General features: G+C 71.9%; 99 protein-coding genes (1 of these 99 running past the window's edge). 57 read left to right on the top strand and 42 right to left on the bottom strand.

All coding sequences use genetic code 11. The features are described 5' to 3' along the window. The 3 genes from KZQ38_RS10040 to ispH form a co-directional block, all read right to left on the bottom strand. A partial coding sequence (locus KZQ38_RS10040; RefSeq protein ID WP_219440436.1) for a flavodoxin-dependent (E)-4-hydroxy-3-methylbut-2-enyl-diphosphate synthase occupies positions 1 to 198 on the bottom strand: 198 nt, incomplete at its 3' end. Beyond that, complete coding sequence (locus KZQ38_RS10045; RefSeq protein ID WP_219440437.1) at positions 195 to 1,988, bottom strand: 1-deoxy-D-xylulose-5-phosphate synthase; 1,794 nt, start codon at positions 1,986 to 1,988, stop codon at positions 195 to 197. The genes KZQ38_RS10040 and KZQ38_RS10045, both read right to left, overlap by 4 nt. Positions 1,989 to 1,992: 4 nt before the next feature. Beyond that, positions 1,993 to 2,991, bottom strand: a complete 999-nt coding sequence (ispH, locus tag KZQ38_RS10050) for a 4-hydroxy-3-methylbut-2-enyl diphosphate reductase (protein ID WP_219440438.1) — start codon at positions 2,989 to 2,991, stop codon at positions 1,993 to 1,995. Positions 2,992 to 3,159: 168 nt separating this feature from the next. Here ispH and KZQ38_RS10055 point away from each other — a divergent pair, with 168 nt between their 5' ends. Next, positions 3,160 to 3,921: an IclR family transcriptional regulator gene (locus KZQ38_RS10055; RefSeq protein ID WP_308258328.1), complete on the top strand. Its 762-nt coding sequence runs from the start codon at positions 3,160 to 3,162 to the stop codon at positions 3,919 to 3,921. A 115-nt stretch (positions 3,922 to 4,036) separates the two neighbouring features. Here the strand turns inward: KZQ38_RS10055 and KZQ38_RS10060 are convergent, their stop codons facing one another. Further along, positions 4,037 to 5,248, bottom strand: coding sequence for a glycosyltransferase (locus KZQ38_RS10060; protein ID WP_219440440.1), 1,212 nt, complete (start codon positions 5,246 to 5,248; stop codon positions 4,037 to 4,039). A 162-nt stretch (positions 5,249 to 5,410) separates the two neighbouring features. Between KZQ38_RS10060 and KZQ38_RS10065 the strand changes: the two genes are divergently transcribed. Then, complete coding sequence (locus tag KZQ38_RS10065; RefSeq protein ID WP_219440441.1) at positions 5,411 to 6,103, top strand: hypothetical protein; 693 nt, start codon at positions 5,411 to 5,413, stop codon at positions 6,101 to 6,103. 85 nt (positions 6,104 to 6,188) lie between these two features. Here KZQ38_RS10065 and KZQ38_RS36990 read toward each other — a convergent pair whose 3' ends face one another. Continuing rightward, positions 6,189 to 7,157 (bottom strand): AraC-like ligand-binding domain-containing protein, encoded by a 969-nt coding sequence (locus KZQ38_RS36990; RefSeq protein WP_219440442.1) that lies wholly within the window; start codon positions 7,155 to 7,157, stop codon positions 6,189 to 6,191. A 355-nt stretch (positions 7,158 to 7,512) separates the two neighbouring features. After that, on the bottom strand, positions 7,513 to 8,271 hold the full coding sequence (locus KZQ38_RS10075; protein ID WP_219440443.1) for a class I SAM-dependent methyltransferase: 759 nt from the start codon (positions 8,269 to 8,271) through the stop codon (positions 7,513 to 7,515). Positions 8,272 to 8,422: 151 nt separating this feature from the next. Between KZQ38_RS10075 and KZQ38_RS10080 the strand changes: the two genes are divergently transcribed. From KZQ38_RS10080 to dpdD, 10 genes are all read left to right on the top strand, one after another. Then, positions 8,423 to 8,581 carry a hypothetical protein gene (locus KZQ38_RS10080; protein ID WP_219440444.1) on the top strand — a complete coding sequence of 53 codons (159 nt, stop codon included), beginning with the start codon at positions 8,423 to 8,425 and terminating at the stop codon, positions 8,579 to 8,581. Between the two features lie 22 nt (positions 8,582 to 8,603). Then, positions 8,604 to 11,159: a class III lanthionine synthetase LanKC N-terminal domain-containing protein gene (locus KZQ38_RS10085; protein ID WP_219440445.1), complete on the top strand. Its 2,556-nt coding sequence runs from the start codon at positions 8,604 to 8,606 to the stop codon at positions 11,157 to 11,159. Positions 11,160 to 11,844: 685 nt separating this feature from the next. After that, entirely contained in the window at positions 11,845 to 14,913 is a 3,069-nt protein-coding gene (gene dpdE, locus KZQ38_RS10090) for a protein DpdE (protein WP_219440446.1), read from the top strand. Between the two features lie 2 nt (positions 14,914 to 14,915). Then, entirely contained in the window at positions 14,916 to 17,348 is a 2,433-nt protein-coding gene (gene dpdF / locus KZQ38_RS10095) for a protein DpdF (RefSeq protein ID WP_308258329.1), read from the top strand. Then, positions 17,349 to 18,395, top strand: coding sequence for a hypothetical protein (locus KZQ38_RS10100; RefSeq protein ID WP_219440448.1), 1,047 nt, complete (start codon positions 17,349 to 17,351; stop codon positions 18,393 to 18,395). After that, complete coding sequence (locus KZQ38_RS10105; RefSeq protein ID WP_219440449.1) at positions 18,392 to 21,346, top strand: ATP-binding protein; 2,955 nt, start codon at positions 18,392 to 18,394, stop codon at positions 21,344 to 21,346. The genes KZQ38_RS10100 and KZQ38_RS10105 overlap by 4 nt, the downstream gene beginning before the upstream one ends. Before the next feature lie 4 nt (positions 21,347 to 21,350). After that, positions 21,351 to 22,100: a hypothetical protein gene (locus KZQ38_RS10110; RefSeq protein WP_219440450.1), complete on the top strand. Its 750-nt coding sequence runs from the start codon at positions 21,351 to 21,353 to the stop codon at positions 22,098 to 22,100. Then, on the top strand, positions 22,097 to 26,530 hold the full coding sequence (gene dpdJ, locus KZQ38_RS10115) for a protein DpdJ (protein WP_219440451.1): 4,434 nt from the start codon (positions 22,097 to 22,099) through the stop codon (positions 26,528 to 26,530). The genes KZQ38_RS10110 and dpdJ overlap by 4 nt, the downstream gene beginning before the upstream one ends. After that, positions 26,527 to 27,063 carry a phospholipase D-like domain-containing protein DpdK gene (dpdK, locus tag KZQ38_RS10120; protein WP_219440452.1) on the top strand — a complete coding sequence of 179 codons (537 nt, stop codon included), beginning with the start codon at positions 26,527 to 26,529 and terminating at the stop codon, positions 27,061 to 27,063. The genes dpdJ and dpdK overlap by 4 nt, the downstream gene beginning before the upstream one ends. Then, the gene (dpdD, locus tag KZQ38_RS10125; protein ID WP_219440453.1) at positions 27,060 to 29,261 is read left to right on the top strand and encodes a protein DpdD; all 2,202 of its coding nucleotides are present in this window, start codon (positions 27,060 to 27,062) and stop codon (positions 29,259 to 29,261) included. The genes dpdK and dpdD overlap by 4 nt, the downstream gene beginning before the upstream one ends. A gap of 210 nt (positions 29,262 to 29,471) precedes the next feature. Here dpdD and KZQ38_RS10130 read toward each other — a convergent pair whose 3' ends face one another. Continuing rightward, positions 29,472 to 30,011: a VUT family protein gene (locus tag KZQ38_RS10130; protein WP_219440454.1), complete on the bottom strand. Its 540-nt coding sequence runs from the start codon at positions 30,009 to 30,011 to the stop codon at positions 29,472 to 29,474. Positions 30,012 to 30,347: 336 nt separating this feature from the next. Next, the gene (locus KZQ38_RS10135) at positions 30,348 to 31,265 is read right to left on the bottom strand and encodes an AfsR/SARP family transcriptional regulator (protein ID WP_219440455.1); all 918 of its coding nucleotides are present in this window, start codon (positions 31,263 to 31,265) and stop codon (positions 30,348 to 30,350) included. A 323-nt stretch (positions 31,266 to 31,588) separates the two neighbouring features. On the opposite strand from KZQ38_RS10135, the gene KZQ38_RS10140 reads away from it, so the two are divergent. The 5 genes from KZQ38_RS10140 to KZQ38_RS10160 all read left to right on the top strand — a co-directional run bounded on the left by KZQ38_RS10140 (position 31,589) and on the right by KZQ38_RS10160 (position 38,559). Beyond that, the gene (locus tag KZQ38_RS10140) at positions 31,589 to 33,139 is read left to right on the top strand and encodes an FAD-binding oxidoreductase (RefSeq protein ID WP_219440456.1); all 1,551 of its coding nucleotides are present in this window, start codon (positions 31,589 to 31,591) and stop codon (positions 33,137 to 33,139) included. After that, a complete protein-coding gene (locus tag KZQ38_RS10145; RefSeq protein WP_219440457.1) occupies positions 33,136 to 34,770 on the top strand; it encodes an FAD-dependent monooxygenase in 1,635 nt (544 codons plus the stop codon). Before KZQ38_RS10140 ends, KZQ38_RS10145 begins: the two co-directional genes overlap by 4 nt. A 155-nt stretch (positions 34,771 to 34,925) precedes the next feature. Beyond that, the gene (locus KZQ38_RS10150) at positions 34,926 to 35,762 is read left to right on the top strand and encodes an AfsR/SARP family transcriptional regulator (RefSeq protein WP_219440458.1); all 837 of its coding nucleotides are present in this window, start codon (positions 34,926 to 34,928) and stop codon (positions 35,760 to 35,762) included. A 111-nt stretch (positions 35,763 to 35,873) separates the two neighbouring features. Beyond that, entirely contained in the window at positions 35,874 to 36,680 is an 807-nt protein-coding gene (locus KZQ38_RS10155; protein WP_219440463.1) for an SDR family NAD(P)-dependent oxidoreductase, read from the top strand. Between the two features lie 262 nt (positions 36,681 to 36,942). Continuing rightward, positions 36,943 to 38,559 (top strand): FAD-binding oxidoreductase, encoded by a 1,617-nt coding sequence (locus KZQ38_RS10160; RefSeq protein ID WP_219440480.1) that lies wholly within the window; start codon positions 36,943 to 36,945, stop codon positions 38,557 to 38,559. A gap of 57 nt (positions 38,560 to 38,616) precedes the next feature. Here the strand turns inward: KZQ38_RS10160 and KZQ38_RS10165 are convergent, their stop codons facing one another. Continuing rightward, entirely contained in the window at positions 38,617 to 39,279 is a 663-nt protein-coding gene (locus KZQ38_RS10165) for a class I SAM-dependent methyltransferase (RefSeq protein ID WP_219440482.1), read from the bottom strand. 119 nt (positions 39,280 to 39,398) lie between these two features. On the opposite strand from KZQ38_RS10165, the gene KZQ38_RS10170 reads away from it, so the two are divergent. Beyond that, positions 39,399 to 39,959 (top strand): flavin reductase family protein, encoded by a 561-nt coding sequence (locus KZQ38_RS10170; protein ID WP_308258330.1) that lies wholly within the window; start codon positions 39,399 to 39,401, stop codon positions 39,957 to 39,959. After that, the gene (locus KZQ38_RS10175; RefSeq protein WP_219440484.1) at positions 39,956 to 41,542 is read left to right on the top strand and encodes a 4-hydroxyphenylacetate 3-hydroxylase family protein; all 1,587 of its coding nucleotides are present in this window, start codon (positions 39,956 to 39,958) and stop codon (positions 41,540 to 41,542) included. The genes KZQ38_RS10170 and KZQ38_RS10175 overlap by 4 nt, the downstream gene beginning before the upstream one ends. A 308-nt stretch (positions 41,543 to 41,850) precedes the next feature. On the opposite strand, the gene KZQ38_RS10180 is transcribed toward KZQ38_RS10175, so the two are convergent. From KZQ38_RS10180 to KZQ38_RS10210, 7 genes are read right to left on the bottom strand one after another with little or no spacing between them, the layout of a single operon-like run. Beyond that, entirely contained in the window at positions 41,851 to 42,477 is a 627-nt protein-coding gene (locus KZQ38_RS10180; protein WP_219440486.1) for a cupin domain-containing protein, read from the bottom strand. After that, a complete protein-coding gene (locus tag KZQ38_RS10185; protein WP_219440488.1) occupies positions 42,474 to 43,475 on the bottom strand; it encodes a methyltransferase in 1,002 nt (333 codons plus the stop codon). The genes KZQ38_RS10180 and KZQ38_RS10185 overlap by 4 nt, the downstream gene beginning before the upstream one ends. Continuing rightward, on the bottom strand, positions 43,472 to 45,064 hold the full coding sequence (locus KZQ38_RS10190) for a class I adenylate-forming enzyme family protein (protein WP_219440490.1): 1,593 nt from the start codon (positions 45,062 to 45,064) through the stop codon (positions 43,472 to 43,474). Before KZQ38_RS10190 ends, KZQ38_RS10185 begins: the two co-directional genes overlap by 4 nt. A 48-nt stretch (positions 45,065 to 45,112) precedes the next feature. Then, complete coding sequence (locus KZQ38_RS10195; protein WP_219440491.1) at positions 45,113 to 45,991, bottom strand: bifunctional transcriptional activator/DNA repair enzyme AdaA; 879 nt, start codon at positions 45,989 to 45,991, stop codon at positions 45,113 to 45,115. After that, positions 45,988 to 47,298 carry a class I adenylate-forming enzyme family protein gene (locus tag KZQ38_RS10200; protein ID WP_219440493.1) on the bottom strand — a complete coding sequence of 437 codons (1,311 nt, stop codon included), beginning with the start codon at positions 47,296 to 47,298 and terminating at the stop codon, positions 45,988 to 45,990. Before KZQ38_RS10200 ends, KZQ38_RS10195 begins: the two co-directional genes overlap by 4 nt. A 53-nt stretch (positions 47,299 to 47,351) precedes the next feature. Beyond that, entirely contained in the window at positions 47,352 to 48,455 is a 1,104-nt protein-coding gene (locus KZQ38_RS10205) for a 3-dehydroquinate synthase II family protein (RefSeq protein WP_219440495.1), read from the bottom strand. Beyond that, a complete protein-coding gene (locus KZQ38_RS10210; protein WP_219440497.1) occupies positions 48,452 to 49,231 on the bottom strand; it encodes a 2-amino-3,7-dideoxy-D-threo-hept-6-ulosonate synthase in 780 nt (259 codons plus the stop codon). The genes KZQ38_RS10205 and KZQ38_RS10210 overlap by 4 nt, the downstream gene beginning before the upstream one ends. Before the next feature lie 180 nt (positions 49,232 to 49,411). Here KZQ38_RS10210 and KZQ38_RS10215 point away from each other — a divergent pair, with 180 nt between their 5' ends. The 3 genes from KZQ38_RS10215 to KZQ38_RS10225 are packed head-to-tail and all read left to right on the top strand — an operon-like array spanning position 49,412 to position 51,542. Then, on the top strand, positions 49,412 to 50,113 hold the full coding sequence (locus KZQ38_RS10215) for a 2OG-Fe(II) oxygenase (protein WP_308258332.1): 702 nt from the start codon (positions 49,412 to 49,414) through the stop codon (positions 50,111 to 50,113). Positions 50,114 to 50,154: 41 nt separating this feature from the next. Further along, positions 50,155 to 50,769, top strand: coding sequence for an RNA polymerase sigma factor (locus tag KZQ38_RS10220; protein ID WP_219440499.1), 615 nt, complete (start codon positions 50,155 to 50,157; stop codon positions 50,767 to 50,769). Beyond that, positions 50,766 to 51,542 carry a methylated-DNA--[protein]-cysteine S-methyltransferase gene (locus KZQ38_RS10225; protein ID WP_219440508.1) on the top strand — a complete coding sequence of 259 codons (777 nt, stop codon included), beginning with the start codon at positions 50,766 to 50,768 and terminating at the stop codon, positions 51,540 to 51,542. Before KZQ38_RS10220 ends, KZQ38_RS10225 begins: the two co-directional genes overlap by 4 nt. 9 nt (positions 51,543 to 51,551) lie before the next feature. Here KZQ38_RS10225 and KZQ38_RS10230 read toward each other — a convergent pair whose 3' ends face one another. Beyond that, entirely contained in the window at positions 51,552 to 52,442 is an 891-nt protein-coding gene (locus KZQ38_RS10230) for an oxidoreductase (protein WP_219440524.1), read from the bottom strand. An 80-nt stretch (positions 52,443 to 52,522) separates the two neighbouring features. Here KZQ38_RS10230 and KZQ38_RS10235 point away from each other — a divergent pair, with 80 nt between their 5' ends. Then, positions 52,523 to 53,068, top strand: coding sequence for a TetR/AcrR family transcriptional regulator (locus tag KZQ38_RS10235; RefSeq protein WP_219440526.1), 546 nt, complete (start codon positions 52,523 to 52,525; stop codon positions 53,066 to 53,068). Here KZQ38_RS10235 and KZQ38_RS10240 read toward each other — a convergent pair. Then, positions 52,994 to 53,671, bottom strand: coding sequence for a hypothetical protein (locus tag KZQ38_RS10240; RefSeq protein WP_219440528.1), 678 nt, complete (start codon positions 53,669 to 53,671; stop codon positions 52,994 to 52,996). The genes KZQ38_RS10235 and KZQ38_RS10240 overlap by 75 nt on opposite strands. 568 nt (positions 53,672 to 54,239) lie before the next feature. Between KZQ38_RS10240 and KZQ38_RS10245 the strand changes: the two genes are divergently transcribed. The 4 genes from KZQ38_RS10245 to KZQ38_RS10260 are packed head-to-tail and all read left to right on the top strand — an operon-like array spanning position 54,240 to position 58,073. Then, positions 54,240 to 55,373, top strand: a complete 1,134-nt coding sequence (locus KZQ38_RS10245; RefSeq protein WP_219440530.1) for an ABC transporter substrate-binding protein — start codon at positions 54,240 to 54,242, stop codon at positions 55,371 to 55,373. A gap of 3 nt (positions 55,374 to 55,376) precedes the next feature. Further along, a complete protein-coding gene (locus KZQ38_RS10250; RefSeq protein ID WP_219440532.1) occupies positions 55,377 to 56,267 on the top strand; it encodes an ABC transporter permease in 891 nt (296 codons plus the stop codon). Then, positions 56,258 to 57,031, top strand: coding sequence for an ABC transporter permease (locus KZQ38_RS10255; protein ID WP_219440541.1), 774 nt, complete (start codon positions 56,258 to 56,260; stop codon positions 57,029 to 57,031). The genes KZQ38_RS10250 and KZQ38_RS10255 overlap by 10 nt, the downstream gene beginning before the upstream one ends. A 1-nt stretch (position 57,032) precedes the next feature. After that, a complete protein-coding gene (locus tag KZQ38_RS10260; protein ID WP_219440543.1) occupies positions 57,033 to 58,073 on the top strand; it encodes an ABC transporter ATP-binding protein in 1,041 nt (346 codons plus the stop codon). Between the two features lie 55 nt (positions 58,074 to 58,128). Here the strand turns inward: KZQ38_RS10260 and KZQ38_RS10265 are convergent, their stop codons facing one another. Continuing rightward, positions 58,129 to 59,625, bottom strand: a complete 1,497-nt coding sequence (locus KZQ38_RS10265; protein ID WP_219440552.1) for an LVIVD repeat-containing protein — start codon at positions 59,623 to 59,625, stop codon at positions 58,129 to 58,131. Positions 59,626 to 59,775: 150 nt separating this feature from the next. Here KZQ38_RS10265 and KZQ38_RS10270 point away from each other — a divergent pair, with 150 nt between their 5' ends. Next, entirely contained in the window at positions 59,776 to 60,402 is a 627-nt protein-coding gene (locus tag KZQ38_RS10270; protein WP_219440554.1) for a DUF305 domain-containing protein, read from the top strand. On the opposite strand, the gene KZQ38_RS10275 is transcribed toward KZQ38_RS10270, so the two are convergent. After that, positions 60,389 to 60,715, bottom strand: a complete 327-nt coding sequence (locus KZQ38_RS10275) for an antibiotic biosynthesis monooxygenase family protein (RefSeq protein ID WP_308258379.1) — start codon at positions 60,713 to 60,715, stop codon at positions 60,389 to 60,391. The genes KZQ38_RS10270 and KZQ38_RS10275 overlap by 14 nt on opposite strands. Before the next feature lie 86 nt (positions 60,716 to 60,801). Here KZQ38_RS10275 and KZQ38_RS10280 point away from each other — a divergent pair, with 86 nt between their 5' ends. The 4 genes from KZQ38_RS10280 to KZQ38_RS10295 all read left to right on the top strand — a co-directional run bounded on the left by KZQ38_RS10280 (position 60,802) and on the right by KZQ38_RS10295 (position 64,909). After that, the gene (locus KZQ38_RS10280) at positions 60,802 to 61,416 is read left to right on the top strand and encodes a TetR/AcrR family transcriptional regulator (RefSeq protein ID WP_219440556.1); all 615 of its coding nucleotides are present in this window, start codon (positions 60,802 to 60,804) and stop codon (positions 61,414 to 61,416) included. Between the two features lie 362 nt (positions 61,417 to 61,778). After that, complete coding sequence (locus KZQ38_RS10285; protein WP_219441768.1) at positions 61,779 to 61,967, top strand: DUF397 domain-containing protein; 189 nt, start codon at positions 61,779 to 61,781, stop codon at positions 61,965 to 61,967. Between the two features lie 246 nt (positions 61,968 to 62,213). After that, positions 62,214 to 63,068, top strand: coding sequence for a helix-turn-helix domain-containing protein (locus tag KZQ38_RS10290; RefSeq protein WP_219440558.1), 855 nt, complete (start codon positions 62,214 to 62,216; stop codon positions 63,066 to 63,068). A gap of 161 nt (positions 63,069 to 63,229) precedes the next feature. Continuing rightward, on the top strand, positions 63,230 to 64,909 hold the full coding sequence (locus tag KZQ38_RS10295; protein ID WP_219440560.1) for a hypothetical protein: 1,680 nt from the start codon (positions 63,230 to 63,232) through the stop codon (positions 64,907 to 64,909). A gap of 337 nt (positions 64,910 to 65,246) precedes the next feature. On the opposite strand, the gene KZQ38_RS10300 is transcribed toward KZQ38_RS10295, so the two are convergent. Further along, positions 65,247 to 66,017 carry a hypothetical protein gene (locus KZQ38_RS10300; RefSeq protein ID WP_219440562.1) on the bottom strand — a complete coding sequence of 257 codons (771 nt, stop codon included), beginning with the start codon at positions 66,015 to 66,017 and terminating at the stop codon, positions 65,247 to 65,249. Between the two features lie 9 nt (positions 66,018 to 66,026). Next, the gene (locus KZQ38_RS10305; RefSeq protein ID WP_219440564.1) at positions 66,027 to 68,159 is read right to left on the bottom strand and encodes a tetratricopeptide repeat protein; all 2,133 of its coding nucleotides are present in this window, start codon (positions 68,157 to 68,159) and stop codon (positions 66,027 to 66,029) included. A 225-nt stretch (positions 68,160 to 68,384) separates the two neighbouring features. Here KZQ38_RS10305 and KZQ38_RS10310 point away from each other — a divergent pair, with 225 nt between their 5' ends. Beyond that, complete coding sequence (locus tag KZQ38_RS10310) at positions 68,385 to 69,584, top strand: sensor histidine kinase (RefSeq protein ID WP_308258333.1); 1,200 nt, start codon at positions 68,385 to 68,387, stop codon at positions 69,582 to 69,584. 26 nt (positions 69,585 to 69,610) lie between these two features. Here KZQ38_RS10310 and KZQ38_RS10315 read toward each other — a convergent pair whose 3' ends face one another. The 6 genes from KZQ38_RS10315 to uraH are packed head-to-tail and all read right to left on the bottom strand — an operon-like array spanning position 69,611 to position 74,622. Next, entirely contained in the window at positions 69,611 to 70,228 is a 618-nt protein-coding gene (locus KZQ38_RS10315; protein ID WP_219440576.1) for a hypothetical protein, read from the bottom strand. Positions 70,229 to 70,258: 30 nt separating this feature from the next. After that, positions 70,259 to 70,741 carry a nucleoside deaminase gene (locus KZQ38_RS10320; RefSeq protein ID WP_219440578.1) on the bottom strand — a complete coding sequence of 161 codons (483 nt, stop codon included), beginning with the start codon at positions 70,739 to 70,741 and terminating at the stop codon, positions 70,259 to 70,261. Beyond that, entirely contained in the window at positions 70,738 to 72,972 is a 2,235-nt protein-coding gene (locus KZQ38_RS10325; protein ID WP_219440580.1) for a xanthine dehydrogenase family protein molybdopterin-binding subunit, read from the bottom strand. Before KZQ38_RS10325 ends, KZQ38_RS10320 begins: the two co-directional genes overlap by 4 nt. Positions 72,973 to 72,986: 14 nt before the next feature. Then, complete coding sequence (locus KZQ38_RS10330; protein WP_219440582.1) at positions 72,987 to 73,454, bottom strand: (2Fe-2S)-binding protein; 468 nt, start codon at positions 73,452 to 73,454, stop codon at positions 72,987 to 72,989. After that, positions 73,445 to 74,326, bottom strand: a complete 882-nt coding sequence (locus tag KZQ38_RS10335) for an FAD binding domain-containing protein (RefSeq protein ID WP_219440584.1) — start codon at positions 74,324 to 74,326, stop codon at positions 73,445 to 73,447. Before KZQ38_RS10335 ends, KZQ38_RS10330 begins: the two co-directional genes overlap by 10 nt. Next, positions 74,326 to 74,622: a hydroxyisourate hydrolase gene (gene uraH, locus KZQ38_RS10340; RefSeq protein ID WP_219440586.1), complete on the bottom strand. Its 297-nt coding sequence runs from the start codon at positions 74,620 to 74,622 to the stop codon at positions 74,326 to 74,328. Before uraH ends, KZQ38_RS10335 begins: the two co-directional genes overlap by 1 nt. Positions 74,623 to 74,747: 125 nt before the next feature. On the opposite strand from uraH, the gene KZQ38_RS10345 reads away from it, so the two are divergent. The 6 genes from KZQ38_RS10345 (at position 74,748) to KZQ38_RS10370 (ending at position 81,558) form a co-directional block, all read left to right on the top strand. Beyond that, complete coding sequence (locus tag KZQ38_RS10345) at positions 74,748 to 76,244, top strand: helix-turn-helix domain-containing protein (RefSeq protein ID WP_257901180.1); 1,497 nt, start codon at positions 74,748 to 74,750, stop codon at positions 76,242 to 76,244. 333 nt (positions 76,245 to 76,577) lie between these two features. Continuing rightward, a complete protein-coding gene (locus tag KZQ38_RS10350) occupies positions 76,578 to 77,498 on the top strand; it encodes an SMP-30/gluconolactonase/LRE family protein (protein WP_219440588.1) in 921 nt (306 codons plus the stop codon). A gap of 226 nt (positions 77,499 to 77,724) precedes the next feature. Continuing rightward, positions 77,725 to 80,133 (top strand): sensor histidine kinase, encoded by a 2,409-nt coding sequence (locus KZQ38_RS10355; protein WP_219440590.1) that lies wholly within the window; start codon positions 77,725 to 77,727, stop codon positions 80,131 to 80,133. Between the two features lie 45 nt (positions 80,134 to 80,178). Next, on the top strand, positions 80,179 to 80,613 hold the full coding sequence (locus tag KZQ38_RS10360; protein WP_219440592.1) for a roadblock/LC7 domain-containing protein: 435 nt from the start codon (positions 80,179 to 80,181) through the stop codon (positions 80,611 to 80,613). Next, positions 80,613 to 80,984 (top strand): DUF742 domain-containing protein, encoded by a 372-nt coding sequence (locus KZQ38_RS10365; RefSeq protein ID WP_121007672.1) that lies wholly within the window; start codon positions 80,613 to 80,615, stop codon positions 80,982 to 80,984. The genes KZQ38_RS10360 and KZQ38_RS10365 overlap by 1 nt, the downstream gene beginning before the upstream one ends. Then, a complete protein-coding gene (locus KZQ38_RS10370; protein ID WP_219440594.1) occupies positions 80,965 to 81,558 on the top strand; it encodes a GTP-binding protein in 594 nt (197 codons plus the stop codon). The genes KZQ38_RS10365 and KZQ38_RS10370 overlap by 20 nt, the downstream gene beginning before the upstream one ends. Before the next feature lie 30 nt (positions 81,559 to 81,588). Here the strand turns inward: KZQ38_RS10370 and KZQ38_RS10375 are convergent, their stop codons facing one another. Next, positions 81,589 to 82,893 carry a flavin-containing monooxygenase gene (locus KZQ38_RS10375; RefSeq protein WP_219440595.1) on the bottom strand — a complete coding sequence of 435 codons (1,305 nt, stop codon included), beginning with the start codon at positions 82,891 to 82,893 and terminating at the stop codon, positions 81,589 to 81,591. Between the two features lie 192 nt (positions 82,894 to 83,085). On the opposite strand from KZQ38_RS10375, the gene KZQ38_RS10380 reads away from it, so the two are divergent. Beyond that, on the top strand, positions 83,086 to 84,213 hold the full coding sequence (locus KZQ38_RS10380) for a tryptophan dimethylallyltransferase family protein (protein WP_219440596.1): 1,128 nt from the start codon (positions 83,086 to 83,088) through the stop codon (positions 84,211 to 84,213). Between the two features lie 66 nt (positions 84,214 to 84,279). Here the strand turns inward: KZQ38_RS10380 and KZQ38_RS10385 are convergent, their stop codons facing one another. Both KZQ38_RS10385 and eat read right to left on the bottom strand, forming a co-directional pair. Continuing rightward, positions 84,280 to 85,143, bottom strand: a complete 864-nt coding sequence (locus tag KZQ38_RS10385; RefSeq protein ID WP_219440598.1) for a 3-hydroxybutyryl-CoA dehydrogenase — start codon at positions 85,141 to 85,143, stop codon at positions 84,280 to 84,282. 137 nt (positions 85,144 to 85,280) lie between these two features. Continuing rightward, the gene (eat, locus tag KZQ38_RS10390) at positions 85,281 to 86,693 is read right to left on the bottom strand and encodes an ethanolamine permease (RefSeq protein WP_219440600.1); all 1,413 of its coding nucleotides are present in this window, start codon (positions 86,691 to 86,693) and stop codon (positions 85,281 to 85,283) included. Positions 86,694 to 86,941: 248 nt separating this feature from the next. Here eat and KZQ38_RS10395 point away from each other — a divergent pair, with 248 nt between their 5' ends. From KZQ38_RS10395 to KZQ38_RS10445, 11 genes are all read left to right on the top strand, one after another. Beyond that, a complete protein-coding gene (locus KZQ38_RS10395) occupies positions 86,942 to 88,282 on the top strand; it encodes a glutamine synthetase family protein (protein WP_219440603.1) in 1,341 nt (446 codons plus the stop codon). Further along, positions 88,263 to 88,967 (top strand): gamma-glutamyl-gamma-aminobutyrate hydrolase family protein, encoded by a 705-nt coding sequence (locus tag KZQ38_RS10400; RefSeq protein WP_219440605.1) that lies wholly within the window; start codon positions 88,263 to 88,265, stop codon positions 88,965 to 88,967. Before KZQ38_RS10395 ends, KZQ38_RS10400 begins: the two co-directional genes overlap by 20 nt. Then, the gene (locus tag KZQ38_RS10405) at positions 88,964 to 90,322 is read left to right on the top strand and encodes an aldehyde dehydrogenase family protein (protein WP_219440607.1); all 1,359 of its coding nucleotides are present in this window, start codon (positions 88,964 to 88,966) and stop codon (positions 90,320 to 90,322) included. The genes KZQ38_RS10400 and KZQ38_RS10405 overlap by 4 nt, the downstream gene beginning before the upstream one ends. A gap of 13 nt (positions 90,323 to 90,335) precedes the next feature. Beyond that, positions 90,336 to 91,103: a 3-oxoacyl-ACP reductase gene (locus KZQ38_RS10410; RefSeq protein WP_219440609.1), complete on the top strand. Its 768-nt coding sequence runs from the start codon at positions 90,336 to 90,338 to the stop codon at positions 91,101 to 91,103. A gap of 212 nt (positions 91,104 to 91,315) precedes the next feature. Next, complete coding sequence (thrS, locus tag KZQ38_RS10415; RefSeq protein ID WP_219440618.1) at positions 91,316 to 93,331, top strand: threonine--tRNA ligase; 2,016 nt, start codon at positions 91,316 to 91,318, stop codon at positions 93,329 to 93,331. Continuing rightward, positions 93,328 to 93,873 (top strand): HIT family protein, encoded by a 546-nt coding sequence (locus tag KZQ38_RS10420; protein ID WP_308258334.1) that lies wholly within the window; start codon positions 93,328 to 93,330, stop codon positions 93,871 to 93,873. Before thrS ends, KZQ38_RS10420 begins: the two co-directional genes overlap by 4 nt. A gap of 209 nt (positions 93,874 to 94,082) precedes the next feature. Then, positions 94,083 to 94,922 carry a helix-turn-helix domain-containing protein gene (locus KZQ38_RS10425; RefSeq protein ID WP_219440620.1) on the top strand — a complete coding sequence of 280 codons (840 nt, stop codon included), beginning with the start codon at positions 94,083 to 94,085 and terminating at the stop codon, positions 94,920 to 94,922. Between the two features lie 61 nt (positions 94,923 to 94,983). Next, the gene (gene pgsA, locus KZQ38_RS10430; protein WP_219440622.1) at positions 94,984 to 95,592 is read left to right on the top strand and encodes a phosphatidylinositol phosphate synthase; all 609 of its coding nucleotides are present in this window, start codon (positions 94,984 to 94,986) and stop codon (positions 95,590 to 95,592) included. Beyond that, on the top strand, positions 95,589 to 96,521 hold the full coding sequence (locus tag KZQ38_RS10435; protein ID WP_219440624.1) for a phosphatidylinositol mannoside acyltransferase: 933 nt from the start codon (positions 95,589 to 95,591) through the stop codon (positions 96,519 to 96,521). Before pgsA ends, KZQ38_RS10435 begins: the two co-directional genes overlap by 4 nt. Continuing rightward, positions 96,518 to 97,636, top strand: a complete 1,119-nt coding sequence (locus tag KZQ38_RS10440; protein WP_219440626.1) for a glycosyltransferase family 4 protein — start codon at positions 96,518 to 96,520, stop codon at positions 97,634 to 97,636. The genes KZQ38_RS10435 and KZQ38_RS10440 overlap by 4 nt, the downstream gene beginning before the upstream one ends. Next, the gene (locus KZQ38_RS10445) at positions 97,633 to 98,598 is read left to right on the top strand and encodes an NUDIX hydrolase (protein ID WP_308258335.1); all 966 of its coding nucleotides are present in this window, start codon (positions 97,633 to 97,635) and stop codon (positions 98,596 to 98,598) included. The genes KZQ38_RS10440 and KZQ38_RS10445 overlap by 4 nt, the downstream gene beginning before the upstream one ends. A 12-nt stretch (positions 98,599 to 98,610) precedes the next feature. Here KZQ38_RS10445 and KZQ38_RS10450 read toward each other — a convergent pair whose 3' ends face one another. The 5 genes from KZQ38_RS10450 to KZQ38_RS10470 all read right to left on the bottom strand — a co-directional run bounded on the left by KZQ38_RS10450 (position 98,611) and on the right by KZQ38_RS10470 (position 102,922). After that, positions 98,611 to 98,985: a PH domain-containing protein gene (locus KZQ38_RS10450; RefSeq protein ID WP_219440628.1), complete on the bottom strand. Its 375-nt coding sequence runs from the start codon at positions 98,983 to 98,985 to the stop codon at positions 98,611 to 98,613. A gap of 138 nt (positions 98,986 to 99,123) precedes the next feature. Next, a complete protein-coding gene (locus KZQ38_RS10455) occupies positions 99,124 to 99,636 on the bottom strand; it encodes a DUF4240 domain-containing protein (protein WP_308258336.1) in 513 nt (170 codons plus the stop codon). Between the two features lie 60 nt (positions 99,637 to 99,696). Then, positions 99,697 to 100,689 carry a TIGR03842 family LLM class F420-dependent oxidoreductase gene (locus KZQ38_RS10460; RefSeq protein ID WP_219440632.1) on the bottom strand — a complete coding sequence of 331 codons (993 nt, stop codon included), beginning with the start codon at positions 100,687 to 100,689 and terminating at the stop codon, positions 99,697 to 99,699. Between the two features lie 8 nt (positions 100,690 to 100,697). Next, on the bottom strand, positions 100,698 to 102,083 hold the full coding sequence (hydA, locus tag KZQ38_RS10465; protein WP_219440634.1) for a dihydropyrimidinase: 1,386 nt from the start codon (positions 102,081 to 102,083) through the stop codon (positions 100,698 to 100,700). Continuing rightward, entirely contained in the window at positions 102,080 to 102,922 is an 843-nt protein-coding gene (locus KZQ38_RS10470; RefSeq protein ID WP_219440637.1) for a nitrilase-related carbon-nitrogen hydrolase, read from the bottom strand. The genes hydA and KZQ38_RS10470 overlap by 4 nt, the downstream gene beginning before the upstream one ends. Before the next feature lie 317 nt (positions 102,923 to 103,239). Here KZQ38_RS10470 and KZQ38_RS10475 point away from each other — a divergent pair, with 317 nt between their 5' ends. Beyond that, positions 103,240 to 104,217: a LysR family transcriptional regulator gene (locus KZQ38_RS10475; protein WP_219440639.1), complete on the top strand. Its 978-nt coding sequence runs from the start codon at positions 103,240 to 103,242 to the stop codon at positions 104,215 to 104,217. A gap of 511 nt (positions 104,218 to 104,728) precedes the next feature. After that, the gene (locus tag KZQ38_RS10480; protein ID WP_219440641.1) at positions 104,729 to 105,286 is read left to right on the top strand and encodes a hypothetical protein; all 558 of its coding nucleotides are present in this window, start codon (positions 104,729 to 104,731) and stop codon (positions 105,284 to 105,286) included. A 13-nt stretch (positions 105,287 to 105,299) separates the two neighbouring features. On the opposite strand, the gene KZQ38_RS10485 is transcribed toward KZQ38_RS10480, so the two are convergent. Beyond that, positions 105,300 to 106,913 carry a PucR family transcriptional regulator gene (locus tag KZQ38_RS10485; protein WP_219440643.1) on the bottom strand — a complete coding sequence of 538 codons (1,614 nt, stop codon included), beginning with the start codon at positions 106,911 to 106,913 and terminating at the stop codon, positions 105,300 to 105,302. Between the two features lie 107 nt (positions 106,914 to 107,020). On the opposite strand from KZQ38_RS10485, the gene KZQ38_RS10490 reads away from it, so the two are divergent. Together KZQ38_RS10490 and KZQ38_RS10495 are read left to right on the top strand one after the other, a co-directional pair. After that, on the top strand, positions 107,021 to 108,310 hold the full coding sequence (locus KZQ38_RS10490) for an aspartate aminotransferase family protein (protein ID WP_219440645.1): 1,290 nt from the start codon (positions 107,021 to 107,023) through the stop codon (positions 108,308 to 108,310). Continuing rightward, positions 108,307 to 109,797 (top strand): CoA-acylating methylmalonate-semialdehyde dehydrogenase, encoded by a 1,491-nt coding sequence (locus KZQ38_RS10495; RefSeq protein WP_219440647.1) that lies wholly within the window; start codon positions 108,307 to 108,309, stop codon positions 109,795 to 109,797. Before KZQ38_RS10490 ends, KZQ38_RS10495 begins: the two co-directional genes overlap by 4 nt. A 49-nt stretch (positions 109,798 to 109,846) precedes the next feature. Here KZQ38_RS10495 and KZQ38_RS10500 read toward each other — a convergent pair whose 3' ends face one another. After that, entirely contained in the window at positions 109,847 to 111,904 is a 2,058-nt protein-coding gene (locus tag KZQ38_RS10500) for an elongation factor G-like protein EF-G2 (RefSeq protein WP_219440650.1), read from the bottom strand. A 284-nt stretch (positions 111,905 to 112,188) separates the two neighbouring features. On the opposite strand from KZQ38_RS10500, the gene pdxS reads away from it, so the two are divergent. After that, positions 112,189 to 113,097: a pyridoxal 5'-phosphate synthase lyase subunit PdxS gene (pdxS, locus tag KZQ38_RS10505; protein ID WP_372452221.1), complete on the top strand. Its 909-nt coding sequence runs from the start codon at positions 112,189 to 112,191 to the stop codon at positions 113,095 to 113,097. A gap of 25 nt (positions 113,098 to 113,122) precedes the next feature. Here pdxS and KZQ38_RS10510 read toward each other — a convergent pair whose 3' ends face one another. From KZQ38_RS10510 to KZQ38_RS10525, 4 genes are all read right to left on the bottom strand, one after another. Then, positions 113,123 to 113,368, bottom strand: a complete 246-nt coding sequence (locus tag KZQ38_RS10510; RefSeq protein ID WP_219440654.1) for a hypothetical protein — start codon at positions 113,366 to 113,368, stop codon at positions 113,123 to 113,125. Next, complete coding sequence (locus KZQ38_RS10515; protein WP_219440656.1) at positions 113,365 to 113,598, bottom strand: hypothetical protein; 234 nt, start codon at positions 113,596 to 113,598, stop codon at positions 113,365 to 113,367. The genes KZQ38_RS10510 and KZQ38_RS10515 overlap by 4 nt, the downstream gene beginning before the upstream one ends. Positions 113,599 to 113,706: 108 nt before the next feature. After that, entirely contained in the window at positions 113,707 to 114,477 is a 771-nt protein-coding gene (locus tag KZQ38_RS10520) for a class I SAM-dependent methyltransferase (RefSeq protein WP_308258337.1), read from the bottom strand. A gap of 30 nt (positions 114,478 to 114,507) precedes the next feature. Next, entirely contained in the window at positions 114,508 to 115,065 is a 558-nt protein-coding gene (locus KZQ38_RS10525; protein ID WP_219440658.1) for a helix-turn-helix domain-containing protein, read from the bottom strand. A gap of 56 nt (positions 115,066 to 115,121) precedes the next feature. Here KZQ38_RS10525 and KZQ38_RS10530 point away from each other — a divergent pair, with 56 nt between their 5' ends. After that, positions 115,122 to 115,343 carry the 5' portion of an AzlC family ABC transporter permease gene (locus tag KZQ38_RS10530; protein ID WP_219440660.1) on the top strand. It continues 459 nt past the right edge of the window, so 222 of the gene's 681 nt are visible here — the first part of the coding sequence; its start codon is at positions 115,122 to 115,124; its stop codon lies beyond the right edge, outside the window.

The following is a 115,343-nucleotide window of genomic DNA, read 5'->3' on the forward strand; positions in this document are numbered from 1 at the left end:
GCACCCCGCCGCCGTCAACTCCGCGATCTGCTGCAACGTCGCGTTCACATCCGCCGTCACCGTCGTCGTCATCGACTGCACCGACACCGGGAACTCACTGCCCACACCCACCGACCCGACCATCAGCTGCCGAGTCTTCCGACGCTCGGACAACACGGGAGGCGGCAATGCCGGAATCCCGAGCGCCACGGCGCTCATCGCAGCGCTCCGGCCACGCGGTCCGCGGTCCGGTCGCCGTGCAGCTCCAGGGCCACCCGCGCGATGGACTCCGCGGTGAGGCCGTGCTCCGCGAGGATGTCGGAGCGCTCGCCGTGGTCGAGGAACGCGGTGGGCAGGCCGAGGTTGTGCACGGGTGTGGTCACCCGGGCGTCGGCGCACGCCTGCGCCAGAGCGGCGCCCGCGCCACCGGTCCGCACGCCGTCCTCGACGGTGATCACGAGGCGGTGGCGGGACGCGAGGTGCACCAGCGTCGGGTTGACCGGCAGCAGCCACCGCGGGTCGACGACCGTCACGCCGACGCCCGCGTCGCTGAGCAGCTCCGCCGCGCGCACCGCGACCGCGGCGGGCGCGCCACCGGCCACCAGCAGCACGTCCAGCGGGAGGGACCGGCTGCGGTGCAGGACGTCCATGCCGTCCAACCGGTTGAGCGCGGGCACGTCCGGGCCGACGCCCGCCTTGGGGAAGCGCACCACCGTCGGACCGTCCGACGTGGACACCGCCGCACGCAGCAGTTCCGCCAGCCGGGTGGCGTCGCGTGGCGCGGCGACCCGGATGCCCGGCACGGCGCTCAGCAGCGCGAGGTCCCACACGCCGTGGTGGCTCGGCCCGTCCGGACCGGTGACACCCGCCCGGTCGAGCACGAACGTCACCGGCAACCGGTGCAGCGCCACGTCCATCAGCACCTGGTCCACGGCCCGGTTGAGGAACGTGGCGTACAGGCACACCACCGGGTGCAGGCCGCCCATGGCCAGACCCGCCGCGCTGGTGACCGCGTGCTGCTCCGCGATGCCCACGTCGAAGACCCGCTCGGGGAACCGCCGGGCGAACTCGGCCAGGCCGACGGGCCGCAGCATCGCGGCGGTCAGCGCCACCACGTCGGGCCGCCGCGCGCCGATCCCGGCCAGTTCCGCGCCGAACGCGCTCGTCCAGGTCGGACCGCCCGCCCGCACCGGGCGACCGGTTCCCGGGTCGAGCACGCCGATGCCGTGCATCCGGTCCTCCTCGTCCTGCTCCGCGGGCGCGTAGCCGCGCCCCTTCTCGGTGACGCAGTGCACGACCACCGGCCGATCCGCCCGCACCGCCACGCGGCACGCCTCCTCGACGGCGGTCACGTCGTGGCCGTCGACCGGTCCGACGTAGGTGAAACCGAGCTGCTGGAACACGTTCGGCCCGTCGCCGCGACCGGCGCGCAGCGCGGTCAGGTGGTCGGCCAGGCCGCCGACCGTCGGGTCGTAGGAGCGGCCGTTGTCGTTGAGCACCACCACGACCGGGCCACCCCGGGCGAGGTTGTTCAACGCCTCCCAGGCCAGTCCGCCGGTCAACGCGCCGTCGCCGATGACGGCGACCACCCGGCGGTGCGCTTCCCCGCGCAGCCGCTGGGCTTTCACCAGTCCGTCCGCATAGGACAGCGCGGTGGACGCGTGCGAGTTCTCGACGTGGTCGTGCGCGGACTCGGCACGCATCGGGTAGCCGGACAACCCGCCCGCGGTGCGCAGCGTGGCGAACGCGGCCTGCCGCCCGGTCAGGATCTTGTGGACGTAGGACTGGTGGCCGGTGTCGAACACGATCCGGTCGGTCGGCGAGTCGAACACCCGGTGCAGGGCGATGGTCAGCTCGACCACGCCCAGGTTCGGCCCGAGGTGACCGCCCCGGCCGCACACCTCGCGCACCAGGAAGTCCCTTATCTCGGCGGCCACCGCGGGTAACCGGTCCGGTGGCACCTCCTTGAGCCGTCTCGGGTCGGTGATGTCGCGGAGCAGTGGTGTCATGTGGTCACCCGTCCAGGCTCGTGGACCCCGGCGCCGCGATGCGCACGGTCGCCGGGAGTCCGAAGTGTGTGGTCTCACGCGTGATCTCGCGGTCCTCCACGGTCACCGGTCCCAGTTCGCCCAGCGCGGCGACCACCTCGGAGACCAGTGCCGGCGGAGCGGAGGCGCCCGCGGTCAGCCCGACCGACCGCACGCCGACCAGCCACTCCGGCCGGATGTCGGCGGCGCGGTCGATGAGGTGCGCCGGCGTGCCCTGGCGGCGGGCCAGCTCGACCAGGCGCACGGAGTTGGACGAGTTCGCCGAGCCCACCACCAGCACGAGGTCCGCCTCGTCGACGATCGCGTCGAGCGCCTGCTGCCGATTCGTGGTGGCGTAGCAGATGTCCTCCGACGCCGGCTCGCGCAGCGCCGGGAACCTCTCCCGCAGCGCCGCCACGAAATCCGCCGTCTCGTCCACCGCCAACGTCGTCTGGGTCAGGTACGACACGCGCCCCGGGTCGGGCACGGAGAGGTCGCGCACGTCGTCCAGCGTCTGCACCAGCACCGTCGACTCCGGGGCCTCGCCGAGGGTGCCCTCGACCTCCTCGTGGCCGCTGTGCCCGATGAGCACCACCGTGTCGCCTTGCGCGGCGAACCGGCGTGCCTTGACGTGGACCTTGGTGACCAGGGGGCACGTCCCGTCGATGACGTCGAGCCCGCGCCGGGCCGCTTCCTCGCGCACGGCGGGGGAGACGCCGTGCGCGGAGAACACCACGGTCCCGCCGTCGGGCACTTCGTCCAACTCCTCCACGAACACCGCGCCCCGCCGGGCGAGGTCGTCCACGACGTAGGAGTTGTGGACGATCTGCTTGCGGACGTAGACCGGCGTGGTGCGCCCCTGCAAAGCACGCTCGACGATGGCGATGGCCCGTTCCACCCCCGCGCAGAACGACCGCGGGCCGGCCAACAGAATCCGACGCGCGTCGTCGCCTTCCAGGTTCTGCTCCGAACTCGCATTAACCATGACGGCACGAAAGCACGCCGCGCGACCGGGCCTCAACGCGTGGTTCCGCTTTCCGGGACGGGTTTCCGGGTCGTGTGGTGGAAAGGGGTACGACCGCCGGGACGTCCGGGCCACCGCCTTCCCACGGCCACCCGGAACGGGCAACGTGGTCGGCGTCAGGTCGGCGCGGTGAGAGGGGTAGCAGTGGTCTCCGTGGTCGGGACGGGTGCCGGGGAACACCTCGACAGCCCGCTGCACCGGGCGTTCGCGGTGCTGGAGGCGCTGGCCGAGGCGTCGCGACCGCTGACGCTGTCCGAGCTGACGCGCCTGGTGCCGCTGCCGAAGTCGACGCTGCACCGCCTGCTGGGCGTGCTCACCGACCAGGGGCTGGCGGTGCGGCGGGAAGCGAAGTGCTACGAGATCGGCGACCGGTCGCACCGGTTGGCGGGCGGGCCCGGACGGGCGCGTGCGGAGAAGTTCGCGAGGGCGTTGACACCGCATTTGCTGGAATTGTTCCTGAGCACCCGCGAAGTGGTCAGCGTGGCGGTTCTCGCGGGCACCCGGGTCCACTACGCGGGAACGCTCTACCCGCTCCAGCGCGCGCGATTCGCGGCGGCGCTCGGTTCGCCGGTGCCCGCACACCGCTCGGCCGCCGGGAAGCTGCTCGCGGCGAGCGCCGTGCTGGACCACCGCGCGCGGGGGTGGACCGGTGGCGAGGTCGACGGCGTGGCGCACGAGTTCGCGGTGATCCGGCGGACCGGCCTGGCGTGGGCGCGGGGCGAGCACGTGCCGGACATGGTGGAGGTGGCGGCCCCGCTGCGGCTGGGCGGCACCGCGCCGGTCGCGGCGGTCGTGGTCGGTGGACCGGCGCACCGCGTGGACCTGGCCGCCGCGGGACGCGCGTTGCGCGCGGTGGTCGACTCGGTGGAGGCGCGGCAGGCCGCGTCCTGAGACGCGTCCGGTCCGGTGCCGGACGTCCGGGGAACCCCCTCCCGGAGACACCGACCACGGCGGCGCGCTCGCCGTGGTCGGTGTCGGGGCGGCGGTGCCGCGAGTGGCGGTGCGCCTACGGGTTCGGGTCGAGGAGCATCTTCGCGGCCACTTCCGCGCCGTCGACCCGGATCGTGGTGGCGACGGCCTCGGCCCTGGCGCTCGTCCCGGGGGACAGGGCGGTGGTGAGCGCGGCCGTCAGGGAGTCGACGGTTGGTGTTCCCCCCTCGTGCGCCGTGCCGATGCCCAGTTCGGCGACCCGGGCGGCCCAGTACGGCTGGTCCGCGATGCGGGGCGCGACCACCTGGGGCGCACCGGCTCGGGCCGCCGTGGTCGTGGTGCCCGCGCCGCCGTGGTGGACGACCGCCGCGACCCGGCGGAACAACGCCTGCTGGTTGACCTCGCCGACCACGAAGCAGTCGTCGCCGTCGTCCACCGCCGACAACCCGGCCCAGCCGCGCGCCAGGACGACGCGGCGGCCCAGTGCGCGTGCCGACTCGACGGCCACCCGCGCGATGTCCGGCGGCGCGTAGGCGGCCATGCTGCCGAAGCCCACGTACACCGGTGGTGCGCCGGCGTCCAGGAACGCCGCCAGGTCGTCCGGGAGGGGGCGCTCGTCGGGCAACACCCACGCGCCGGTCTGCACGACGTCGAGTTCCGTCACGCCCTCCGCCGGGCACAGCACCGGGTCCGCCGCGACCCACGGCCGGTCGGTGAAGACGTGGTCGCGGACGCCTGCCACGGGCGGCAGGCCGATCGCCGCGCGGTGGTGGGCCAGCGCCGGGCCGTACAGGTCGTCGACCCGCCGGGCGTCCTGCTCCCACCGCACCCGCAGGTCGGTCTCGTCCGGGGCGGACGGCGTGCCGGGCCGCGCACCCGGGGCGAAGTGCCGCGACGGCAGCCCGAAGACGTGGAAGCCCGCGTACACGTACCGGATGCCCAGCTTCTCGGCCACGTCCCGCGCACCGACCGGCAGCAGACCGGTCGCCAGCACCACGTCACACCCCTCGGCCGCCGAGCCGAGCACCGCGAACCTGGCCGCGACCAGTTCGGGCGCGAGCCGGAACGCGTCCTGCGCCGTCGGCGGCTTCGGGCCCGCCACCACCGACCGCACGGTCGGCCCGAGCGGCACCAGCGGCACGCCGACCCGGTCCAGCAACGTCGCGAATTCCTCGTCCGGCGGCGCGCACACCACCACTTCACCGCCGAGCCCCCGCACCGCCACCGCGAGCGCCACCAGCGGTTCGACGTCCCCTCGCGATCCCCACGTCGTCAACAGCACACGCACTTCGCGACTCCCCGTTTCCCATGTCGTGGCTTGCGGCGGGGAATTCTGCGGCACCACCGGGTCCTTGCCGCAAGTCCCCCTGTCGGCTATAAGTTGAAGGTGGCGGGAGGACGTGCCCCGTCTGTCCACTGTGGACGGTCGCGAGGACCGGGGTGCGCGTTGGTGACCTACTCGCCCGCTCTGCTGCACCTGCTGCGTGACCGGGCGGGTGAGGTCCCGGAGCTGGTGGAGCTGTCCGACGAGTCGTTCTACTGGAACGTCGAGGAGGCGGTGCGCGGCCAGTTCCGCAGCCGGTCCTGGCTCCCCGAGGAAGCCGACTGGGCGGCGGCGGACGCCCGGCTGGTCCTCGACAGGTTGTCCGACGGGTGGTTCGGCCGAGGTGGACCGACGTCGCCGCAGGCGCGTTACGCGGACACCCCGGAGTTGCGCATCGGCGAGGGCGGGCGGGTCAACGCGGAGAAGCCGGAGCGCGGCCTGTGGACCGCGTGCTTCTTCCCGTCCGGGCAGTCGACCTGGGACCACGGGGAGATGTCGCTCGGTCGACCGGTGCGCGTGCGGCACTCCGTGCACTACGGCGAATCGTCGGTGTCGGTGCACGTGATCGACTCGCCCGAGGACTTCGCACGCCTCGTGACCCGGTTCCCGCGGCCCGCGGCCGACGGGCGCGTCCGGGTCGACTGGGACGCCGTCGGGGAGGTGCACCACGCCGTCCACCTGACCGCGAAGGGGTTGCTCACCGCGGACCGAGTCCCGGTGACGACACCGCACGGGACCGCCGAGCTGTGGGGGTGGGGTTCGCAGTCGACGGTGTGGTTGAGGCTGCCGGACGACGCGCGGGTGGTGCCCGGGGCGTGAGGGTCGCCGGTCGGGGTGGTGGCGGTGGTCGGGTGGCTGGGGTTGCCGGTCGGGGTGCCTCGGGCTGTCGGACGACGAGTGGGGGTCACCGGTCCCTGCGGTGGTTCTGCCGGTAGTCGCCGGGTGGTTGGCCGTACGCGTCGCGGAAGAGGCGGCTGAAGTGGGCGGGGCGGTGCAGGCCCCACCGGGCGGCGATGCGGTGCACGGGCACCTCGCTCAGCGACGGGTCCACCAGGTCGCGTCGGCACCGCTCCAGGCGGCGTTGGCGGATCCAGGCGGCGGGACTGGTGTTGTCGGCGGCGAAGAGCTGCTGGAGCAGGCGGGTGGAGATGTGGTGGGCCGCGGCCACCGAGGCGGGGCTGAGCGCCGGGTCGGCGAGGTGCCGCTCCACGAAGCCCTCGATGGTGAGCTTCAACGCCCGCCGCCTGCCCTCGGGTGTCAGGTGGTCCTCTGTGGACAGCGCACCGGCCAGGACCGCGGCCAGCAGGTCCACGGTCACCGACGCGAGGGTGGGCGCGTCGGCCGGGGTGAACTCGTGCGCGCGCCCCATGGTGTCGACCAGCCAGCGGGCGAACGCGGCGCCCATGCCCTGACGCGCGCTGAACGCGACCGCCGTGAACCGCCCGACCGCGTTCGCGGGCAGCGGTAGTCGCGCGCGCGGCACCTGCACCAGCAGGGACGGGCCGCCCGCCGGGCAGCGGCGGTGCGCGGCCAGCGGGTGCGACGTGTCGTAGAGGGTGAACTCGGCGACGCCCGACCGCGCCTCCCGGCCCGCCTGGCAGACCACCGCCTCGCCACCGAGGACCAGGTTGAGCTGGTACGCCTCCGGATCGGACCGGCGGATGAGCTTAGCGGGCCTGCGCACGTGCACCGACGGGTAGTGCAACGCCGCGATCGCCACGTCACCCAGCGCCAAGGTCCGCGTCGTGGCGTGGAAGTCCGCCTCCGCCGGGCTGCGGATCCACGTCGGCGTCAACGACCGCGCACCCGCCTGGACCCAGCTGTCGAACCGGTCCTCCGGCGCGAAGTCCTCAGTGGTGAACTCGGTGAGCACGCGGCACCCCGGTCACCCGCCCCGGACCGGTCTCGTCACCGGGAGGATCACCGCACAACGCACGACGAGCACCGCGTACCGCCATCCCCGACCCCTCCCCGCGACACCGCTGGAACTCCACGGTTACCAGGCGCGCCAACGGTTCGGCAGCCACCGGACCGGCCCGAAGTTCGGTGCGGCGAGCCCGCCGCCCTGGCCGGTCGTGCGCGAATCGACAAGTTCCCTGCGCGAATCCGCAACACGCCGGCGCCGTCGCGCTGGGACGTTGGGGTCGGGGCGACGGGGGAGGACGGTGGCATGGTGGCAACCGCTCGACCGGCGCCGACCGGCGCCACCGCCTCGCCCGCCGGCGCGGTCAGCGGTCGTCGGCCGCCGGCTGCCTGGTGTAGACCGACACGTGCCGGCCCCGCGCCGGGTCGAACCCGCCGCCGGTCCAGTCGCTGTGGCGGTCGGTCCGCGCCAGGCCGGCGAGGGCCGCCATGAGGTCCAGCTCCGGCAGGTAGACCAGGCGGTGGGTGGTCGGCATGACCTTGATGCCGCTCGCCGCGATGAAGATGTGCCGGTACTGGACCACCTGCCCGACGAGGTCGTACTTCATGGCCTGCATGGTCACCGTGTCCAGTTCCTCCAGGTGACCGACGAACAGCGGTCGCCGATCGGCGAACAGCCAATTCGGCAGCGCGGCTTCGACGACCAGGCGACCGCCGGGCCGCAGGTGTTCGGCGGCGGCTTTCAGGCAGGCCACCTGGTCCTCCTGCGTGGTCAGCTCGAACAATGAGTTGGCCACCAGGTAGATGAGGTCGAAGTGGTCCGCGAGGGCTAATTCCGAGATATCGCCCAGAATTGTGCGCACTGTTTCTCCGGAGTCCTTCGAGTGCAGTACCCGGAGCATGTCGGGAGAGGCGTCGACACCCGTCACGGCGCAGCCCCGCGCGGCCAGCGGCAGGGCGATGCGCCCGGTGCCGACGGCCAGTTCGAGCACGTCCCCACCAGCGGCCAAGCGTTCCAGGAAGGTGACCGCGTCGGCCGCGTCGGCGTCGAAGGGGTGAAGGTCATCATAGAGGTCGGCGAGTTCTTCGTACCGTTCCGCGGGAGTGCCGTGGCCAGCGGTCATCGCATTGCCCTCCGGGGTCTTCGGGTGACTTCGGGAATTCGTGCCGACAGCTCGGCGGCACGGTTCGATGTATACCGGTTCGAGCGGTGCGCTGCTAGCCTGGGGCACGTACGGAAATCAATTTCCCGTACATTCCCGGAAAGGAGCTGTCATGACCGCTCTGCTGGAGTTGGAACCCCGGTCGGCCGGTGCCGAGGTCGTGGAGCCGGACGTCGAGTTCGAGAAGCGCTGGGACGCCATGCCGGTCGACTGCCTGGTGAGTTCGCCGGTGCAGACGCTGCCGGTGACCAACGTGATCTGCTGCTCGTAGCGCACGGCCCGGGGTCGCCGGCATGAACGAGGTCGGTTCCCGGGCGTGGGTGGAGCACGCCGTGCGACAGGGCGTGGGCACCCGGCACGCGGTGACCGCGGGTTCGGTCTGGCTGGTGGTCAGGCCGGACTCCGCGGTCCTGCCGGCGCACGGCTGGAAGCTGCACGTGTCCTCGCGGGTGGCGAACTTCCCCGCACTGGTGGAAACCCTCGTCCCGCTGTTGGCGGCGGAGGGCTGCCTGTTCAAGCTCGCGTGCTCGGTCGAGGTCCTGCGCGACCTCAACGGCGGGCTGGCCGCGCCCGCGACCGTCGGCAAGGCGTTCACCGTCTACCCGCACCAGGACCGGGTCCGCGAGCTGGGCCTGCTGCTCGCGAACGCCCTGCGCGGGCACCAGGGTCCGCGCGTACTCAGCGACCGGCGGGTGTTGGCCAACTCCCCGGTGTACTACCGGTACGGGTCGATGACCGACGACCTGCGCCACGACCGGTTCGGGCGGCCGGAGATCCGCCTGCGCGGCCCGCGTGGCGAGGAGTTCGACGGCCTGGCCGGGCTGAGCTACCGGCAACCGCCGTGGGCGACCGACCCGTTCGCCGGCGGGGAACCGGGGCGGGGCGGTGACGACACGCTCGTCGGCGGCCACTACCGCGTCACGGCGGGCGTCCGGGAATCGGCCCAGGGCAACGTGTACCGCGCGGTCGACACCCGTGACGGCCGGGCCGTGGTCGTCAAGCAGGCACGTGCCCACGTGGCGGAGTTCGGCGAGCGCAACGACAGCCGGCTGCGGTTGCGCAACGAGCGCCGCGTCCTCGACGTGCTCGCCGGCGTCGCGGGTGTGCCCCGGTTCGTGGACCACTTCCGGCACGGGGAGGACGAGTTCCTGGTCACCGACGACCGCGGTGCGCGGAACCTGGCCGACGACGTGCGGCTGGGCGGACCGTACGCACCGGGCGGCGGCGTGCGCGGGCTCGACCGGCTCGCGGCGGCCGTGGCCGGGATCTTGGTCGCGGTGCACGAACGCGGCGTCACCATGCGGGACCTCACGCCCGCCAACACCATCACCGGCGAGTCGATCAGCGTCGTGGACTTCGGCCTGGCCGCGCACGCGGGTCTGCACCTGCCCGGCAGCACGCCGGGGTACGCGCCGGCCCGCCAGGTGCGTGACGAAACACCGCGCGACACCGACGACCTCCACGCGCTGGGCATGGTGCTGACCCACGCCCTGACCGGGATGCCCCCGGTGATCGCCGGTGACGACCTCGACCTGCCGCGGACCCGCGCGCTCCAGGCGCTCCGCCTTCGGTTCGGGTCCGCACCGGTCGGGATCGGCGCGGTCGTCGTGGCGCTGCTCGACGACGACGCCGGTCGCGCCCGCGAGGCGGTGCGGCGGATCGCCGCGGGCGGCAGGCCGGCCCCGGCGGTGATCCCGGTGCCCGCGCGGCCCGCGATGACGCCGGTGCTCGCGGCCGAGGTGGTCGGGAACCTGCGCGCGGACCTGCTCGACCGGGTCGACCGGGTGGTGCGGGCCGAGGCGGACACGTTGGCGTACCACGACTTCAGCGCCTACACCGGCAGCTCGGGCATGGGTCTGGAACTGCTGCACCACCTGCCGGGCCGACCGGACGTCCGCCGCCGGGTCGCGGAGCTGGCGGAGTTCACCGCCCGGGTGGCGCGGCGACCGGGTGCGCGTCCCGGTCTCTACGGCGGCACGACGGGCGCCGACGTCTTCCTGCGTGCCGCGGCCGACTTCGGCGTGGGCGCGGCCGACCGGGCGGTCCGCGGCCTGCCGCCGCCGGAGTGGGACGCGACGCCGGCCGACCTCGTGGACGGGCAGGCGGGCGTCGGGCTGGGCCACCTGCGCCTGCACCGGGTCGACGGCGACGCGGAGGACCTGGCGGTGGCCCGGCGGTGCCTGCGTGCCGTCCTCGCGGAGGAACCGGCCGGACGCGTCACGGAGGCGGGCGTGGCGGACGCCGGGCTGGGGCGCGCGCACGGGCTCGCCGGCGCGGTGGAGTTCCTGCTGCGCCACGCCGAGCACACCGGCGAGCCGCGGGCGCTCGACGCAGCCGCGCACCGCGCGCACCACCTGGCCCGCCACGCGCGGGCGCTGGTGGCCGAGGCACGGGACCCGGCAGCCGAGCCGATGACCACGTCCTGGTGTCGAGGGCTGGCGGGGATCGGGCAGGTGCTGGCGCTCGCGGGCCGCGTGCTGGACGAACCCGGGCTGACCGCCCTGGCCCGGTCGGCGGCCGACGCGTGCGCGGCCCGCGTGCCCGGCATGGCGTCGCTCGGGCGGTGCTGCGGCGTGATCGGGGTCGGCGAGTTCTTCCTCGACCTGGCCGTGGCCGGGGGTTCCGAGCGGCACTGGGAAGCCGCGCTCGACGTCGCCTCGCACCTGCTGCTGCGCACCGGCGGCCCACCCGACCACCCGACCTTCGCCGCACCCGGCGCGAACCCCACGACGGCCACGTCGTGGGCACACGGCCTCGTCGGCGCACTCGCCTTCTTCCGCCGCCTGGCGGGCGGCGGGGACCCGGTGTCGGCGACCGGGGAGCTTTGGGATCCCCCGACGTTGCGGTAGCGACGCAGCGGCGATAAATGACCCCCGCCCCGTGTTCGATCAATCCGAGGCATTCGGGGTCCATGTTAGGCATCGGGCCGGGAATCACCGCGGACGACTTTATCTGCACCACAACCACCGCCGAATGTCGGTGATGGGGCTGTGCGAGGACATTCCGTCCGAGCTCGTGGTCGGGCGTCGCGGAGTGGCAGCCGAGTGCGGTGACGAAGTAAGCCGGTGGATGAACCGTCCACGTGTCGACGAGTGCGCCGCCGCACTTCTTTCAAGTCGGTGGCACGTGGGCTCGGTGCACCCCCTACTTGTCGAGGTGCCCGGTCGCGTGACGCGCTCGCGCGACCGGCTCTCGCGCGCCGCGCCGCCGGTCGCGCGGCATGTCCGCGCCACGTCGGACGTAGATCAACTACGGGTGTGGCCAGTGGGCGTTCCAACCCGCGCCCCTTGGAGTACGGTCTCAGTCGGCAGTCGCACGGCTCGGAACGAGTAACACCAATGACGGTTTGTCGATAGCTAGTGGTACCGCCTGAAGAGCGGTTGCGTGTCAGAGCGGTTGAGGTCGAGGGGACGACACTCGATGGTCGGTCAGGGGGGTTATGCGGACCAGTGGCAGGTGACCGGGACCCCGAGTGGCGAGCCGAACTCGCCGGGAACGAGGCAGTCGCAGCCCGTTCCCGCTGGTCGGTTCGTCGTGGATCGCGAACTGGGTTGGGGACGCCTGGATTCGGGCGGGGAACTCGTCCGGTTCTTCGATTCCCCGACGACACCCGAGGTGGTCCTGCCCGCGGCGGGACGTCAGTACCGCCTCTCGGTCCTGGCGGCGCAGGAGCGAGTGTGGTGGTTCGACGGCGGGCGCTGGCTGGTCGGGCGGGTGAGTTCGCCCCGCACGGCGAGGGCGGACGACTACGTCGTCGACTTCCCCAATGGGCGCAGCGAGGTCGTACCCGCCGACGAGGTGCGGGTTCGGTGGTCGTTGCCGCTGGCCGACCCACTGGCCCTGCTTCGGGCAGGCACCGTGGAGACGCGGTACTTCCACTCGCGGCGCACGGCCTTCCTGCGCGCGGTGACCGATCAGCGCAGTGCCTCGCGGCGCCTCGGTGGCCTGCTGTCCTCCGCTGTCGAACTCCACGACCACCAGATCGGCGCGGCTCGTCGGGTGCTGTCGGACCCGGTGCCCCGCTATCTGCTGGCCGACGAGGTCGGCCTCGGCAAGACGATCGAGGCCGGCCTGGTGATCCGGCAATTCCTGCTGGACGGGCCTGGTGCGGTGCTCGTGGTCGTGCCCGATCAACTCGTCGGCCAGTGGCGAGCCGAACTGGCTCTGAAGTTCCGCGTCGACGCGTTCCCCCGGAGGGTGGAGGTCGTCGGCCACTCCAGTGTTCGCGACGTTGCTCCCGAGTCCAGGGCGCTCACGGTTGTCGATGAGGCACACCGGTTCACCGACAACGTCGACTACGGTCGACAAGATGATCGACAGGAGCGCTACGAGGCGCTGCGCGCGATCGCCCACGCCTCGGAAGCCCTCCTCCTGCTCAGCGCCACCCCGGTGCGGAGCAATGAGGACGCCTTCCTCGGACTCCTTCACCTGCTCGACCCGGAGAACTACTCGTTGTCGGACGTGGCGGGTTTCCGGCGGCGGGTCGAGATGCGTGACGACCTGGCCGAGGCCATGGCGGCGCTCGACGCCGACACGCCCATCCGCTACCTCCGGTCGCCCCTCGACCGGGTCGCCACCCTGCTCCCGGACGACCGGGTCGTCCAGGACGTCGTGGCACGGGTAGGCGACCTGATCTCGGCCGGACGCGCGGCTGAAGCGCGTGGCCAGGTCGAGCGCCTGCGCATCCACGTCTCCGAGGCGTACCGGCTCCACCGCCGGATGATCCGCAACCGCCGCGCCACCGCGATCAAGAGCTACTTCCCGGTACGTGGACGCGCCTTGGCGCAGTCGTGGCGGATCGCCGACCCGGATTGCCGGCGTCCCGCGCTGTTCACGATCCTCGAGGAACTGCGCTTCGAGTTGGAGATGGCGGGTACGCCCCTCGCCGGGCGCGTGCTCCAGGCTGTCATCGGGCGCGCACTCGCGCCCTTGACCGCACTCGGTGACCTGGTCGTGGCCCTGCGCGGCGGAGACGATCACGACTTGTCCCCGGGGGAGATCGCCGCTGTCGTCGAGTTGCGCACCGCGGGGTTGGCCGCGCACCTCGCGGACCAGGTGACGCGCTTGATGGACACCGAGTCATCGCAGAGCCGCATGTCGGCCGCGGTGGAGTGGGCACGCGCGCGAGTCGGACGAGGCAAGCACGTGATCGCGTGCTCCTACCCGAACACCGCGCGGGCAATGGCCGAGTTGGCGGCTCGCGAACTGGGACGTCATCGGGTGTCGGCGCTGCTCGAAGGCCAGAGCGAGGAGGAACGGGCTCGGCTGGCGGTCGCGTTCGCGCAGAGCGGGGAGAAGTCCGTCCTGGTGATCGACCGCTCCGCGGAGGAGGGCGCGAACCTGCAGTTCGTCAGCGAGGTCCTGCACCTTGACATTCCCACGTCCACGTCACGACTGGAGCAGCGGCTCGGCCGCTTCGACAGGTGGAGTGAGCTGGGCGAGCCGGTGAAGTCCGTGGTCTTCCGAGAGGTGGACCCGGAACTCGAAGAGCAGTTCGGTGCTTGGACCGCGACCTTGCACGACGTTTTCGGGGCGTTCACGGCGTCCACGTCGACGCTCCAGTACGTTCTGGCGGACCTCGAGGCAGAGTTCTTCGACACCGCGGTTCACCGAGGTCCCGGCGCCGCGCGCGAGGCGTTGGCGGCCCGCTCGGGCACGCTGGACGAACAACGCCGGAAGATCGCGGGACAGGACCTGCTGGACAGCATCGAGGACCGCGCCGAGGACGAGGAGTTGACCAACCGACTGGCTGCGATCGACGCTCGGCGCAGGGAGGTCGAAGCCGCGATCGTGGCCTACGTGCACGAAATGCTGCACTTCACCGTCGACTACGATGACGACCTCATCCGGTTCGGGGTCAGCCGCAAGAAGCCGCCCTTGCTGACAGAAGCCGCCGTGGAGCAGATCGGACCACGGGTGTTCAAGCGCGCGTACACCGCGGACCGCATCACGGCAGGCGATGGCCACGGTTTCCTCCGCTGGGGTGAGCCGCTGGTCGACGCCTTCGCGGACTTCGCGGAGCGGGACGACCGGGGTCGGGCCTTCGCGGTCGAACTCGAACAACGTGCCGACACCTGGGACCGGGAGCCGGTCGTCGCCTTCTGCTTCGACGTGAAGGTGGCGCCTGGTCTGGTGGAGGAAGGCGACGAAGCGTTCACGAGGGCCGTGCGGGCTCGCGCCACGCGGTTCCTGCCGACCACGATCGAACGCGTGTGGTGGACGGGCCGAGGCCCGTGCACCGACGCGATGGTGAAGCTCCTGGAACGCGAACAGGGAATCAACCTGGGCAGCCGCCCCGAGCGATTCCACGAACTGATCGCGCCGTTCGACTGGGCTCGTGCCTGCCGGGAGGCGTTCGAAGGGGCGGTCGCCCACGTCCGCGCTCGGCCTGATGTCGTGCGTGGCCTGGCCGGTGCGCGAGAGCGCGCCACAGCGGCCCAGGCGCACGAGGACATCATCCTGGCGACGCGTTCGCTCGGCCGCGCCGACGTCCTCGGCGCCGATTCCCGCCTGGTCGATGCGCTCGACCACAGCCTGGCCAACCCGTCGTTCACCTTGGAGAGCTGCGGAGCGGTCTTCATCACCTGGGCGGGACCGGAGTGACCGTGTTGACGTTGGCGGACATCGCCGAAGCCTCTCCTCGCTTGGTCCGCAGGCTGAAGTCCTCGCGGAACATCTCCGCCGCGGAACTGCTGCCGCTGGTCCGAGCGGTTCTGGTGGCCCGTCGCTACCAGGCGCTGTCGGCGGACGCGGACGAGTTGAGCGCCATCCCGGACGCGGTGTGGGAAGCGCACGGCTTCGTCGGGATCAGCCGGGGCGTGTGGAAGGCAGAGCCGTGGACACCGGCCTGGCTGGACCACCACGGCACGCCTCCGGACGAGGAAGTCGCCCGTCGAACCCGGCGTCGCGCCAACTGGGCGCTCGCCGCCGACAACTTCTACCGCGACACGATGCGGCGGGCGGAGTACCTGAGCCCGGGGCAGAAGGCGGCTGTGCGCGCCCTGCGCATCGCGGAGCCCGGCGATGCCCTGATCTGCGTGTTGCCCACCGGATCGGGCAAGACGGATGTGGTGCTCGCCCGTGCACTGGCGGCCCGCCCGCGGCAGACCTGCCTGATCGTGCCGACTGTTGCCCTTGCCCTCGACCTGGAACAGCGGGTTCGGAACCTGACCGGCGACACGGCGACATACGTCTACCACGGCGAACTCACCCAGGAGGCCAAGGAAGGATTCGCGCGCCGGGTGCGGGACGGCACCCAGTGGTTGGTGATCACCTCACCCGAGGCCGCGTGCACGACACTGGCGCGGCCGTTGGAGGCCGCTGCCGCCGCAGGCCGCCTCGACCTGATCGCGATCGACGAGGCGCACATGGTCGCGGAGTGGGGCGACGACTTCAGACCCGCTTTCCACAGCCTGGCCGGTCTCCGGAGGCGGTTGGTCGACCTGGCTCCCGCGACCGGGCGGCCGGTCACCGCGATGCTGACGGCGACGTTGGACGACTACGGACTGGAGACGCTGCGCCGACTCTTCCCCGGCGAGCGGGAACTGCTCGTCTCCGCCCAAGTCACGCGGCCCGAGCCCTCCTGGTGGTCGCGCCACTGCGAGACGGAGGAGGAGAAGCGGGACCGCTTCCTCGAGTTGTGCCGCCATCTGCCGCGACCGCTGATCGTGTACACGTCACTGCACACGTCGGAGCGCTCCACCAACATCCACACCGTTCGGAACTGGTTGGTCTCCGCCGGCCTCCGCGCGGTGGCCCTGATCGGTGGGGGCGCGTCCGTGCAGGAGCACCGGGCCGCCGCCGACGGGTTGGCGCTGCGCGGGGAGGAGGACGCCGACGTCGACGTGGTCGTCGCGACATCGGCGTTCGGCCTGGGCGTGGACATCCAGGACGTGCGTGCCGTCATCCACCTCTGCGTGCCCGAGTCCGTCGACCGGCTGTACCAGGAAGTAGGCCGGGCAGGAAGGGATGGTTGTGCCTCCGCGTCCGTTGTGCTGTGGACCGACACCGACGCGGAGGTCGCCCGGAGCATGTCCGAGGCGCGGTTGATCGGTGACCGGAAAGCCTGGAAGCGCTGGCGCAGCATGCGCCTCGGCACGGTCGAGAACGGTGTGATGAGGGTCGATCTCACCGCTTCGACGGAGGACGTCGGATTCCCGTGGAGCGACGCCAACCGCTATTGGAACCTCCAGACCCTGAGCGCGATGGACCGTGCCGGTATGGTCGAACTCGATTGGCAACCCGCCTTCGACATCCCGGTCGACGTCACGGAACAACAACTCCAGGACGCTTTTGCGGCGCAACGCACGTCGACCGCCGTTCGCATCGTCGCCGGGGACCTCGCGGACGAACAACGCTTCAAGCAACGGTTCCGGGATGCGCAGGACCAGAGCCGGTCTGCCGGAGCGGCTTCGCTGCGGTCGGCGATGGAGGTCCTGTCCGGTAGTGGCGGCTGTGTGAACCGCTTCCTGGCCGACCACTACCGGTTGACGACGGAGTCGGGCCGGCTCACCGCGATCAGGCAGTGCGGGGGCTGTCCGAGTTGCCGTGTCGCGCGCGCATCACCGGTGTCGTCGGCCGCTCCGGCGTTGCCGCTGTTCAGCGGTCGGTTGACGATCGAGCCCCGGATGTCGCTGAAGGCGTTGGCGTCCGCGGGCAAGTTGTGCGTGTGGACCGATGGCAGGCAACTCGACGCGGAGCAGGAGTTGGTGAGGCGCCTCGTCGACCACGGCGTGGTGGCTCTCGTGTCGGGGGAGCCATGGTCGCCGGCTCCGCGCCGGGTGAACGGCGTGTGGTGGGAAGACGTCGCCTCCGACGGCAACGGGTTCCGGAATGCTCTCCGCGTTCCGACGCTCGCTCGCATCGACGACCAGTTCCCCGTCGAGAAGTCCGCACTGCTGCTGTCCAAGTTGTCACGCGGACCACTGACCGTGGTACTGACAACCGCTGATCAACCCAGCCCCTTCGACGACCGGCTACTGCTCCGGGAGTCCTGGGGGCGCGCATATCGCGTCGAACAAATGTTGCGGAGGCTGTAGATGGCGCTTCTCACCTCGCCGGACATCGTTCCCGAGGCGATGCGCTTCCTGGTTCGCGGCCTGCTCGTCCTGAAGGGAGGCCAGGCGGATCGCGAAGAGTTGCAGGACTTGGTGGCCCCGCTCGGCCTAACGGAGGCCATGGCGGTCCTGGGAGTGGTCGCCGCGGAGGAGGACGACGCCGAAGCCGAGGGTCCGGCTGAAGCCGACACCCCGGCTGAAGCCGACACCCCGGCTGAAGCCGGCGCCCGCTCCGGTGGGCAGTTGATCGTCGCGAGATCCCTGGAAGCGCTGCGCCTGCTCGGTGTGGTTCAAGTGGAGGACAAGCAGTTCCGGTTGGCCGAGCGGGCCGCCGTCCGTTATCGGAGCGCGGCTGACGTCACCCCGCGTGATTTTCGCGCATTTCTCCTGGATTCGGTGTTGGGCATGGGTGTTCCCGGAGCCGCGCCGGGCGATGCCGCGGGCGTGAACGACCTGCTCGGCGCGCTGGAGTTGTTCTACGCGACCGAAGATCCCCTGAGGCCGTTCGACCGCTTCGAGAAACCGAAGAAGTCCGGTGATCGCGGCCGCAGCTTCCAACAACTGCAAACCGACGCGTTCGGCACGGACGACAAGAACTGGCCGCTGCGCAATAAGACCCGCTGGCAGCCGTTCCGCCGCTGGTCGTCATACCTGGGTTTGGCGCGTCGGGTGGGCGGGACGGGGTTGGTCCCGGATGCCGGTGAGGCGCTGGTGCACCGACTGGCGGCGTGCCCCGAGGGCACGTACGACGTGCGTGACTTCGCGGCACGCTGCGCCGCGGCGGTTCCGCTGCTCGACGGAGGAGCCCTGCAAACCCGGCACGACCCCGAGCGGACCGGTTCGACGGAGGTGTTGTCGCCGGCCCTGTCGTTGACCCTCACGCAACTGGAAGCCGATGGTTTGGTCAAAATGGACAAGCGGAGTGACACCGGGGTGCGCATTGTCCGCCTGCGCGGAAACCGGACCCTCGACCGTTCGGTGACCACCGTGGAATGGACGCCGACGGCCAAGGACGGGGGCATCGGATGAGCGGGAACAGGGTTTGCTGGGACCGGAGCGCCATCGAGTTCGCCACGCAGATCGACGTCGGCGGCCTCGAGATCGGTGATCGCCGCGCCGACGCCGTCTTCGCGGCCATCCACCAGGAGTTGCCGCTCGAACAAGTCCGGGACGCGGGAGGCGAGCGGATCTCGGAGGTGACGCAGGACGGGTTGCTGAAGGCGTTCACCAAGCCGATCGACTCGAACGAGCCGCGCCTGGTGTTCATCACCGGGCTCAAGGGCACGGGCAAGAGCCATTTGGTGCGCTGGCTGAAGTCCCGGATCGGTGCCCGGCCCGACTGGCACGTCGTGTACATCGAGAAGCGCAACACGAACCTGCGGCGGGTCATCGAGCACATCCTGGACGGCATCGACACCTCGCGCGCCGAGGACCTCCGGAAGGCCCTGGTCAAGGCGGGCAGCGAAATCGCCACCGATGCCGAGGCGATGAACGCGCTCCTCGGTCGCCTGGACCACCTGGTGACGTTCGACCAGGCCGGCGAACTGCCCGGCCTCACGGACTTCTCGCCGGCGGAGTTGGCAGAGTTGCGGACAACGGCGCACCGCCTCCTCGGGGACTTCACCTTCCGTGCGGAGCTCAGCAAGGAGGGAGGGCCGATCCACCGCATCGTGCGGCTCGCCATGGGCAACGCGGACGACGCGGGAGCCCAGGACTCGGACCTCCACATCACCGAGCAGGACCTGTCCGTCGATCCGTTCAGGTTCGAGGACGCCGGTCAACAGGTCCAGCAGTTGGTCAGGTCGGTGATCGCTTCCAAGGAGTTGCGCGCCGACCTCGCCGCTCTGTGCGACGCATACCTGGAACGGGCGAAGGGAGACGTCTTCACGGGGCCGAACGTGAGCCTCTTGGAGGTCTTCGAAGACGTGCGCCGCGAGATCGCGAACCGCGGTCAGGAGCTGTGCTTGTTCATCGAGGACCTGGTGCTCCTCCACGGCATCGACAAGCAGTTGGCGCAGGCCCTCACGATTCCCGCCAACTCCCAGTTGTGCAAGCTCCGCGCGGCCATCGCGGTCACGAACGGCTACCTCGCGTCGGTCGACACGTTCGCGGATCGCGGCGACCACTACCGGATCAACATCGACCTGGCGGCGATCGGCAGTCGACAACTGCGCGACTTCGTCGGTCGGTACTTGAACGCGGGCCGCTTGACGGACGAGGAGCTGTTGCTCGACAACGAGTCCTCGACACGAAAGCAGAGCAACGCCTGTCTCAGGTGTCCCGACCGTGCGCCATGCCACCAAGTGTTCGGTGCTTCGAAGTCCGGCCACGGGTTCTACCCCTTCAACGGTCAGGCCCTGGACCGCATGGTCGAGTTGGCGAGCCCGGGTGCCTTCCAGCCGCGGCAGATCCTCCGCCACGTGATCCGCGAGCCGTTGGAGGTCGCGGAGGAGGAGTTGCCGCAGGGTGGAGTCTTCCCCTCGGCGGACTTCGCGCGCTCGCTCGACGGAGTCCGTGCGTCGGTGCCGGTGGAGGTGCGAGGCGGTATCCACCGAACCAACCGGGCCAGCCCCCATGCCGAGTTGACCCTGCGAGCCTTCTACGCGTCGCAGCCACCCGCCATCGACGACTCGGTCCTACGCATCGCGAAGTACCTCGGCGTCACGCTCGGCACATCGACCGTCGACCCGGAAGGGCCACCGTCTGGCGAAGACGAGAAGCCGACACCGGACGGCGGGGTGTCGGAGGATCCGTCACCCCGCCCGTCGCCCGGCCCAAAGTTGGACGAGTTCGACCGCTGGACGGTGGGGGAGTACATCACGAGCGATACCGCGCACCGGATCCGCAACTGGATCTGCGAGACGACGGTCGCGTACTTGCTGGACGGTCCCTACGGCCTCGCCATCGGACGGACCGGCAAGTTCAGTTGGCGCATCGGCTCGTACGAGATGCGGACCACCGACGTGCACATCCAGAACGCCAGCGGCTCGAACACCCTGACGCCCCGGAACCCCTTCCCCATCACCGTGACCGATGAGAACGCCCTGATGTTGCGAGGGGTGCACAAGGCTGCGTTGGGCGGTCGTCTCGACGATGACGCCGGCGGCACGTGGTTCTTCTCATTGCAGGCCAGGATCTCGCGCTACGCGGACAAGATCGCGCATCTCGCCCGGCAGTTGGAGGACGACCAGTTGGAGACGGCGGTACGTGCGCTGACCGTCCTGCGCCGCGCGTCCGACAACCCGGGAAACTCCGTGCGCGATGCGTTGCCCGAGATGTTGAAGCCGCACGCACCGGCGAACGGCATCGTCAGGGCGTTCTTGGCCGATAGCCGGGGTGTCCGGGAGGAATCGCTGCGGACGCTGCGGAACCACGCCACGGCGAGCAAGGGGTTGGGCGCTCCATCAGTGATCGACATCGCGCTCGTGTACCAGGCGATCAACCAGCACTTGAAGGAGCGGACGTTCGCCGGGCAACCGCCGACGGGAGGCGGTGAGGCCCTCACCAGGTTGCAGAGCAGGCTCGACCGCGCGGCCACGAAGGCATGGGCTGAGATCGACGAGTTGCTCACGTCGTTCGCCTCGCTCCTCGACCCGGAGGAGAACCTCACCGCGACTCGCAAGACGATCAAACTCCTGCTCGAACGAAGCGTCGCCGCAGGCAGGCTGCCGCACCGACACCTGAAGGTGGAGTACGAGAACGCCGAGGCGAAGGTCGAAGCCGCCCACATGAACCTGTACCGCCAGATGGTGCGGATCTCACCGGCCAAGGACCTCTGGGAGGTGAAGGGCGATCCAGCGCCGGCATTGAGGGCGTTGAGGAACTACGCCGTCGCGGCGGACAGGTTGCTCGCGGGTCTTGAGGACTCGCTCGGCCACGTCGGTGTCGACGACGTCGAGCTGGACGTCGACGGTCTCACCGAGCAGTTGAGGGCGCTTGCCGAGGACCTCGACACCGCGTCAGGGAAGTGGAGGAGCTGACACCGTGGCACCCGAATCGCTGAACACTCGCGCGGAGAAGCTCCTCAACCGATTGGTCCAGGTCAGGGAGCACGAGCAGGTAGCCGGTGCACGAGATGCCATCGAGCAGGTGAAAGCACGTGTGCGACAGCGGCGCGAAGCGCTCCTCGAGATCGCGCAAGCCGTGCCGGAACTCCGGGAACGCGGCGTGGCCGTCCCCGCCGCGGCTGAGCCGGCAGCGGGCGCGCTCTCGAAGGCGAAGAGCACGCTGAGGTCGGCGGCGTCCGCGGTGGTGGGTAATGACCTGGCTGCGATCGTGGAGCGCATCAAAGCGGAGTCCCTGGACAAGGCGCTGGTGGTGGCCGACAAGATCGCCAAGACGTCCGTGGTGAAGCTCAACACCGCAGTGGATGAACGCAGGCGACAACTGCTGCCCGAAGGGCTCGACCGTAAGGTCACGCCCTACCCGGGGGTGAGCGAGTCGCTGGTGTTCAGGCTGGAGCAGGCTCAGAGCACGCTGAAAGCGACCGTGGACGGAGTGCGGGCCGCCGATCTCGCGAAACGCCTGGACAAGATTGTCGTTGCCGTAGAAACATGGGAGCGCGACCGCCCGGAGTTGGAACGCGCGTTGGAGGACAATCACCCGGAGATCAAGGTATTCCTCCGCGAAGCCGCCGGTGACGGCGCCCCTTGGCACCTCATCACGCCGAGAGTCCGCGAGTGGCTCGGCGATCCCCAGAACACCGCTTCCCTGAAGGTAGTCCTGCGACCGTGAGCACCACTCCCAGCGCTTCCCTCCTGCGTGCCCTCGACGTGATCGAAGAATGGGAAGCGCGCAACCTCGCATGGGGTCTCTTGGACGAGTCCTGGACCCATGAAGATCTCGTCACGTTCCTCGCCGAACGGTGGGACGAGGGTGACCCCGAGGCGTGCATCGACGAACTCCAGCGCCACAAGCTGCTGTTCGCACTGCCCAGGGAGTGGCCGAACGGCTACCGGACACGGATGTCCGAAGCCGTCCGGCTGTTCAGCCACCTGCGCCAACTCTTCCCCGGCAGGCCCTGGCAGACGGGCAGTCGACTGGTGTCCGACGTGCGCTTCCTCCGCCGGCCGCGCATGTTCTCGGTGCGCGATATCAAGGCGGACGAGTGCCTGGCGCGGTTGGCCGACGTCGGCCTGGCACCGCCCGTCCTCGCCGAGGTCAAGCGGCTTTTGAACGGCCGCGAGCTGTCCCGCTTCCAGTTGGACGCCACCGCGGCAGTGGTTTCGGCGGTGCAGTCCGGCGAGGACCGCGGCGTCGTCGTCAGCGCGGGCACCGGCAGTGGGAAGACCCTCGCGTTCTACCTCCCCGCACTCGCGCAGATGTCGGCATCCTCGGAGGGCCCCAGGGCCGTCGCGATCTACCCCCGCAACGAGTTGCTGAAGGACCAGTTCGCCACCGCCCTGGCCGAGATCCGCAACCTCAAGGCGGCCGGCGGACGTCAGCTCACCATCGGCGCTTACTTCGGACTGACCCCGTACAAGACGTTCCGCGATCCGGACAAGCAGGGGTGGGTGAAGCGCGACGGCAAGTGGATCTGTCCTTTCCTCCTCTGCCCGGTCGAGGACAAGCAGGAACCCGATGGCACATGTGGTGGCGTGCTCGCCTGGGTCAGGCCGCGGGGGATGCCGAAGGGGGTCAACTGGGGTCACTTGGTCTGCCAGCGGTGCGACGGCCGGATCGAGCACCACGAGTTGCTGCTCACCCGCGAGGCGATCCAGGAGGAGCCGCCCGACATCCTCTTCACCACGACCGAGATGCTCAACCAGCAGTTGAGCGACGGTTGGTCGCGGCACGTGTTCGGGGTCGGGCCGTCGGCGGTGCGACCACCCAACCTCGTCCTGCTCGATGAGATCCACACCCACTCGGGCACCAGCGGCGCACAAGTGGCCTTCCTGCTCCGTCGCTGGCGCAAGCTCCTGGGGCAACCGGTCACGTGGGTGGGACTGAGCGCCACCCTCGCCAACGCCCAGACGTTCTTCTCCGACCTCTGCGGCGTCCCCTTGGACGCCGTGTCGGACATCCGGCCGCATCCCGACGACCTCAAACCGCGGGGCAGTGAGTACCAGTTGCTCCTCCGCGGCGACCCCGCTTCCCAATCCGCCCTGCTGTCGACGTCCATCCAGAGCCTCATGCTGCTCAGGCGGATCCTGGACGAGACCGATGCCTCCCCGAAGCAGCCGTACGGGTCGAAGGTGTTCGCGTTCCTCGAGAACCTCGACCTGGTCAACCGGCTCTACCGCCAGTTGCTCGATGCCGAGGGTCGTGACCCGATCGGCCGACCCTCGGCGCGGGCAACGGTCCTCGCGGCTCTTCGCACCGAAACCTACGCGGGTCGCCACTCGACCGTCGAGGACATGCGGGAGTGGGATAGGGACGGCCAGCACTGGTGGCTGGCGGAGAGGCTCGGCTTCGGCGAGCGTTCGCTGGAGATCTCCCGCACCTCATCGCAGGACACCGGTGTGGACGGGAACGCGGACATCGTGGTCGCCACCTCCTCGCTGGAGGTCGGGTACGACGATCAACGCGTGGGTGCGGTTCTCCAGCACAAGGCGCCCCGTGACATCGCCCAGTTCCTCCAGCGGCGCGGACGTGCCGGTCGGTTGCAGCACCAGCGTCCGTGGACCGTGGTCGTGCTGTCGGACTACGGACGCGACCGCCTCGCGTTCCAGTCCTACGAGTCGATCATCGACCCCTCGATGCCCGCGAAGAGCCTGCCACTGGGCAACCAGGCCGTGCGGAAGATGCAGGCCGCGATGTGCCTGGTCGACTGGATCTCCGTGCGCCTGAACGAGAACGACCGGTGGAAGTGGTCCGCGCGTGCGCTCCTGGCGCGGCCGGTCGATGGCGCGGAGAACGCGAAGATCCTGGAGAGGTGCCAGGACCTGCTGCGCGAGGTGATCGAAGGCGGCCCCGCGCGGCAGGACCTCATCTCCTTCGTGCGGTCCAGCCTCGGCTTGAACGAGGAAGAGACTTGGAGCGTGTGCTGGGAGCACCCGCGGTCGCTGCTCCTCGAAGCGGTGCCCACCGCCTACCGCCGCCTCAAGAGCACGTGGTCGACGGTTCGCGGGCACCAAGTGGTGCCGAAGACCGATGTGACCGCCAGGCAGCCCCTTCCCGATTTCATCCCGGCGACGCTTTTCAGCGACCTCGAACTGCCTGAGGTGGAGATCGCGCCACCGGCCGACTACGACTCGGCCGCGGACACATCTCTGCCGGTCGGCATGGGGCTCAGCGAGTTGACGCCCGGCAAGGTCACGCTCCGGTGGGCGGTGCGGAAGGTGCGCGGTCTGTGGATCGGAGTACCGGAGTCCGGGGTCGTGGACCTCGACGACCGGTTCGCCCCGGACGGCGAGGTGGTCGCCCACGTGCCCGGGCCACACGGCACGGTCCCGGTGGTGCGCCCGCTGAGCATCCGCCCGGAGATCCCACCGCCCAACGTCCGCCCCACCTCCAACGGTCGACTCCGCTGGAGCTTCATGGCGGACGACGAAGCCGACAGCACTCGGGTGCCCCGGCCGCGCAACGGTCCGCTCGGCGACCTCCTGCCCGATGTCCGGGCCTTCCTCAACGTCGACCTGGGTCCCCTGAGGACCTGGCGGTACGCCTTGGAGGGCACCGCGGAGATCGTGAACCGCAACGGTCGGATCCGCACGACGTACACCTTTGCTCGGGACGGGCAACCGGCGGCCGTCGGGTTCGCGAGCACGGTCGACGCCCTGGTGCTGACCGTCGTGGTGCCGGAGTCGGTCGCCGCCTTCGGCCTCCAGGACGACGTCGAGAGGTTGCGTCAGTTGCGCGCCGACCTGTTCGGCGCCCGTGCCCGGCAGCGCCTCGAGAACCTGGGCTTGGGCAGGTTCGCGGCGGACTGGGTCACCGAGGTGGCGTTGTCGATCGCCGCGGCGGCCGTGTTGCGGGGAACCGGGCTCAGCGACTTGGCGCGCGCGGACGGCGGGGTGTGGCGAGCGCTGGCCGAAGAGGTCGTGGACGGCGTCCTGCTCGCGACCACGCACACCTCGGTGGACGAGACGCCGTTGAAGGACATGGTGCTGGCCGCGCTCGAGGACTTCGAAGTGGTTCGAGCGCTGCGCGAAACCATCCCGGTGCTCCAACAGGATCCCGACGAGAGTTGGCTTCCGTGGCTCCGCGCCCGGTTCCTCCAGACGGTCGCGGCGGCGTGGCAGTCGGCCGCGCAACAGGTCTGCCTCGACTTCAACGTCGACACGGACGCACTGGTCGATGTGCTGGACGACGGCGGTCCCCGGGCGCGGGTCGTGATCTCCGACGCGGTTCCCGGCGGAGGCGGCCTGGTGGAGGCACTGACCCACCGCATCTCCGACGATCCCCGGAGGTTCGACGCGTTGGTGGCCGCCGCGTCCGAACCGTCCGACACCGAGGAAGTGGATCCGTCGCTGCGACGTGCTCTGGACCTCCTGGCGTCTCACGAAGGTGTGCGGGAGGCCGCGTCGAAGTTCCGAGGTGGTCACGAGGGTCGACTCGCCAATTGGCAGTCGCTCGTGTCGGTGCTCACCGATGAAGGTGTGCCTCGTACCCACGCGAACCTCTCGGCGTTGTCCACGCGCGTTTTCCGCCCCGGCTCCGGGCCGGACAGCGACCAGTTGCTGCGCCTGCTGCTGCGGAGGTGGGACGAGATCGACGCCCAAGCCGGGTTCGCGGTCGACCATCGCGCGGTGTGCGCGTTCCTCGCCGCGGACACCGAGGTGCTCGACGTGCTCGAACGGGTCGCCAACCCGTCCGAGCACGCAGACTGGGCGATCAGGGCGCAATCGGTCCTGCTCAGCCTGCTCTGGACGCGCGCATGCGCACGGCGTCCGGAAACGCTGCGCGCGAGCAACCGCTACGTGTCGGATCCTCCCCTGACCGAGCGGACCCTGCTCCGTGATGTGCTACCCGAGCGCCCGCAGCGCGTCGATGTCGACGGTGACGCTTGGCGTGCGGACCTCGTCACGGTGCTTCGCACCTGGGGCAGCGCTCGCATCCACAGCGGGTCGAACGACACCGCCGCCCTCACGAAGGCCCTTCGTGATCTCATGGTCGCTCCGCTGGAGATCGACTGGCTCCACGCGTACCCGCACCTCGACGGGGTGGTCCGGGAAAACGGCAGGTACTCCGTGTCAGTGACCCTCCAAGAGGCACCGCAATGACGACTCGACTCATCCACCGCACCGCCGCGTCGCCGAACAGGGACATCGCGGAGTGCCTGGAAGGACTGCTCCTGTCCGAACTCCTCGACCCGGGCCGTCGCCTGCTCGTCGTCTCGCCGTGGATGTCCGACTTTCCCGCCATGGACAACAGGGGCGGCAAGTTCAGCATCGTCGAGCCGACCTGGACGGCGACGTGGGTACCCTTCTCGGCGGTGTTGCGCGGGTTGCTCTTGCGTGGTGTGGAGGTCAACGTGGCGTGCGGTCCGGGTAGGGCCGAGAAGGAGTTGCTGGAACGGGTCCGGCAAGGCGCCGCACTGGACGGCACCGTGAACCGGCTGGTTTCCGTTCACCTGTCGAGAGAACGGCGCCAGTTCAGCCATGAAAAGGCATTGGTCGCCGATGGCTGGGCGGTCTACGGCTCGATGAACCTCACCTTCAGTGGGGTGTCGATCAACGGGGAGTTGATTACCGTAACGACTGATGGTGCTCCGGTCGCAGCCGTGACCACCGAGTTGCTCGGCCTCTTCGCATGAGCGGTGTCGATCGCGCGGTTGCGTGGGACGGGTTCCTGACGAAGTTCTTCTCCGCACCGAACGGCCTTCGGGCCGGGGGAAGCCCGGCAGTGGAGCGGATGATCGGCTATGCCGGGTCGGCGTGGCTCGGCGAGGAGTCGGTGCCCTTCTTCCTCCCGTTCTACGTGGACGGATGGTGGTACTGGTACGCGGTCTGCCCTGATCGGGAACAGCGGCTGTGGGTGCGGGACCTGATCCGCGCCCACGTGGGTTCATGGATTTCGTTCGACGGTCAGGTCATCGACAGCGCTTCAACCCAGGCCGTGGACGCGGTGGTGAACGCGTTGGTGGGGACCGGCGGGTGCGCGTTCCGGGTTCGGATCGCCCGTGATGCCGCTGCCAACCGTGAAGTGGGCAACGCGCTCGAACGCTTGAGCCGGACGCTCGCCGCGCGCCCCCACCGGAAAGCCCGGCTCGTTCCTCCGCTGGGCACGCTGCTCGGGGACTTCTCCGATGCCTGCGCGTCAGGAGCGCGCGGACGAGCCGAGGAACTGCTTGCCCAGTTGGAGCAGGACCACCGGCTGTCGAAGGCCAACAGGCTGTTCCTGAAGGTCCAGTTCTTCGCCGCGTTCGAACTGTGGGACGAGCTGGAACAGCTGGAGCAGTTGCCGGACCTGATCCGGCTGGACCGGCCCGTCCTGGCCTCCGACGCGCTGGCGCGCCTCGTGATGGCACGACTGGGCGAACAGGCCGACATCGCCGAGTTCTCCCGCGCCACGGCCGGCTTCGGCTGCCTGATCTCGTCGGTCACCGCGATCAGGTCGACCGCGGGAGCCCAGTATTACGCCTACTGGTCGTTGGCTTCCGGCGAGCCGGCGGGCGACGTGGCGGCTCGCTTGGAGTCGGCCGGGTGGTTGGCGCACGCCCAGGCCCGTGAAGTGCTGGCAGCGCTGCTGGCTGTGGTCGCGGCCCCGTCGATCGAAGTCCCGACGCCGGTCGACCTGAGCACTCTCCGGGACGTGGTCGCGCAACGGCGTTACGACGTCGCGATCGAGTTGCTGGAGGCGGTGCCGCCGTCGGGCGAACTGCTCGACGTGGTCATCGACCTCCTCGTCGCCACGTTCCACCCGGATGCCATCAGCATCTTCCAGCGGTGGAAGGCGGTGCTGGGCGGCGATTCGGCCGATGGTCGGTTGACGGACCGCCTGTCAGGCCAAGTGCGCGGCGTGGATCTTGCCTCGGTGCGGTTCGGCGACGCGGTCGCCCAGGCGTTCGCGATCCTGTCCGCGGCGGAACGCAGTCGTGCGCTGGAGGAGTTGCGGGAGCAGGCGGTTCCCCGCCTCATGCGCGCCGGGGCCCTGGTCGACGCCATGCAGGCCATCCAGGAGGTCGGGGGGACGCTCCAGGGCGACCAACTCGCCGAACTCGTCGATCTCCTGCTGGACTTGGAACGCGACCTGTTCCACGCGGCGGGTGACGTGCCCGGCATCCGGCAGTTGCGCATGGTGGCGGTCGAGATCTGGGCGCTCGGCGACCAGACGGGGGACCGCAGGCGGGCGGCGAGGCTTCTCGACCTGGTCGGGCGGGCGCTCGACAACGGCCTGAACCCCGTGCAGTACCGCGAACTGGTCGAGAACCTGAACGCGGGGTGGGGTCCCTTCCTCACCGACGCGGACGTGGCGCTCGGGCTCGAGGCGATCGAAGTTCTTGCGGCGAGCCGCCCGGACGGCGAAGCGGTGCTGGACTCGTTCGCGACACTGATCCTGAGCCGGATCGGCACTCACAACGCGCACCGGATCGAACCGGCCTCCCTGGAGACCGCCGTCCTGCTGAGCGGCGAGTTCGGGCTGCACCTGACCGGCCTGCCGGACCACACGGTCACGGCGGTCGACCAGGACGCGGGTTCCGCGTTCCCGCCGGGCGGTTCCGTCGCGATCTACTCGTTGATGGAGCCTGCCGCACGCAGGGCGGCGACCATCCTGGCCCGACGCCACCCCGGCCTGCGCGTGGAGACGCTGGCGGCCAAGGTGGCAACGGAGGCGCTGCGCACCGCCGCGCGGAACGCGGATCTGCTGGTGATCGCGGACAAGGCCGCGGCTCATGCCGCGACGGACGCGCTCAAGGCGGCTCGTGGGGACAAGCCCACGGAGTACGCACGCGGCAAGGGGACGGCCTCCCTGGTCCAAGCGGTCGCGGACGGACTGGTGAAGTGGTTCTGACCGGCGGTGGGAGGTAGCCGCGGAGTTGGACCCGGCGGTCAGGAATCTGTCCGTTGATCGAGTAGGTCGTTCGTCGCGCAGGGCGTTCCGGATCATGTCGGGCACGCTCGGCCGAGCCGCGGTCGACCTCACCGCGGCACCGCCTGCTCACGGCTCGCTGTGGAGCGCACACACAGCCCTGAGCAGGGGCGAATCCACTCCCGTTGACCGTCAGGCGTGGCTGGTGGCTGGTGAGTGGCGTGCGAGGGCGCGCCGGACGATCTCGGCCACGCCCAGGGCCGTGGCGGTCACCCAGATGGACTTCACCAGGATCTGGCCGGTGAGCGCCTCGGCGGTGATGCCGAACCCGGACAGCCAAAGGAACAACGACGTGTCCGCCAGTGCTCCCACGATGTTCGAGACGACGAGCGCGCGGCGCCAACCGTTGCGGCGGAGTCGCGAGTACACGGCCAGGTCGAGCAATTCGGAGACCGCGAACGCGGCTCCGGAGGCCAGCGCGATCCGGCCGTCGGACATCGCCACCGAGAGGACCGTTCCGGTGGCGATCGCGATCCACACCCACCGCAGGCCCGCCCACTCGTGCACCGCGTCCCGCAAGGACAGCGCCAACCCGGCGAGGTAGGTGCCGGACGGGACCAGGAGCCCGAATCCCGCCGGAATCAGCCCCCAGGTGCTGGTGACGATGTTCGCGGCGAGGACGGACGCGATGTACGAGATGAGGATCGTGGCGCGGATGGTGGCGCGGGTCATTCACGTGCTCCGGGTGGGGAGTGGGCTGGCCGGGGTGGCGGACCGCCGAGGCGGGGCCGGGTGCGCATCATGCCTTGTGCGGAGCCGCGGCGCGGGCTCAGGGGCCTGCGTCTCATTGTGCGGGTTGCGAGGCGCTGATCAATCCCCGGAACACAGTGGTCTTGGTCGCGGTGGAGACGTGGTAGTCGCACGAGGACCGACTCTTCGGCGAGTGGCCCACGGCTGCGGCAAAGTGGTAACCGTCGGTCGTGTGAAGAAGTGCACCGGGAACGGACGTGACCGTGGAGTGTGTGGTCGCCGTCCGTTCCCGACATTCAGGACGAATCCGCAGGCGGATCAGGCGTGGTGGGTCCTGGAGCGGGGCGGGTCGGACCAGGCGGGGACCGGTCGGCGACGCGGGTGACGGCGCAGGTAGGCGCGGTCGTCGGGTGGCGTGGGCGGTTCGCCGCCCACGGTGCTCGGCACGCGCGGGTGCTCGCGCCGGGGCGGGCGGCGGTTCAGGTCGAGCACGGCGTCCGCGGTGAGGATGGCGTGCCGCAGGCGGCGGATGGGCGGTGCCGGCTCGATGCCCAGCGTGTCGCCGAGGACCTGGCGCAGCCGCTCGAAAGCGGCCAGCGCGCGGTCGCGGTCGCCCGAGCGGTACAGCGCCACCATGTACTGCGCGCACGCGTTCTCGTGGGTGGGGTGCAGCGACACGCGCGTGCTCAGCTCGTCCAGCAGCTCCTCGTGCCGACCGAGGCGCAGATCGGCCTCGATCCGCTGCTCCACCACGGCGTTGCGCACCTCCGCCAGCTCCACCACGTGCGTCATGCTCAACCGACCCGGCCGCACGTCGGCCAACGCCGGCCCGCGCCACAACCCCAGTGCCGCCGCGAAGAAGTCCGACGCGCGCTCGTCGTCACCGACGGAGACGCACCACCGCGCCGCCCACACCAGCCGCTCGAAGCGGAAGCGGTCGAAGTGGTCGGTGCCGGTCACCAACTGGTAGCCCTGGTTGCGCGTGACCAGGATGTCGCTGCGGTCCACCGGGGCCGCGCTGCGCAGGATCTGGCGAATGTGCAGCACGTAGGTCTGCAACGTGGACATCACGCTCTTCGGCGGCCGGGCGCCCCACAGCTCGACAATGCAGTCGCTGGCCCGGACCAGCTCGTTCGCATTCGTCATCAAGAATGCGAGGAGTTGTTTCGGCTTGGGCGCGCTCGGCACGAAGTTGACGCCGTGGCTGGTCAGCACCAACGACCCAAGTATCCCCATCTCCACGGAAGATCCCCCCTGAGCGTATGCCGAAAGGGCCTCCCGGTGGCCTCCCAACCAGCCGGAACGCGCTGCTCGGCTCCGTTGGCCGTCATGCTACCAGCGGGTGGACCAGTGGTTGCGGGCGTTTCCGGCGAGGACTTACCGCGGTCCGCCTGAAATGGATCAAGGACCGGCTCCGGGTGCGGTGGGCACACGTCATCAGGGCACATCATCCGACGGCTCGATATAAACCGGCTAAAGATCGCCCCGCCCGCATTGGTGGGGTGTGGAATTCGCTGGTGTAATCAATCCGCACAGCCACGGCGAGCGGGGGGAAACCAATGGCTGGTACGAAGGCGGCGGTGGTGACGCCGGCGGACGCCCGGTACCCGGACCTGGTGCGCGGCCTCAACCAGCGCTGGGTGGGCCGTCCCGACGAGGTGGTGCTGCCGACCACGACCGCTCAGGTGGCGGACGCCGTGCGGGAGGCGGTGCGGGCGGGCAGGCGGATCACCGCGGTCAGCGGCGGGCACTGCTTCGAGGACTTCGCGTTCAACCCGGAGGTGCGCGTCGTCGTCAACCTGGCGGCGCTCAACCGGGTCTACTTCGACCACGAGCGGGGCGCTTTCGCGGTGGAGGCGGGCGCCCGCCTGCTCGACGTCTACGAGAAGCTGTACCGCTTCTGGGGCGTCACGCTCCCGGCGGGTGTCTGCTACACGGTCGGGGCGGGCGGGCACGTCGCCGGCGGTGGTTTCGGGTTCCTGTCCCGGCGGTTCGGCCTGGTGGTCGACCACCTCCACGCGGTGGAGGTCGTCGTGGTCGACGGCCGGGGGCAGGTGCGCACCGTGGTCGCGACCCGCGAGGAGGACGACCCGAACCGCGACCTGTGGTGGGCGCACACCGGTGGTGGCGGCGGCAACTTCGGCATCGTCACGCGTTACTGGTTCCGCTCGCCGGACGCCACCGGCACGGCGCCCGAGGCGTTGCTGCCCGTGCCGCCGCCGGAGGTGTTCGTGGTGGCGTTGTCGTGGTCGTGGCAGGACCTCACCGAGGAGCGCTTCACCGCCCTGGTCCGCAACTACGGCGAGTGGCACGCGGCCAACAGCGCGCCCGACTCCCCGTACGCGGGGCTCTTCGCGATGCTGATCCTGGGCCACCGGTCCAACGGCGAGGTCAGCCTCATCTGCCAGCTCGACGCCACCACACCCGACGCGCGGCGGCTGCTGGACGACTTCCTCGCCGAGCTGACCCGCGGCGTGGACGTCGCGGCCGGCCCGATGACGGCGCGGCAGGGCGAGTTCAACCCGATGCCCGAGTTGGCCGCGCCACGCACCCTGCCGTGGTTGCAGGCGACCCGGCTGTTCGGCACGACCGACGGCATGTTGAACGACCCCAGCCTGCGCATCGACTACAAGTCCGCGTACATGCGCCGACCGCTGCCGCCACACCACATCGCGGCCCTGTACAAGCACCTCACCCGCACCGACATCGCCAACCCGTCGGCGGCGGTGCAGCTGCACTCCTTCGGCGGTCGGATCAACGCGGTCGACCGCACGGCCACCGCGTCGGCGCACCGCGACTCGTGCTTCAAGCTGATCTACTTCCTCCAGTGGACCGACGAGTCCGACGACGCGGCGAGCATCGCGTGGCTGCGGGAGTTCTACGAGGAGGTCTACGCCGACACCGGCGGTGTCCCGGTGTCCGATGACACCACCGACGGCTGCTACGTCAACTACCCGGACATCGACCTCGGCGACCCCGCGCGCAACCGGTCGGGCGTGCCCTGGCACGACCTGTACTACGCGGAGAACTACCCGCGCCTGCAACGGGTCAAGGCCGAGTGGGACCCGCACGACGTCTTCCGGCACGGCCAGTCGGTCCGGCTGCCGTGATCCCGGTCGCCGTCGTCGGTGCCGGTCCCGTCGGCCTGCTGCTCGCGCTGTCGCTGGACCGGCTCGGCGTGCCGACCGTGGTGCTGGACGGCGAGCGGACGCAGCCCGCCCAACCGAGGGGCAGCACGCACAACGCCCGCACCATGGAGCACTACCGGGCGCTCGGCCTCGCGGCGCAGGTGCGCGGGCTCGGGCTGCCCTGGGACCACCCGACCGACATCGCGTTCTTCACCCGCTACAGCGGGCACGAGCTGGCCCGCCTGCCCCGGCCGAGCGCCGGGCAGGTGCTGCGCGACCGCGCCGCCGCCGACCGCGTGGACCAGACGCCCGAGCCGATGCACCGGGCGAACCAGATGTACGTCGAGCGCCTGCTGCTCGACCACGCGCGGACGCGGCCGAACATCGGGCTGCGCCTGGGCTGGCGGGTGGTCGGCCTCGCCGAGCGGTCCGACCACGTGGCGTTGACGTGCGAGTGCGCCGACGTGACCAGGGTGCTGCGGGCCGCGCACGTGGTCGGCTGCGACGGCGGCCGCAGCTTCGTCCGGCGCGTCCTCGGCATCGGTTACGCCGGGCCGGGTTCGGTCGACCAGGACGTGCTCGGCCGCGAGGCGACCGCGGCGCACCTGCGGATACCCCGGCTGTACCGGGACTGCCTGGCGGGCCGCCGGGCGTGGAGCCACTGGTCGGTGACCGCGGAGTTCGCGCTCAACCTGATCGCCGTCAACGGCGTGGACGAGTTCTTCCTGCTGACCAGCTCGCTGCGGCCGGGGCGGGTGGACGACGACGCGATCGCCGGGCTGGTGCGGCGGGCGATCGGCGCGCCGCTGCCCGTGCGGGTGCTCGGCCACCGGCGGTGGACGCCGGGCGCGGCGCTGGTCGCCGAGCGGTTCGGCGAGGGGCGGGTGCTGCTGGCGGGCGACGCGGCGCACCTGTTCACGCCCAACGGCGGTTTCGGCATGAACACCGGGATCGACGACGTGGTGAACCTGGCGTGGAAGCTCGCCGCCGCGGTCCAGGGCTGGGGCGGCGCGCGGCTGCTCGACACCTACGAGCTGGAGCGCAGACCGGTGGCGCTGCGGAACACGCGGGCGGCCCGGGAGCTGAACCTCGGGCTCGGCGCCGTCGACCGGCCCGCCGACCTGGAGGCCGACACCCCGGGCGGTCGGGCGGCCCGCGCGAAGGCGGGCGCGGAGCTGGCCGAGTACGGGCGGCGCACGCTGGACACCTCCGGCGTGCAGCTCGGCGCGCGGTACGACGGGTCGCCGATCGTCGTGGCGGACGGCGGCACGCCACCCGCGGACGACTTCACCCGCTACACCCCGACGAGCGTGCCCGGCGGGCGCGCGCCGCACCTGTGGCTGGACGACTTCCACGGACCCCACAGCTCGCTCTACGACCGGTTCGGCGCGGGGTTCACCCTGCTGCGGCTGGGCGGGCGGGCGCCGCACGCGAACGCGTTGCGCGCCGAGGCCGCCGCGCGCGGCATCCCGCTGACCGTGCTCACCCTGCCCGACCCGGTCGCGCGCGACCTGTACGAGCGCGACCTGGTGCTGGTGCGGCCCGACCAGCACGTGGCGTGGCGCGGCAACCGGGAACCGGAAGCGCTCTGGCCGGTGGTCACGGGGCACTGATGTGACCCGCATCACATTCCGGCAACCGTTCCGGACCGGCGGTGTTCTCCCACTCGGTGGACAGGTCCACCGCGCAGCCGGCGGAAGAGGGGCCGTCACGGGCGCGCCGGTGGGCCTGTCCGCCGGTCGCATGAACTTCACAACGGGGGGTTGGGATGAAGTTCAACCTGTTCGGGCCGCTGTCCGTGCGCGCCGACGGCGTCGACAGCACGCCCAGCGCGCCGAAGCAGCGCCAGATGCTGGCGCTCCTGCTGCTCAACGCCAACCACGTCGTCTCGATCGCGCAGTTCACCGAGGAACTGTGGGAGTGCGGACCGCCGCCGAGCGCGGTCGCCGTGGTGCACACGTACGTCATGCAGTTGCGGCGCAAGCTTTGCGACGCCGGTGCGCACACCGGTGAGGCGACTCCCCGGTTGGTCACCAGGGAGCAGGGCTACCTGCTGCGGGTCCTGCCGGGCGAACTGGACCTCGGCGTGTACGAGAACCAGGTGCGCGCCGCGCGGCACGCGCTCGCCCAGCACCGGTACGCCGCCGCCGCCCGGCGGCTGCGCATGGCGTTGAACGGCTGCCCCGGTCCGCTCATGGTCGACGTGGCGGTCGGTCCGCTGCTGCGCGCCGGCATCGAGGTGGTGGAGCGCGACCGGCTGGCGGCGGTCGGCCAGCGCATCGAGGCGGAGCTGCGCCTCGGCCGCCACCACGACCTGGTCGGCGAGCTGAGCGCGCTAGCCTGCCGGCACCCGGCGGACGAGGCGCTCACCGCGCAGCTCATGCTCGCGCTCTACCGGTCGGGTCGGCAGGCCGACGCGCTGGCCGCGTTCCACCGGCTGCGCCGGACGCTGGGCGACGAGCTGGCGGCGGTCCCGTCACCGCGGATGCACCAGCTCTACAGCGACATCCTGGCCGCCCGGCCGTGGCTGGAGGCCGCCGCGGACTCCCGCACGCGGCTCTCGCTGGACCTGGTGGCGACCGCAGCCGTTCCGGTGCCGGACTGAGCACCCGTCCGCGCGGGCGCAACCGACTCGACGCGGTCGGTGTTCCCCAGTCGAACCACGTCGCCCGCCCGACCGGGTGGGCGATCCGCGCACACGAGATCGAGGAGAAGCATGGATCTGGCACTCGCGGGACGCGTCGCCCTGGTCACCGGAGCTTCCAAGGGCATCGGCCTGGCCACCACGCGCACGCTGCTCGCCGAAGGGGCGCGGGTGGCCGCCGTCTCCCGCAAGAGCACACCCGAGCTGGACGGCCTGGCCGACGACAACCTCATCCACGTCGCGGCCGACCTGATGGACCCGGAGGCGCCCGCGCAGGCGGTGGCCCGCACCGTGGAGGCGTTCGGCGGCCTGGACGTGCTGGTCAACGTCGCGGGTGGGCCGCCGCCCGGAATCACCCTGCCGCACAGCGGTTTCCTCAGCGCGGACGACGACGAGTGGCGGGCCATGTTCGAGCTGAACCTGTTCTCCGCCGTCCGCGCGGTGCGCGCGGCCATCCCGCGGATGCTGGAGCGCGGCGGCGGCTCGATCATCAACGTGTCCTCGGCCAACGGCCGCCAGCCGTCGCCGATCAACGTCGACTACGGCACGGCCAAAGCGGCGATGAACAACCTCACCAAGGCGTTGTCCGAGGAGTTCGCGCCGCAGGGCATCCGCGTGAACACGGTGTCGCCCGGCCCGACCCGCACGCCCTGGTGGACCGACGAAGGCGGCGTCGGCGACATGATCGCCGCGCAGGCGGGCACCGACCGCGAGGGCGCGCTGACCTCCGTCGTGCCGTCCGCGATGAACCTCACCACCGGTCGGATGGCCGAGCCGCAGGAGATCGCCGACGTGATCGTCCTGCTGGCCTCGCCCCGTTCGGCCAGCACCACCGGCGCGGAGTTCGTGGTGGACTCCGGCCTCGTCAAGGCCGTGTGACCGGCCTGTCCCGGTGATGGGCTTCCCGCGCGGGGAAGCCCATCTTCACGCGTGCACCGTGCCTTCACCGGCGGGCGGCCGGACCGCGGGGAAGCCCGTTTCCGCCTGCGCGCGCACGCGCGCCGCGTGCCCGCTCCCGATACGCGAGGGGCGCTGGATTCGACCGCAACATCTCGAACGCCGGCGGGGGGTCGGCGATCTAGGGTCGCTGCGGATGGCGGAAGTACACGCCTGTGCGGCGAAAATCAGGGGGAAACCGAACATGACGCATGGCACTGGGGGGACGTTCGCTTCGGCGACCGATGACGCGGAGGCGCTCGAAGAGCTGGTTTCGCGGCACGCCACCGTCACACCGGCGGACCGGCAGTACGGGGACCTGGTCCGCGGCGTGAACCAGCGCTTCGTCGGGCGCCCGGACACCGTGCACCTGGTCGACTCGACCGAGCAGGTGCCGCGCGTGGTGCAGTCCGCGCTCGACGCCGGCCGGCGCATCGCGGTGCGCAGCGGCGGGCACTGCTTCGAGGACTTCGTCTACAACCCGGAGGTCCAGGTCGTCCTCGACCTGTCCAACCTGAACCGGGTGTACTACGACGCCTCCCGCGACGCCGTCGCGGTCGAGGCGGGCGCGGTCCTGCTCCAGGTGTACGAGAAGATGTACGAGACGTGGGGTGTCACCATCCCCGCCGGGATCTGCTACTCGGTGGGCGTCGGCGGGCACGTCAGCGGTGGCGGCTGGGGGCTGCTGTGCCGGCAGCACGGCCTGGTCGTCGACCACCTCTACGCCGTCGAGGTGGTCGTGGTGGACAAGCACCGCCGGGCGCGCACCGTGGTCGCCACCCGCGACCACGACGACCCGAACCGGGAGCTGTGGTGGGCGCACACCGGTGGTGGGGGCGGGAACTTCGGCATCGTCACCCGCTACTGGTTCCGCTCGCCGGGCGCGCGCGGGCGCGGTCCGGCCAAGATCCTGCCGAAGCCGCCGTCCGAGGTGTTGCTCAGCGCCGTCTCGTTCCCGTGGAGCGAGATGAACCAGGAGCGGTTCACCGCGCTGGTGTCCAACTACGCGGCCTTCCACGCGGCCAACAAGTCGCCGAGCACGCCGTACACCGGGTTCGGCAGCTACCTGGTGCTCACCCACCAGTCCAACGGGCAGATTGGCCTCGTGACGCAGATGGACGCCACGGTGCCCGACGCGGAGCAACTGCTCGAGGACTACGTGCAGGCGGTCACCGAAGGGGTGGGCGTCGAGCGCGGCCCGATGACCGCCGCCCTGGGCGAGCGCAACGCGATGCCCGAATACTTCACGCCCCGGCGGCTGCCGTGGTTGCAGTCCGTGCGGTACATGGGCACCACCAACGTGATGCTGACCGACCCGACGCTGCGGGCCGACTACAAGTCCGCGTACATGCGGGCCAACTTCCCGCAGTCGCAGATCGACGCGCTGTACCGGCACCTCACGCGCACCGACCACACCAACCCGAACATCTCCGTGACGCTCAGCTCGTTCGGCGGCCGGGTGAACGCGGTGCCACGCAGCGCCACCGCGTCGGTGCACCGCGACTCGGCGTTCAAGCTGCTGTGGATGGTGTTGTGGACCGACCCGGCCGGTGACGACGCGAACATCGGCTGGCTGCGGGAGTGCTATGAGGACGTCTACGCCGACACGGGCGGCGTCCCGGTGCCCAACGCGGTCACCGACGGCTGCTACATCAACTACTGCGACAACGACCTGGGCGATCCCGCTCGAAACCGGTCGGGTGTGCCGTGGCACGACCTCTACTACGAGGACAACTACCCGCGCCTGCAACGGATCAAGGCCGCGTGGGACCCGCACGACGTGTTCCGCCACGCGCAGTCCATCCGGCTGCCGGGGAACTGACCGCCCGCCCGCCGCGGGCCGCGGTCGGTGCGCCGACCCGCGGCCCGCGTTCGCGGTTCACCGCTTGAGCGCGAAGGTGAGGCCGTCGGCGAACGGGATGAGGCTGATGTCGATCCGCTTGTCGTCGCGCAGCTTGGCGTTGAACACGCGCAGCGCGCGGGTGTCGTCGTCCTGCGCACGCGCGTCGACCACCGCGCCGGACCAGAGCACGTTGTCCACCACGATGAGCCCGCCGGGGCGCAGCAAGCGCAACGCCGCCTCGTAGTAGGCGTCGTAGCCGACTTTGTCGGCGTCGATGAAGGCGAAGTCGAAGGACCCCTCCGCCCCGTCCTCCGCCAGCAGTTCGTCGAGGATCCGCCGGGCGTCGCCGACACGCAGGTCGACCTTGTCCGCGACACCCGCCCGCGCGCAGAACTCCAACGCCATCTCGGACCACTCCGGGTTCAGGTCGCACGCCACCACGCGACCGCCGGCGGGCAGCGCCAGCGCCGTGCAGAGCAGGCTGTAGCCGGTGAACACGCCGACCTCCAGGGCACGCCGCGCGCCGATCGCGCGGACCAGCAGGGAGAGGAACTGGCCCTGCTCCGGCGAGACCTGCATCAGCCGCTCCGGCAGTTCGCTGGTCTCCCGCCGCAGTTCCCGGAGCACGTCGTGCTCGCGCAGCGAGACATCCGTGACATAATCCTGGAGAACGTCGTCCAGTTCGATCTGCATACGCATTTCGATCCCCTTTGAAAGCGCCTTCGCCAGGTCTCGACCATAGCCCGCCGGTACCGCGCAGGCCAGGCTCCGGTGGGTTTCCTGATCCATTCTCCAGTACGTCCTGCGAAGATGTTGTCGTGCCACCTCCAATTGTCGACCGGACGCGCCGACTGCGGGATTGTCTCGGTCATTTCCCGACCGGGGTCACCGTGGTGACGACGGAGCGGGACGGTGTCGTGCACGGCGCCACGGTCGGTTCGTTCACCTCCGTGTCGCTGGACCCGCCGCTGGTCCTGGTGTCGTTGCGGCGGACCAGCACGCTGGGTGAACTGCTGTCCGGCGCGCCGTTCTGCGTCAACGTGCTGGCCTCCGACCAGCGGGAACTGGCGTTGCACTTCGCCGGGGCGCGCACCACCGAGGTCACCTGGCTGCCCGGCGCGGGCCCACCACGCCTCGCCGGCTGCGCCGCTTTCGTCTCGTGCGCGCCGTGGGCGGGCCACGACGGCGGCGACCACGTGCTCCACCTGGGCGAGGTCGTCGATTTCGGCGCGTCCGGGGCGGAACCGCTGGTCTTCCACCGGGGCGCGTTCCGGGAAATGCGCCGCGCCCGCGCGGAGACCGGTTGGTCCGGTTCGCTCGACTACCCGACCGAAATGCTCGCGGCAATGCTCAGCCGATCGAACGGGGAAAGCGGATGACACTTCAGCAGGACAGCCCGAGGCCGACCGGCGCCGCGCCCCGCGAGACGCGGCCGTTGACCGGGCAGGAATACCTGGACAGCTTGCGCGACGGGCGTGCCGTCTACATATACGGCGAACGCGTGGACGACGTCACGGAGCACCCGGCGTTCCGGAACACGGCGCGGATGACCGCGCGGTTGTACGACGCGCTGCACGACCCGGCGAAGCAGGCCGTGCTGACCGCGCCGACGGACACCGGTTCGGTCGGGCGCACGCACCCGTTCTTCCGGACACCGCGGTCCGTGCAGGACCTCGTGGACGACCGCGAGGCGATCGCCGAGTGGGCGCGCACGACCTACGGGTGGATGGGGCGCAGCCCCGACTACAAGGCGGCGTTCCTGGGCACGCTCGGCGCGAACGCCGACTTCTACGAGCCGTTCCAGGACAACGCGCGGCGCTGGTACCGGGAGTCCCAGGAACGCGTGTTGTTCTGGAACCACGCGATCATCCACCCGCCGGTCGACCGGCACCGGCCGGCCGAGGACGTGCGCGACGTGTTCGTGCACGTGGAGCGCGAGACCGACAACGGCCTCGTCGTCAGCGGGGCGAAGGTGGTGGCCACCGGTTCGGCGATCACCCACTTCAACTTCGTCTCGCACTACGGTTTGCCGTTGCGGCAACGGGAGTTCGCGTTGGTGGCCACCGTGCCGATGAACGCGCCCGGGTTGAAGCTGATCTGCCGCCCGTCCTACGCGGCGGCGGCGGCGATGACCGGTTCGCCGTTCGACTACCCGCTGTCCAGCCGGCTGGACGAGAACGACACGATCTTCGTGCTGGACCGCGTGCTGATCCCGTGGGAGAACGTGTTCCTGTACGGGGATCCCGAGCAGGTCAACGGTTTCACGCCGCAGTCGGGCTTCCTGGAGCGGCTGACGTTCCACGGTTGCGTGCGGCTCGCGGTGAAGATCGACTTCATCGCGGGGCTGCTGATCAAGGCGCTGGACGCGACCGGCACCCGCGACTTCCGCGGCGTGCAGGCCCGCGTCGGCGAGGTGTTGGCCTGGCGCAACATGTTCTGGGCGCTGAGCGACGCCGCCGCGCGCAACCCGCAGCCGTGGCGGGACGGCGCGCTGCTGCCGCGGCTGGACTACGGGTTGGCCTACCGGTGGTTCATGACGATCGGCTACCCGCGGATCAAGGAGATCATCGAGCAGGACGTGGCCAGCGGCCTGATCTACGTCAACTCCGGGGTGGAGGACTTCGCCAACCCGGAGATCCGGCCGTACCTGGACAAGTACGTGCGCGGCTCCAACGGCTACGACTCGGTCGGCCGGGTCAAGCTGATGAAGCTGCTGTGGGACGCGGTGGGTTCCGAGTTCGCGGGTCGGCACGAGTTGTACGAGCGCAACTACTCGGGCAACCACGAGGCGGTGCGGACCGACATCCTCACCGCCCAGGTCGCCTCCGGTCAGGTCGAGGCGTACCGCGGCTTCGCGGAGCGCTGCCTGGCGGAGTACGACCTGGACGGCTGGACGGCGCCCGACCTCGACTCGTTCACCGACCTGCGCACCGCCGGCCGCCGCCTGTGGCGGGACCGCTGAACCGCCGCCCCGCCACGGCGGTCGGGTGCCGTGGCGGGGCGGCGGGTCGGTGAGTGCGGTCGGTCGGTGGACAGGTGGGCGCGGCGGGCGGGCCGGCGGGGCCGGTGCGGGTGGTCGGGCCGGTGCGGGTAGTCGGGCGGGTGAGGGGTGCCGGGCGGGTGAGGGGTGCCGGGCAGGTGAGGGGTGCCGGGCGGCTGAGGGGAGCGGGTGCGGGTGGGGTGCCGCCGCGGGTCGGTGGGCGCCGGTGCCGGGCATCGGCGGGTGGTCGGGTGGGTGCCGCGGCGGGGCGCGGGCGGGTGCGGTGGTGGTCAGGCGTGGAGGGCGGCGACCTCGGCGGGTAAGTGTTCGAGGGCGACGGTTTCGGTCGGCTTGCGGTGCAGGTACTCGGGGTAGCAGCCCTTCCGGCCCGTCAGCCGGGCGATCGGGGCGAGCACCGCGAACAACACGCGCTGCACCGCCCACGGCGGCCGGGTGTAGCGGACGACGTCGCCGTACTCGCGTGTCGTCAGCGCCTGCTGGAGCAGGCCCGGCATGCCCTCCGGGCTGGTCCGCCCGTCCTGCGCCAGGCCGAACAGCTGGCGCAGCACCAGTTGCTCGAACCGGTCGGCGTTGCGGCGCACCTCGCACACGTGGAACGACTCCACGCCACCGCAGTTCCACCAGCGGTGCTTGATGCCGGGTTGGATCAGCACGCTCTGGCCGCACTCGTCGAGCACCACCTTCCGCCCGCCGATCAGGAACGCGACGCGGCCGCGCACCAGGGTGAACCGCTCCTCGCTCAGCGGGTGCAGGTGCTCGCCGGACACCGCGCCGCCGGGCGTGGCGTAGACGTCGAGCACCGTCCGGGCGTTGTCGGTCATGGCCGCCGGCGTCCGCACCACGACGCGTTCGCCGCAGCGCGGGTTCTCGTACACTTCCCCCACTTCGACCGTCACCGGTCATCTCCTCTCACGGCGACCAGCAGGCTGGTCTCCAGGGCCAGTTCCCGCACGGACTCCAGCCGCAGGCCGGCCGCGGCCAGCACGGCGCGGTAGTCGGGCAGGGTGCGTTCCCGACCACCCGCCATCACCAGCAGGTGCAGGTCGAACAGCAGCGGCAGGACGGCGGAGCCGTCGATCACCCGCTCCACGACCAGCAGCCGGGCGTCGGGGTGCGTCATCGCCCGGCGCACGTTGCTCAGCAGCGCGACGCAGTCCTCGTCGTCCCAGTCCTGGAGGACGCGGGACAGCAGGTACACGTCCGAACCGGCGGGCACCGAGCGGAACAGGTCGCCGGGCACCACGTCGTACCGGTCGGGCTCGACCGCCGCGGCGAGGTGCTTCGCGGCCGTCGCCACCATGTGCTCGCGGTCGAACAGCACGCCGCGCAGGTGCGGGTGCGCGCACAGCACCGTCGACAGCAACAGCCCGCTGCCGCCCGCCAGGTCGGTGACGGTGTGCCGGGCGCCGAAGTCGAACGCGTCCGGCAGGTCGGCGAAGAACTCGCTGCCCGCGTTCATCGCACGCAGGAACTTCTCGCCGGCGGCGGGGTCCTCGGCCAGGTGCTCGTGCAGCGTGTGGCCGAACGCCACCTCGAAACCGGCCCGCCCGGTGCGGACCGCGCTCACCACCGCACCCCAGGCGCGGTGCGACTCGTCGCCGTAGAGCAGGCACAGGTCCCGCATCGAACCGGGCACGCCGGTGCGCAGCAGCTCGCCGACCGGGGTCAGGCGGTAACCGGCGTGGTCGTCGCCCTCGACCACGCCGAGCACGACCAGCAGGCGCATCAACCGGACCACCGGGTCCGGCGCCGCGCCCGCCGCGGCGGCCAGGTCCGCGCCCGTGACGCACCCCTCCGCCACGAGGTCCGGCAGCCGCAGCACCACCGCCGCGTGCAGCGCCTGGGCTCGCCACGTGCCGGTGACGATGTCCAGCACCGCCCGCGCGCCGGTCATCGACCGTTCACCGGCCCCGCCAACGCGACACCGGCGGCCACCGGTTCGCCGAGCAGCTTCTGGTGCCGCTCACGCAACTGCCGCTTGAGCACCTTGCCGGTGACGCCGACCGGGAGCCCGGTGCGGTCGGCGGCCACCACCAGGCCCGCCAGCGTCGCCAGCCCGCGTTCGGCCAGCGCCGCGTTGCACCGGGCGAGCGCGTCCTCCGGCGTGGGCGGCTCGTCCTTGTGCAGCACCACGGCGACCGGCAGCGACCGCCCCTCCTCCGCCGGGTCGTCGACCGCGATCACGGCGGCGTCGAACGCACCGGTCGTGTTGAGCACGACCTCCTCCAACTCGAGGCTGTGCACGGGTCCCCGGGAGGTGGTGATCACGTCGGGCGTCCGGTCGAGGTGGTACCACACCCCGTCGGCGTCGCGGCGCACCACGTCGCCGGTCAGGAAGTAGTCGCCGCGCCGGGCCTGCCGGGTCAGGCCGGGCTCGTTCACGTAGCCCGGTGTCAGGCTGGGCGTGCGCACACCCAGCAGACCGGCCTGCCCGTCCGGCAGGGCGTTGCCGCGCTCGTCCAGCACCGCGGCCTCCCGCACGACCGGCACCGGTCGGCCGATGGCCCGCCCGTACCGCTCCGAGTCCCTGGTGTGGGCCTGCCGGAACAACACCATGCCCATCTCGGACGAACCGAGACCGTCCAGGTAGGTGGAACCGTTGCGCCCCAACCGCACCAGCGGCCGGATGTGCCGCTCGTGCGACGCGTCGCCCATTCCCATCCAGGTGTGCACGGTGTCCTTGGCGCGCTCGGAGAGCCGGTCGACCGGCAGGTCGGCCAGCGCGAGCGGGAAGCCGATCACGACGGTCGGCAGGAACTCGTTCATCGCCGCCGCGACGGACGCGCCCGCCGGGTCGTCCACCAGCATCGCGGGCAGCCCGAGCAGCAGCGCCAGGCTGAGGTAGCTGATCCCGGACGAGTGGCTGTGCGGCAGTGCGGTGAGCACGCGGTCGTCCACCGACGACGGGAACCGCCACAGCCGCTCGCGCTTGCCGACGAAGAACGAGCGGTGCGCGAAGGCCGTCGGCTTCGGCGTGCCCGTCGTGCCGGACGAGTGCGAGATCAGCACCAGGTCGTCGGGCGCGTGCCGGTACGGGGCCTGCCGGTGCCTGCCGGGGTGGGCGCGGAGTTGTGCGAGGTCCGCGACGACGGGCGGTGGACCGGGCAGCGCGGCGATCAGGTCCGCGTCGCCGACCAGCGCGGCGGTGTCGCTGCGCTCGAAGTAACGCGCGGCCGTCTCCGGCGCCATGTTCGGGTTGGTCAGCACGGTCACCCCGCCGAGGCTGGTGATCGCGATGTGGTGCAGGAGCCCGGCCAGCCCGTCCGCGGTCCACACGCCGACGCGGGTGCGCACGCCCACGCCGCGTTCGCGGTACCAGTCGGCGTAGCGGAGCACTTCGTCGCGCAGCTCCGCCACGGACCAACCGCGCGGCCCGAGGTCGCCCGACCGGAACAGGACGGCGCGGTCGAGGTCGGTGGCGACGTCGCAGACGTGCCAGAAGAAGTTGCCCGCGCCCAGCTCTCGCCGCAGCGTCAGCCTCATCCGTTGTGTGATGGACCGGTGCGTGCCGAACAAGTACATCAAGTCCCCCTAGGCTCGTTGTGCACGACGGGTGTTTTCGTCATGCCATCGAGAGTCCCGCAAAACTTCGCGAACGCGCTGCCGCAACAGGACGCCGTGGATGTCCTCCGGTAGGCCGCGAGCCGCTCGCGGCGGTTCCGCCACCCGCACGGCGCGGTCGACGCGCTCGGCGGACTCCGGTCCGGCCCGCGACGTCACCGCGCCGGGGAACGTCGCCCGCAGGCGGGCGACCAGGTCGTCCGCGTCGTCGCCCAGCAGCACGTCGCACAGGCCCCCGTCGGTGAACGCGACGAGCACCAGACCGGAGGCGCACCGGGCGACGTGGTGGCGGATGCACGCACCCGCCCCGCCCGCGCGGAACATGGTCGGTGTCATGCCGAGGATGTCCCGCGCGCTGGCGTAGAACGCGCCGTTGGAGTTGAACCCCGCGCCGTAGATCGCGTCGGTCACGCTCGCCGCGGCGGCCAGCGCCGCGCGCACCCGGTCGGCCCGCAGCGCCGCCACGTACGCGTGCGGGGTCAAGCCCGTCACCGCCTTGAACATGCGGTGGAAGTGGAACCTGCTGAACCCGACCAGCCCGGCGAGGTCGTCCAGGCGCGGCGGTGGGCCCGTGCCGGCGACCAGGCGGCAGGCGCGGGTGACGGCGACGAGGGCCGGCTCGCGCAGCGCGTCCTCGTCCGGGCGGCACCGGCGGCACGGCCGGTACCCGGCGGCTTCCGCCTCGGCCGCGGTCGCGAAGAACACCACGTTCTCCCGGCGCGCCACGCGTGCCACGCACGTGGGCCGGTTGTAGACCCCGGTGGTGCGCACCGAGTAGAAGAACACGCCGTCCGCCGCGCTGCTCCGGGTGCGCACCGCGTCCCACCGCTCCTCGTCGGTGACCGTCACGGCGTGACCCCTCGCGCCACCCGCATCAGCTTCCGCCCGCGGACGAACTTCCCGTCGGCCGTCCGGGGCAGCTCGGGCACGACGTGGCAGCGGACCGGCACCCGCGCCCCGCTCAGCCACGACACCAGCCCGGCCTCGTCCAGCGCGGGCGACCCGGTGACGAGGGCTTCGACCACGCCGGAGCAGACCACGACGGCCTCGCGGACCCCGGGGTGCGCCTGGAGCGCCCGCTCGACCGCCAGCAGGTCGACGTCGTCGTGCTCCCGGCAGCAGCCGTCCACCCGGCCGCGCAGGCGCAGCGCGCCGGTGGCCGGCGCGACGGTCACCAGGTCGTGCGTCGACAGCCAGCCGCCGAGCCACGGCTCGGGAGCGTGCCGGTACGGCGACCGCGCGAGGTGGACTTCGAGGACGCCGCGCTCGACGCGGGTCCGCAGCCCCGGCAGCCGCACGCCGACCGAGTCCGGGCCGTGCGCGCCACGCGGGTCCGCCGCGAGCAGGCCGGTCTCGGTCGTGCCGTACGCCTGCCCGATGCGCACGCCGTACCGGTCGTGGAACCGCTCGAACACGCCGTGCGGCAGCACCTCGCCGCTGCTGACCGCGACTCGCGGCGCGCGCCGCGCCGGGTCCCGGGCGAGCGCGTCGAAGTGGTCCGGCCCGCCGAAGACCACGTCGGCGTCCGCCTTCGCGGGCGGGAAGAGCACCACCGCGCCGGCGTTCATGCTGTGCAGCAGCCCGCCGACGAAGCCGAAGGAGTGCGTGGTCGAGTCCAGCAGCAGCAGGTTCTCGCCGGCGGCGGGCATCCCGTCCACGGCGGCCATCCGGGTGAGTTCCGCGAGCAGCGACTCGGCGGTGCGGCCGACCAGCCTGCCGTCGCCGGTCGTGCCGGACGAGAACTGCACGAGGCAGCTCTCGTCGTCGGCGGGTCGACCACCGGGCCGTCTGCGGACCATCACCTCGCACTCGTCCGCGAACGCCCGGTGCGCGCGGTCGGAACCGCCGAAGCTGACGTGGAACTGCGGTCCGGCGTCGGCCAGGGCCGCCGCCAGGTCGACCCGCTGCGGCAGCAGGACGACGTGTGCGCCGAGGGACCACAACGCGAACACCGACCAGAGCTGGGTGAAGCTGGGCGTGCCGTGCAGCGCGACGGTGCTGCGCACCCCGACGCCGTGGTGCCGGTACACCCGGCGCAGCCACTCGACCTCCGACCGCATCCGGCCGTAGGTCACGGCTCGCGCGCCCCGCGCCCACAACGCGTCGTCGTCCGCCCGGCACACCAGTTCCTCGCCCCACCACGAGTTGCCGGCCAACTCCCATCTCCCCCTCCGGTCCGGTCACCGCGCCTCCCCGCGCGGCCGTCACCTCACTGCTCGACGCAGAACTCGCCGACCGGCCAGCCGACGTGGCGCTGATCGGTCGCGGTGTAGCCGAGGACCTGGTCGCCCGGCTTCAGCTCGGTCACGTTCAGCACGGCCGCGCCCGGCCCGAGGACCCGCACGTGCCAGTCGTCCTGCACGATCAGGTTGACCTGGACGCCGTCCTCGGACTCGGCCCGGATGCTCAGCAGGGGACGCGATTCCAGCTTGATCCGGCCGACCGTGATGCGGCGGGTGCGGCCGTCCGCGCCGACGCCGAGCACCGTGCTGCCCGCCTTCAGCTCGCTCAGGTAGTTCGTGCGGTTGTCCTGACCCAGCACGTACGAGTGCAGCGCGCCCGCGTTGATCCGGAACGGCCGGGTCGGCATGTACGGCAGCGGGTGCGTTTCGCTGCAACACAGGATGAAGCCCTGCGAGTAGCTGCCGACCAGCATCCCTTCGTCCTCGCCGAAGTGCGTGCAGGTGTCGACGCAGACGCGGTCGCCGAGGCCGACGTGCTCGACCGACGACACCGTGAGCTTGCTCAGGTTCAGCGGCGGGGTCTGCGCGCGCAGCACGTCCATCAGCCGGAAGACGTCGTCGGCGGTGGTGGGCGCGAGCAGCACGCCCTCCGAGCCCTTCTCCAGCACGTCCACGACGATCCGGGCCTCGGTGAGGTCGGCGGCGGCGCAGATGAGCTGCCCGGGAGCGCTGTCCGCGGCGGCGATCACGATCTCCAGCGGGATCTTCGTCGGGTCCTTGAAGCGCACCACGGTGTACGGCAGCGCGGTGGCCGAGCGGCAGGCCAGCGTGAGCGTCGCGTCGTCGACCACGTCCACCAGCGCGGCCACGTCCCGCTCACCGCCCCGGCTCGCGGCGAGCAACCCGTCCAGGGCGGCGTCGTCGGCGGCCTCGCGCAGCACCACCAGGTCGTCGTGCGCCGGTGCGCCGGTCGCGGGCAGCAGGACCTTGCGCACCGTGTTGGGCAGCGTGGCCAGCAGCGCGGGGTCGTCGTGGACGATGGCGTCGACCCGGGCGTGCACGGCGGCGTCGACCACGGACTCCCGCCGGGCCTCGGGCACGGCGCGGATGTCGATCCAAGCGAGTTTCACAGCACACCTGCCAGTTGTTGTCGCGTCGTGGGCTCTGATCGGGACGGGTCGCCGTGGACGACCGCGGCCAGCTCGCGGACCGCCCGACCGGGGTCGGCGCTGCCGAACACGCGCCGGCCGACCGCGAGCCCGCGGCAGCCCGCCGCGAGTGCCGCCGCGGCGAACCCGGTGAGGTCCGCCGTCGCGTCGGGGCCGCCCGCGACGAGGACCGGCAGCGGCGAGGCCGCCACCACCTCGGCCATCCCGGACACCGGCGCGGTGGACGTGGTCTTGACCAGGTCGACGCCGAGGTCCGCGGCGATGTTGACGACGTGCGCGAGCAGGTCGGGCCTGCCCGGGTCGGTGATCCGCGGCCCGCGCGGGTAGACCATCGCGAGCAGCGGCAGGCCCCAGCGGTCGCACGCGCGTGCCACCGCGCCGAGGTCGGCGAGCTGGGCGGCCTCGGTGTCCGAGCCGATGTTGACGTGCGCGCTGACCGCGTCCGCGCCCAGCCGCAGCGCCTCCTCGACGTCCCCGACCAGCACCTTCGCGTCGACGTCCGGTGCGTGCGCGGTGCTGGCGCTCAGGTGCACGATCAACGCGGTGCGGGTGAGCAGCGCCGGGTCGATCACCCGCGCGCGGCCCTTGTGCACGACCACCGCGTCCGCGCCGCCCCGGCACACGTCGGCCACCAGCCGCTCGAAGCCGGCCACGTCGGCGATCGGCCCGTCCGACAGCGAGTGGTCCATCGGCACGAACAGGAAGCGCCCGTCGCCGTGCCGGGACAACCGCGCCATGCGCAGCGACTTTCCGGTAAGAGGAGTGCCTGGCACCGTGCTCACCCACTTCAGGTCTGCGCGACCACCCCGGCTGGCGGGAGGTGCGGAAGGGCCGCCGCCACCACGGTCACAGAAGGCTCTGAAGGATGGAGCAAGCCCGGCCGCAACCGGTGCGGCGCGCGTGGTGTTCCCCTGGTCGTGGACCACTTCCCCGCACCGGACCTCGATGTCGCCGCGCTCGCCGCCGAACTCGACCGCACCGGTTTCGCCACCACGCCGCCGCTGCTCGACGCGCGCGAGTGCGCCGAGGTCGCCGGGTTGTTCTCGGCCGACGGCGTGTTCCGCAGCACCGTCGTGATGGCCCGGCACCAGTTCGGCGAGGGCAGCTACCGGTACTTCGACCACCCGCTGCCCGGGGTCGTCCGGCGCCTGCGCGAGCGGCTGTACCCGCCGCTGGCGCGGATCGCGAACGCCTGGGCCGACCGGCTGGGCGAGCCCGGCTTCCCGGACGACCTGGCCGGCCTGCACGCGCGGTGCGCCGCGGCCGGGCAGCTGCGGCCGACCCCGCTGCTGCTGCGGTACGAGGCGGGCGGCTACAACTGCCTGCACCAGGACCTCTACGGCGACGTGTGGTTCCCGCTCCAGGTGGCGATCATGCTCAACGCGCCGGACCGCGATTTCACCGGCGGGGAGAGCGTGTTCGTCGAGCAGCGGCCCCGTGCCCAGTCCCGGCCCATGGTCGCGCGCCCCGGTCTCGGCCAGGGACTGGTCTTCGCGGTCAACAGCCGCCCGGTGCCCTCGGCACGCGGGCACAAGCGGGTGGTGATGCGGCACGGCGTCAGCGAGGTCCGGTCCGGCGTGCGGCACACCCTGGGCATCATCTTCCACGACGCGCGATAGGGGGATCGCAACCGTATGCGGCGTCTGGTGTTCTTCAGGGCGTGGCCGATACCGACCAACTGACCGACGCCGTGGTCACGCGGCTGGCCGACGACCTGGATGCCGGGTTCGTCGACCTGGTGCGCGCGTACGAGAAGGTCGTGTACTCGGTGGCGTTAAGGGTGGGCGGGCCCGGTGACGCCGAGGACCTGGCGGCCGAGGCGTTCCTGCGCGCCTACCGGGCGCTGCTCGGCTACGACCGGGACCGCATCCTCGCGCTCCGGCCGCGGCCGTGGCTGCTGACCATCGTGCTGAACACGTGGCGCAACTCGGTGCGGGAGGCGGGCAGGCGGCCCAGCCAGGTGCCGCTCGGCGAAGCGGGTGACCTGCCGGGTGGCGGGCCGAGCGTGGAGGAGGCCGCCGAGCGCGCCGAGACCCGGCGCGACCTCGCGGTCCTGGTGGCGGCGCTGCCCACCACCCAGCGGGTGGCGGTGGTGCTGCGGCACGTGGTCGGCCTCCCGATCGGCGAGGTCGCCGCCGTGCTGGGTTGCCCGGACGGGACGGCCAAATCACACGTGTCACGGGGGCTTCGGCGGTTGCGGATGCTCTACCTGGGCCGTTCCGGGGGCGTCGGGGACGATGTCGGGAGCGCGCTCGTGCCGAGGAGGATGCCATGACCAACAACGGCAGCGATCCCGTCGTGGCCGCGCTGGGCGGCTTGGCGGCGACCGCGCCGACCGGGCTGCTGGACCGGGTCGTCAGCCGGTGGGTCCGGGTGCCGGGCCCGGTGGGCGACCTGTACGTGGCGTTCGGCGCGCAGGGCATCAGCTACGTCCGCACCGCGGCGTCGGTCGACGACTCGGCGGTGGAGTTCACCAGGTCGTTCCGGGACCGCTTCGCCCGACCGCTGGTGCCCGGCGAACGGCCGCCTGCCGGGCTGGTCGCCGCGCTGCGCACCGGCCGCACCCGGCAGCTGCGTTACGACCTGCGCGGGCTGACCCCGTTCGAGGTCGACGTGCTCACCGCCGCCGGCCGCATCCCCGCGGGCCAGGCCCGGCCGTACGCCTGGGTCGCCCGGGAGATCGGCCGGCCGGGCGCGGTGCGCGCGGTCGGCACGGCGCTCGGGCGCAACCCCGTGCCCGTGCTCATCCCGTGCCACCGCGTCACCCGTGCCGACGGGCAGGTGGGGGAGTACGTGTTCGGCACGCCGGTCAAGGAGGCGATGCTGCTGGCCGAGCACGTCGACCTCGGCGAGCTGCGCGAGCTGGCGAAGGCACGCGTGTTCTACATCGGCAGCGACACCACCGGGATCGTGTGCTTCCCGACCTGCGCCCACGCCCGGCGGATCACGCCACCGCACCGGCGCGGGTTCCGCACGGTCGACCAGGCCACCGAAGCCGGTTACCGCCCGTGCCTGCACTGCCGCCCCGCCCTGGCCGCGTCGGCGTGACGGCCGGGGTCACAGCGGGTAGGTGACCCCGCTGAGCCGTTCGGACGCTCGCCACAGGTGTTGTTGCAGGGCGGTGTCGTGTGCGCGGGCGGCGGCGGTGACCCGTTCCGGGTGGCCGTGGACCTCGAAGAGGCCACCCGGCCCGTAATACTCGCCGCCCCGGGCGGCGGGATCGGTGGCCGCGCGGAGGGTGGGCAGCGCGCCCATCGCCGGTGTCCGCCCGAGCAGCCGGGCGAGCAGCAGGTTCGGCGCGCGGAACCACGCCGAGGAGTTGCGGAACACCTCGGTGGCCGCGCCGCCGGGGTGCGCGGCCAGGGCCGAGGTGTCCGCGCCGGCGGCGCGCAACCGCCGGTGCAGCTCGTGGGAGAACAGCAGGTTCGCGAGTTTCGAACGGGCGTAGGCGCTGCGCCCGCCCGTCTGCGGGTCGGCGGGGTCGAGCACGCCGAGGCGGTGCCCGATGCTGCTGACCGTCACGACGCGGGAGCCCGGGGTGGCCAGGAGGCGGTCCGCCAGCAGGCCGGTGAGCGCGAAGTGGCCGAGGTGGTTCACCCCGAACTGGATCTCGAAGCCGTCCCGCGTGCGGCCCCTCAGCCCGGTCACCCCGGCGTTGTTGACCAACAGGTCGATCCGCCCGTGCTCGGCGATCGCCTCGGCCGCCCCGCGCACCGAGGCGAGCGAGGCGAGGTCGAGGTGCACCACGCGCACCTCGGCACCGGGTGCCACGCGGCTGATCCGCTCGGCCGCGTCGTCCGCCCGGCGCGGGTCGCGGCACGCGAGCACGACGGTGGCACCGCGTGCCGCGAGCGCGCGGGCCGTCTCGAAGCCGATGCCGGTGTTGGCGCCCGTGACCACCGCGACCCGGCCCCGCTGGTCGGGTATGTCCGCCTCGGTCCACACCACTGTGCCCTCCTAACCTGAACGGCTGGTTCAGGTTCTATTGTGAACCACGGGTTCAGGTTTTGGGCAAGGGAGGCGGGCGGATGAGTCCTCGGGCGGACGCGGTGCGCAACCGGACGGCGATCCTCGCCGCCGCGCGGGTGTTGATGGTGGCTCGTGGCCCGGACGTCGGCATGGACGACATCGCCGCCGGGGCCGGCGTGGCGGTGGGCACCCTCTACCGCCACTTCCCGACCAAGGCGCACCTGGTCGAGGCCATCGCCGCCGAGCTGGCGGCGGTGATCGCGGAGGTCTTGGACGCCGCCCTGGGCAGGATCGACGACGGCCGGTCCCGCGCGGCGGACGAGGTGCTCGCCCTGCTCCGCCGCGTCGTGGTCGACATGGGTCAGGAGCGCCTGTTGCGCGATGCCGTGGCGGGTCCCGGGTCGGACGCGTTGCACGACATCCGGGACAACGCCCTGCGCTCGCTGGCGAAGATGGTCGACCTCGCGCACGCCGAGGGTGCGTTGCGCCCGGACGTCACGGTGGAGGACATCGCCCTGTTGCTGGCGTGGTCACCGGATGCGCGTGCCTCGTCGCACGCTCGGGAGAGGTGGGTGACGCTCGCCCACCGCGCCCTTTTCCGCTGATCTCGCTGGAGTCCTCGTGCGCCGGGCGGCGACGCGGAGGGGCGGGAAGAGGAGTGCCACCAGCAGGGACAGGACCGGGACCGGTTGTCCCAGCAGGGCTTCGCCCAACGCGAAGTCCACGGCCGGTACGGCCAGGGCGGCGTAGAAGGCGCCGTTCGGGGCGGCGCGGGGGTTGGGGGTGGCGGCCCACGGGGTGCGGCGCCACGGTTTGGCGACGGAGAGCCAGACCTGCCCGGCCAGGGCCGTGGCCATCAGCAGGGAGCCGAGGCGCATCAGGGTCGGGTCGCCCGCCGGGTGCAGGTTCGGGCTGAGGATGAAGACGCCGGTGTAGAGCTGGGAGAGGGTCACCGCGAACTTGGTGAGCACCCACCAGTGGCGGAAGTGGCCCCAGGGGGTCAGCGCGGACAGCATCACGCCGGTGAAGGCCGAGGTGGTGGCGGCGAACTGGAGGATGTCGACGTCCAGTCGGAGGGCGACGGCGAACGCCGGTCCCGGGTCCGGTGCGCTCAACGCGTGGTTGACCGCGACGAAGAGGGCCAGCGCCATGCACATCCAGCAGGCCGACGTGATGACGTGCAACCAGACGAGCAGCTTCCGGCCCATGATCCCCCTTGGGTTGAGTGGCTACGTGTAGCCAGCCTACCTATTGGGTGGGGTGTTCGCAGCCACGCGCGGTCCGCCCGGTGGTGCCGGTCGGGCCGCGCCGAGCGGGGGCTCGCCGGTCGGGCCGGCCGCTCGCGGCTCCCGCACCCGCACCGTTCGCGTCGGGCGTGCGACGCCGCCTCGCTCGCGCGCCTTTCACCCGGCTAGCGGCTTCCGCGCCGACCCCGTCGCGCCGGTGCGGGACGCCGTCGCTCGCGCCCTTCGCCCGAGCCGCCGAGCCACCACGCCGCTGGTGACCCTCCGCTCGCCCTCCGCGACCGCTTCACCCCGAGCGGACCGGAGTGGTGGCGGGGGAGTGGCCGACCCTCCACTCGCGACGGTCGACGTCGGCCGGAGCCCGTCCGTTAACCCCGCGGACACGTGTGGAGCACCGGGAATTCGCCCGGTTGGTCGCACGGGTCTCAGTCGGCGCGGTCGGCTTGACAAGCACGCGCGACGTCGCCAATCCTCCGCACGTCTGGAACGTTCTGGTCGCCCGGAATCCCTTGTCCCGAGGAAGGTTCGACCCGTGACCCACACCCGAGTCCTCCGCTTGGCCGCCACCGGCGCGGCGGCGCTGGCGTTGATCGCCGCCTGTGGCGCGCCGCCCGCCAAGGAAGGCGCCGCCGCGGGCGGCTCCTCGGCCGCGACCGCCAAGTCCGCCGCCGACCTCGGCGGGCTGGACCAGCTCGTCGAGGCCGCCAAGAAGGAGGGCGGGCTCAACGTCATCGCCCTGCCACCGGACTGGGCCAACTACGGCGAGATCATCAAGGCGTTCGAGGCGAAGTACGGCATCAAGGTCGACTCCGCGCAGCCCGACGCGTCGAGCCAGGACGAGATCAACGCCGCCAAGCAGCTCAAGGGCAACGACCGCGCGCCCGACGTGTTCGACCTGGGCCTGAACGTGGCCCTGGCCAACAAGGACCTGTTCGCGCCCTACCAGGTGCGGACCTGGAACGACATCCCCGCCGAGCTGAAGGAGCCGAGCGGCCTCTACTACGGCGACTACGGCGGCTTCATGTCGATCGGGTACGACGCGGGCAAGGTGCCCGCGCCGACCACCGTCAAGGACCTGCTCAAGCCCGAGTACCAGGGCAAGGTGGCGCTCAACGGCGACCCGACGCAGGCGGGCGCGGCGTTCTCCGGCGTCGTGATGGCCGCGCTGGGCAACGGCGGCTCGGCCGACGACATCGCGCCCGGCGTCGAGTTCTTCAAGCAGCTCAAGGCCGCGGGCAACTTCCTGCCGGTCGACCCGTCGCCCGCGACCATCGAGTCCGGCCAGACGCCGGTCGTGATCGACTGGGACTACACCAACGCCGCCCAGACCGCGAAGCTCGCCGGCAAGGCGGACTGGAAGGTCGTGGTGCCGTCGGGCGCGCAGGTCGGCGCGTACTACAACCAGGCGATCAGCAAGGACGCGCCGCACCCGGCCGCCGCGCGGCTGTGGCAGGAGTTCCTGTACTCCGACGAGGGCCAGAACCTCTACCTCAAGGGCCTGTCCCGGCCGGTGCGGCTGGACGCGCTGACCACGTCCGGCAAGGTCGACGCCGCCGCGGCGGCGAAGCTGCCGAAGACCTCGGGCGAGCAGGTGTTCCTGACGCAGGACCAGGCGGACAAGGCGAAGAAGGCGTTGTCCGAGACGTGGGCCCAGGCGGTGGGCTGACCGGTGGTCGCACCCGTCGCCAACCCGGCCCGGGGCGACGCCGCCCCGGGCCGGCGGTGGCCCGCCTGGCTGGTCGTCGTGCCGTTCCTGGCCTACGTCGGCGTCTTCCTGGTCTACCCCACGGCGTTGGTGTTGATCGGGGCGTTCCAGGACGCGAACGGCGGCTTCACGCTGGACAACGTCGGCGCGTTGACCAGGGGCGTGCACCTCCAGGCGTTCCTGCGCAGCGTGGAGCTTTCGGCGTTGACGGCCCTGCTGGGCGCGGTGCTCGGGGCGCTGCTGTCGTGGGCGGTCGCGGCGGGTCGGCCCGACGGGTTGCCGCGCCGCGTGGTGGTGGCCGGGTCCGGTGTGCTGGCGCAGTTCGGCGGCGTGCCGCTGGCGTTCGCCTTCCTCGCCACGGTGGGTTTCCAGGGCCTCGTCACGCAGGTGCTGCGCGAGCGGTTCGGGGTCGACCTGTTCGCGCACGGCGCGTGGTTGTTCGAGCTGCCGGGGTTGACCCTGGTCTACACGTTCTTCCAGGTACCGCTGATGGTGATCGTGTTCCTGCCCGCCCTGGACGGCCTGCGTCCACAGTGGAGGGAGGCGGTGGCGAGCCTGGGCGGCAACTCCTGGACCTACTGGCGGCACGTGGGCGGTCCAGTCCTGCTGCCCGCCTTCCTCGGCGCGGCGCTGCTGCTGTTCGCCAACGCGTTCTCCGCCTACGCGACGGCCGCCGCCCTCGTCTCCCAGGGCAGCCCGATCGTGCCGCTCCAGATCCGGGGCGCGTTGACCGGTGAGGTCCTGCTGGGTCAGGAGAACACCGGCAAGGCGCTGGGCCTGGGCATGGTGGTCGTGGTGGCGGTGGCGATGGGCCTGCACGCCCTGCTGCAACGGAGGTTCGCGCGATGGCGGTGAAGGTCGTGCGCTGGTTGGTCCTCCTGGCGTTCGGGGTGTTCTTCCTGCTGCCGCTGCTGGCGATGGCGGAGTTCTCGACGCGTGGCGCGGGCGGCACGCGCAGCCTCGACTCGTGGTCCGGCATCGTGACGGACCCGGACCTCGTGGACGCGATCCTGGTGTCCGTCCAGCTCGCGGTCGCCGGTTCGCTGCTGGTGCTGGTGCTGCTCGTGCCGACCATGACGTGGATCCGGCTGCGGCTGCCGCGGTTGCGCCGCCCGGTGGAGTTCCTGTGCCTGCTGCCCATCGCGATCCCGGCGATCGTGCTGGTGGTCGGCATGGCGCCGCTCTACGCGTGGGTGGACTACTTCCTCGGCGGCTCGCCGCTGACGCTGACGTTCGCCTACGCCGTGCTGGTGCTGCCGTTCGCGTACCGGGCGATCGACGCGGGCCTGTCCGCCATCGACCTCAAGACGCTGGCGGAGGCCGCGCGCGGACTCGGCGCGTCGTGGGCCGCGGTGCTGCTGAGGGTCGTGGTGCCGAACATCCGGACGGCGTTGATCGGGGCGTCGCTGCTGTCCGTCGCGCTGGTGCTGGGCGAGTTCACCGTGGCCTCGCTGCTGAACTTCGACACGTTGCAGGTGCGGGTGAACCTGCTCGGCAAGCGGAACGCGGGCGTTTCCATCGCCGTGTCCCTGCTGAGCCTGCTGTTCGCGTTCGCCCTGCTGTTCCTGCTCTCGTTCGTGGGCGAGCGGCGCCGGGGCGCCGCCGCCGGGGAAGGCTGAGATGGGTCACCTGGAGTTGCGCGGGCTGCGCAAGTCGTTCGGCGGGCAGGCCGCCCTCGCGGGGCTGGACCTCGAACTGGCGCGTGGCGAGCTGGTCAGCCTGCTCGGGCCGAGCGGGTGCGGCAAGACCACGGCGTTGCGCATCGTCGCCGGGTTCGAGACCGCCGACGCGGGTTCGGTGCGGGTCGACGGCCACGACATCACCGGCGTCCCGGCGAACAAGCGCGACATGGGCATGGTCTTCCAGGCGTACAGCCTGTTCCCGAACATGACCGCCGCGCAGAACATCGCGTTCGGCCGGAAGCTGCGCAAGAAGGCCGACCGGACGGGGGAGCTGCTGGAGCTGGTCGGCCTGGGCCACCTGGGCAAGCGGTACCCGCACCAGCTCTCCGGCGGTCAGCAGCAGCGCGTGGCGCTCGCGCGCGCGTTGGCCATCGAGCCCCGCGTGCTGCTGCTGGACGAGCCGTTGTCCGCGCTGGACGCCAAGGTGCGCGTCAACCTGCGTGACGAGATCCGGCGCATCCAGACCGAACTGGGCATGACGACGTTGTTCGTCACGCACGACCAGGAGGAGGCGCTGGCCGTCTCCGACCGGGTGGGCGTGATGTCGCACGGCAGGCTGGAGCAACTGGACACGCCCAGCGTGGTGTACCGGCAGCCCGCGTCCGCGTTCGTGGCGCAGTTCGTGGGCGTGACCAACACCGTGCTCGGCACGGCCGTGGCGGGTGGTGTGCGGATCGGGGCGTTCCGGCTCGCCACCGCCGCGGCGGAGGGCATCGCGGACGGCGCGGACGTGCACGTCATCGTGCGGCCGGAGGACATCGGCGTCGCGCAGCACAGCGGTCAGGACAACGGTGCGTTGGTCGGCACCGTGGTGGCGCAGAGCTTCCTGGGTCCGGTGACGCGGTTGTCCGTGCGGCTCGCGGGCGGTGACCAGGTGGTGCGGGTGGATCAGCCGTCCAGCCGCGCGGGTGACTTCCCGGTGGGCACCGCGGTCGCGCTGGACCTCGCGGCGGCCCGGTTGCTGGTGGTGGCGGTGTGACCCCGCGGCGGGTCCGCCCGGCCGGACGACCGGGCGGACCCGCCGCGTCACGGGGTCACCTCGGGAACAGGTCCCGGTAGTGGCCCTGGGTCTGCACGTTCAGCTCGCCCACGCGGACGGACTTCGCGACCGCCGTGCGCGGGTCGCGGATGTCCAGCACGTCCAGGCCCTTGGCCATGTCGGACGAGTAGATGTAGCCGTTGTAGTAGTACGCCGACCACGCGCCGCCGCCCTTGCCGTCCGGCAGCGGGCCGCGCTCGAACCAGCCGATCTCCCTGGGGCGGCGGGAATCGGTGAAGTCCCACACCGAGATGCCGCCCTGGTACCACGCCTGCACCATGATGTCGCGCCCCGGCACGGGGATCAGCGAACCGTTGTGCGCCACGCAGTTCTCCGTGTCGGCCTGGGTCCGGGAGATCTTGTAGTAGGAGCGGAACTCCAACTTGCGGTGGTCACCGCGCCCGGTGATGTCGTAGATGCCGTCCGCGCCGCGCTCGGCACCGATGGTCGGGTTGCAGGTGGCCGCGCCGCCGCCGCCCAGCTCGTCGGTGAAGACCACCTTGGTGCCGTCGTTGTTGAACGTCGCCGAGTGCCAGAACGCGAAGTTCACGTCGTCCTGGACGCGGCTGATCTCGCGGGGCTTCTCCCGGTCGGAGATGTCCCACAGCACGCCGTCACCCATGCACGCGCCCGCGGCGAGGTCCTTGGCCGGGTAGACGGTGATGTCGTGGCAGCCGGAGGTCGGCGTCACGTAGCCGCTCGGCACGGTGCCCGACCGGCCGGGGTTGCCGCCGTCCGGGAACAACACCCGCTCGGACAGCACGTGCGCCGCCGCCGGGTTCTTCAGCGGCACCTTCACCACGGAGATCAGGTCGTGCGGGGGCTGGCAGTCCGGGAACGTCGCATTCGGGCTGTAGGACGACACGTACAGGTAGACGTCCTTGCCCTTCTTGTCCGGCACGAGCGTGTGGGTGTGGGAACCGCACTTGGTCTCGACGGCGGCGACGTAACGCGGGTTGCGCTTGTCGCTGATGTCGAAGACCTTGATTCCTTCCCACGCCTCTTTGTTGGTCGCGGGCAGCGGGGTGCTGGCGCAGGAGTTGTCGCTGCGCGAGGAGTCCGTGGACAGGAACAGCAGATCGCCCCGGACCGAGACGTCGTTCTGCGAGCCGGGGCAGAGGACCGTGCTCACGATCTTGGGTTTGCGCGGGTTGCGGACGTCGTAGATGACGAACCCGTCGTAGTTGCCGTCGAACGCGTAGCCGTCCTGGAAGGCCAGGTCGGTCCACGTCGAGGACTCCGTGAACGGAGCCGGCTTCGGCAGGTTGGCGATGTGCTTGACGTTGCGGCTGTTGCGGATCTCGTCCACACCGGGAATGCCCGTGCCCGGCTGCTCCGGTGCGCTGAGCTGGGTCTCCGAGAGACCGGCCAGGTCCGCGTCCGGGTCCGCCGCCGCCTGCGGTGTCCAGACCAGGGTCGAGAGGGCGAGTGCGAACGCCCCCGCGGTCGCGGCGGCTCTGCGCCGCCGCGCCGAATCGCGTGCTGCTGTCACTTCAGGTCGCCCCTTCCAAACCTGTAGCAGAAACCGCAGTATCAACCCTCGGATGTGCCCGCCACCAGCTCCATTGGTCGGTTATGCGTCTATTCCGACCCATGGGACGCGGAGTACGGTGACGGGATCGGAGGCGAGGGGACCGGGGATATGCGGGTCTTGTTGATCGCGGCGGCGATCGCCTTTTCGGCCGCGTGCACGTCCCCACCGGCGGCGGACGCACCGCCGGTGATCGTGCCCGGCGCACCCGGCGAGCAGGCGCGCACGGTGGCCCCGGGCGACGTCGGCACCGACCGGTGGGTCGCGCCGAACGAGGCCGACCTGAAGTACGTGGCGGGCATGATCGTCCACCACGAGCAGGCGCTGGAGATGTCGGCGCTCGCGCCCGAGCGGGCGCGGCACGAGACCGTGCGCGGGCTGGCGGCACGCATCCACGACACCCAAGGGCCCGAGATCGGCGCGATGCGGCAGTGGCGGGACCAGTTCGCGCGTGACGCGCCCGCGCACGGCCACCGCGGGCAACTGCCGGAGGTGGCGCACGCGGCCATGCCCGGCATGGCTTCCCCGGATCAGCTCGCCGCGTTGCGGGCCGCGCGTGGTGACGACTTCGACCGGCTCTTCCTGAGCCTGATGATCGCCCACCACGAGGGCGCGTTGCGGATGGCGACCGAGTTGCTGTCGTCGGGTTCGGACGTGCGGGTCGAGGAGATGGCGAACGACGTGGTCGCGTCCCAGTCCGACGAGATCGCGCGGATGCGGGCGATCACGATCCCGTGAGCGGCACCAGGTCCTCGGCCGGGTGGAACGTCTCCACTGCGTTGCCGGTGACGTGCCGGGCGATGCCCGCGTTGCGGCGGTGCGCCTCCTTGAACGAGTCGGAGGCGACCCACGCCTTGAAGTCGTCCTCGGTGTCGAACTCGTTGATCGACACGTACGGCTGATCGGGTCGGGTGGGGCGCAGCAGCGTGCTGCGGCGCAAACCGGGGACGCCCGGCAGGTACGTGCGCATGTTCGCCCCGAAGTGCGACTCGAACTCCTCCGCGCGTTCCGCGGGCACGAACAGCCGGTTGGTCGCGACGAACACGGGCACCTCCAAGTTCCCTACGCTACGTCGGCAACTATTCCAACGCTGCGTTGGAAAAACAAGGGGGCCGGCCGGCGACTAGGATGTCCCGGGTGCCGAAGATCAGCGCCGCGACCGTCGCGCAGCACCGCGCGAACCGGCTGCGCGACCTGCTCGACGCGGGCCGCGCGATCGTCGCCGAAGAGGGCCCCGAGGCGTTGACCCTCGCCGCGCTCGCCCGCCGGGTCGGCCTGTCCCGCCCGTCGCTCTACGAATACTTCCGGTCGCGGGAGGAACTGGTCGCGGCCATCGTCACCGATGAGCTGCCCGACCAGGCACGTCGGCTCGCGGAGGCGGTGCACGCCGTCGACGGCGTGCCGGCCAGGGTCGAGGCGTACCTGCGGACCGTCCTGGAGATCATCGTGGACGGCAGCCACGGCGCCGTCGTGGCCCTGTCCGCCCACGCCCTGCCCGAGCCGAGCCGCCGCCGCATCCGGGCGGAGCACGAGAAGCTGCTCGCGCCGCTGGCCGGGGTGCTGATCGAGGCGCGCGTGCCGCAGCCGGGGCTGCGGGCGCTGCTCATCCACGGCTCCGTGGAGGCCGCCGCCCGGACCCTGCGCCCGGGTGACGTGGCGCAGAGCGAGAACGTCCTCCAGGCGTTGCTGGACCTCGTTCTGCACGGAATCGGCGTGGACCGGAAGAACACCCGTCCCGATTACCCGCGCTGATCGGGAGAGGGCTCCGCGTGAGCCGGCCCGGGTAATCACGGGCGATCTGCGCGGGTGCACGGGTGGATTCTCCGGGCGGTGCGGCAGCGGATCGTCGTGGGCGTGGTGATCGGGGTGTTTGCCGTGGTCCGGACCGTCTCGCGGGCTTCGGGTCGACCGGCGCAACGGTTCCGCCGCCGATTGTCGCAGCCGTTCCGGGCGGTTCCCGGGAATTGTCGCGGATTCTCCGGTGGAATTTCTTTTCCAGTGCTCTCGCCCTTTCGGGGGTACCTGGCTTCGGGTTCCCGGAGTTAGTCTCGGTCGTCACGGGGCGGTGATCGGGGGCTGACGTGGCGGAGCGGGGAAGGCCGCACCTCGTGGAGGTGGCGGGCGACGGGTCGCGGTGGGCCAAGGGCTCGGCCAGCAACACGGACCCACAGGGCAACTGCGTGGAGCTGGCGCGATCCGGCGTGCGGGTGCTGGTGCGGTCGTCCCGGAATCCTGGAGAAAGGCTCGCTTTCCCGGGGTCCGCCTGGGCCTCGTTCCTCGAACGGATTCGCCCGATCGTCTGAACATGTGCGCCTTTCCGCATCCCGGGCGGCCCGGAAGCGGCGGTGTTCAGAATCCCCTTCAGATCCGGTGACGTGCGATGACGGTTATTCCATGCCGCGCGTGCACCGGGGTGTTGGCCTTCTGCTTAGATGCGCGCTGTCAATTGGACGGCAAGCGTACTGCCTGCCGTCGTTCTGCTCCGCTACCATCTGCCATGTAGCAGATTGCCACGTGACCAATGGTGGCGGCCGATGAGGAGGCCGTTCATGACCCCTGGGTCGAACCCGCTCGCCGACCGGCGGCGGCTGCGCACGGAGCTGCGGCAGAAGCGTGATGCCCTCGGCATGACGCAGAAGGACGTCGTGGAGGCCCTGGAGTGGTCGCCGTCGAAGCTCATCCGGATCGAGAAGGGTTCGGTGGGCATCTCGATCACCGACCTCAAGGCGTTGCTGCTGCACTACGGCGTCACAGACGGTGAAACGGTCGACCGGCTCGTCCGGTTGGCGCGCAACGCCAAGTCGTCCGCCTGGTGGAACGAGTACCGCTCGGTCTCACCCAGGTTCCAGAAGTTCGTCGCGTTCGAGTCCTCGGCCATCCGGATCCGGCAGTACCAGGGCCTGGTGTTCCCCGGCCTGCTCCAGGACCGGGCGTACGTCGAGGCGTTGATGCACGAGTCGCACACCGAGCACGGGCAGCGGATGGTGGGCGCCCGGCTCAAGCGCCAGGAGATCATCACCGACGACGGCCCCGAGCTGCGGTTCATCCTCGACGAGTCGGTCCTCCACCGGGAGGTCGGCGACCACGCGGTGATGAGGGCGCAACTGGAGCACGTCAAGGAACTGGCCGCGCACCCCAACGTGTCCGTGCGGCTGATCCCGTTCTCGGCCGGCGTGCACAAGGGCATGACGGCGTCGTTCGCGATCTTCGAGCTGTCCGACGAGCGGGACGACCACGCGGTGCTGCTGGAAGGGCCGTACGAGGACGTGCTGTACGAGGACCCGTCGGACGAGACGGCCAAGTACGTCGACACCTTCGCCGAGTTGGAGGAGATCGCGCTCTCGCCGGAGGAGACCTCGGTCGCCTTCGACCGGCGGCTGCGCCGACTGGGGGAGGAGGACTGAGACGGGTGGGCCCCGCGGCCCGCCCGCGGGCGACCGACCTCCGCACCCCGCCAAGAGTTCGAGGACTCGCCGCCGAGCGCACAGCGCACGACGCCCGCCGTTGCCGCCCGTAGCCCGGGTGGGCTTCCGCACCCGGTCCTCGGGAGGACTAGGAGAGCCTCGTGGACCACACCCCGCCGGGCGCGCCCCGGGTGATCATCTGCTACGCCCACGACGACGAGGGCAGGTGGGCCGTCCCGGTGTTGCGGGCGGCGCTGGCCGGTCGGGGCGTCGACGTCGTGACGGACCACGACCTGTCGCGGCTCAGCCCGTCGTCCATGCAGGCGTGGATGGACGTGGAGATCGGCCGCCGGATCGTGCTGTGCTGGCTGTCGCCCGATTTCACGCACGCCTTCACGGACGACGGCGGCCACCCGCCGCGGCTCGGCCTCCGCTACGAGATCAGGGCGATCCGGCAGCGGATCTACTACCACCGGGACGGCGCCGGGTGCCCGGTGGTGCCGGTCGCGTTGCCCGGATTCCGGGCGGAGGAGGCACCGGACACGTTGCGGGCGCTGGAGATCCACCGGTTCGACCCGGCGACCGGCGCGGGCGCGGACCGGCTCGCCGCCCGCGTCGCGGCGCTGGCGGGTGGCGAGCGGGTGCACGTGCCCGGTGTCGAGGCGTACGGGGTGCGGGCGCACGAGAACGGCCGGGAACGCGCGCTCCGCCAGGTGATCCACGACCTGGAGGCCACCGACCCGCGGTCGGGTCAGGCCGTCGCGCTGGTCCGGGAGGTCCTCCGGCTGGCGCGTGGTCCGGGGTGCGACTGCGACCTGCCCAAGGCGTTCCACGCCGGTGAGCGCGTGATCAAGGCGGCCGGTGACATCGCCCTGATGCGCGAGTTCGCCGCCGAGTGCCTGAGGGTTCTGCGTGCCGAGCCCAGGGTGCGTGCCGACTGCGAGCTGGAGGCGAACGTGATGGTCTGCGCCCAGGGCTGGCACCTCCAGCGGGAGGGCAGGCTGTGGGAAGCGCTGCGCGTCACCGAGGACGGGGTGAAGATCGCCGAGCGGCACCAGGACCGCCGGACGGCCGCGCTCGGGCTGCGGCGACTGGGGAGCATCAGGCAGGTGCTCGCCCACGCGACCCGGGGCGTCGAGCAGAAGCACAACCTGGAACTCGGCGACGAGGCCGTGCTCAACGCCCAGCGGCTGTTCGCCGCGGTGCACGGCAAGCGTGGTCGGGAGGTCGGCGTGTGCCTCACCATGCGGGCCCGTGCCCAACTCGGCCGGTTCGAGCTGCTGGGCGACATCGACGGGCGGGTGCGGGCCGGTGAGCTGGCGTTCCGCGCCAACGCCGTGCTGATGCCCGCGCACGGGTCGGACTACTACGACCTCCTGCTGCTGTTCGCCGAGATCGCCCTCGCGAACAAGCGCTACCAGGCGGCGAAGGACCGGCTGAACCACGTGATCGAGCTGATCGGCGCACCCGCGACCGCGCCGGTGTCGGAAGTGCTCGGCCACGCGCTCCGCACCCGCGCCCGCGTTTTGGTGGCCCGCGGCAACCGCCCCGACGCCGCGCACGACCTGCGGCGGGCGTTGGAGATCTACACCGGCCTGGGGCAGGAGCCGGCCGCGGCCGGGTGCCGGTGGGCGCTGGTCAAGCTGGATCCCGCGGCCACCACCACCTACAAGCTGTCGAACGCCGACGTGAACGCTTTGGAGGAGGCGACGCCCGACGCCGGCAAGCGGCTCGGCGCGCTCAAGCTCGCGGAACGCCTGGACGAGCAGGGCTTCCCCGGCCGGCCCCGCCTGCGGCCCGACTGGTCGTTGTTGGTGGAGCGGTTGGACGAGGAGCACTAGGGCTGCTCGCGAAGCCGGGGCGCGGCCTCCGCCGGTGCGGGGAGGACGGTGGTCGGGTGGGGCTCTGACTTTCAGGCAGGCTTCCTGAAAGTTTCGTGGGGTGGCGGCTTCCGGGGTCACGCTGGCTGGCGTGGGGGTGGTGGGGTGGGGCGTTAATTTTCAGGCAGGCTCCCTGAAAGTTCCGCGGGCGGCGACAGCCTTCAGGCACCGCCTCCGCGGTCCGGCCCCGGGGCTGCCGGGACGCGGATCGGGATCGGGTCGGCGAGTGCCGCGACCGGGGTGGGCTCCCGCGCGAACCCGGTCGCGGCGACTCGTCCCGGCCGAGCCGGGTGGGGCGTCAGGCGCGTGCGGGACCGGCCACCAGGTCGCTCAACCGGACGACGGTGAACTCGACCTGGGACTGGCCCTCCTCCCAGTTGGCCACGACCGAGCAACCCTCCTCCGCCATGACGTCCCCGGTCGACCGCAGGTAGAGCAGGCCGCTGTCGCCGTCGCCGCAGTAGTGGGCGAGGTGGGCGCGCAGACCGGGGTCCTCGACCGCCTCCAACGCCTCCGCCCACTCCTCGGCCGCCTCACCCTCCAGCGGCAGGACGTCGGCCGGCCCGTCGCCGAGGGTCAGCGCCACCCGCATCGCGTCCCACAGGGTGCCGTCCGAGACGAGCCTCGGGTAGGGCACGTACCAGCGGCCGGTCCACGTGTCGTCGGCGAGGTCTACGCCGTGCCGCTCGGCCAGCACCGCCAGGTCGCCGCCACGCACCAGCCCGCCGCCGAACGACGCCCCGGCCAGGTCGGCGGCGAACGCCGCGTGCCCGGTCTCCCGCACGTCCTCGAACTCGAAGACCGAGTTGGCCGCGTCGAACCGCGACGGCGGCTCGCCCGCGTCGAACAGCGAGCAGTCCAGCACGACCGGCTCCGCGCCGCGGAGCGCGGCCGGCCGCACCCAGTCGGCGACCCGGTTGTAGCCGAACTCGTCGAACACGTTGCCGCCCACGTACGCGACGTGCACCGCGTCGCCCGGGTGGTCGGACAGGGGGCCGCCGAGCAGGATCTCGAAAGCCCGGGTGAGCTGCCGACGCCAGTTGTCGGGCAGCGGGGATGTGCTGGTCACGCGCGAACCCTAGAGCCCTTCGTGGACCGCCGAGGTGGAATCGCCGATCTCCGGACCGCGGCGCAGGCGGTCGGCGTCGGCTGTCCGGTGTTGTGCCGCGTACAGGGCGACGGCGGCCTGCCGGGCGCCTTCGGCACCCTCCCGGTCGCCGAGCGCCCGGTACGCCGCGGCCAGGTGCTCGGTGACCGTCGCCTCGAAGAACGCGTTGTCCAGCTCCTGGCACAACGCCCGCGCGCGGGTCAGCAGTTCGACGGCCTCGGCGTGCCTGCCGCGCCGCAGCTCGACGGTCCCGAGGTTGTCCATCGCGGCCAGGGCGCCGTTGTGGTTGCCCAGCCCGAGATGTGCCGCCAGTGCCTCCGCGCAGTGCCGCCGCGCCGACCGGAGATCGCCGAGCCCGGCGTGGTGCAGCGCGACCGCGTTGAGGGCGTGCGCCTCGCCGACCGCGTTGCCGGCCTCGCGGTAGGCGGCCAGGGCCCGTGTCGAGTGGGTCAGCGCGTGGCCGTGCTCCCCGGCCACCGACCAGGCCCGCGCCAGGTCGTGGTGGCCGTGCGCCCGAGCCTCGACGTCGCCAGCCGCCTCGGCCGCGTGCAGCGAGCGCTCCAGCCACGTGCGGGCCTCCACCGGTTCCCCGGCGCGGGTCAGGGCACGCCCGAGTTGGCGGTGCGCCGACACCGCCGCGGCGTCACCCAGGTGCGTCGCGGCGGTGACGCCGAGGCGGGACGTCGACACGTTCTCCGCCAGGTGGCCGCGCCGGTAGTGGAAGGTGTCCAGGGCGCGGGCCAGTTGCCAGGCCCGCTCGTGCCGGCCCAGGTCGACCGCGGTCCGGGTGATCGCCAGCAGGTTCTGGTGCTCGGCGGCGAACCACGCGAGGGCCGCCGCGTCGTCCGCGAACCCCGGCACGTCCACGCCGCCGGCCGGCGGCGACCACCGGGCCGCGGTCCGGTGCGGGTAGAGCAGCCCGTCACCCGCGGTCGCGCCGTGCGCGAAGTGGTCGACCAGCCGCCGGGTGGCTTCCGCGCGCTTGTCCGGCACGTCGCGCCGCGCGGACGTGTCGGCGGCGAACAGCCGGACGAGGCTGTGCGTGTGGAACCGGCCGGGCCGGACCTGCCGCACCAGGCTGCGCCGCTCCAGCTCGCGGAGCACCCCGAGCGCTTCCCGGGCGGGCAGCCCCACCAGGCTCGCCACCGCACCGGGACCGGTCTCGGCCGTGGGCAGCAGGCCCATCAACCGGAACACCCGGGCCGAGACCGCGTCCAACGCCTCGTAGGAGCACGCGATCACCGCGCGCAGGCTGGCCGACGGGTCGCCCGCGTCGAACGCGTCGAGGTGGTTCGCGGTCTGCCGGAACTCCTCCACGAGCGCGCTGAGCGGGAACTCCGGGTGCGCGGCCGAGCGGGCGGCGGCGATGGCCAGCGCCAGGGGCAGCCCGGCGCACAGCTCCACGAGCTGCCCCACGGCGACCGGTTCCCGGTCCACCGCACCCGTGCCCAGGCGGTGCGCCAGCAGCTCGCGCGCGGCGCGGTGCGGCAGGACGTCCAGCCGCAGCGTGGCCGCGCCGCGCACGCGCAGCCCGGCCAGGTCGCTGCGGCTGGTCACGACGACCGCGCAGGACGGCGAACCGGGCAGCAGCGGCGTCACCTGGGCGGCGTCGGCGGCGTTGTCCAGCAGCACCGCGGCCCGCCGGTCCGCCAGCAGGCTCCGGTACAGGGCGAGCCGGGCGTCCGGGTCGGCGGGCACCGCCTCGGGCGCCACGCCCAGCGCGAGCAGGAAGCCGTGCGCCACCCGCGCGGGCGGCACGGGCGGCCCCGTCGGGTCGAACCCCCGCAGGTCCGCGTAGAGCTGGCCGTCGGGGAACCGCCCGCTGTTGCGGTGCAGCCAGTGCAGCGCGAGCGTGGTCTTGCCGACACCGCCCGCGCCCTCGACCCCGACCACCGGCGGGTGCGCCCGGTCCCCGGCCAGGGCCGCGTCCAGGCGGGTGATCTCCGCGTCGCGGGCGACCAGCCAGCGCGGCGGCGCGGGCAGGGTGCGCGGGCGCACCGGCCGGCGTTCCGGGTGGACGTGGATGCCGCCGACGACGCTGCCCGCCTGCACGACGGCGCCGACCGACCCGGCCCGCACGTGGTTCTCGGCCGGTTGGGACATGGCGGGTCTCCGATCGGTCGGAGCGGTCGGGTGGCGTTGCTCCGGGACGACCCGCGGCGGGAGCCTGGCCGTGGTCGACCGGGAAGCTCCGCGACCGATGGTGGTCCCGGTGCGTGCCCGAACCCACCGCTGAACGGGTGGGGCAACGGTCGGTCGCCGTGCGCACCGCCGCAACCCGCGACGGGTACCGTCGCGGCGGAATCCGGAGGCGGGGAGTTGGGTGCGGTGGCGGACAGGCTCGACGTGTGGGAGCGGCGGCTCGGCGTTCTCGCGAACCTCGTCCCGTACCTGGCGCTGCTGCTGACGACGCTGCTCTACCTGCTGACCACACCGGCGGACGGCGGCGACCGGGCGCTGACGCTCGGCCTGGTGGGCGCGGCCTGCGCCTGGATGCTGTGGTGGCACGCGCTGCACCCCGCGTGGCACGCGCGCGGCGGCTTCATGACGGTCTTCTTCGCGGGTGTGCTGGCGTTCTACGCCCTGCTGGGCCTGCACGACCCGGTCTTCGGCTTCTACTCGTTCGCGGGGTACGCGTACGCGGCGGACGTCCTGCGCGGGTGGCGGATGTTCGTCGGCGTCCTGCTGAACGCGTTGATCGCCGCCGCTTCGCTGCTGGGCGGTGTGCCGCCGGTCGACCCGGTGGCCATCGCCGTCTACGCGATCATCACCCTGTTCATCGTCACCGTCGCCATGACGTTCACGCTGGTCGGGTACATCACGTCCGAGCAGTCCCGGCGGCGCAAGGAGATGGTGGCCGAGCTGGCGGCCGCGGTGGAGGAGAACGCCCGGCTGCACGCCCAACTCCTGATCCAGGCGCGGGAAGCAGGCGTGTTGGACGAGCGGCAGCGGCTCGCGGGCGAGATCCACGACACCCTCGCCCAGAGCTTCACCGGCATCATCACGCAGCTCCAGGCGGTCGCCGAACCACCACGGCACGTCGGGACGGCGTTGCGGCTGGCGCGGGACGGCCTCGCCGAAGCACGGCGCTCGGTGCACGCCCTGCGCCCGCCGCCGCTGGAGGACGCGAACCTGCCGGACGCCCTGGCCGAGGTCGCGGCGGGCTGGACCGACCAGACCGGCGTGCCCGCGACCGTCGCCACGACGGGCGCGCCCCGCCCGCTGCACCCGGAGGTGGAGGTGGCGTTGCTGCGCACCGCCCAGGAGGCGTTGTCCAACGTGGCGAAGCACGCCGCCGCGTCCCGCGTCGGGCTCACCCTGTCGTACATGGAGGACGTGGTGACCCTGGACGTGCGTGACGACGGCACGGGTTTCACCGCGGGGCAGCCGACCGACGGCTACGGGTTGGTCGGGATGCGGCAGCGGGTGGTCCGCCTCGCGGGCGCGCTGGAGGTCGAGTCGGAACCCGGTGCCGGCACGGCCGTGTCCGCGTCCGTGCCGGCGATCCCGGCCGAAGTGGCGCGCTGATCCCGCACCCGCGCCGCCGGTTCGGGTTACGCGCCGAGCAGGCCGGCGACGGACCGGCCGACCGCGGTCAGCTCGGTCGTCGCCGCGGCGCGGTCGGGGCCGAGGTAGGTCACCGTGGTGAGCAGGTCGCCCCGGCTCAGCAGCAGTTCGCACTCCACGCCGAGTTCGTCGCGGAAGCACACCGAGAACTGCGCGTCGCCGCCGAGCGCGGGCAGCGCCAGCTCGCCGTCCACGGTGTGGCTGCCGCCCGCGTACTGGAACGTGCCGCAGTCCAACGACTTCCGGGCCAGCGCGACGGTTTCCGCCGCCGCACCGCCGGGCGAGTACCCGATGACCCGCTGCACGAGCTGCGAGCGGTTGGCGGTGTTGAGCCAGCGGTGGAGGTCGCGGGCCGTCGACATCGAGCGGTCGGTCGCCAGCTCGGTCGGGCACATGACGGTCGGGTACCTGTCGACGCCCGCTTCGTCCTCGTTGGACCGGTACCCGAGGGAGGCGATCACGTCGTCCGGCACCCGCGCCTTGGTGACGCGCTGCCGCGCCGAACCCGCGTCGCCGGGCGCGGACGTGGCGGCCGGCGGCGCGGCGGGCGCGGCGGAACAGCCCGCGAGCAGCAGCAGTGCGAGGACGTAACCCCCGAGTCTCATGGGCGCGCACAGTACCAAGTGGACCGGCGGCTAGTAGTCCACCCGGTCGGCCCGCGCCAGCCACGCCGCGAACGGCGCGTCGTCCTCGCCCGTGGAGATCCGCTCCACCGGCAGGTCCCACTCCGCGCGGGGCTTGCCGAACAGGTCGTGGAACGCGCGGTCGTCGAAACCGGCCGCCGCGGCGTCGTCCCGGTCGGCGGCGTACACCACCCGGTCCACCCGGGCCCACAGCGCGGCCGACAAGCACAGCGGGCACGGCTCGCACGACGACACCAGCACGCACCCGGTGAGGCGGAAGTCGTTCAGCGCGCGGCAGGCGGCGCGGATCGCGACGACCTCGGCGTGCGCGGTCGGGTCCAGGGACGGCGTGACCTGGTTGGTGCCGGTGGCGATCACCTCGCCGTCCTTGACGACCACCGCGCCGAACGGCCCGCCGCCCTCGGCGACGTTGCCGGTCGCCAGGTCGATCGACGCGCGCAGCCAGGAGTGGACGGAGGTGGTGGGCTCGGTCATGCAGGGGCTCCTCGTGGTCGCTCGGTGGAGGTGATGTGCTCCGGGCGCACCGGCACGCGGTTCAGCGCCCGGCCGGTGGCGGCGCGGATGGCCGCCACGACGGCGGGTGTGGACGAGATCGTGGGCGGCTCGCCGACGCCGCGCAGGCCGTACGGCGCGTTGGGGTCGGCCAGTTCGAGCACGTCGATGCGCATCGGCGGCATGTCCAGCGCGGTCGGGATCAGGTAGTCGGTGAACGACGGGTTGCGCACCACGCCGCCGGTCGTCCGGATCTCCTCCATCACGGCGAGCCCGAGCCCCTGCGCGGTGCCGCCCTGGATCTGGCCGAGCACCGCCTGCGGGTTGAGCGCCCGGCCGACGTCCTGGGCGCAGTCCAGCTCGACCACCTTCACCAGGCCCAGCTCCACGTCCACGTCGACCACGGCGCGGTGTGCCGCGAAACCGTACTGGACGTGGGCGTTGCCCTGACCCGTCACCGGGTCGATCGGCTCGGTGGGCCGGTGCCGCCACTCCGCGGTCTCGTCCACCACCTCGTCGCCCAGCAGCGCGGCGAGGTCGTCGACGTGGCGCCCGGCGGCCAGTTCGGCGAGCCGCGCCTTCACCGCGGCGCACGCGGCCCGCACCGCGCCACCCGTCACGTACGTCTGCCGGGACGCGGATGTCGAGCCCGCGCTGCCGATGGACGTGTCCATGGGCAGCACGGTCACGCGCGTCACGCCCAGTTCGGTGCGCACGATCTGCTGCACGATCGTCACCAGCCCCTGGCCGACCTCGCACGCGGCGGTGTGCGCGAGCGCCACGGGTTCGCCGCCGACGACCTGGAGCCGCACCCTGGCCGTGGAGTAGTCGTCGTAGCCCTCGGAGAAGCCGATGTTCTTGATGCCCACCGCGTAGCCGACGCCCCGGACGACACCCTCGCCGTGCGTGGTGTTGGCGACGCCACCCGGCAGGTCCAGCAGGTCCGTGCCGGTCGGCGGCAACGGCTTGTCCCGCACCAGTTCCAGCAACCGGGCGACGGGCGCGGCCGAGTCGACCACCTGGCCGGTCGGCATCGCGGAACCCTCGGACATGGCGTTGGCGATCCGCAGGTCCACGGGGTCCATCCCGAGCGCTTCGGCGAGTCTGTCCATTTGGGACTCATAGGCGAAAGCGGCCTGCACCGCGCCGAAACCACGCATCGCACCGCACGGCGGGTTGTTCGTGTAGACGCCCCACGCGTCGATCGACACGTTGTCCACGACGTACGGGCCGACGCCGAGCGTCGCCGCGTTCGCCACCACCGCCGGTGTGCTCGACGCGTACGCACCGCCGTCCAGGTAGATCCTCGCCTTGACGTGCACCAGCTTCCCGTCGCGGTCCGCGCCGTGCTCGTAGTGCAGGACCGCCGGGTGCCGGTGCACGTGGCCGTAGAAGGACTCCTCGCGGTTGTAGACCATCTTGGTGGGCTTGCCGGTGCGCAGCGCGAGCAGGCAGGCGTGCACCTGCATCGACAGGTCCTCGCGCCCGCCGAACGCGCCGCCGACGCCGGACAGCGTCAACCGCACCAGGGCCGGCGGCAGCCCCAGCGCGGTCGCCACCTGCGCCTGGTCCACGTGCAGCCACTGGGTGGCCACGTACAGGTCGACGCCGCCGTCCTCGGCGGGCACCGCCAAACCCGACTCGGGACCGAGGAAAGCCTGGTCCTGCATACCGACCTCGTACCGGCCGGTGACCACGACCGCGGCCCGCGCGTCCGGGTCGCCGCGCCGGATCGGCACGTGGCGCACCAGGTTCCCGCCGGGGTGCAGCGGCGTGTCGCCCAACGCCGACTCCATGTCCACGACCGGTGTCAGCACCTCGTACCCGACTTTGATCCGCTTCATCGCGCGCAACGCGGTCTCGGGGTGGTCCGCGGCGACCAGCGCGACCGGTTCCCCTTGGTAGCGCACGACGTCTTCGGCCAGCACCGGCTGGTCCGCGCGCTCCAGGCCGTAGATGTTGCGGCCCGGCACGTCCTCGTGCGTGAGGACCGCGTGCACGCCGGGCACGAGGAGCGCGTCGCTCAGGTCGATCGACACGATCCGCGCGTGGGGGTGGGGGCTGCGCAGCGTCGCACCCCAGATCATGTCCTCGTGCCACAGGTCCGAGGCGTACGCGAACTCGCCGCGCACCTTCAGGATCGCGTCGGGGCGGTGCGGGCTCGTGCCGACACCGCCGACCACCGACGTGAGTTCCGCCGGGTTGGGGCTCATCGCACCTCCTGGTGTCACGACCGCGCCCGCCGCGCGGCCAGCCGCACCGCGTCCAGGATCTTCTCGTACCCCGTGCAGCGGCACAGGTTCCCGGCCAGCGCCTCGCGGATCTCCGGGTCGGAGGGGTCCGGCACGCGGGCGAGCAGGTCGTGCGCCGCCACCACCAGGCCGGGCGTGCAGAACCCGCACTGCACCGCGCCCGCCTCGATGAACGCCTCCTGCACCGGGTCCAGCGCGCCACCGTCGGCGAGCCCCTCCACGGTCCGCACCTCGCGGCCCTCCGCCTGCCCGGCCGCCACCAGGCACGCGCACACCGGCACGCCGTCCAGGTACACCGTGCAGGAACCGCACTCGCCCTGCTCGCAGGCGTTCTTGGCGCCGGGCAGGCCGAGCCGCTCGCGCAGCACGAACAGCAGGCTCTCGCCCTCCCACACGTCGTCCGCGCGCCGTGGCACGCCGTTCACCGTCACGTTCACGCGCATGGCCGGCCCCGTCCGGTGTACCCCTGCCACGCCCAGTCCAGCGTGCGGCGGGCGAGCACGGACAACGCGTGCCTCCGGTACGCGGCCGTGCCCCGCACGTCGTCCACGGGGCTCGCGGCGGCGGCGACCAGCTCGCCGAACCGCCGCCGCGTGGAGTCAGGCAACGGTGTCGGCGACTCCCACTGGTCGCCGGCGCCCAGCTCGTCGGCCAGGAAGTCCTCGGCGGCGGTCGCGCGACGCGGTGTCGGCGCGGCGCTGCCCAGGGCGGCCCCGACCCGGCCCGTCGCCGGGTGCAGGGCGATCGCGAACGAGCACACCGCGATGACCATGGCGTTGCGGGTGCCGACCTTGGCGAACTGCTGGGGCGCGCCGGTTTCCGGCACGTGCACGGCGGCGATCAGCTCGTCCGGCGCGAGCGCGTTCCGCTTCACGCCCAGGTAGAAGTCGGTGGCGGGGATCATCCGCGTGCCGCGCGTCGACACCGCCTCCACGACCGCGCCGGTGGCCAGCAGCACCGGGTGGGCGTCGCCGGCGGGCGAGGCCGCGCCGAGGTTGCCGCCGACCGTGCCGCGGTTGCGGATCTGGGGCGACCCGACCGAGCGGGACGCCGTCGCGAGCGCGGGCAGCCGACCACCCAGCTCGTCGATCACCCGCCGGTACGGCACGCCCGCGCCGAGCCGCACCGCACCCGGCACCGCGGACCAGTCACGCAGCTCGGCGATCCCGGTGAGGTCCAGCAACGCGTCCGGGCGGCGGTGGTCGAAGTTCAGCTCCACCATCACGTCCGTGCCGCCCGCGATGGGCACGGCCCCGGGCCGTTCCGCCTTGAGCGCCAGCGCCTCGGCCAGGGTGGCGGGGCGGAGGAAGTCCATCAGCTGCCCCGGTAGGTCGAGTAGGCGAACGGGGACAGCAGCAGCGGCACGTGGTGGTGCTCGTCCGGGTCGGTGACCAGGAACGAGAGCACCACCTCCGGGAAGAAGGACGACACCGCGCCGGTCTCGAACACCAGCCGGTACACCCCGGCCGTCGCGGACGGCCAGCCCGTGATCCGGCCGTCGTCGTCGGTGCGGCCCTCGGCGACGGTCCGCCCGCCGTGCTCCAGGCGCACGGCCATGCCCGCCGCGGGCACGCCCACCCCGGCGTCGAGCACGTGGGTGCTGATCGTCACCGCGCCTCCCTCCGCGCGTGATCCAGTACACCGGTCGCGCGGGCCGGCCGGCAACGGTGGCGCCACCCGAAACCGGGGCTCCTCCACCGGGTCGTTTCGTGCTTTCCTACAAACACGGTCCAACGATGGAGGCGCTGGTGCTGCTGGTGCGCGACCTGCTGCGGATGCCGGAGCTGCGGCTGCGGGCGGTGGTCGGCGAGGAGTGGTTCGAGCGGCGGGTGACCGGCGTCTACGGCACCGAGCTGCCGAACCCCGCGCGGTACCTGTCCGGCGGGGAACTGGTGCTCTCCGGGCTGCTCTGGCTGCGCTCGGCCGACGCGTGCGAGGTCTTCGCGCGTGCGCTCGCGGAACGCGGCGCGGCGGCGCTCGCGGCCAGCGCCGCCGACGTGGGCGAGCTGCCGGAGGCGTTGCTCGCCGCCTGCCGCCGGCACCGCGTGCCGCTGCTGGAGGTGCCCGCCGACCTGTCGTTCGCGGCCATCACCGGTCGGGTCGCGTTGGAGCTGGCCGCCGAGCGGGTCGGCGACGCGGGCGCGTTGCTCGGCCACCACCGCCGGCTGCTGACCGTCGTCGCGGACGGCGGCGGCGTGGAGGAGCTGATCACCGCGGGCGCGGCCGAGCTGCGTGCGCCGTGCCGGGTGCTGGCCACCACGGGCCACGTCGTCGCCGGGCCGCCGCTGCCGGACCCGGCCGGGCTGGTCCGCGAGTTCTTCCAGGCCGAGCGGCTGCCGAAGGTCGTGCGGCGCACCACGGTGCTGCCGATCGCCGAGCGCGGCGGGTCGCGCCTGGCCGCGTGGCTGCTCGTGGTCGACGGCGACCGCGTGCACGACGAGGTCGCGGCGGAGCTGGCCAGCCTGGTCGCCGTGGAGCGGGCGCGGGTGGTGCAGGGGCGCGGCATCGCCAACCGCGCCGCCGGGCCGCTGCTGCGCGAGGTGCTGTCCGGTACCGGCGACCTGGCCAACCGGGTGGCCGCCGTGGGCTGGGACCCGACCGAACCGCTGCGGGTGCTCGCCGCGTCCGCGTCCGACGGGCGGACCGGGCCGGTGGCGGCGTTGCTGGCGGAGGTGCTGGCCCCGATCGCACCGCACGCGCTGGTCGGCGCGGTCGGCGCGGAGGTGTGGGCGGTCGCGCCGTCCGGCGCGGCGTGGGTGGAGGCCGTGCGGTCGGGCTTGCGGACCGCCGCACCCGGCCTCGGGTCCACGCGGGTGGCCGTGGGCGTCTCCTCACCCGCGCCGGCCGCCGGTCTGCGCGGCGCGGCGGCCGAGGCGACCCGCGCGCGGCGGCTGGGCGAGCGGCGGCCGGGTCGGACGTCGGTGGTGGCGGGGGAGGAGATCGCGTTCCACCAGCTGCTGCTGGCGGGCGTGCCGGAGGAGCTGCGCGCGTCGCTGCGGCGACGGGTGCTCGGGCCGGTCCTGGACTACGACGCCGAGCACGGCTCGGACCTGGTCGGCACCCTGCGCGTCTTCCTGGACCGCGGCGGCTCCTGGACACTCGCCGCCGCCGAGCTGCACGTGCACGTCAACACGCTGCGGTACCGGGTCGGGCGGGTCGCGGAGCTGCTGGGCGCGGACCTCTCCGACTTCGCCGTCCGGGTGGACCTGTACCTGGCGCTCCAGGCGGGCTGATACTGGGAGCGCGGCCACCACTCCGCCGCGACCGGTGGCCCCGGGCCACCTCGCCGAACGTGTGGCACGCCGTGCGCCCGCCGGTCGGGGATGCGGCAGGCGCACGACGTGCCGCCGTCGCGGTGTACCGGCTTCGGGGCGGTTGGCCCGCAACGGTTCCACGACCCGAAGGCGCGGATCCCCGCGGTATCGCGGATCGCCCGGTGCCACACCGACCGGATGGTGGGCGTTGTCGTCTCGTTATCCCCCGGGCTCGCCGGGCGGGTGCTCCACGCGCTACTCCGGTGGTGGCCGCCGCGCAGATCGCGAACGGACAACAGCTAAGGAGTGGTCATGTCACGCATCCCCGCGGTGTTGGCCGCGGTCGTCGTGGGACTCTCGCTCACGACCGCCGCGCCCGCCACGGCCGAGGGCGCGCACCACCCGTTCCCCACCGAGTTCCCGCTGCCGGACGGCTTCCGGCCCGAGGGCATCGCCATCGGCACCGCGCCGACCGCCTACTTCGGCTCGCTGGCCGACGGCGACCTGTACCGCGTCGACCTGCGCACGGGCCGGGGCGAGGTGTTCAGCCAGGGCCCCGGCACGTCGTCGGTCGGCCTCAAGATCGACCACCGGGGCCGGTTGTTCGTGGCCGGCGGCGGCGCGGGGGACGCACGGGTCGTCGACTCCCGGAATGGAGCGATCCTCAAGTCCTACAAATTCCCCGGCACCGGGGCGTTCGTCAACGACGTCGTCGTCGCGGATGACGGCGCGTACTTCAGCGACTCCAGCAAGGCGGTGCTCTACAAGATCGCTTTCGGGCGGCACGGCGAGTTGCCCGACGCCGCCACCGCGATACCGCTGACCGGTGATTTCGTGCTCACCCCCGGCTTCAACGGCAACGGTGTCGCACGCACACCCGACGGGAAAGCGCTGTTGCTCGTGCAGAGCAGCACGGGTCAGTTGCACCGGGTGGTCGACGGCGTGACCAAGGTCGTGGACCTCGGTGGGGAGAAGCTCACCGCCGGTGACGGCCTGCTGCTGCGCGGACGCACGTTGTACGTCGCGCAGAACGCCCTCAACACGGTGGCCGTCTTCACCCTCGACAGGGCCGGTACCAGCGGAAAACTCGTGAGCAAGATCACCGACCCGCGGTTCGACGTGCCGACCACGGTCGCCGCGTACGGTGACCGGCTGTACTTGCCGAACGCCCGGTTCGGCACGACGCCCACGCCGACGACGCCGTACAAAGCCGTCGCTGTGCCCAACAGGTGAAACCACAGGGGGCCGATGGGCGCAAAGTTCACATCGGCCCCCTGTTCCCGCCATCACTCGGCTGGGTAACCTCAGTCGCGTCGCGCCAGTGATCGCTGTCTCTTCGTAATGATGATCTTATAGTGTTACCGTTCCGTGGCCGATCGGGTGACGAGGAGGCGGCGCTCCTAGTGCTGCGTCGGACCAGCCAGACCAAGCGGACGAGTTCACGAGGCTGCGGAGCACTGTGAAGCAGAAGAACAAGGCGGAGACGAACCAGAAGACGATCCGCTCCCGGCTCACCGGCGTGGTGGTGGTGCCGAGCGTGGTCCTGCTGGTGATGTGGTTGGTCTTCTCCTCCTACACCGTGTTCGACGGCTTCTACACCCGCGCCGTCGCCGTGAGCGTCAAGGACGCCTCCATCCCGGCGGTGAACGCGTTCGTCGCCGTCCAGCGCGAGCGCCAGCTCGCCATGACGGCGCTCAGCAGGCGCAGCCCGGACCTCACCGACCTGCACGAGCAGCAGCGCGTGGTGGACGAGACGACCGGCACCATGCGCACCGCGTTCGAGGAGGTGTCCGGCAACGCGCCGGACGAGGTCAACGCCAAGATCGACGAGCTGAACGCGCTGCTCGCCGAACTGCCCCAGCGGCGCGCCGGCATCGAGTCCGGCAAGGTCGACAAGGACGCCGTCTACGGCTACTACAACAGCGTCGTGGACGCGGGCACCGCGTTGTTCGGCACGCAGGCCCGGATCGTGCCGGACGCGGTGGCCTCGCAGGAGGGCATGACCGCGACCGACCTGTTCCGGGCCGCCGACTGGATGTCCCGCGCCTCCTCGGTCACCTCCGGCGCGCTGGCCTCGGGCCGGCTCAGCCCCGAGGACCTGCTGGAGTTCGTGAACCTGGTCGGCTCCTACCGGTCGCAGCTGGCCACCACGACGCCGTTCGCCGCGGAGAAGGTGCGCGACGAGTACCGGGCGCTCACCGGGTCCGACAGCTGGCGCGGGCTCTCCGAGCTGGAGAACCGGCTGATCTCCACGCCGGGCGCCGAGGTGGCGCTGGACGAGTGGCAGGCCGTCGCGGGCCCGGTGTCCGAGCGGATGGTGGACCTGGCCGTCCACCAGGCGTCGAGCGCCGCCGACACCGGCCTGGAGCGCGGCAACAACCGGTTCGTCACGGTCCTCATCGGCGCGCTCGTCGCGCTGGTCGTGGTGCTCGGCGGCATCGTCTTCGCCGCCCGGATCTCCAACCGCCTGGTCAACCGCGCCCTGATCACCCGCCTCGCCGCGTTGAAGAAGGACTCCCTCGCGCTGGCGCACGAGCGGCTGCCCGACATCGTGGACCGCCTCCGCGAGGGCAAGCACGTGGACGTCGAGGTCGAGGTGCCGCCGCTGGACTACGGCAGCGACGAGATCGGCCAGGTGGCCGACGCGTTCAACGCCGCGCAGTACACCGCCGTCGCCGCCGCGGTGAAGGAGAGCCAGGCGCGCGAGGGCGTGAACCGGGTCTTCCTCGACATCGCGCACCGCAACCAGGGCCTGGTGCACCGCCAGCTCAAGATCCTGGACAAGCTGGAGCGCGAGGAGGAGAACCCCGACCAGCTGGACGCGTTGTTCCAGCTCGACCACCTCGCCACCCGCGCACGCCGCAACGCCGAGAACCTGATCATCCTCGCGGGCGAGCAGCCGGGCAGGCAGTGGCGCAAACCGGTGCGGCTGCTGGACGTGCTGCGCGCCGCGGTCGCCGAGACCGAGCAGTACGTGCGGGTCAAGGTCAACCCGGTGCCGGAGACGGCGCTGGTCGGCGCGGCCGTCGCGGACACCATCCACCTGGTCGCCGAGCTGGTGGACAACGCCACCGCGTTCTCGTCGCCGCGCTCCCAGGTGCAGGTGCACGCGAGCGAGGTGCCGCAGGGCATCGTGGTGGAGATCGAGGACCACGGCCTGGGCATCAACCCCGAGGACCGCGAGCAGCACAACGCGATGCTGGCCGACCCGCCGGAGTTCGACGCGATGCGGCTGCGGGGCGAGTCCCGGCTCGGCCTGTTCGTGGTGGCGCGGCTGGCCGCGCGGCGCGGCATCCACGTCGAGCTGCGCGAGTCGCCGTACGGCGGGACGCTGGCGCTGGTCCTCATCCCGTCCGCCATCGTCGCGGGCCCCAACGCCGCCGTCGAACCGGCGGAGACGCGCGAGCTGCCGCGCCGCACCTTCCCAGACGACACCGTGATCCCGGAGCAGGGCGACGACTCAGTGCGAGACGCCAGGTTTCCCGACACCTCCCGCGAGCTGGAGGGCTTCTGGGCCCAGGCCGAGGCCGCGGCCAACCAGCGTTCCGTTCCAGCGGACAAGAGACTGAACGCCGATCCGGACCTGCCGCAGCACAGCGGCGACCTGAACCTGCCGCAGCGCAAGCGGACCACCGACTGGCCGGCGGAGGACCCGGCCGCGAGCGCGCCGGACCGACCGGAGCTGCCCCGCCGACGGCGCCAGCAGAACCTCGCGCCGCAGTTGGTGCGCAACGATTTCCACCCTTCGCCCGAACCGCTCGCCGAGGGCGACGTCGAGCAGTCCGCCGAGCGGGTCCGCGACGGCCTGTCGGCGTTCCAGCGGGGTACCAAGGACGCCCGCCGCTCGAACGACGCCCTCGAACCCTGACCAGCAGCAGTGGCCGGACGACTGGAAACCGGAAAGGCAACGGCGATGAACGACATGACCAGCCAGCACAACGAACTGAACTGGTTGTTGGAGGACCTGGTCGGCCGTGTGGTTGGTGCGCGGCACGCGGTGGTGCTGTCCGCGGACGGTCTGCTGCTCGGCCGCTCACCCGGGCTGTCCAAGGACGACTCCGACCACCTGTCGGCCATGGCGTCGGCGTTCCAGAGCCTGGCGCGCGGCACGGGGCGGCACTTCGGCGGCGGCGCGGTGCGGCAGACCATCGTGGAGATGGAGCACGCCTACCTCTTCGTCACGGCGGCGGGCCACGGCGCGTGCCTCGCGGTCCTGGGCGAAGAGGACTCCGACATGGGGATGATCGCCTACGAGATGAACATGCTCGTGAAGCGCGTCGGCACCTACCTGTCGTCCGCGCCACGCGGCACCGCGGCGGCCTTGCCCACGGCTCGCAGGACTTCCTGATGGCCGGCCGCGAGGACTGGTGGTACGACGAGGCGGCCGGGCCGCTGGTCCGCCCGTACGCGATGGTGCGCGGCCGGACCCGCCCGCTGCGGCCGGAGCTGCACCTGGTGACCCAGGTGCGCGCGATGCCGTCCCCCGCGGACCCCGATGCGTTGTCCGTCGAGCACCTTGAGATCATGGAGCTGTGCCGGCGACCGCTGTCCGTGGCGGAGGTCGCCGCGTACCTCGACGTGCCCCTGGTGGTCGTCAAGGTGCTGTTGAGCGACCTCATCCAGCGCGGTGACGTCGTGATCCGAGACCCCTCCCGCGTCCCGCAAGTGCCGGACCGGAACCTGTTGCAGGCAGTGCTGGATGGTGTCCGTGGAATCTGAGCGACCGGGTGGGGAACTGCTCGTACCCACCCCAGTCAAGATCGTCATCGCCGGCGGCTTCGGCACCGGCAAGACGACGATGGTCAACGCGGTCAGCGAGATCCCACCGCTGCACACCGAGGAGCTGCTCACCGAGGCGGGTGTGGGCGTCGACGACGTCCTGGGCCTGGAGCAGAAGGAGACCACCACGGTGGCCCTCGACTTCGGGCGCATCACGATCAACCCGGAGGTGGTCCTCTACCTGTTCGGCACGCCCGGCCAGAACCGGTTCTGGTTCATGTGGGACGAACTGGCCTACGGCGCGATCGGCGCGGTGATCCTGGTGGACACCCGCCGGCTCGACTCCAGCTTCCCGTCCATCGACTTCTTCGAGCGGCGCGGCATCCCGTTCATCATCGCGGTCAACTGCTTCGAGGGCGCCCACCTGTACGAGGTGGAGGAGGTGCGCCGCGCGCTGGACGTGGAGAAGGGCATCCCGCTCGTGCTGTGCGACGCGCGGGACCGGGAGTCGGCCAAGACGGTCCTGGTGAACCTGATCCAGCACACCATGGACCGCCTGGACGCGATGGCCTGACCGCCGGCGCGGATGTGATCGCCGACGTGATCACCCCCGCCGCGCGGTGAGCACACCCCGGCGGCGCTGCGCGCGCAGCGCCGCCAGGTAGGTCGCGAAGTCCACCTGCACCGAATCGGCCGCCGTGGTGCCGTACCGCGCCCGTGCGGCCTTGAGGTGCGCCTTGACCTCCTGGCGCATCACCCGTTCGGCCGGCAGCTCGGCCGTGCCCTCCACCAGGTCGGCGATCCACTCCGCCTGCGCCTCCACCAGGCGCGTGATCGCGCCGAACGGCCGGATCAGGCCCGCGAAGTACAGGCCCGGGTGGGCGGGTGGCACCACCCGTTGGTAGAGCGCGACCTGCCCGGCCGGTTCGAACACCCATTCGGACGGCAGGAACGGGAATTCGATCCGATAACCGGTGCAGTAGACGAGGTCGTCGACCTCGGCCGCCGAGCCGTCGACAAAATGTAGCGAGCCGTTCACGATGCGCTCCACCGCGGGCTTCACGACGAGTGCGCCGTGGTTGATGCGGCTGAGCAGCTCGTCGGATATGGTGAGCGCTCCGCCGAACACCCGGTGGTCCGGCTCGGCGAGCCCGTAGTCCGTCAGCCGCCCCCTCATCAGGCGCAGCAGCAGTTCGATGAGGCGGCGTTGCTCGGGGAACGCCAGGCGGGCCCACCAGGGGGCCGAGGCAATTTCGTCAATCGGTATCCCGAGCATTGTCTTGGGTACCACGTGAACGCCTCGGCGTTGCACCACAATAGTTTTCACGGCCACCCGGGAAAGCTCCACGGAAATGTCCGCGGCGGAGTTCCCGAAGCCGATGACGGCCACCCGCCTGCCCGCGTGCGCCGCCGGTCCGGAGTAATCGAACGAGTGCGTTCTGCGACCGGTGAACGTCTCGTCGCCGGGCAGCGACGGCACCTTCGGCGACCAGTGGTGGCCGGTCGCGACGACCACGTGGCCGTACGCGTGCCGTTCCCGCGCCCCGGTTCCGTCACGGGTCGTCACGAGCCACGTGCCGTCCGGTCCGCGGTCCAGCGCCTCGACTTCCACAGTTGTCCGGACCAGATCCGTCACGCCTTTGTGATCGGCGTAACTTTGCAGGTAGGAGGCCACCTGGTCGTGGCGGGGGTAGCGCGGGAAGTGGTCCGGCATCGGGAAGTCGGAGTAACCGGTGATCTTCGCCGAGGTGTTCAGGTGGAGCGACCGGTAGGCGGGTCCCGGTTCCGGCGGATCGGGGTAGCGCCACAGCCCGCCGACGCCGGCGGACCGTTCCAGAACCGTGACCGGGAGACCCCTGGAATGGAGCGTTCCGGCGACCGCCAGCCCCGAGATGCCCGCGCCGATCACACAGGTGTGATCATGGATGGGACGTTCGGGGTATTGACTACCGGCTGTTTCGCGCACTAGCGCCGCCACTCTTCCGGCCCATTTCCGTCACCGAGCGTGCCCGGCCGCGCGGGGTGTGATCTCCGCCCACCGGCCGGTCCTCCATTGCGTGCGGGTTGTCCACCGGGTAAGCCTTGCGCCCGGAGGTGCCTAGTGTCCAGTTCCACCGCTGTGGCCCAGACCGCACGACGTGCGGGCCTGTTCCGCGCATCGTTTTCGACCTATCGCGAGTTCGCGCTCGGCAAATGGTTCGACATCAGTGCCGCACTGGGCTTCTCCGCCGACCGGTCGCGGGCGTCCTCCGCCGAACTCGACGGGTTGCTCGGCGCGTGGGCGGACCGGACCGCCGGTGCCGAACCGGAATACCCGTCGTTCGTTTCCCGCGACGGTTTTCCGATGGAGTTCTCGGTGAGCTGGCGTGGTGGTGTGCCGGAAGTGCGGGTGTTGTTCGAAACACCGGGGGAGGCGCCGACGGCGTGGGCGGCGCAGGAGGCCGGGCGGGCGTTGACGCGTTCGCTCGCCGGACGGCCGGGTGTCTCGCTCGCCCGGTACCTGGCCGTGGAGGACCTGTTCGTGGTGCCCGACCCGGCGCCGTTCCGGCCCACCGTGTGGCACTCGATGGCGTACCGGCCCGGTGAGCGGGCGCGGTACAAGGTCTACCTGAACCCGCAGGCGCACGGCTGTGCCGCCGTACCGGAGGTGATGGCCGCGGCGATGGCGAGACTCGGGCTCTCGTCGGCGTGGCGCGGTGTGGCGTCCTCGCTCACCGAACTCGCCGCCGAGGGCCACGACCTGGAGTTCGTCGCGCTGGATCTGGCGGACGCGCCGGACGCGCGGGTGAAGGTGTACTTCCGGCACACGGGGCGCGTCGACCTGGACCGCGTGGCGTCGTTCGCGCGGACGCACGACCCGGTGCTCGCCCAGCCCGCGTACCGCGACGTGTACGGACCGCCGGGGCTGCCGGACAACGAGCCGATGACCTGCCTGGCGTTCCGCGCGGGCGCGGGAGGGGCCGAGGAGGCGAACATCTACCTGCGCCTGCCCAGCGAGGTGTCGTCCGACGCGGAGGCCGCGGCACGCATCACGTCGGTGATGCGGCGGTTCGGGGTGGACCACCACCAGTACCGGGCGGTGGTCGACGCGCTCGCGCCGCAGCCGTTGGAGACGATGGTGGGGATGCACGAGCTGCTCAGCTTCCGGACCACCTCGCGGCGGCCGGACCTGGGCGTGTACTTCCGGTTCGCGGTGCACGACACGGCGGTGGCGGGCGCGCACGCGTGACGTTGCGCGGGTCTCCGGTCGATGGGGGACCCGCGCACCGTCAGGCCGTGTGGACCGCCGCGTGCTTCAGCTCGCGTAGACGTGGAACCCGCGGCCGCTCTTCTTGCCCAGCAGGCCCGCGTCGACCATGCGCAGCAGCAGCGGCGGCGGCGAGTACAGGGGCTCCTTGAACTCCTCGTACATCGACTCGGCGATCGCCTTGGTGGTGTCCAGGCCGATCAGGTCGGCCAGGCGCAGCGGACCCATCGGGTGCGCGCAGCCCAGCACCATGCCGTTGTCGATGTCCTCCGCGCTGGCGAACCCGGACTCCAGCATCCGGATCGAGGACAGCAGGTAGGGGATGAGCAGGGCGTTCACCACGAAGCCCGCCCGGTCCTGCGACCGGATGACCTCCTTGTGCAGGACGCCGGTCACGAACTCCTCGGCGCGGGACCGCGTCTCCTCGCCGGTCAGCAGCGACGGCACCAGCTCGACCAGCTTCAGCACCGGGACGGGGTTGAAGAAGTGCACCCCGACCACCTGCTCCGGCCGGGTGGTGGCCATGCCCAGCTTCATGATCGGGATGGAGGACGTGTTCGAGGCGAAGATCGCCTTCGGGTCCTCGACGACCTTGTCCAGCGCGCTGAAGATCTCGGTCTTGACCTGCTCGTTCTCCGCGACCGCCTCGACGACCAGGTTGCGGTCGGCGAGGTCGGCGAGGTCGGTGGTGAACCGGAGGCGCTCCAGTGCGGCGTCCCGGTCCTCGGCGGTCAGCTTGCCGCTGCGCACACCCTTGCCCAACGAGGAGGCGATCCGCCCCCGCGCGGCTTCGGTGGCGTCCGGGCTGACTTCGGCCACCAGCACGTCGAGGCCGGCGCGCGCGCAGACCTCGGCGATACCGGAGCCCATCAGCCCGGACCCCACCACTCCAACACGTCGAATGTCACTCACGCCCCGATCCTGCCAGGGCGGTGGCGGGGTGGCACAACCTCCACCCGCCGGTCCGCTGCCCGGTGCGTGGGGGGTGACCTGGTGGTTCGTCGGCGGTGGGAGTGCTCGGGGCGGGGTTGGCCGCTGCGCGCGCCGGGTCAGTCGAGTTCCCGTTCGGCGCGGGCGATCGCGGCGAACTCCTCCTCCGGCGCCGAGGCGACCAGGTGGTGTCTGCTGTAGAACCAGAAGTAGGTCAGCGCCAGGGCCACCGCGCCCGCCGTGATGCCGGCGGCCAACGGGTCCACGACGAAGGTCGCCACCACGGCGGCCAGCGCCAGCACCAGGGCCGCGCCGGTCGTCACCACGCCTCCCGGTGTCCGGTACGGGCGGGGCATGGCGGGTTCGCGTCGACGCAGCACGATGTGCGACACCATCATCAGCACGTACGACAGGGCGGCGCCGAAGACCGCGATGTCGATCAGCAGCGCGCCGTTCCCGGTCACCGCGGCGAGGGCGAACCCGAGCACGCCCGGCACGAGCAGCGCCGCGCGGGGGGTCCGCCGTCGGCCCGTCCGGGACAGCCACCGCGGCAGGTAACCCGCCCGGGACAACGCGAAGAGTTGCCGCGAGTACGCGTATATCAGCGAGAAGAAGCTCGCCACCAACCCCGCCAGGCCGACGTGGTTCACCAGGCGCGAGAGCACGTTGTCCCCGCCGTACGCCGCGCGCACCGCGTCCGGCAACGGGTTGTCGGACGCCTGCAACGCGCCCGCGCCCGCGCCGCCCGGTGCGAGCACCAGGATCGCCACCGCGAACAACAGCAGCACGGCCATCGCCGCGATGATGCCGCGCGGCACGTCGCGCTTCGGGTCGCGCGCCTCCTCGGCGGCCAGGGGGACGCCTTCCACGGCCAGGAAGAACCAGATGCCGTACACCAACGCACCCAACACGCCGGTGATGCCGAACGGGAGGAAGCCCCCGCCCGCCAGGTCGAACAGCCGGTCGGCGTCGAACTTCGGCACCATGCCGACCACGAACGCCAGCAGCGCCACGACCGCGACGCCGGTGATCGCGAACATCAACCGCAACGCCTCGCCCACCCCGTACAGGTGCACGCCGACGAAGACCGCGAAGCACACCAGGTACACCGGCCAGGAATTCGTCAGGCCGAACAGGCCGATGGCCTCCACGTAGCCACCGATGAAGACCGCGATGGCGGCAGGTGCGACGGCGTACTCCACGAGGATGGCGACGCCGGTCGCGAAACCACCCAGGGGACCCAGGGCACGCCGCGCGAAGCCGTAACCGGCGCCCGCGGCCGGCAGCGCGGCGGCCAACTCGGCCAGGTCGAAGACCATGCACCCGTACATCACGGCCATGAGCGCGGTCGCGATCAGCAGGCCGCCCCACCCACCCCGGGCGAGCCCGAAGTTCCAGCCCGCGAAATCGCCGGACACGACGTAGGAGACCCCGAGCCCGGCCAGCAGGACCCACCCCGCCGCACCACGTCGCAACCGCCGGTGCTCCAGGTACTCGCGCCCCACCCGCTCGCACTCGACGTGCTCGGCCATCCGGACTCCAATGGGTCGGTAGCGTTGCCCTCGCACGGTGACGTGGGTCACTCGACCGTGTCAACAAGCCGAGTGTGCGACGCCCCTCGCCGGTGGGGGGCGCTGTGCCGGGAAAACCGTTGTGGGAGCGGGAAAAGCGAGCGTGCGGGTGGCGCGGAGCCGAGCACTCCTCCGGTTCGGCGCGGGTGGCGTGCGTCACCCGGGCGGTGCCAGGATTGGCGCGGCCGACCTTCTGGAGGCAGGTGCGGATGCTCACCGTCGAGGAGTTGCGCGGGCTGGTCGACGCCGGGGAGATCGACACGGTCCTGGTGGCGGTGGTGGACATGCAGGGCCGGCTCCAGGGCAAGCGCTGCGCCGCGCGCCACTTCCTCGACGTGGTGCTGCCCGAGGCCGCCGAGGGGTGCGACTACCTGCTCGCCGTGGACGTGGAGATGAACACCGTCGACGGGTACACCGCCTCCTCCTGGGACACCGGCTACGGCGACTTCGTGATGAAGCCCGACCTGTCCACGCTGCGCCGCGTCCCGTGGCACGAGGGCACCGCCCTGGTGCTGTGCGACGTCGAACGACAGGACGGCGAACCGGTGGCGGTCTCGCCGCGGCAGGTGTTGCGCCGCCAGCTCGACCGCCTCGCCGAACGCGGGCTGCACGCGTTCGTCGGCACCGAACTGGAGTTCATCCTCTTCGACGACACCTACGAGGACGCCTGGCGGCGCGGGTACCGCGACCTCACCCCGGCCAACCAGTACAACGTCGACTACTCGCTGCTCGGCACGGCACGCGTCGAGCCGCTGCTGCGCGACATCCGCAACCACATGGCGGGCGCGGGCCTGGCGGTGGAGTCCGCCAAGGGCGAGTGCAGCCCCGGCCAGCACGAGATCGCGTTCCGCTTCAAGGAAGCCCTCGTCACGTGCGACAACCACAGCGTCTACAAAACCGGTGCGAAGGAGATCGCCGCGCAGCACGGCCGGTCGCTGACGTTCATGGCCAAGTACGACCAGCACGAGGGCAATTCCTGCCACGTGCACCTCAGCCTGCGGACGGCGGACGGTGAACCGGTGTTCGCCGCCGGGTCGGGCATGTCGCCGCTGATGGAGTCCTTCCTCGCGGGCCAGCTCGCCGCGTTGCGCGAGCTGACCTGCTTCCTCGCCCCGAACGTCAACTCCTACAAGCGGTTCGTCGCGGGCAGCTTCGCGCCGACGGCCGTCGCCTGGGGCCGGGACAACCGGACGTGCGCCCTGCGGGTGGTGGGGCACGGCCCGTCGCTGCGGTTCGAGAACCGGGTGCCGGGCGGCGACGTCAACCCGTACCTGGCGGTCGCGGCGCTGATCGCGGCCGGCCTGCACGGCCTGGAGCACGACCTCCGCCTGCCGGACGAGTTCACCGGCAACGCCTACGCCGCCGACCTCCCGACCGTGCCCGGGACCCTGCGCGACGCGGCCTCGTTGTTCGCCCGCAGCGACATCGCCCGCGACGCGTTCGGCCGGGACGTGGTGGACCACTACCTCAACGCCGCCCGCGTCGAGCTGGCGGCGTACGACTCGACCGTGACCGACTGGGAGCGCATCCGTGGTTTCGAACGGCTCTAGGCCGCTGATCGGCGTCACCACCTACCTGGAGCGCACGCGGTTCGGCGTGTGGGACGTGCCGGCCGCCGTGCTGCACCGCGACTACCTCGACTCGGTGGTGCGCGCGGGCGGCAACCCGGTGCTGCTGCCGCCGGTCGGCGTGTGGGACGCGTCGGCCATCGGCTTCCTCGACGGCCTGGTGCTGGCGGGTGGCGCGGACGTCGACCCCGCGCGGTACGGCCGGCCGCGGGACACCCGGACCGGCCCGCCGCGGCCCGACCGGGACGCCGCCGAGCTGGAGCTGGTGCGGGCCGCCCTCAAGCTCGACCTGCCGCTGCTCGGCGTGTGCCGGGGTATGCAGGTGCTCAACGTCGCCCTCGGCGGCACGCTGGCCCAGCACGTCGAGGGCCACAACCCGGCGCCCGCGGCGTTCGAGCACACCGGCGTCGCCGTCGCGCCCGGCACCCTGCTGGCCGGCGTCGTCGGCCTCGCCACCACCGTGCACTGCCACCACCACCAGGCGGTGGACGACCTCGGCGACGGGCTGCGGGTCGTGGCGAGCGCGCCGGACGGCACGGTGGAGGCGGTCGAGCTGCCGGGCTCGCGGTTCGTGCTCGGCGTCCAGTCGCACCCGGAGGCCGACAGCGAGGACGACCGCCTGTTCGCCGCGCTGGTCGCCGCCACGGCGGGCGGTGTCGGCCGGTGACCGCGTTCGACGTGGTGGACCCGGCCACCGCGCGGGTGCTGCGCACCGTCGAACTCGCCTCGCTGGAGGAGACCGACGCGGCGATCGACCGGGCGCGGGCCGCGTTCCCGGCGTGGCGTGACGTCGCGCCGGGCGACCGGGCGCGGCTGCTGCGCCGGTTCGCGGAGGCGGTGGACGGGGCGTTGGAGGAGCTGGCCGGGCTGGAGGTGCGCAACGCCGGGCACACCATCGCCAACGCGCGGTGGGAGGCGGGCAACGTCCGCGACGTCCTGCACTACTACGCCGCCGCGCCGGAACGCCTGTTCGGCAGGCAGATACCGGTGCCGGGCGGGTGGGACGTGACGTTCCGGGAACCGCTCGGCGTGGTCGGCGTGATCGTGCCGTGGAACTTCCCGATGCCCATCGCGGGCTGGGGCTTCGCGCCCGCGCTCGCGGCGGGCAACACGGTGGTGCTCAAGCCCGCCGAACTCACGCCGCTGACCGCGTTGAAGCTGGCCGAGCTGGCCCGCGCGGCCGGCATCCCGGAGGACGTGTTCCAGGTGCTGCCGGGCGCGGGACCCGTGGTGGGGCGGCGGTTCGTGACGCACCCGGCGGTGCGCAAGGTCGTGTTCACCGGGTCGACGCGGGTCGGCAAGGAGGTCATGGCGGGCTGCGCCGAGCAGGTCAAGCGGGTGACGCTGGAACTCGGCGGCAAGTCGGCCAACATCGTGTTTGCCGACGCCGACCTGGAGCGGGCCGCGGCCACCGCGCCGCAGGGGGCGTTCGACAACGCGGGCCAGGACTGCTGCGCGCGGTCGCGCATCCTGGTCCAGGCGTCGGTGTACGACCGGTTCATGGAGCTGCTGGAACCGGCCGTGCGCGGTGTCGTGGTCGGCGACCCCGGCGACGAGGCGACCGCGATGGGGCCGTTGATCTCCGCAGCGCACCTGGCGAAGGTCTCCTCCTACGTGCCCGACGACGCGCCCGTGGCGTTCCGCGGCTCCGCGCCGGGCGGACCCGGGTACTGGTTCCCCCCGACGGTCCTCGCGCCCGTCGCGCCGGACGCGCCGGTCGCCGTGGACGAGGTCTTCGGCCCCGTCGTCGTGGTCCTGCCGTTCGAGGACGAGGAGGACGCCGTGCGGCTCGCGAACCACGGCGAGTACGGCCTGTCCGGCTCCGTCTGGACCCGGGACGTGGGGCGCGCGCTGCGCGTCTCGCGGGGTGTGGAGGCGGGGAACCTGTCGGTCAACTCGCACTCCTCGGTGCGGTACTGGACGCCGTTCGGCGGGTTCAAGCAGTCCGGCCTCGGCCGGGAACTCGGACCGGACGCGCCGGACGCGTTCACCGAGACCAAGAACGTGTTCATCGCCCACTGAGACCGGGAGAGACATGGCAGAGCGACTGGCGGGCCGGGTGGCGGTCGTCACGGGCGGCGGCAGCGGTATCGGGCTGGCGTCGACGCGCCGCCTGGCCGAGGAGGGCGCGCGGGTCGTCGTCGCGGACGTCGACGGCGACACCGGCAAGGCCGCCGCCGACGCGGTGGGCGGTCTGTTCGTGCAGGTCGACGTGACCGACGAGGAGCAGGTCGCCGCGCTCTACCAGACCGCCGCGGACGCCTACGGCGCGGTGGACGTCGCGTTCAACAACGCGGGCATCTCGCCGCCCGAGGACGACTCGGTGCTCACCACCGGCATCGAGGCGTGGGACCGGGTGCAGAAGGTCAACCTGACCTCGGTGTACCTGTGCTGCAAGCACGCCATCCCGCACATGCTGCGGCGAGGTCGGGGGTCGGTGATCAACACGGCGTCGTTCGTGGCGACCATGGGCGCGGCCACGTCGCAGATCTCCTACACGGCGTCCAAGGGCGGTGTGCTGGCGATGAGCCGGGAGCTGGGCGTCCAGTTCGCGCGCTCGGGCGTGCGGGTCAACGCCCTGTCGCCCGGCCCGGTCAACACGCCGCTGCTGCGGGAGCTGTTCGCCGCGGACCCGGAGCGGGCCGCGCGGCGGCTGGTGCACGTGCCGCTGGGCCGGTTCGCCGAGCCGGAGGAGATCGCCGCCGCCGTGGCGTTCCTGGCCAGTGACGACTCCTCGTTCATCACGGCGTCGAACTTCCTCGTGGACGGGGGGATCTCGGGGGCCTACGTGACACCGCTGTGAGTGGGCGGTGTGGAGCGGCCGGTGGAGGCGGGGCGGCGGGGAGCGGTGTCCGGGGGTGCGGTCGCCCGGGTGGGTGGGCCGGTGGCGGTGTCGCGGTCGTGGGGGCGGTTCGGCGTGGTCGTCCGCGCACGTCGGACGTGTCGGCGGAAATGGCGTGGGTGACCACCGATAACATCTGACGGAACAGGGTCCCGCCTACCGGAGGAGTCATCGTGTCCCAGCCACGTCCCGCAGCCGCTCTCGCCCCACCGCGCGTGGTGGTGCCGGCGGGGACCACCGCGGGCACGGCGGTCCGGGAGGCGGGTCTGCCGGGCAAGGGCCCGGACGCGATCGTCGTCGTCCGGGACGCCGAGGGCCACCTGCGCGACCTGTCGTGGCAGCCGGCGGTGGAGGTCGAGGTCGAGGCGGTCGCCGCCGACACGCCCGACGGCCGCTCCGTGATCCGCCACTCGGCCGCGCACGTGCTCGCGCAGGCCGTCCAGCAGCAGTTCCCCGAGGCCAAGCTCGGCATCGGCCCGCCCGTCAAGGACGGCTTCTACTACGACTTCCAGGTCGACCGCCCGTTCACGCCCGAGGACCTCCAGGCGCTGGAGAAGCGCATGAAGCAGATCATCAAGGGCGCGCAGCGGTTCGACCGGCGGGTGGTGGAGTCGGTCGACGCCGCGAAGGCCGAGCTGGCGGCCGAGCCGTTCAAGCTGGAGCTGGTGGACATCAAGTCCGATGTCGACACGGCGGAGGTCATGGAGGTCGGCGGCGGCGAGCTGACGATCTACGACAACCTCGACCCGCGCACCGGCGAGCGCGTCTGGGGCGACCTGTGCCGCGGGCCGCACGTGCCGACGACCAAGCACGTCCCGGCGTTCAAGCTCACCCGCGTCGCCGCCGCCTACTGGCGCGGCAACGAGAACAACCCGCAGCTCCAGCGCATCTACGGCACGGCGTGGGAGTCGGCGGAGGCGCTGGACGCGCACCTGGAGATGCTGGCCGAGGCCGAGCGCCGCGACCACCGCAAGCTGGGCGTGGAGCTGGACCTGTTCAGCTTCCCGGACGAGCTGGGCTCCGGCCTGGCCGTGTTCCACCCGAAGGGCGGCATCGTCCGCCGCGAGCTGGAGGACTACTCGCGCCGCCGGCACGAGGAGTCGGACTACGAGTTCGTCTACACGCCGCACATCAGCAAGAGCGGCCTGTTCCACACGTCCGGCCACCTGCCGTACTACGCGGACACCATGTTCCCGCCGATCGAGTTCGAGGGCGAGGACTACTACCTCAAGGCCATGAACTGCCCGATGCACAACCTGATCTTCAGGTCCCGCGGGCGGTCCTACCGCGAGCTGCCGCTGCGGCTGTTCGAGTTCGGCACGGTCTACCGGTACGAGAAGTCCGGTGTGGTGCACGGCCTGACCCGGGTGCGCGGTCTGACGATGGACGACTCGCACATCTACTGCACCAAGGAGCAGATGCCGGGTGAGCTGCGGTCGCTGCTCAAGTTCGTGCTCGACCTGCTCGCCGACTACGGCCTGAGCGACTTCTACCTGGAGCTGTCCACGCGGGACGACTCGCCGAAGTTCATCGGTGACCCGGAGGAGTGGGCGGAGGCCACCGAGACGTTGCGCCGGGCCGCCGAGGACTCCGGGCTCGAACTGGTGCCGGACCCGGGTGGCGCGGCCTACTACGGCCCCAAGATCTCCGTGCAGGCGAAGGACGCCATCGGCCGGTCGTGGCAGATGTCGACCATCCAGCTCGACTTCAACCAGCCCAAGCGGTTCGAGCTGGAGTACACCGCGCCGGACGGCTCGCGCCAGCGGCCGATCATGATCCACCGCGCGTTGTTCGGCTCGATCGAGCGCTTCTTCGGCGTGCTCACCGAGCACTACGCGGGCGCGTTCCCGGCGTGGCTCGCGCCGGTGCAGGTGGTGGGCATCCCCATCGCGAGCGACCACGTCGAGCACCTGGAGCAGGTGGCGGCGGCGCTGCGGGAGCACAAGATCCGGGTGGACGTGGACGCCTCGGACGACCGGATGCAGAAGAAGATCCGCAACCACACCACGCAGAAGGTGCCGTTCATGCTGCTCGCGGGCGGCAAGGACGTGGAGGAGGGCGCGGTGTCGTTCCGGTTCCGCGACGGCACCCAGGTCAACGGCGTGCCGGTGGCACGCGCGGTGGAGACCATCGTGGACTGGGTGGCGCGCCGCGAGAACGCCTCACCCACGGCGGAACTCGTCCGGTGACACCCGAGTACGAGGAGCAGGACGGGGTCGGGGTCCACGACGCGTTGCAGCGGCTGTGGACCCCGCACCGCATGTCCTACGTGCGTGGTGAGGGCAAGGCGGACGGCGACGAGCCGGCGGGCTGCCCGTTCTGCCGCGCGATCGGGCTGGACGACGTGGACGGCCTGATCGTGGCGCGCGGCGAGCTGGTGTTCGCGGTGCTCAACCTCTACCCGTACAACCCGGGTCACCTGATGGTGTTGCCGTACCGGCACGTGCCGGACTACACGGACCTCGATCCTGCTGAGACGGTGGAGTTCGCCCGGTTCACGCAGCACGCCATGCGGGTGATCCGCGCGGTCTCCGGGCCGCACGGGTTCAACATCGGCATGAACCAGGGCGTGGTGGCGGGTGCGGGCATCGCCGCGCACCTGCACCAGCACGTGGTGCCCCGATGGGGTGGCGACTCGAACTTCATGCCGGTCGTGGGCCACACGAAGGTGTTGCCGCAGTTGCTGGGCGAAACACGCCGGCTCCTGTCGGACGCCTGGTCAGAGCACTAGGACCCTGCTCGGCAGGTCGCATATCCACCCTTTCCGAATGGGGTGGTTTCGCACGTGCAGGTGGAATTGCACCTGCACGTGCGTTTCGCTCGCAACCCGGATACCCGTGGTCGGCGTGTTCTGGATCACCACGAAGTGATGAGTCAACGCGCGGTATTCCCTGTGTGGCCGATCGTCAGGGGCACCCGGTCATCGATAACGTGCGTTTCATGACCGCACCTGAGCGTTCGCGGCTGGCCCGAGAACGGCTCTCGCGCGAGTTACGCAGGCTGCGCACGGAGGCCAAGATGACCGGCACGGCCACCGCGCGGGCGACCGGGATGAGCCAATCCAAGTTGTCGAAGATCGAGAACGGAATGCTCCTCCCGTCCGTGACCGACGTGGAGCGACTGGTCGCCGAGTTGTCGGCGACCAGGGAGACCAGGGTCGAGTTGGTCGAGCTGGCGCGCCAGCTGCACGCCGAGGCGGAGACCCGCCGGGTGGTGCTGCACCGCGGCGCGCACCGGCACCAGCAGACCGTGGCGAGGATCGAGGCCCGTGCGACGACCAGTCGCTTTTTCCAGAACGCCGGCGTTCCGGCGTTGTTGCAGAGCGAGAACTATTTGAGAGTGGTGCTCAGCGCCACGCCCTCCCACGAGCAGGACACCGCGATCGCGACGTTGCGCAGTCGGCGGGCGCGGATGGACGACGTGGGCAAGCGGTTCGTCTTCCTGCTGGCGGAGGCGGCGCTGCGGTGGCGGATGGGCTCGGCCGACCTGATGTGCGAGCAGATCGAGCACCTCGGGCAGCTCATGCGAAGACCCAATGTCCAACTGGGCGTGGTGCCCTGGACGGCGGACGCGAACCTGGTGGCGCTGCACGGGTTCCAGGTCTACGACGAGCGGGTCGTGACGTTGAGCGTGCTGACCGGGAACGCGACCATCACCGATCCCCACGACGTGCGGGAGTACCTGACGCTGTTCGGGCGGCTGGAACGGCTCGCCGTGCGGGGTGAGGCGCTGGAGGACCTGCTGGAGCAGATCTCCAGGGACCACCGCAAGCTCGGCTGAGCTGGGTCGTTAGGCTGCCGGGGACCCAGTCGTCCCCGCCGGTAGGTGCAGTCACCGCCCCATGCTGAACATCTTCGCCCGCGCGTCCGTCTCGCGCGTCACCGATCCGATCGGGGCGTGGCTGCTGCGGCGCGGCCTCACCCCGAACACCGTCACGGTGCTGGGCACCGTCGGCTCCGTCGCCGCGTCGCTGTGGTTCATCCCGCGCGGGCAGCTTTTCGCCGGCGCGGCCGTGGTCACCGCGTTCGTGCTGTTCGACCTGATCGACGGCGCGATGGCGCGCGCGCAGGGCGGTGGCACGGCGTACGGCGCCGTCCTGGACGCGAGTTGCGACCGCGTCGCGGACGGCGCCCTGTTCGCCGCCATCGCCTGGTGGTGCTTCGGGCAGGACGAGCGGGGCCTGGCCGCCGCGGCGCTGGTGGCGCTGGTCGGCGCGCAGGTGACGTCGTACGTGAAGGCGCGGGCGGAGGCGTCCGGCCTCGCCGCCGACGGCGGCCTGGCCGAGCGGGCGGAGCGGTTCATCATCGCGCTGGTCGGCGTCGGCCTGCACGGGCTGGGCGTGCCCTACGTCCTGCCCGTGGCGCTGTACCTGCTGGCGGTGCTGGTCGTGCTCACCGTGGCGCAGCGGTTGGTGGCCGTGCGGCGGTCGGCGAAGGAGCTGTCGTCGTGAAGGAGCGGCTGGCCGACCTCGGGTTCGCGGCGGGCTGGCGGCTGCTCGGGCTGCTGCCGGAGCGGTGGGCGGCCGGGTTGTTCGACCGGGGCGCGGACCGGGCCGCGCGTCGTGACGGCCCCGGTGTCCGGCAGCTCCGGGCCAACCTGGCGCGCGTCGTGCCGCGTGCGGGCGCGGCCGAGCTGGACGAACTGGTCCGGCTGTCGATGCGCTCCTACGCGCGGTACTGGCGGGAGGCGTTCCGGCTGCCGTCGACGGACCTCGCGGCCGTGCGGTCCCCCGAGCGGTGGACCGTCACCGGCATCGAGAACCTGGACGCGGCCGTGGCGGCGGGCAACGGCGCCGTCCTCGCCCTGCCGCACTCGGGCAACTGGGACATGGCGGGCGTGTGGCTGGTCGGGCACTGCGGCACGTTCACCACCGTCGCCGAGCGCCTCAAGCCGGAATCGCTGTACCGCCGGTTCATCGAGTTCCGCGAGGGCCTGGGCTTCGAGGTGCTGCCGCTGACCGGCGGCGACCGCAACCCGGCCGCCGTGCTCGCCGAGCGGCTGCGTGCCAACGGCGTGATCTGCCTGCTCGCCGACCGCGACCTGACGGCGGGCGGCGTGCCGGTGACGTTCTTCGGCGAGCGCACCCTGATGCCCGCCGGACCGGCGCACCTGGCGGCCACGACCGGCGCGGCGCTGCTGCCGGTCGGGATGTGGTTCACGGCCGACGGCTGGGCGTTCCGGGTGCACCCGCCGATCCGGGTCGCGGGCGTGCGCGGCGTCGGCGCGGCGACCCAGTCGCTGGCCGACGTGTTCGCCGCCGACATCGCCGCCCACCCCACGGACTGGCACATGCTCCAGCAGCTGTGGCTGGCCGACCTGCCCGAGACCAGGCAGCGGGCGCTGGCCCGGGTGCTGGCGCGCAGGGGGGTCGCGGGGTGAGGGTCGGCATAGTCTGCCCGTACTCCTTCGAGGTGCCCGGAGGGGTGCAGGCGCACGTGGTCGACCTGGCGCGCGCGCTGCGGTCGCTGGGGCACCAGGTGGAGGTGCTCGGCCCGGCCGACGACGACACCCCGGTGCCGGAGTTCGTGACGCCCACCGGTCGCGCGGTCGGCATCCCGTACAACGGGTCGGTGGCGCGCCTGTCGTTCGGGCCGGTGTCGTTCGCGCGGGTGCGGCGGTGGATCGGCGAGCACGAGTTCGACGTGCTGCACCTGCACGAGCCGACCGCGCCCTCGCTGTCCATGCTCGCGCTCATGCTGGCGGACGGGCCGATCGTGGCCACGTTCCACACCTCCACGCCGCGGTCGAAGATGCTGTCGGCGTTCCAGGTCGTGCTCCAGCCGTTCCTGGAGAAGATCACCGCCCGGATCGCGGTGTCCGCGCTGGCCAGGCGGGTGCAGGTGGAGCACCTGGGCGGGGACGCGGTGGAGATCCCGAACGGCGTCGACGTGGGCTTCTTCGCCGACGCCGAACCGCTGCCGGGCTACCCGCGGCCCGGCGGCGCGGTCGGGTTCGTCGGCCGGTTCACCGAGCCCCGCAAGGGGATGCCGGTGCTGCTGGAGGCGTTCCGCGCGCTGGACGACGACGTGCGGCTGCTGATCGTCGGGCGCGGCGACGAGGCCGAGCTGCGCAAGGCCGCCGGGCGGGAGCTGGCGGCCCGCATGGACTTCCTGGGCATGGTGGACGACGAGACCAAGGCACGCGCGCTGCGCAGCGTGGACGTGTACTGCGCCCCGAACACCGGCGGCGAGAGCTTCGGCATCATCCTCACCGAGGCCATGTCCGCCGGGACGGCGGTGGTGGCGAGCGACCTCGACGCGTTCCGCCGGGTGCTGGACGACGGGCGGGCGGGCGTGCTGACCCCGGTCGGCGAACCGGCAGCGCTCGCGGCGGCGTTGCGCGACCTGCTGGCGGACCCGGCGCGGCGCGCGGGCTACGTGGACGCGGCGCGGCAGCGGGTGATGACCTACGACTGGTCGGTGGTGGCCGGGCAGGTGCTCCGGGTGTACGAGAGCGCCATGGCCGCCGACCCGCGACGGGTGGGTGAGGCGTGACCAGTTCCGGGATGGCGTCGGCGTTCCTGGTGCTGCTCGGCCTGCTGGTGCTGGTGGGCCCGTGGGTGCTGGGCACCGCCAACCGGCTGGACCGGCTGCACGTGCGCACGGACGCCGCGTGGGCCGCGCTGGACGCGGCGCTGGCGCGGCGGGCCGTGGTGACGCGGGCCGTCGCGGCGGTGTGCGACCAGGCGGGGCTGCGTGCGGCGGCCGACCGGGCGGAGCGGGCCGCGCGCCCGGACCGCGAGGCGGCGGAGAACGAGCTGAGCGGCCTGCTCGCCGACCTCGACCGGTCGGCGCTCGCGCCCGCGCTGGCGGCGGAGCTGTCCGACGCCGAGCAACGCGTGGTGCTGGCCAGGCGCGTGCACAACGACGCCGTGCGGGACACGCTGGCGTTGCGGCGGTGGCGGCTGGTGCGCTGGCTGCGCCTCGCGGGCACCGCGCCGACGCCGGCGTACTTCGAGATCGCCGAACCGGCCGCGGACGTGCCGACGCAGCGCGTGTCGGCGCGGGTGGTGCTGGTCGACGGCGACGACCGCGTGCTGTTGTTCGAGGGGTTCGACCCGGCGCGGCCGGACGAGTTGTTCTGGTTCACCGTGGGCGGCGGGGTGGAGCCCGCCGAGGACCTGCGGGCGGCGGCCCTGCGCGAGGCGCACGAGGAGACGGGGCTGCGGCTCGTGCCGGACGACCTCGCGGGCCCGGTGTGGAAGCGCCAGGCGGTGTTCCGCTTCGACGGCCTGAGCTACGCCGCCGAGGAGTGGTTCTTCGTGGCGCGGACGACCGCGGCGGAGGTCGACACGTCCCGCTTCAACGACCTGGAACGCCGCACCATCCTCCGCCACCGGTGGTGGTCGGTGGCCGAGCTGCGCGCCACCGACGCCACCGTGTACCCGGTCCAGCTGGCCGAGCTGCTGCCGGACGCGCTCGCCGGCTGGGACGGGACGACGCGCCCGGTCCGCTGACCGCGCACGGCGTCAGAGCACGAAGGTCGCGATCATCTGGCCGAGCAGGCGGACGTCGGCGTGGCCCCGGAACTCCAGGCGGACCTGGCCCAGGCCGGAGAACCAGAGGTCCAGTTCGGCGTCCATGTCGAAGGTGCCGGCGGTTTCGATGGAGAACGCCTGCACGCGGCTGTAGGGCAGCGACGTGAAGTCCTTCTTGCGGCCCGTCATGCCCTGCACGTTGACCGCGATCACGCGCTTGTCGGTGAACACCACGAAGTCGCGCACCGTCTTGAAGCACGACACGATGCGCTCGCCCTGGATCAGGATCGGCGACACCTGCGGTGCGATGTCCTCCGGTCGGCACGGCGCGAGCTTGAACACGGATGCTTTCTCGAAGTCGATCACGGCTCCGACGGTACCCGCCGCCGGGCGCCGACCGGGCGCCTCCAACCCGATTCCAGGGCGGGTATCGGGGACATCCCGGAGATTCGATGCACCCGGAGCGGGGGTGTTCCGGGGCGCGACCCGCCCCGGAACCGCCCGTCACGCCCAGCCGGCCGCGTTCGTCGCCGTCTCGCGCGAGATGCCCGAACCGGTGCCCGGGAAACCACCGAACCGGTCCGCGTGCAGGTGCGCGAAGAAGTAGGGCATCCTCTCGCACTCGGCGTCCTGGACGGCCATGCGCGGATCGGCCGCCACGGCCGTGTAGAACTCCCGCCCCAGCACCACGATGAAACCCCGCGCGTACAGGAAACCGTCGTCCGAGCCGTCGGTCACCTCGTGCACGTCCTGGCGGTCGATGTCGTGCATCTTGCGCTCCACGACCGCGTCCAGCGCCGTCAGCTCCTCGCTGGACAGCCCCTCGGTGGCGGTGCGCAGCGCGTCGAGCACCGCGTCCAGGTGGTCGTCCAGCTCGTCCACCGCCGCGAAGCCGTCGTCCTCCTCCGGCACCCGCTTGGCCAACGCCGCGCGCACACCGTTCGCCTCGGGGCCCGCCCCGGCCCAGGCGTCTTCCAGCAGAGCCCAGAACCGGGCTTCATCGGTCTCGAATGTCACGGTGCGGACCCTAGCGGCGAGGTCCGACAATTCGGACCGCCGGGTCCGCGACCAGCGCCTTCAGACCGCCGGCAGGACGTCTTCCCCGTACGCGGCCAGCGTTTCGGCCTTCGCGTCGTGCATCAGGTACAGCGCGAAGTTGTCCACGCCCAGCTCGCGCAGCTCGTGCAGCCGCTCCACGTGCGCCGCCGCCGGGCCCAGCAGGCAGAAGCGGTCCACGACGGAGTCCGGCACGAAGTCCGCCGACCGGTTGCCCGCCCGGCCGTGGTGCGCGTAGTCGTACTCGCGCCTGCCCTTGATGTAGTCGGTCAACGCCACGGGCACGGCGCCCTGGTCGCCGTACCGGGCCACCAGGTCGGCCACGTGGTTGCCGACCATGCCGCCGAACCAGCGCAACTGGTCCCGCTGGTGCGCCAGGTCCCGCCCGACGTACGCGGGCGCGGCCACGCACACCGTGACGTCGTCCGGGGCGCGGCCGGCGGCCACCGCCGCGTCCCGCACCGCGCCGATGGTCCAGCGGGCGATGTCCGGGTCGGCGGTCTGGAGGATGAACCCGTCGGCCTGCTCACCCGCCAGCTTCAACGCACGCGGCCCGTACGCGGCCATCCACATCTCCAGCTTCCCGTCCCGCACCCACGGGATGCGGACCGGCGTGCCGTGGTGGAGCACCTCGCGGCCCTCGGCCAGCCCCTTCACCACGGTCATCGCCGCGGCGAGCGTGGCCAGCGACGCGGGCGGACGCCCGATCACCCGCCGTGCCGAGTCGCCGCGCCCGATGCCGCACACGGTGCGGTTGCCGAACATGTCGTTCAACGTCGCGAACAACGACGCGAGCACCGACCAGTCCCGGGTGACCGGGTTGGTCACCATCGGGCCGACCACGAGGTCCTTGGTCGCGGCCAGCACCTGCGAGTAGATGACGAACGGCTCCTGCCACAGCACGGTCGAGTCGAACGTCCAGCCGTAGCGGAAACCGCTGTCCTCGGCGGTTCTCAGCGCCGCGACCACGTCACGCGCGGGCGGGTCGGTCTGCAACACCACGCCGAAGTCCACGACGCCTCCTACACCAGGTACTCGTTCGGCCCGCGGGTGAGGAACCGGCCGTGCCCGACCGCGCCCCGGAAACCGGACCCGTCCACGACGACCCGCCCGCGCGACAACACCACGTCGACCTTCCCGGTCAGCTCGAAACCCTCGTACGCCGAGTAGTCCACGTTCATGTGGTGCGTCGCCGCCGAGATGGTCTGCCGCGCGTTCGGGTCGTACACGACGAGGTCCGCGTCCGCGCCGGGCGCGACCACGCCCTTGCGGGGGTGCAGCCCGAACAGCCGGGCGGGCGTGGTGGAGCAGATCTCCACCCACCGCGCCAGGCCGATCTCGCCCCGCACCACGCCCTGGTGCAGCAGGTCGACCCGGTGCTCGACGCCCGGTATCCCGTTGGGGATGCGGGAGAAGTCGCCGCGCCCGAGTTCCTTCTGCTCCGCGAAGCAGAACGGGCAGTGGTCGGTGGACACCGCGGACAGGGCGTTGGTGCGCAGCCCGCGCCACAGCTCCGCCTGGTGCCAGGCGGGGCGCGGCGGGGGAGAGGCGACGTACTTCGCACCCTCGAAACCCGGTTTCGCCAGGTCCGCCAGCGACAGGTAGAGGTACTGCGGGCACGTCTCGGCGAACACGTTGCGCCCTTCCGCACGGGCCCGGCCCACCGCGTCCAGCGCCTGCGCCGCCGACAGGTGCACGACGTACAGCGGGCAGCCGGTGACCGCCGCCAGGGTGATCGCGCGGGACGTGGCCTCGCCCTCCAGTTCGGGTGGTCGGGTCAGCCCGTGCTCCACGGGTGCGGTGCGGCCCTCGGCGAGGGCCCGCGCGACGAGCTGGTCGATCGCGATGCCGTTCTCGGCGTGCATCATGACCGTCGCGCCGATCTCCCGCGACCTGGCCATCGCGCGCAGGATCTCGCCGTCGGTGGCGTAGAAGACGCCGGGGTAGGCCATGAACAGCTTGAACGTGTTCACGCCCGCGTTCGCGCAGGACTCCATCTCCTTCAGCGACGTGTCGTTGACGTCGGAGACGATCATGTGGAACCCGTAGTCGACCGCGCAGTTCCCGTCCGCCTTGGCGTGCCACCGGTCCAGGGTCGAGAGCAGCGATGCGCCCTTGGCCTGCACGGCGAAGTCGATGATCGTCGTGGTGCCGCCCCACGCCGCCGCCGTGGTGCCGGTGGCGAACGTGTCCGCCGAGAACGTGCCGCCGAACGGCATCTCCATGTGCGTGTGCGCGTCGACCGCGCCGGGGATCACGTACTTCCCGGTGGCGTCCACGACCTCGTCCGCCTCGACCGGGAAGCCCGGTGCGAGCAGCGCGGCGACGCGCTCGCCCACCACCAGCACGTCCGCCTCGACGGCGCCGGTCGCGTTCACCACCAGCCCGCCCGCGACCAGGGTGCTCATGGCCGCACCAGCGGTTCGTACGTGTCCGGGCGGCGGTCGCGGTAGAACGCCCACAGGTCCCGGACCTCGGCGAGCCGGTCCATGTCCAGGTCCCGGACCACGACCTCCCCCGCGGTGTCGGACGCGGCCTCGCCGACGAGCTGCCCGCGCGGGTCCACGAAGTAGGACTGGCCGTAGAAGTCGTTGTCCCCCAGCGGCTCCACGCCGACGCGGTTGATCGTGCCGACGAAGAACTCGTTGGCCACCGCGGCGGCGGGCTGCTCCAGCCGCCACAGGTACTCGGACAGGCCGCGCGAGGTCGCGGACGGGTTGAACACGATCCGCGCGCCGCCCAGCCCGAGCGCCCGCCAGCCCTCCGGGAAGTGGCGCTCGTAGCAGATGTAGACGCCGATCCGGCCGACCGCCGTGTCGAACACCGGGTAGCCGAGGTTGCCGGGTCGGAAGTAGAACTTCTCCCAGAAGCCCCGCACCTGCGGGATGTGGTTCTTGCGGTGCTTGCCGAGGTACGTGCCGTCGGCGTCGATCACGGCCGCGGTGTTGAAGTAGACGCCGGGTTGCTCCTCCTCGTACACCGGCACCACCAGCACGACGCCGTGCCGCGCGGCCACCTCCCGCATCAGCTCGGTGGTCGGCCCGTCCGGGACGCCTTCGGCGTACGAGTAGTACGCCGTGTCCTGCACCTGGCAGAAATACGGTCCGTAGAACAGCTCTTGCAGGCACACGACCTGCGCGCCTCGCGACGCGGCGGTGGCGATCGCCGACACCGCGTTCGCGATCATCGAGTCCTTGTCACCGGTCCACTCCTGCTGGACCAGACCCGCGCGGACGGTGTTGCTCACGCGTCCTCCCTCCGGGGTGGCCGGGCCGGGCGACGTCCGGGGTCCCACCGGGACGGGTGTGACCTGGGCCGGGGGTGGTCGCCCGCCCCGGCCAGGCTTGTGAAAATCCCTCACATGAGTGGGACTGCGGGATTTCCACCCGAAATCCTCAGCGCGTCGCGCGTGTGCTGGGCAGTGTCAAAGTGTTCATGCTTGTGGTCTTCTGACAACACAGTGTTCATCGTGGACCGGTGCTCCGGTCCACCGCGCGCGGAATGGTCCCTCCGGCGCTCTCCGGACCCTCGACTGGGTGTGTCCGTTCACCTACCGTCGGTTGGATGAAGCTCGAACTGAGACACCTGCGCGTGGTGTGCGCCATCGCCGACGCGGGCAGCCTCTCGAAGGCGTCTTCCTTGCTGGGCCTGGCGCAACCCGCGCTCACCGCGCAACTGCACCGGATCGAGGGCCTGCTCGGGGGCAAGCTGTTCGAGCGCGATCACAAGGGCGCGCGTCCCACCACGCTCGGCGAACTGGTGCTGGAGCGGGCCCGCGTGCTGCTGCCGGCGTTCTCCCGCCTCCAGGAGGACGCGCTGCGCCTGGTCGACGACACCATGCCCACCGAGCGGTACCGGGTGGGCGCGGTGAACGGTCCGATGCTCGGCGGTGTCGTGCACCGGATCACCGAGTCGCACCCGGGCGCGCACGTCAGCACCCAGGTCTCGTGGTCGAACGAGGAGTTGGCGTCCGCGGTCGCCCAGGGGCGGCTGGACTACGTGCTGGCCGCCGTCTGCGGTGACGCGCCACCCCCGTCCGACCACGGGCTCACCTGGAGCCTGATCGCGGTCGACCCGATCTTCGTGCTCATGCCCGAGGACCACCCCTTCACCCTGCTGGAAGAGGTGGAGCTGGGCGCCCTCAAGGACATGCAGTGGGCCGTGGTGCCCGGCGACGGCTGCTTCGGCGAGTGCTTCGTGGCCGCGTGCAGCCGCTCCGGCTTCACACCGCGCACGATGTACGAGGTGGACATCAACAGCTGCATCGACCTGGCCTCGTCCGGGGACGCGGTCGCGCTGTGCCAACCCACCTTCCGCCGCGCGCCCGGCGTGGTCGCGATGCCCATCGCCGGCGCTCCGCTGCGCTGGCGGCACCTGATCGGCTGGGACCCGGAGAGCCCCGCCGCCGCCTTCGGACCGCAGGTGCTGCGGTACGCGGGTGAGGCGTACCGGGAAACCGCGGAGCGCAACCCCCGCTACACCGCGTGGCTGCGCGGCCACCCGGAGTTCGGCGTCGTGCGCAATCACGCGGCGGTGCCGTGAGCACCTGCCCGTTGAAATCCCCTGCCATAACTCCGTCGTATGACCTATCCGTTATCACCGCGCCCGTGCGGTGCGAATTACTGCTCACGGGGAATTACCGCCTTTCTGCGCGGGGGCGTTCCGCCGACGACGTGGTCGGGGTGACCCGGTCGGGTCCACTCCGGACCGGTGCGCTCGTCGACCGCCACCCCGCCACGCGCGACCCGGCGCACGGCGTCCGGGCGCACCGCGACTCCGGCGGTCGTCCGCCGGGGGTCACCGGCCCCTGAAACCCGGGGGAGCGGAAACCGTCGCGGGTCCGTGCCGAGTCTCCCCGGCGTGGGCCCGCGACGGGCCGTCCACCGTGGACGGACACGTGGCGTGTCGTCGACCGCCCGTCCGTGGCATCTCGTTCGGGTGAGCGGTGATCCGCGGTGTCGTTCACCCTATCGAGCGGGTGTGGTCGGCAGGCCGGGCTGCCGATGAGGGAGGGGTCAACCGTTTCGGTCCCCGAACCCCTGATGGGAACATCGTGTCTGCACACCGCCCGCGTGGACTCCTGCGTGCCGCCGCCCTGCTCGCCGTCGGCGCGTCGCCCCTGCTCGTCGGCGCCGCCTCGGCCGCCGAGGCGCCGCTGGACATCGCGGAGAACCAGCTCGGCAAGACCTCCAACGTCGACGTGGACGTGACCAAGACGATCACGGGCGCCGTGCCCGGCAAGGCGCTGCCGTCCCCGGCGAACCTCGTGCCCGTGAACCTCCCGGTGCTCGGTACGCCGGTTCCGCTGACCGCGCCGCCCGCCGCGCCCGGCGCGGTCACCCCGGGCGCGGTCACCCCCGGCCCGGTCACCCCCGGTTCGTCCGCCACCGGCGCGGTCACGCCGGGTTCGGTCACCCCGGCGTCCGCACCGGTCGCGTCCGCACCGCGGCTGCCCAGCGCCGCCCAGGCCCGCGACCTCCCGGTGAAGGGCGACATCACCGCACCGGGCGTGTCGAAGCCGGTGGGTCCGGTGCCCCCGCTGAAGTCCGCCACCCTGCCCGGCCTGGCGGACCAGGCGAAGCCGGCCGTGCCGCTGCCGCCGCTGGGCTGAGGCGTCGCCGGGATCAGCGCTCGCCGAGTTCGTGCACCACCAGCGCGACGTAAAGCGACAACACCGATTCCGGGTCGTCCAGCGATACACCGAGAATCTGCTCGATGCGCGCGAGCTGTTGGTAGTAGGCGGTCCGCGACAAATGCGCCGCGTTCGCCGCGGCGGATTTGTTGCCGCCGTGCTCGCAAAAACCGCGGAGCAATTCCAGTAAACGGCTGCCCTGGTTCGCGTCGCGGTCGACCAGGGCGCCGAGTTCCCGGTCCGCGAAGGCACGCACCCGCTCGTCGTCACGCAGCAGGTGCAGCAGCCCGCGCAGCCGCACGTCGTCCAGCCGGTGGTAGAGCCGGTTGCCCGGCGAGCGCATCGCGGCGGCCGCGATGTGTGCCGCCTCGCCGAGGCTGCGCCGCACCTCGGTGAGCGCGGACACCGTGGTGCCGACCGCGATCACGACCGGCACCGAGTGCGGTGTGGTGGCGGCGGTGCGGTGCACCTCGCGGGCCAGGCGGCGCAGCACGCCGTCCAGCCCGGCGGCGGGCGGCAGCGACAGCAGCGCGCGCACGCTGGTGTCGTCCACGACCCCGACCAGCGCGGGCACCGTGACGCGGCGCGTGGCCAGCGCCGCCGCCTCGGCCAGGTCCCGCAACACCTCCTGGGTGGCCAGCGCCTGCGCGGGCGGGGTGGCGGCGCCCGGCCGGATCGCCACGCCCACGAGCTGCCTGCGCTCCAGCGGCACACCCAGTGCCGCCGCGCGTGCGACCAGGTCGTGCGGCGGTCGGTCCAGCAACTGGGTGAGCAGCGTGCGGTGGGTCTGGCGCTCCAACGACTCCCGGTCACGCGCCACCAGGCGGTGCACGGCCAGCGCGGACGCGGCACGCTCGGCCACCACGACGTGCCGGTGGGGCGGCGGTTCCGGCGACAGGACCACCAGCCGACCCCAGTCCGCGCCACGCGCACCGACCACGGTGACCAGCCAGCCCGACCGCTCGTGGTAGGCGGTGCGCTCGGGCTGCGTGACCGCCCGCGACCGGGCGGCCCAGTCGGCGAGCAACGCCGTCGGGTCCTGGCCCGCCGCGTCGTAGGCCAGGACCTCGTGCCCCAGGGTCTCCAGCACGACGGGCAGCCCGGACGTGCGGGCCACCTCGCGCAGCACCTCCGCGGGTTCCGCGCCGGCCACGGTGAGCGCGGTGAACGTCTCGTGCACCTGCTCGGCGGCCCGCAGCTCGGCGAGCTGGGCGTCCACGATCAACGCCACCACCGCCTCGGCCACCGACACGAACCGGGTCTCCTCGGCGAGCGTCACCAGCGGCAGCTCGTGCCGCTCGGCGGCGGTCACCAGGGCGGCGGGCACCCCGCCGCCCCACCGCCGCACCAGCTCCACCACCAGCCCCGCCGCGCCCACCTCAGCCAGGTCGGCGACGTACCGGGCGAGGCCGTCCGCGTCGTCCGGCAGCGCGATGCCCGTGGTGAGCACGAGTTCGCCACCACGCAGCAGGTGGGCGATGTCGGCGATCTCCGCGGCGTGCACCCAGCGCACCCGCCGCTGGATGCCGCCCGCGCCCGCGACGACCCGCGGCCGGGCCCGGCGGACGACCGGCAGGGCGAGGGCTTCGGCCACCGTGGGGTACATGAACACAATGTAAGTCGAATTGCCGGAATGCGGTACACGTTGTGCATGGCGGCGGCGTGGTGTCCCGACCAGACTTCCGGTCCAGGGACGCCCCCGAGGAGGACGTGATGGCAGCGAACGGAAGCGGGCACGCCGAACTGCTCGCCCGGCACCGCGCGGTGATGCCGGGCTGGCTGGCCCTGTACTACGAGCAGCCCATCGAACTGGCGCACGCCTCGGGCCGCCGCGTGACCGACCGGGAGGGCCGCACCTACCTGGACTTCTTCGCCGGCATCCTGACCAACGCGATCGGCTACGACGTCGCCGAGATCAGCGACGCGGTCCGCGCGCAGCTCGACACCGGCGTGCTGCACAGCTCGACGCTGTACCTGATCCGGGCGCAGGTGGAGCTGGCCGAGCGGATCGCCGGGCTGTCCGGCATCCCGGACGCCAAGGTGTTCTTCACCAACTCCGGGACCGAGGCGAACGAGACGGCACTCGTGCTGGCCACCCAGTACCGCCGCAGCGACCAGGTGCTGGCGTTGCGCAACTCCTACCACGGCCGGTCGTTCGCGAGCATGGCCGTCACCGGCAACCGGGGTTGGTCGGCGTCGTCGCTCAGCCCGGTCAAGGTGAGCTGGGTGCACGGCGGCTACCGGTACCGCAGCCCGTTCAAGGACCTGTCCGACGCGGACTACGTCCGGGCGTGCGTCGCCGACCTGCGCGAGGTCCTGGCGACCACCACGGCGGGCGACGTGGCGTGCATGATCGCGGAACCCATTCAGGGCGTCGGTGGTTTCGCCACTCCGCCGGACGGGTTGTTCGCCGCGTTCAAGGAAGTCCTCGACGAGTACGGCATCCTGTTCATCTCCGACGAGGTGCAGACCGGCTGGGGGCGCACGGGCGAGCATTTCTGGGGTATCCAGGCACACGGCATCACGCCGGACGCCATGACGTTCGCCAAGGGTCTCGGCAACGGGCTCGCCATCGGCGGCGTGGTGGCGCGTGGCGACCTGATGGACTGCCTGTCGGCCAACTCGATCTCCACGTTCGGCGGCAACCCGGTGTCCACGGCGGGCGCGGCGGCGACCCTGGAGTACCTGCTGGACCACGACCTCCAGGCGAACGCGGCGAAGATGGGCGAACGGCTCATCGGCGGGTTGCGCGGCATCGCCGAGCAGCGCCCGGCCGTCGGCGACGTGCGCGGCAAGGGGTTGATGGTGGGCATCGAGCTGGTCGGCCCGGACGGCGAGCCCGACCCGAAGGCGGCGACGGCCGTGCTGGAGGGCACGCGGGAACGCGGCCTGCTGGTCGGCAGGGGCGGCCTGCACGGCAACGTCATCCGGCTCGCGCCGCCGATGACGGTGACGGAGGACGAGGTGGCGGAAGCACTGGGCATCCTGGGGGACGTGCTGTGAGGATCACGCACCGGATCGGCGGCAAGCCGTGGGAGGGCGTCGCGACCCGCGCGGGCGACGTGTTCGACCCGGCGACCGGGCAGGTGGCCGCGCGGGTCGACTTCGCCTCGGCGGACGTGGTGGACGAGGCGGTGGCCGCCGCGCGGGCGGCGTTCACCGAGTGGCGCGAGGCGTCCCTCGCGCGGCGGTCGGGTGTGTTGTTCGCGTTCCGCGAGCTGCTCGACTCGCGCAAGGACGAGCTGGCCGCGATCGTGACCGCCGAGCACGGCAAGGTGCTGTCCGACGCGGCGGGCGAGGTGCAGCGCGGCCTGGAGGCCGTGGAGTTCGCGTGCGGCATCCCGCACCTGCTCAAGGGCGGGTTCAGCGAGAACGCCTCGACGCGGGTCGACGTGTACTCCATCCGGCAGCCGCTGGGCGTGGTCGGCGTGATCTCGCCGTTCAACTTCCCGGCCATGGTGCCGCTGTGGTTCGTGCCGAACGCCATCGCGTGCGGCAACGCGGTGGTGCTCAAACCGTCGGAGAAGGACCCGTCCGCGGCGGTGTTCCTCGCCGAGCTGCTCGCGGAGGCGGGGTTGCCGGACGGCGTGTTCAACGTCGTGCACGGCGACAAGGAAGCGGTGGACCGGGTGCTGGAGCACCCGGACGTGAAGGCGGTGTCGTTCGTCGGGTCCACGCCGATCGCGCGGTACGTCTACGAGACCGGCACCCGGCACGGCAAGCGCGTGCAGGCGTTGGGCGGGGCCAAGAACCACATGGTGGTGCTGCCGGACGCGGACCTCGACCTGGCCGCCGACGCGGCCGTGTCGGCGGGGTTCGGCTCGGCGGGCGAGCGGTGCATGGCGATCTCGGTCGTGGTCGCCGTCGACCCGGTCGGGGACGAGCTGGTCGCGAAGATCGCCGAGCGCATCGCGGGGCTGCGCGTCGGGGACGGGCGGCGGCCGGGGTGCGAGATGGGCCCGCTGGTCACCGGCGCGCACCGGGACCGGGTGGCGGGCTACCTGGACGCCGGTGTCGCCGAGGGCGCGGAGCTGGTGGTGGACGGCCGGGATCACCCGGTCGACGGTGAGCCGGGCGGGTTCTGGCTCGGGCCGACGTTGTTCGACCACGTGGGCACGGGGATGTCGGTGTACCGCGACGAGATCTTCGGCCCCGTGTTGTCCGTGTCGCGCGTGGCGACCTACGAGGACGCCGTGCGCGTGGTGAACGACAACCCGTACGGCAACGGCACGGCGATCTTCACCAACGACGGCGGCGCGGCGCGGCGGTACCAGAACGAGGTCGAGGTGGGCATGGTCGGCGTGAACGTGCCGATCCCGGTGCCCGTCGCGTACTACTCGTTCGGCGGCTGGAAGGACTCGCTGTTCGGCGACTCGCACGCCTACGGGCCGGACGGCGTGCACTTCTTCACGCGTACGAAGGTCGTCACGGGCCGGTGGCTGGACCCGTCGCACGGCGGCGTCAACCTGGGATTCCCGCAGAACACCTGAGCCCGCCACCCGGTTCCGCGCCTCGGCGGGGAACCGGGTGGCGGCGTGGTCAGGTCGCGCGGGCGGCGAGCGCCTGGGGCAGCGGGTCGTAGCGGCCGAAGCGGCGGGTGTACCCACCGGTGCCGGAGGTCAGGGAGCGCAGCTCGATCGCGTACCGGAGCAGTTCGGTCGACGGCACCTCGGCGCGGATCACCGTGTAGCCCGGGGTGTCGGCCTCGGTGCCGAGCACGCGACCCCGGCGACCGGACAGGTCGCCCAGCACGGTGCCCAGGTGCTCGTCCGGCAGCCGGATGGACACCTCGTCCAGCGGTTCCAGGACGGTGGTCCGGCCGTTGGCCGCCGCGTCCTTGAGCGCGAGGGCACCCGCGGTCTGGAACGCCGCGTCCGACGAGTCCACCGAGTGCGCCTTGCCGTCCACCAGGGTCACCCGCACGTCGACCACCGGGTGACCGCCGGACAGGCCGCGTTCGAGCTGGGCGCGCACGCCCTTCTCGATGCTGGGGATGAACTGGTTGGGCACCGCGCCGCCGACGATCCGGTCCACGAACTCGAACCCGGCGCCGCGGGGCAGCGGTTCCACCACGATGTCGCACACCGCGTACTGGCCGTGGCCGCCGGACTGCTTGACGTGTCTGCCGTGGCCCTTGGCCGGGCCGGCGAACGTCTCCCGCAGCGCCACGCGCACCGGTTCCGTGTCGACCTCCGCGCCACCCGCGCGCAGCCGGGCCAGCACCACGTCCGCGTGCGCCTCGCCCATGCACCACAGCACGAGCTGGTGGGTCTCGGCGTTGCGCTCCAGCCGCAGCGTGGGGTCGCCCGCGACGAGCTTGCCGAGGTTGCGCGCCAGGTTGTCCTCGTCGCTGCGGCTGCGCGGCACGACCGCGACCGGCAGCAGCGGTTCCGGCATCTCCCACGGCTCGACCAGCAGCGGCCGGTCCGGCGCGGACACCGTGTCGCCGGTCTCGGCGGAGCCGAGCTTGGTCAACGCGCACAGGTCGCCCGCCACGCAGTACGGCACCTCGCGCAGGTTCGAGCCGAGCGGCGAGTAGACGTGGGCGACGCGTTCGTCCGCGTCGTGGTCCTCGTGGCCGCGGTCGGCCATGCCGTGCCCGGACACGTGCACCGGGCGTTCGGGCCGCAGCGTCCCGGAGAACACCCGGACCAGCGAGACACGACCCACGTACGAGTCCACGGCGGTCCGGACGACCTCCGCGACCAGCGGTCCGTCCGGGTCGGCGGCGAGCCGGGGCTGGGGTATGCCGTCCACGCCGGTGACCTCGGGCAGCGGGTGCTCCAGCGGTGACGGGAAGGCGCGCGCGATGCCGTCCAGCAGTTCCGGCAGGCCCATCCCGGTCAGCGCGCAGACCGACAGGACGGGGTGGAAGGAGCCGCGTGCGACGGCGGTCTCCAGGTCGGCGACCAGGGTGGCCTGGTCGACCTCCTCGCCGCCGAGGTAGCGGTCCATGAGGGTCTCGTCCTCGCTCTCCGCGATGATTCCCTCGATCAGGGCGTTGCGCTGCTCCTCGTACCGCGGGTCGGCGGTGGTCAGCAGGTTGACCAACCCGTCGTCGCCGGGCAGGTAGAGCGGCACGACGCCCGCGCCGAACGCCTGTTGGCACGCGGTGATCGCGGACAGCACGTCGGCCCGGTGGTGGTCGGTGCGCGCGACGACCACGGCCCGGGGCATCCCGACCGACGCGCATTCCTCCCACAGGGCGACCGTGGTGGCGTCGACGCCTTCGGCGGCGCTGATCACGAACAACGCGGCGTCGGCCGCCCGCAGCCCGGCCCGCAGCTCGCCGACGAAGTCCGCGTAGCCCGGCGTGTCGATGAGGTTGATCTTGACGTCGCCGTGCCGGACCGGCGCGATGGAGAGGCCGACCGAGCGCTGCTGCCGCACGGCGGCGGGGTCGTGGTCGCACACCGTGTTGCCCTCGGTGACCGAGCCGGCCCGGGGCACCACGCCGGTGCTGGCGAGGAGGGCCTCGGTGAGCGTCGTCTTGCCGGAGCCGGACGGGCCGACCAGCACGACGTTGCGGACCTTGGCCGGGTCGTCTACAGCGACCGCGCCTGCCGAATGGCCGTTGTCGGAGTTTTTCGTTCCCATGAGGACCGCCCTCCACAAGTGTTTAGTGTTCGATCTCACACCCGCTGCGGCGATGGGACAAGCCCAACCCGGCACAACCGACCCGGCAGGAGGAACCCGGAAGGGCTGTATTCGGCGGGACGGGCCGCCGGGACGTGTCGTTGGCCGAGTGTTTGCGGTGGCGTAGGCCACTACCTGCGGTTGTGCGTCGAGTGGACTGCTGAGAACGCGTTGAATTGGCCTGCTTCGGCGGTCCACGTCGGACGTAACATGGGCGCGTTGTTCACCGACGCGAAAGGTTGGCCGTGACCACTTCATCCGACTCCGGGACGCACGTCACCGGCACCGCGCGCGTGAAGCGCGGCATGGCCGAGATGCTCAAGGGCGGCGTGATCATGGACGTGGTCAACGCCGAGCAGGCCAAGATCGCCGAGGACGCGGGCGCGGTGGCCGTCATGGCGTTGGAGCGCGTGCCCGCCGACATCCGCGCGCAGGGCGGCGTGTCGCGGATGAGCGACCCGGACATGATCGACGGCATCGTGGCCGCGGTGTCGATCCCGGTGATGGCCAAGGCGCGCATCGGGCACTTCGTCGAGGCGCAGGTGCTCCAGTCGCTGGGCGTCGACTACATCGACGAGTCCGAGGTGCTGACGCCCGCGGACTACGCCAACCACATCGACAAGTGGCAGTTCACCGTGCCGTTCGTGTGCGGTGCGACGAACCTCGGCGAGGCCCTGCGGCGGATCACCGAGGGCGCCGCGATGATCCGGTCCAAGGGCGAGGCCGGCACCGGTGACGTGTCGAACGCGACCACGCACATGCGCAAGATCCGCGCCGAGATCCGTCGCCTCCAGAACCTGCCGGCGGATGAGCTGTACGTCGCGGCGAAGGAGTTGCAGGCCCCGTACGAACTGGTGCGCGAGGTCGCCGAGGCGGGCAAGCTGCCGGTCGTGCTGTTCACGGCGGGTGGCATCGCCACCCCGGCCGACGCGGCGATGATGATGCAACTCGGCGCCGAGGGCGTGTTCGTGGGTTCCGGCATCTTCAAGTCGGGCAACCCGGCGCAGCGCGCCGAGGCGATCGTGAAGGCGACCACCTTCCACGACGACCCGGACGTGATCGCCAAGGTGTCCCGCGGCCTCGGTGAGGCGATGGTGGGCATCAACGTCGACGACATCCCCCAGCCGCACCGGCTGGCGGAGCGCGGCTGGTAGCACGTCCGTCGAGCCCGCCGGGAGATCACCCGGCGGGCCGCTGCCTTTCGCGGCTCCACCGGTTGGCGAAGGACGATTCGCGGACCGCTTCCTGGAGCGCCTCGCCGTCGACCCGCCACGTGCGCGGCCAACTCGCCCGGTAGGAGTCGGCCATCGTGGGCGGGTTCGGGGAGTCGCCGACCGGGTCGGGTGCCGCCGGTGTGGTGGTGGAGAGGCTGCGCGGGAGCGACAGGCGCGGGGACTCGGCAGCGACCACGGAGTCGACCTTCACCGCACCGCTTCCTCTCGGGTGGTGCGCAGCGCTTCGCCCTCGACACCCCGCGACCGGTCGGTCGCGGACTCGACCCACTCCGACATGGTCGGCTTGTTGGCCGCCTCGGTCACGATCGCGCTGACGTAGTCGGTCAGCGACATGCCGGCGGATTTCGGCCGCGTCCGAAGGGAAGCGACGACCTCGACGGGCACGCGGACATGGAGTGACTGCGTCTCGCCATCGGTCATGTCGCCGAGGCTAGGTGGTGCGCTGGTGGCTGTCATGGAAGTCGTCTCGGTCGATTCCGCGTTTGAGCGATATCCCTCGAACGGGCGTTCTACACCGGGTTCGGCGATTCAGGCCCGAGCGCGTTGTGCGGTGAGCACGGGCTGGTAGTACCCGCTGGAATCGGGACTGTGCCAGGTGATGTCGGTGAAACCGGCCTCGGCCACGAACTCCGTCAGCCGCGGGGCCGTCAACGCCCAGTAGGTGCTCCGGCGGACGCGGATCTGCCAGGTGTTCTCCTCGGGGACGAGCTGGAAGTGCTCCAGGTCGTAGTGCTCGCCGTCCTCGTGCCAGTGCCACAGCTGGAAGGTGATCACCTGGCCGTCGCGGGTTTCCGAGACCTGGGGAGGTGTCGCCGCGGTCCGCCGCGCCTCCGCGTAGTCCCGGACGGTGATCACCAGCAGCCCGTCGTCCCGGAGCACCCGTCTCATGCCGAGGAGCGCCGCCCGGACGTCTTCCCCGGAGAGCAGGTGCGGGAGCGAGTTGTCCGCGCAGAGGACGACGTCGAACGACGCGTCCCTGAACGGCAGCCCCCGCATGTCGGCCGCCACGGTCGGGAGCCGGTTCCCCCGTGCCGCGGCCTCGGCGGCGGCACGCGTGGCGGCGACCGGGCTCAGGTCGCTGCCGACGACCTGGTGCCCGGCCCCGGCCAGTCCGATGGCCTGGGTGCCGATACCGCACGCGCAGTCCAGGACGGTGTGCGGTCCGGTGCCGAGGTGGCCGTGGACGAGCTTGCCCAACACCTCGGCCTGGTAGGCGATGCCGGCGTCCCAGTCCCGGAACATCAGGTGGTAGTCCGGGGCCAGATCGTCGTAGAAATCCCGCGTGGAGGGTTCGGGCACGGGGCCACCGTAGTGCGCGGCACGACCGGTCTACACGTGTTCCATCACCAGGACGACCGAAGTGCCCGTGGTCAGTGCCGAGCACGTGTGCGGCACGTCGCCGGGAAACACCAGGTAGTCCCCGGGTCCGAGTTCGACGGGCTCGTCGCTTGGCCCGGCGAGGACGCGGCCTCGGCTGACGATCATGTGCTCCACCGTGCCCGCCATGTGGGGCTCGGAGTCGCGGGGGCTGCCGGGTTCCACGTCGAGCACGTAGATGTCCCGGCGGACGCCCGGGGGACAGGACGCGAGCAGCGTGGCCGCGTAGTGGGCGCGCTCCGAGTGGATCGACGGCCCCTCGCCGGCGCGGATGACGCGCACGCGTGGCGTGGGCGGGTCCACCAAACGGCTGAACGGCACGCCCAGCGCCACGCCCAGCGCCCACAGCGTCTCGACGCTCGGGTTGCCGCTGCCGGACTCCAGTTGGGACAACGTGGACTTCGCGATGCCCGCCCGCTTGGCGAGTTCGCTCAACGACAGCCCGGCACGGTCGCGCTCCCGGCGCAGCGAGGCGGCGATGACGTCCAGCGGCGCACCTGTGTTCGACATAACAGTCCCATCGTTCGTCTTGACGAACAGTCTGCCACTGTTCATTTTAGAAGACGATGCGTTCGACATGGCGAACCCAAGATCCGAAGCTGCTGCGCGACGTGGGCGCGGTGGCGGCCGGTGCTGCCGTCAACGGCGCGTCGTTCGGCGCGATCTCGGTCGCGGCCGGTCTGCCGTGGTGGATGCCGGTCGTCATGTCGCTGCTCGTGTTCGCGGGCGGCTCGCAGTTCATGGCGGTCGGGGTGGTCGCGGGTGGCGGCAGTCCGGCGGCGGCCGTG

Source organism: Saccharothrix obliqua (genome assembly GCF_019375475.1).
In the GTDB taxonomy this organism is placed as follows: Bacteria; Actinomycetota; Actinomycetes; order Mycobacteriales; family Pseudonocardiaceae; genus Actinosynnema; species Actinosynnema obliqua.

What these genes read in the sequence shown, in the direction of transcription:
- KZQ38_RS10045 (WP_219440437.1), bottom strand. Translation starts at nt 1,988, where the DNA reads ATGACACCACTGCTCCGCGACATCACCGACCCGAGACGGCTCAAGGAG.
- ispH (WP_219440438.1), bottom strand. Translation starts at nt 2,991, where the DNA reads ATGGTTAATGCGAGTTCGGAGCAGAACCTGGAAGGCGACGACGCGCGT.
- KZQ38_RS10075 (WP_219440443.1), bottom strand. Translation starts at nt 8,271, where the DNA reads ATGACCGCTGGCCACGGCACTCCCGCGGAACGGTACGAAGAACTCGCC.
- KZQ38_RS10080 (WP_219440444.1), top strand. Translation starts at nt 8,423, where the DNA reads ATGACCGCTCTGCTGGAGTTGGAACCCCGGTCGGCCGGTGCCGAGGTC.
- KZQ38_RS10085 (WP_219440445.1), top strand. Translation starts at nt 8,604, where the DNA reads ATGAACGAGGTCGGTTCCCGGGCGTGGGTGGAGCACGCCGTGCGACAG.
- KZQ38_RS10100 (WP_219440448.1), top strand. Translation starts at nt 17,349, where the DNA reads ATGGCGCTTCTCACCTCGCCGGACATCGTTCCCGAGGCGATGCGCTTC.
- KZQ38_RS10105 (WP_219440449.1), top strand. Translation starts at nt 18,392, where the DNA reads ATGAGCGGGAACAGGGTTTGCTGGGACCGGAGCGCCATCGAGTTCGCC.
- dpdK (WP_219440452.1), top strand. Translation starts at nt 26,527, where the DNA reads ATGACGACTCGACTCATCCACCGCACCGCCGCGTCGCCGAACAGGGAC.
- dpdD (WP_219440453.1), top strand. Translation starts at nt 27,060, where the DNA reads ATGAGCGGTGTCGATCGCGCGGTTGCGTGGGACGGGTTCCTGACGAAG.
- KZQ38_RS10130 (WP_219440454.1), bottom strand. Translation starts at nt 30,011, where the DNA reads ATGACCCGCGCCACCATCCGCGCCACGATCCTCATCTCGTACATCGCG.
- KZQ38_RS10135 (WP_219440455.1), bottom strand. Translation starts at nt 31,265, where the DNA reads ATGGGGATACTTGGGTCGTTGGTGCTGACCAGCCACGGCGTCAACTTC.
- KZQ38_RS10140 (WP_219440456.1), top strand. Translation starts at nt 31,589, where the DNA reads ATGGCTGGTACGAAGGCGGCGGTGGTGACGCCGGCGGACGCCCGGTAC.
- KZQ38_RS10150 (WP_219440458.1), top strand. Translation starts at nt 34,926, where the DNA reads ATGAAGTTCAACCTGTTCGGGCCGCTGTCCGTGCGCGCCGACGGCGTC.
- KZQ38_RS10155 (WP_219440463.1), top strand. Translation starts at nt 35,874, where the DNA reads ATGGATCTGGCACTCGCGGGACGCGTCGCCCTGGTCACCGGAGCTTCC.
- KZQ38_RS10160 (WP_219440480.1), top strand. Translation starts at nt 36,943, where the DNA reads ATGACGCATGGCACTGGGGGGACGTTCGCTTCGGCGACCGATGACGCG.
- KZQ38_RS10165 (WP_219440482.1), bottom strand. Translation starts at nt 39,279, where the DNA reads ATGCGTATGCAGATCGAACTGGACGACGTTCTCCAGGATTATGTCACG.
- KZQ38_RS10175 (WP_219440484.1), top strand. Translation starts at nt 39,956, where the DNA reads ATGACACTTCAGCAGGACAGCCCGAGGCCGACCGGCGCCGCGCCCCGC.
- KZQ38_RS10185 (WP_219440488.1), bottom strand. Translation starts at nt 43,475, where the DNA reads ATGACCGGCGCGCGGGCGGTGCTGGACATCGTCACCGGCACGTGGCGA.
- KZQ38_RS10190 (WP_219440490.1), bottom strand. Translation starts at nt 45,064, where the DNA reads ATGAGGCTGACGCTGCGGCGAGAGCTGGGCGCGGGCAACTTCTTCTGG.
- KZQ38_RS10210 (WP_219440497.1), bottom strand. Translation starts at nt 49,231, where the DNA reads ATGGCGCGGTTGTCCCGGCACGGCGACGGGCGCTTCCTGTTCGTGCCG.
- KZQ38_RS10225 (WP_219440508.1), top strand. Translation starts at nt 50,766, where the DNA reads ATGACCAACAACGGCAGCGATCCCGTCGTGGCCGCGCTGGGCGGCTTG.
- KZQ38_RS10235 (WP_219440526.1), top strand. Translation starts at nt 52,523, where the DNA reads ATGAGTCCTCGGGCGGACGCGGTGCGCAACCGGACGGCGATCCTCGCC.
- KZQ38_RS10240 (WP_219440528.1), bottom strand. Translation starts at nt 53,671, where the DNA reads ATGGGCCGGAAGCTGCTCGTCTGGTTGCACGTCATCACGTCGGCCTGC.
- KZQ38_RS10255 (WP_219440541.1), top strand. Translation starts at nt 56,258, where the DNA reads ATGGCGGTGAAGGTCGTGCGCTGGTTGGTCCTCCTGGCGTTCGGGGTG.
- KZQ38_RS10260 (WP_219440543.1), top strand. Translation starts at nt 57,033, where the DNA reads ATGGGTCACCTGGAGTTGCGCGGGCTGCGCAAGTCGTTCGGCGGGCAG.
- KZQ38_RS10270 (WP_219440554.1), top strand. Translation starts at nt 59,776, where the DNA reads ATGCGGGTCTTGTTGATCGCGGCGGCGATCGCCTTTTCGGCCGCGTGC.
- KZQ38_RS10290 (WP_219440558.1), top strand. Translation starts at nt 62,214, where the DNA reads ATGACCCCTGGGTCGAACCCGCTCGCCGACCGGCGGCGGCTGCGCACG.
- KZQ38_RS10305 (WP_219440564.1), bottom strand. Translation starts at nt 68,159, where the DNA reads ATGTCCCAACCGGCCGAGAACCACGTGCGGGCCGGGTCGGTCGGCGCC.
- KZQ38_RS10315 (WP_219440576.1), bottom strand. Translation starts at nt 70,228, where the DNA reads ATGAGACTCGGGGGTTACGTCCTCGCACTGCTGCTGCTCGCGGGCTGT.
- KZQ38_RS10320 (WP_219440578.1), bottom strand. Translation starts at nt 70,741, where the DNA reads ATGACCGAGCCCACCACCTCCGTCCACTCCTGGCTGCGCGCGTCGATC.
- KZQ38_RS10325 (WP_219440580.1), bottom strand. Translation starts at nt 72,972, where the DNA reads ATGAGCCCCAACCCGGCGGAACTCACGTCGGTGGTCGGCGGTGTCGGC.
- KZQ38_RS10330 (WP_219440582.1), bottom strand. Translation starts at nt 73,454, where the DNA reads ATGCGCGTGAACGTGACGGTGAACGGCGTGCCACGGCGCGCGGACGAC.
- KZQ38_RS10335 (WP_219440584.1), bottom strand. Translation starts at nt 74,326, where the DNA reads ATGGACTTCCTCCGCCCCGCCACCCTGGCCGAGGCGCTGGCGCTCAAG.
- KZQ38_RS10345 (WP_257901180.1), top strand. Translation starts at nt 74,748, where the DNA reads ATGGAGGCGCTGGTGCTGCTGGTGCGCGACCTGCTGCGGATGCCGGAG.
- KZQ38_RS10350 (WP_219440588.1), top strand. Translation starts at nt 76,578, where the DNA reads ATGTCACGCATCCCCGCGGTGTTGGCCGCGGTCGTCGTGGGACTCTCG.
- KZQ38_RS10360 (WP_219440592.1), top strand. Translation starts at nt 80,179, where the DNA reads ATGAACGACATGACCAGCCAGCACAACGAACTGAACTGGTTGTTGGAG.
- KZQ38_RS10365 (WP_121007672.1), top strand. Translation starts at nt 80,613, where the DNA reads ATGGCCGGCCGCGAGGACTGGTGGTACGACGAGGCGGCCGGGCCGCTG.
- KZQ38_RS10370 (WP_219440594.1), top strand. Translation starts at nt 80,965, where the DNA reads ATGGTGTCCGTGGAATCTGAGCGACCGGGTGGGGAACTGCTCGTACCC.
- eat (WP_219440600.1), bottom strand. Translation starts at nt 86,693, where the DNA reads ATGGCCGAGCACGTCGAGTGCGAGCGGGTGGGGCGCGAGTACCTGGAG.
- KZQ38_RS10395 (WP_219440603.1), top strand. Translation starts at nt 86,942, where the DNA reads ATGCTCACCGTCGAGGAGTTGCGCGGGCTGGTCGACGCCGGGGAGATC.
- KZQ38_RS10410 (WP_219440609.1), top strand. Translation starts at nt 90,336, where the DNA reads ATGGCAGAGCGACTGGCGGGCCGGGTGGCGGTCGTCACGGGCGGCGGC.
- KZQ38_RS10425 (WP_219440620.1), top strand. Translation starts at nt 94,083, where the DNA reads ATGACCGCACCTGAGCGTTCGCGGCTGGCCCGAGAACGGCTCTCGCGC.
- pgsA (WP_219440622.1), top strand. Translation starts at nt 94,984, where the DNA reads ATGCTGAACATCTTCGCCCGCGCGTCCGTCTCGCGCGTCACCGATCCG.
- hydA (WP_219440634.1), bottom strand. Translation starts at nt 102,083, where the DNA reads ATGAGCACCCTGGTCGCGGGCGGGCTGGTGGTGAACGCGACCGGCGCC.
- KZQ38_RS10475 (WP_219440639.1), top strand. Translation starts at nt 103,240, where the DNA reads ATGAAGCTCGAACTGAGACACCTGCGCGTGGTGTGCGCCATCGCCGAC.
- KZQ38_RS10485 (WP_219440643.1), bottom strand. Translation starts at nt 106,913, where the DNA reads ATGTACCCCACGGTGGCCGAAGCCCTCGCCCTGCCGGTCGTCCGCCGG.
- KZQ38_RS10490 (WP_219440645.1), top strand. Translation starts at nt 107,021, where the DNA reads ATGGCAGCGAACGGAAGCGGGCACGCCGAACTGCTCGCCCGGCACCGC.
- KZQ38_RS10500 (WP_219440650.1), bottom strand. Translation starts at nt 111,904, where the DNA reads ATGGGAACGAAAAACTCCGACAACGGCCATTCGGCAGGCGCGGTCGCT.
- KZQ38_RS10515 (WP_219440656.1), bottom strand. Translation starts at nt 113,598, where the DNA reads ATGACCGATGGCGAGACGCAGTCACTCCATGTCCGCGTGCCCGTCGAG.
- KZQ38_RS10525 (WP_219440658.1), bottom strand. Translation starts at nt 115,065, where the DNA reads ATGTCGAACACAGGTGCGCCGCTGGACGTCATCGCCGCCTCGCTGCGC.